Consider the following 115,343-nt stretch of genomic DNA (forward strand, 5'->3'; position numbering starts at 1 on the left):
GATGCAGAATTCCTGCTCGAGAGCTGTATCGAATTTTATCCCGACTATCACCGCGCACGATTAGACTATGTACAGGTGCTGCACAAACGGCAAAAATTTGACAAGGCACTGGATCAGGCGCGGCAGTTACATCACAGCGAACCCCTTAATTTACTATACGAAGTGACGCTTGCTGCGGAGCAGCAGGCGGTCGGCAACTTTGATGAAGCGCTCTTTATTTATGACGAGGTGCTGTCGAAACACGGAAACCTTCCCAAGGTTTTTTCAGCGCGGGGGCATGCTCTTAAAACTGTCGGACGGACAGATGATGCTATCGCTTCGTATCAGAGCGCCTATCGCAGCCAGCCTGATTATGGTGATGCTTATTGGAGTCTTGCGAATCTGAAGACCTATCGGTTTTCGGATACAGAAATCCAGCAAATGTCCAGCCGCGAGGCGGACCCTGACACCAGTCCCAATGACAGAATTCATCTTTGTTTTGCATTGGGCAAAGCGCTGGAGGATAGGGAAGCTTATGAGGACTCTTTTGGCTACTACGAAAGAGGCAACTCTCTTAAGAGGTTAGAAAGCGGGTACAAGCCGGAGTTTGTTGAAGCAGAACTGGAAGAACAAAAGAAGCTGTTTGATGTGAATTTTTTTGAGCAGCGAAAAAGTTTTGGTGCGGATTCTTCTGCCCCCATTTTTGTGGTGGGTTTGCCGCGGGCAGGCTCAACGCTGCTGGAACAGATACTGGCCTCTCACTCTCAGGTAGATGGCACGATGGAGTTGGCTAATATTATTGGTACAGCTAATCGCCTCAATGGACGTAAACGTAACCAGGAGAACTCACCCTATCCGGGCATTCTGGCGGGAATGGACGCCGAACAATTAACGAAGCTAGGCGAAAACTATATTGAAGACACCCGGCAGCATCGCCAGCAAGGACTGTTTTTCGTCGATAAGATGCCCAATAACTTTCGCCATATCCCGCTGATACAACTGATTTTACCCAACGCTAGAATTATCGATGCGCGTAGACATCCCATGGCCTGTTGCTTTAGCGGTTTCAAGCAGCTGTTTGCAGAAGGGCAGGAATTTACTTATGGCCTTGAGGAAGTTGGACGTTACTACCGGGCTTATGTTGATGTAATGGCGCACTGGCAAGATGTCTTGCCGGGTCGAATACTGCGGGTACAGCATGAGGACGTGGTGGCCGACCTGGAAACCCAGGTGAGACGTATCCTTGATTATTGCGAGTTGCCCTTTGAGCAGACCTGTATTGATTTTCATGAGACCAAACGGGCGGTGCGTACGCCTAGCTCAGAGCAGGTGCGTCAACCAATTTACCAGAGTGCGACGGAGCAATGGACCCATTTCGCTGAATTTCTGGGGCCACTGGAACAAGCCCTGGGTCCGGCACTAAAACACTACCGGGACTAAGCGAGAAAGCTGTAACCTGATGTTGTTTAGCGTACCGGCTCTAGCCCCATCTGCAGGTGCAACTCATTGCCTGTCCAGGGGTTTGCCCTCGCCACCGCCTCATTGAGGGATACGCCCAGTCCCGGCTCGCGGGAGGGGACGATGTAACCATCCTGCCATTGCACGGGCTTTTCCAATAATTCTGCCTGGAATCCTCCCCAGGTTTCAATGCCCTCCAGAATCAGGAAGTTCGGTGAACAGGTTGCCAGCTGGATGTTGGCCGCGCCGACGATAGGGCCGCAGTACATATGTGGCGCCAACTGCGCGTAGTGGACTTCCGCCAGTGCCGCAATCTTCTTGGCCTCCAGCAAACCTCCAACACGCCCGAGATTTAGCTGCAGAATAGATGCAGCCCGATCTTGTAGCACTCGGGCAAATTCGTACTTGGTGCACAGACGTTCACCGGTTGCCACGGGGATTGAGGTAGCACTGGCAACCTGCGCCATCGCAGCGGTATTTTCTGGTGGAATCGGTTCTTCAAACCAGAGCGGATCGTAGGCTTCCAATCGCTTTGCCAGTCGTATAGCACCGGCGGGAGAGAACTGACCATGGGTTCCAAAGAGCAGGTCGACACTGCCGCCGACTGCCTCGCGAATCGCCTTGATGAAGGCCTCAGACCTATCCAGTTCTTCTCCACTGGGCATACCGCCATCAAAGACCGTGTAGGGTCCTGCGGGATCGAATTTCAGTGCAGTGAATCCCTGCGCCACGTAATCCATGGCGCGTTGCGCCGCACTCTCTGGATTAACATAAACATGATCTTCATCGCCGTCTTCGGGGTAGACATCGCCCTGGGCAGGATAAATGTAGGTATAGCTGCGCAAACGGTCATGCACCTGTCCTCCCAGGAGTTCGTAGGCGGGTTTCTCACAGGCTTTGCCGACAATATCCCAGCAGGCTATCTCCAACGCGGAGAGCACACTCACCAGCGAGACATCGGGCCGCAGGGTGTAACCGGCTCCGTAAACAGAGCGCCACAGTTTTTCGATATGGAAGGGGTCGTGACCGATAATAAAGCGCTCGGCGGTATCTTTGAGCATGGCTTCGACGGTGTGTGCACTGAAGGTAGCGCAATACACCTCGCCGTAGCCGACAATGCCGGTGTCAGTCACCAGCTTTATAAAAATGAAGTAGCGCCCTCCGAATCGCGGTGGTGGGTTGGCGACCACAAAAGTTTCGAATTCCTTTATTAGCATTAAAAAATCACCACGTTGCGCAGAGCCTCGCCGCGTTGGACCGAAGCGATGGCGTCGTTGATGTCATCCAGTGCATAGCGGCCGCTGATGAGTTCATCCAGTTTTAGGCTGCCTGCCTGATAGAGTTTAACCAGTTCGGGGATATCCCGGCTGACCGACGCCGACCCCATCTTGGAGCCAATGATGCTCTGGCCCGCCGCGGCGAACTCACCGGGATCATACTGCGCCATCACCCCAGATGCTGGCATGCCCACAATAACGGCAGTACCGCCCTTGGCGAGCATTCCCAGTGATTGCTCGATTGCCGACTTCGCGCCAACGGTAACAAATAGATAATCTACGCCTCGACCCTCACTTAAGTCGATCACTTGCTGCGCGGCGTTCTGATCAGTGCTGTTGACGGTGTGGGTTGCCCCGAACTGGCGTGCCAGCTCCAGTTTTTCGTCTAATAAATCCAGCGCGATGATGCGCGATGCTTCGCAGTGCACGGCCCCCTGAATACTGTTGATGCCAACTCCACCACAACCCATTACGGCAACCTGGCTTCCCGGTTTAATGGCAGCAGTATTAGTTACCGCGCCAAAGCCGGTCAGCACGCCGCAGGCAAGTATGGAGGCTGAGTCCAGTGGAATATCCTTGGGGATAACACAAACCTGGCTCTGCTCGACGACCACCTGCTCTGCGAACGCGCCGGTGTTCAGCCCCTGCGACACCGCTTCATCGCCAGAGCCGGATAGGGGGCTGTTCGCGTCCAGATGGAAGCTTGCATCACACTGGGTTTCGATGTCGTGGCTGCAGTAGTGACAACTGCCGCAGGAACGGACGAGGGTGACGACAACATGGTCACCGGGTTTTGCCTTGGAGACACCAGCTCCGATGCTTTCAACGATACCTGAAGCTTCATGGCCGTAAACCGCTGGTAGTTCGCCGCCCCATCCTCCCTCAGCGAGGGTGACATCGCTGTGGCAAATCGCGCAGGCAGCCAGGCGCACCTTTATTTCGCCCGGCCCCGGTTCGGCAATTGTGAGTTCTTCAATCTCCAGTGGTTGCCCAAAGCTTCGACAGACAGCAGCTTTCATATTTGATTTTCCTGAACAATTTAATCCAGTATTGTACTGATTCAGGCAATTGACCAGCCCGGATTAAATAATGTGACAAATGGAGTGAGGCCAATGATGACAGTGGGTTTTATAGGACTCGGCAATGTCGGCGCCAAACTAGCAGGTAGTCTGCTGCGCAACGATGTTTCTTTGATGGTGCGTGATCTTGATGAGGGCCTGGCCAAGCCGTTCCTCGATGCTGGCGCGCAATGGGCAGATTCGCCGGCGGCGATGGCGCAAGCGGCTGACGTGATCATTACCTGTTTGCCCAGCCCGGCGGCCTGCGCCGAGGTGATGGAGGGTGAAGGAGGCCTTCTGGAGGCACTGGGGCCGGGTAAGATATGGATAGAAATGAGTACCACCGATTACAGGGAAGTCCAGCGATTGGGGCAAAAGGTGAAAGATCTTGGTGCCCAACCCGCAGACTGTCCTGTTTCCGGCGGCTGTCATCGCGCGGCGACCGGCAACATCGCCATTCTCGCCGGTTGTGAGCGCTCGGTGTTTGATGCCATCCTGCCATTGCTCACTATTTTGGGCAGGCGAGTGTTGCACAGCGGTCCTCTGGGAAGCGCATCAAAAATTAAGGTGATGACCAACTATCTCGCCACCGCTAATCTGGTGACCTTATGTGAAGCGCTGGTGACTGCCAGCAAAAGCGATCTGGATCTTGCCACTGTGTATGAAGCGATAAGAATCTCCTCTGGAAACTCCTTTGTCCACGAGACCGAAAGCCAGGTGATTCTTAATGGCAGTCGCGATATTAATTTCACCATGGATCTGGTGTTAAAAGACATTGGCCTGTTCCAAAGTATGGCCGAGGAGGCCGGAGTGCCGCTTGAGATATCGCCCCAACTGATTGAGATCTTCGAAGATGGACAGTCGCGCTTTGGCGAGCGGGAGTGGTCGCCAAACATCATACGACGTCTCGAAGAGGCCTGTGATACCCGAGTACTGGCGGAAGGCTTTCCTGCTCAGATGAGCGACCTTGAGCCGGAGGAGGCTGGTTATGAGGTCGTGCCACCCGGCCCCATACCCGCTGCCGGGGCACTTCACTAAGTTCATGCAGGAGCTGCCGCTGGTCGATATTTCTGACGTGCTGTCTGGCAGGCAAGACGCATCTGCGACGGCGGCATCTGTAGTGAGCGCCTGCGAATCCATTGGCTTTATGTACGTTGTCGGCCACGGTATTCCAGAACGGTTGATAAGCCAGGTTTATGAGGATGTAAAACAATTTTTTTCATTGCCGTTGGAGCAAAAACAACGCTGGCAAATTACTCGCAGCAATTACCGCGGTTACATTCCCAGGCAGTTTTTTAGTCCCGGTAACGGTGGCGCTGCAGACGACTACGAAGGCTATAAACTTCACTTCCAGGTACAGCCCAGTGACCCTATTTGTCATGCATTTGATCTTTACGGTCCCAATCGATGGCCGGATAGTCCTGCGAGGCTGCAACAGTCGGTCGGCGAATACTGGCAGGCTTGTGATCGCGTTGCTCATTGTTTGCTGGCTATGCTTGCCGCAGCGCTTGATATCCAGCCAGAAACGTTCCTGGCGATGTTTCAGCAGCCCCTGACCAATATGACCCTGTTGCACTATCCGCCTCGAGCGTCCGGTAACGGAGGCTTTGGCATTCATCCTCACAAGGATACGGATGCTCTCACCATTCTTGCGCCTAATCCTGTGGGAGGGCTTATGGTGCGTTGCAGGGGTAGGAGCGATTGGCTGCGGGTTGATGCTCCGCCGGAGGCGTTGGTGGTGAATATCGGTGACATGCTTGAGCTTTGGTCCGGTGGACGATTTGTTTCGACACCCCACAAGGTAGAAAACGATAGTGGGGCGGAGCGCTATAGTTTTCCCTATTTTTCAGTACCTCGATACGATACCGTGGTGAAGCCTTTGCTTAGGCCGCTGCCAGGCTTTGCTCGTCAACCTGTGCCTGTTGGCGAAGTGTCGCGTGAAGTCTGGCGAACCAACTGGCCGGATACACAGCCGCAGAACAATGCCTATGACCTCGGAACATTGGAGAACTGATTTTGTCAGCTGAAACACACTCAACGGCTTATCGCTATTTCCAGCTAGTAGTCATCATTATGGCAGCTGGGGCGATTTATCCATTGCTCTATCTGCGCCAGAATTTTGAGGTGTCGATTCTCGAGTCCTTTGGTATCACCATCACCGAACTCAGTCAGTGCTATGCGATGCTCGGCGTTTTGTTTGTGTTGACCTATGTGCCCAGTGGTTGGCTGGCCGACAAGGCTTCTCCTCGCCTGCTGGTTGCTTTTTCGCTGGCAGGGACTGGGCTCTTGGGTTTTTGGTTTTCCACCATGCCCTCGTTTACCGAGTTGAAAATTATCTTCGCTGGCTGGGGCATAGCCACCGGCCTGACCTTTTGGTCGGCGCATATTAAGATCGTAGCGCTGCTGGCGCATCGGGATGAACAAGGCCGATTCTTTGGCTTTCTGGACGGCGGTAGGGGCCTTTTCGAGGCGATTTTAGCGACCATCGCTGTCGCGCTGTTCGCCTATATGCTGCAGACGCGGCAAGAAACCACGGAGGAAGCACTGCGCCTGGTGATTTATCTTTACGTCGCGGTACTGCTGGTCATGTGCCCACTGGTCTATCTGGTGCTGGATGATCACCGGTCGGATGCCAGCGCGGGGGAGGGCGATCAACACAGTGGCAACTTCAAGGCAGATTTAAAACAAGTGTTTAGCAAGGTAGAAATCTGGCTCTGCGCTATCTGTATTGTCTGCGGTTATCAATTGTTTTGGGCAACCTATTCTTTTTCAGCATACCTACAGCAGACCTTTGGCCTAACGGCAGTTGCGGTGGGGTCTATTACCGTGGCAAAGCTGTGGATGCGACCTATAGGCGCAGCCGCTGCGGGTATTGCGGGAGACTTGCTTGACCGCGAGCGGGTGCTGGGAGTGTTGCTGGTGCTGGCGTCATTTTCGCTGCTGGGAATGGCTTTCTTTCCTTCCTCTGCAGCCTCTCTGCTAATGCTGGGTATGGTGTTGCTGGTGGGTATCTTAACCTATGCAGTGCGCGGAATTTACTGGGCCACCCTGGACAGCTGCGAGGTGCCCGATCGTATCAAGGGACTGGCGATTGGCGTTATATCGTTGGTGGGCTATTCCCCGGATATATACCTCCCTCTATTGAATGCCGCCTTGCTTGAGCGGTTTCCGGGGCGAGAGGGTTATGTTATCTACTTCGTCGGGCTTTCTCTCATGGGTTTTGTGGGAGCATTCGCGGCCAGGCAGCTACGCAAACGGGTTCGACAAAACGCATCGACCTGATTCACTCCCCAACCGTCTTTAGTGCGGATCTCCAATTGCGCGGCCGCATCCCTCCGGCATATCAAGCGCGGCATGGGCGGCGCTGATTTCTGTGAGCCACTTGCTTACTTCCGGGGTTGGCTCCGAGGCCTTGCGCGACTCCAGGTCAACATGAATAAGCAACTGTTCAGCTGTCGCCAGTAGCCGGCCATCACCATGAAACAGCCGATGAAAAACGTGTAACTTTTTACCGACTCCATTGAGAACCTGGGTGGTCACTTTAATTGGTTGCAATGCAGCAACTTCATCCAGGTGGCGAATGTGGGTCTCCACTGTAAAGTAAGAACCACTATCAGCGACGTAGTCTGCATCAACCCCAACCCGGCGTAAAAGGGCGTCGGAGGCATCGGCGAAACATTGCAGGTAACGGCTTTCATTCATGTGGTTGTTGTAGTCTGTCCAGTCCGGCGGTACCGTGCGTTCCAGAGTTAGCAGTGGTTGACCAGGATCTTCATCCGTTGCGGTTTCTTCTCGTGCGCCAGCATCAAAGAGAGCTTGCTCATAGCGCCCCAGGGTTTCCCCTGCGCCCCACTGATTGATCTTCAGCGCCTGGAGAATCGCAATCAGGTTGTCATCGCGTATCCGCTCCAGTTCCCTGAAGCTGTATTGTCCCGACTGCTCATCGGATTGCCTGGCGATAGTATCAATCAGCTCATCGGTGAGTTCAGGCACATCGGTTAATTTGGTCCACGGCCATTGCAGGCAAGGTCCAAACTGCGCAATGAAGTGACGCATGCCGGCTTCCCCGCCAGCCAGTCGATAGCTTTCAAACAGCCCCATCTGCGCCCAGCGCAACCCAAAGCCAAAGCGGATCGCATCGTCGATCTCAGCGGTTGTGGCAATACCGTCCTTGACCAGCCAGAGCGCCTCTCGCCATACCGCCTCGAGTAAGCGATCGGCGACAAAAGCATCGATTTCTTTTCTGATGGGCAGTGAATACATGCCAAGCTGGTTGAAAAACTCTCCTGCTGCCACCGTCACTTTCGGACTGGTTTGTTCGCCCGCCACAATTTCTACTAACGGAAGCAGGTACACCGGATTGAAAGGGTGTGCGACCAGCAGCCGCTGCGGATTTGCCATCTTCTCCTGCAATTGGGTCGGCAAGATGCCGGATGTGGAGGACGCAATGATGACGCCTGCGTCGACGTGAGACTCGATGTCCTTGTAGACGGATTGCTTCAGCGCCAGACTCTCCGGCACCGCTTCCATCACCAGTTGCTTCCCCTGCACGGCCTCTGCCAGGCTCGGAGAAAATTCGAGATTGCCTCGCTTCGCGCGTGGAGCCATAGTTAGCTTTTGATAGGCGCGATCGGCGTTGTCCAATACTGCCTTAACTTTGGTGGCCGCATCCGGCGCCGGGTCAAAAAGCGCAACGTCGATACCGTTCTCCATGAATCGGGCAACCCAGCCAGCGCCGATGACGCCCGCGCCGATGACGGCAACCCTGCTAATGTCGGTCATGCCCGCACTCCAGTTTGCTGTGTTTGTTCCTGTGCTCGCAATGCGCGGTATAAAATGCGCAAACGTGATTCCACCTCTTCGCGTTCACCATAGCAGCCTCGCAATAGGCGACGACCAGACTCGGGGTCAAAGGCATCGCGACCGTGTAATACCCTGCGATTATCAAAGGCCATTAACTGGCCGGGCTGAAGGCGAAAGCGCAGTTGGTTATCGGGATCGTCGCAAATTTCCTGGAACCTTCGGTATGCGGCATAAAATGTATTCAAGGTACTGAAATCGCCGCTCATCGGTGAGCGCAACCAGTAGGTGTGACGCACCGAACTCAGTTCACCAACGGCATTATGCTCTAGCACAGGCGCACAATAACGATGGTCAAACTCACGATCCTTGGTGCCAAAAGGGACGGGGAGCGTCGCTAGCACTTCAAAGAATTCGGTCGACTCACTGTTGAGCTGCTGGGCAGCGGCAAAGCCATCCACCAACAGACTTTCACCGCCTGTGGCCTCATTTTCCAGACAAAACAAAAACTGCATCCCCGGTATATATTCCCGGGTTGCGAGGTCACTGTGAACCTTCAGGGGCAGTGCAGTATAGGCGTTGGAATTGGCGCTTGGCAGGCTCTCGACTTCGAAGACATCGCCGAAGTTACTGGCGCGGATCGGTCCAATGAGTTCGACAACTGCGGGAATCACTTCTCTATTGGCGGGTAGTCCATCGAGTAGGCCTATGCCATCACGCAGCAGGGTTTCCAGCCATATTCTCAGCGCATCAGTGTCGCCGCGGTAAACGGCGGCACCATCCAACCAGTTCGGTTTAACTGTTACTGGCAGTGGCCATAGCTTACGGTCGGGTAGACTATCCATGGGGTCGTTGGGGTCGGCCACCGCGCAGCGTAACCAGCCAGGATGATAGCGGCTATGAAGGTCTTCCGGCATCCAGTCAACTTCGAGGAATCCATCCTCGGCAATAAGCATTTGTGCAATGGAAAGGTCTTGCGGGATATCTGTCAGGGCAATACGTTGTTCGCGCGTGACAGAGTGAAATGTGCCTGGGTCGGGGCTGAATTCTCGAAGCCAGATGACAGGTACCTGGTGGGTGAGTCCATCATTCCAAAGTAGTTCAATGCCCTGAGCAATAGGAGTGGCGCGCTGCAGTTGATGGGTAACTGGATAGGTGTCGAAATCCGGTACGACCAGCGGCACCATTTTATCGCTGTTGTTCATGGCGGTTCTCCGCAACGTAGACCGGCGCGTCCGATGGCTGCAGCGGAATTCGTCCGCGAATGATATCCGCTGCTTTTTCCGCCAGCATAATTGTTGGGGCGTTCAGATTGCCGCTGACAATTGATGGCATTATAGATGAATCAACAATGCGCAGTCCCTTAAGCCCGATAACACGGCAATGTTCATCCACTACCGATAAGTCGTCGCTGCCCATTTTACAGGTGCACGACGGGTGATAGGCGGATTCCACGGCATCGCGTAAATAGGCGTTTAATGCTTCATCGTCCTGTATATCTGGCCCTGGCGACAATTCCCGTCCCCTTAGCCCATTAAAGGCCGGCTGCTCAAATATCTCTCGGCTGAGGCGAACCCCTGCTCGAAACTCCTCCCAGTCGGAATCGTGTGAAAGGTAGTTGAAGCATACTTTGGGTGCATCTGCAGGGTTGGAGGAGCGCAGGCGCACCCAACCCCTGCTGCGCGATCGCATGGGGCCCACGTGTGCCTGGAATCCATGGCCATTGTTGGGGCTTTGACCATCGTAACGCACGGCCATGGGAAAGAAGTGATACTGCAGGTCGGGATGCTCAACACCGGCCTTGCTGCGAATGAAGCCCCCTGTTTCAAACTGGTTGCTGGCACCTAGTCCGGTGCGGGTAAACAGCCACTGGGCGCCCACCAGCGCTTTGCCCACCAAATTGTAGTAGCGATAAATCGAAACCGGTTGCACACACTCCATTTGCACATAAATTTCCAGGTGATCTTGGAGGTTTTCACCGACTCCCGGTAAGTTGTGCTTAGCTTCAATGCCCATGTCTTGTAGATGCGCCGACGGCCCTATACCTGAAAGCATTAGCAATTGCGGGTTGTTGATAGGTCCCGACGACAGAATGACCTCTTTCGCTGCTACCGCCTCGCATTGCTTTGCCCGGTGATTGAATAGTACGCCGCTGACTGTATTCCCCTGCAAGGTAAGCTGTGTCGCTGTGGCTCGGGTGAGTATGGTCAGATTACGCCGTTTGCGCACCGGGTCCAGGTAGCAAACCGAGGCAGAGCCGCGAATGCCTCCTTTGGTGGTACGATCCATGGGGCCGAAGCCCTCTTGTTGGAAGCCATTCATATCTTCGGTGTAGGGATATCCGGCCTCTGCAGTCGCTTGTAAAAAAGCCTGGCTCAATGGGTTTTTGCCGCGGCCTCGGGTGATGTGCAGCGGACCCTCATCACCATGGTAGTCATTCTTACCTGCTTCGAAGGTTGAAGACTTGCGAAAATAAGGTAGGCAGTGCCGATAGTCCCAGTTTTTCAGTGCGGGGTCTTCCTTTGCCCAACGATCATAATCCTGAGCATGGCCTCGAATGTAGACCATGCCGTTAATTGATGAAGAGCCGCCCAGCACTCTGCCTCTGGGCAAATGCATGATACGCCCATCCAGGTGAGGTTCGGGTTCTGTTTGGTAATCCCAGCTGTAGGTGGTGCCGTTCATGGGGTAAGCCAGCGCCGCCGGCATGCGGATACGCCAGTCCCAGAAGGGGTCGCGCCCACCCGACTCAAGCAGTAATACCGAGGTATCTGGATCTTCACTGAGTCGATTAGCAAGAACACAGCCAGCAGAGCCGCCGCCTACGATGACGTAATCGTACTCCATTGGGTCCATAGACGAAGACGTCATGGGGTTATACTTTTCGCAGCGGAGGGGAGTAGCATCGAATCAACCCTGGCGTCTTAGAGAGGTCAAAAGTTTAGGTGTTTTGTTAGTGAGAAAGCAACCGTCGGTGTGAATGAATGCATGCGCATCGGATGGATGGCTACGCAGCGAAGGATCATTATTGCTATAGTCTGAGAGGTCGTCGCTCCGGTGGTGGAAAATAAGGAGAAGCAGTTTGAAACATTCTGGACTTTGGTCGCTAGTGGGTTTGCTCTGCCTGCTTGCAGTGGCCTGTAACAAGGCTCCCGACACACTGGTAAGCGCTGAACCGACTGGCACCGCTGAAGCACTTTCTGGGCCTCCTTTTGCGGTGGGCTCGTCCACCTTTTTTATCCATGACGAGTCCCGCGCTTTCGATACTGTCGCGGGCATTGATAGCGGTGTGCGCAGTTTGATTACCGAAATCTGGTATCCAGTAGATTCCGCTGTTGCGGCCGCCGGAAAACAGCGTCGCGCGACTTACGGCGATTACGTGTTTGGCAACAGGCAGGTACACCGGCTGATGATGACAGAGACGACTTTTTTTCATCTGACACCCGATACGGTCCGCGATGGGGTCACCGCCGAGGAAATTGATGCAGCAATAGAAGAGTTGTTTCTGCGGGAACGGCAAAGTTGGGTGAATGCGCCTCTGGCAGCCGGTACCTTTGCGTTGCCGGTAGTGGTGATGTCCCACGGTGACGCCGGAAGCCGATACAACATGGAAACGGTTTGCGAGTACCTGGCTTCTTACGGCTATTTTGTGATTGCCCCGGAGCACACCGGTAATTCACCGTATTCAATGACTGGCAGTGATCCCGCGCTCGCGCAGTCGGGTGGTGACCCACAATTCCGCGCTCTCATGGCTGACGTACTGCCGCTTTTAGGTGAGCAGGGGACCTACGGCAGCCGAGAAAACTATGGCCAGACCTATACTCCGCTGACAAATCCTGACGACCCGATTGGGAGCTTGCAGCAACTGGACCGCGCACTGTTGCAGAGACTCAATGATCTGCGTGCAACCCTCAATACACTGGATGAGATGAATGCTAATGGGCGTTTTGCCGGCCGCTTGTCACTTGAGAGAATTGGTTTGATTGGGCGCTCTTTTGGCGGAGCAAGCACGCTGGTTGGGCTTGCTATGGAGCCGCGTTTTACCGCCGGGTTTGCCGTGGTGCCAATGGCTTTGTTGGACCAGCGGCCTAATTTGCCGCCCGAAGCCTTGGCGCCTGTCGGCCAGGAGTCGGTGTTGTTGGCGGCGCAGGGAGACATCGCATATACCAGGCTTAGCAAGCCGACATTCTTGTTGAGCGGCGCGGAAGACGCTTTAATTATCGGTCTTGGCAAACAACAGGCCGTCAAGGCAGAAACAGAATTGCCCAGCGTGGAAAACCCTCACCCGGTTTTACGCGCCTTATTTGAAGACAGCGACCAACCCGTATTCTGGGGTTTGTTAGCGAATTCTAATCACTCGACACTGGGGGTTTCAGGAGGCTACTGGTGGCCAGACCTCAAGCCCAATATGGCAGTGCGAGCCTTCAATCCTGATGTTGAATTCGAGTTATTGGGAGCTGCGCTTGCCCATCGGATGCAACAGCAGAAAGCCCTCGCTTTCTTCGACCTGACCATTCGCCAGGATCCTGCAGCGCGCGATGCCATACTCAGTGATTCCTTTGCCAAACAGGGCTTAATAGTTGAAGCTGGGCCACCCTAGTTTGTCGGTCAGGGGTTAATCTTCATGACGTTAATACTCAGCATCGCCGTGATGGTGACCCTGCTGCTGGCGATTTTTATCGCCATATACTGGAGAGACATTGAATGCGTGGGTGAAATCCCCGTGCCTTTTTTTACCTTCATAGCCATTTTGTTTACTTCTGGATTGGATGTTGGCCTCGTGATGTTTCCGCTGGTCGACTTTGAACTCTATGCGAGCGAAGAAGCCTACGCTTTTGCCAATCCACTCGCTATGGAATTCGGCTTCTGGGGTTTTCTTGTTTGGGGTTTCTATTTTTCTACGACCTTCTATTTTTGCGTGTTGGAGCCTCGCCTTAAAATATTTGAACTGCCGCTGGTCAAATGGGTTAACGATGTTGTCATTATTGGCACCTGCGCCTTTACCGGTTTTTTATTTTTGCAGTATCTGCCCGATTATATCGACGGTATAAGCAACTCATTACGCTATGGTCTGGTGGCCGCCGTTATATTGCTGGCAGGTATCTCCAGTACCCATATTCGTTTCGTCAGAGTGCTCAGTGTTTCCTCTACCTGGTTGTTTTTTGGTTTGATCGCGGGGGTTTGGTGGTCTTCCGAAATGGGTGTTACTGGGCTGTTGGGTTCCATGGGAAATCTGGGCGATTACTTTACTAACTTGCACCGCTTCGTATCGCCCGTGACTGATTACCACCAGTTCTATCTTTACTGGTGGTTTGCCTGGAGCATTATGATCGGGCAATTCGTATCCCGCTTCGTCAGTGGGCTAAAGGCCTGGCAGTTATTGATTGCGCTGCTGGTGGTGCCCTCTATTCCTATCGCAATTTGGTTCTCGGTACTTTATTACCACTTTTCGACAGAGTTACTTATTGGTGCTGGCTGGCGCTGGGCGATGGTGCTTGTGGGCACGGTGTTTGTCATCAATTCACTGGATTCTTTGATCAGGCTCTACACCCGTAATGTTGGCCTGACAGCCGAGCGTTTTGGCAACTTTTGGTACGTGGTCAGTAATTGGTGCGTTCTGTTTTCACTGGTCTTGTTGTACCAGTTCACCCCGTTGCAAATCGAATGGTTTGGTCTTGCCGTGATCGGTATTTATGTTGCCGTTTTTGTTTTAATCATCAGGCGAAGAGAGAGCCTGTCGACAGGCACCTAGCCAATAAGGTCCAAGTTCGGCCGTTTATTGTAGATACTCTCGTCCGTGCCTCCTATGCCGCTAGGTGTTAACAGGGCGGCCTTGTAGGCTGCAATACTGGCGGGGTCGAAATCTGCCTCTGGTCGAGGCTCCAGCGCAAAGTTGCCAAAGCGGTCCGTTCCTCGCACCAGCATGGCGCTGTCGCTGCCACCGTTGGTTTGCTGCTTCACCTTGGTAGAAATGTAATTGATTGATAATCCAATTCGCGGTCGTTGCGACAGGTTGCCATAAGACCCGTGTAAAAGACGCGCGTGGTGGGTCGAGAATTGCCCCGGTTGAAGATCCACCGAGACACTGCATGCCAGGTCATCTGCGCTGATATCGACTTGCTGAGACCCCAATAGCATGTTGTCACTATCCGGGTATTGCCGGTGGTCCTTGTCTCCCTCTTGATGCGATCCCGGAATACAAAACATGCCACCATTGTCACGATGGGCGTCGGTCAGGCCCAGCCAGACCGTTGCCACCTGTTCAGCAGGCTCCAGCCCCCAATAATGAATATCCTGGTGCCATCCCACATAACTATCTGTTTCAGGCTCTTTGGCAAAGAAGGTAGCGGCCCAGCAAAGAATGTCGGGACCTATCAGGTTTTCTACTGCATCAAGAATTGCGTCGTTATTCACGAGCTCACAGACCCAGGTGCTGACCAGATGGGACTTAAGTATCTGGGCGCCATCTGTCCAGCCCTCCATGCGCCGGGCCAAGGCGTAGAATTCTGGCACCAGGCTAGACGCCTTGCTCGCAGACAGTGCTTGCCCTGGGAATGTGATGCCGCTTTCTTGAAATTTTTTCACTGGTTCACTTAGTGGTTGTACCAAAATCTGCTTTAAGCCACTTTACTAATGAAACGCACATTAAGATCAAAACGGGTAGCAGCGGCAGCGAGAACACCACGGTGGAAGCCTGAATAATTTTTATTCGGTCGGTAGCAATTAAGCCGACCGCTAGTAGCGCCAGTGCGAACGCCCAGACGACTCGACTGATTCGAGGAGGCTCTTGATCATTAGGCAGATTTTTGCTGCAGACGCTGGCGATAGTGTAGGCGGCCGAATCCAGTGTTGTGGCGTAAAAAATCACGCACAGTACCAGGAAGATCATTAAGGCAACATTCCCACCTGGCAAATGATTGATGGCCTGCACTGTCACTACCGCCATGCCGGCCTGGGCGAGGATCTCCTCTACCGGCAGGGTATCGGTCTTGGCGAGGTAGATCGCATAGCCACCGATGATGCTCAGAAAGGTGGTGGTTCCAAGTGTGCCCCAGCCGATGATCCCCAGAATGATCTGGCGAATGGTGCGCCCTCGCGAAATGCGCCCCAGGAACAAGCCCACGAAAGGAGCGAACGCAATCCACCAGGCCCAGTAAAAAATGGTCCAGGCTTCAGGGAAACCGGAGCGACTGATAGGGTCGGTCCAGAACGCCATGCGGAAAAAATTGTCGATCAGCAGGCCACCTGTATTTACCGTCAGCTTGAGAATAAATAGCGTGGGTCCAAAAACCAGCACAAATAGTAGGGCGGCGAAGGCAAGTATCATATTGAAATCAGCGAGTACCTTGATGCCTTTTTTCAGGCCTCGGTAAGCGCTGGCGCCGAAGATCACTGTCCATAGAATAAGAACTGTCATTTTGCTGGTGAAGTTATCTACAACGCCAAACAGTTCCGCAATGATTGCCGAGACCAATGGGACACCCAAACCGAGGGAAGTCGCGGTGCCGCCGACAATACCCAGGGCAATGATGACGTCGATGAGGCGACTGGCAACCGGGTGCTTTGTCAGGGGGAAAGCGCTTTCGCAGGCGGCACTCACTTTCATCATCGGGGTTTTCTTGATGTAAAGCATGTAGGTCACAGGCACAGCGGGGATAGCGTAGAAGGCCCAGGGGATAATTCCCCAGTGGAATATGGGATAGACATGTGCCCACTCCAGGGCGTCGGCCGAGTGCGGCTCTATGCCGAAGGGGGGAGTTTGCAGGTAGGACAGCGGTTCTGCGACTCCCCAGGCGATCATGCTGCCGCCTATGCCGGCGGTAAACATCATCGCTATCCAGTGAAGTTCGCCGTACTCGGGCGGTTCGCCTTCCGGGCCCAGCAACACATTGCCATAGGGACCAAAAGCCAGCCAGCCAGCAAAAATCAGTGCGACACCACCGAGGATGAGATAAAGCCAACCGATCTGTCCGGTGACAAAGTCCATGGCGAGACTGGTGAGATGGGAGCCTTGCTCGGGGTAGGCGATAAGCCCGCCGCCGAGTAACACGACCAACAACAGGGAGGGAAGGAATACTGTCCAGTCGTTACTGGGCTTCATTTCTGCGGGGTTTGTGTCAAGAGTGGGCATAGTGTCTCTAATTATATTTGTTGGACTGGAAACGCCCGTGTGCTGGGCCCATAATCAAACCATACCAGATTATTCACATTGGCGGGTCTGGCGCTTTTGGGGCGACGAGAGGAATAGTCATCAGTGTCTGAGCTATTGTCAGTGGACTGCGATTCCACCGTATTTCATCTTGTCTGGTCTGACGGCACTCATGCGACGTACCCGTATATCTGGTTACGGGATAACGATCCAGGAGAGTTACATCCTCATACTCGTGAGCGACTTTTTGACCTGACATCGGTCTCCCTGGATATCTCACCGGAGTCGTGGCAGCAAGCGTCTGCTCACTTGCTGGTGAAATGGCACGACAAGTCGTCTGAGTCGATTTACCCACTGGACTGGCTGCTGGAAAACCGGCCGGGAAAGCATCGTGCTGACCCCGCCGTGGTCAGTCTTAATTATTGGTCTGCAGCAGACCTGCCGGCGATTCCACTTTTTGATGCGAGGCTGTGCCGGGAGTCAGGCAGCACCTTGGTTGAAGCGCTGCAGGAAGCCAAACGCCATGGCCTGGTTATTTTTGACGGCCTTGAGGATGACGATCAGGCAGGGGAGAACCTGGGTGAGTTGATCGGCTTCAAGCGCCGGACCAACTTTGGAACGACCTTCGAAGTTGTGAATAAACCATCGCCAAATAATCTCGCTTACACCGCTTTAGCTCTGCCACTGCACACTGACTTACCCAATCAGGAGCAGGTACCCGGGTATCAGTTTCTGCATTGCCTGCGCAACAGCGTTACCGGTGGTGCCTCCGTATTTGCTGACGGGTTTCGCATATGCACTGACTTACGCGCACAGGCACCGGATGATTTCGATCTCTTGAGTGGCTTGCAAATACCCTGGCGTTTCCATGATGAAAATGATGATGTGCGTTTTCGTCGCAGCATCATAGAGCTGGATTCAATGGGTGACTTGTCGGGCCTGGCCTTTAATGCACATATCGCTGATGTTCCGGATTTGCCGAGCTCCCAACTCCTCGATTTTTACCAGGCTTACCAGGGACTGATGCAGCGTATAAGAGAACCTCAGTACCGAATCTGCCACACGCTGGGGCCCGGTGAAATGGTGATGTTTGATAACCGCCGGGTGTTGCATGGGCGAGAGGGCTTTGATCCTGGCAGCGGTGAGCGGCACCTGCGCGGTTTCTATGTCGAGCACAATGAAGTGAACTCCAGGATCAGAACTCTGACGATCAGCTAAGCTGATTAGGCAGTGTACCGATCCCCAACTGTGATTTCAGAAGGGGCTTTCCAGCGGTGTCATACCCACGTAAACCGATTTCAGCTGGGTGAGTTGTTTTAGGGTTTCCATGCCATTTTCACGTCCCACTCCAGAAAGCTTATAACCGCCCACTGGCATTTGCGCGGGAGAGTTTCCGTAGGCATTAATCCAGCATATGCCCGCTTGCATACGATGTATGACCCGGTGAGCACGGCGCAAGTCTTTGGTAAAGACACCGGCTGCAAGACCATAGCCGGTATCGTTTGCCCGCCTGATAACCTCTTCTTCATCCGAAAAACTTAATAGTGACATCACCGGGCCAAAAATTTCATCACGAACAATACTCATGTCATCTCGGCAATCTGCGAACACGGTGGGTGCCACGAAGTAGCCGTTGATGGCGGTGGGTGGCGCCAGCGCTTTACCACCGCACAAAAGGCGGGCTCCCTCAGCGATGCCTTTGTCGATGTAAGACAGCACCTTGTCTCGATGCTTAGCCGATATGAGGGCGCCAAAGTTGGTGTCTTCACGCATTGGATCGCCCGCCACAATATTATTTTCGATGCGCTTGAGCAGTAGCTCGGTAAACGCTGGCATTACATTATCGTGAACAAAGACCCTGGTGCCGTTGGTGCAAATCTCGCCCTGGGTATAAAAGTTACCCAGCATGGCCGCAGACACGGCCTCTTCTATGTCTGCGTCTTCAAAGACGATGAGAGGGGATTTTCCACCCAGTTCCATAGTCACATCTTTCAGGGTTGCCGCTGCGGATGCCATCACAGCTTGTCCTGTGGTCACGGCGCCCGTAAAGGACACTTTAGCGATTTCATTGTGAGAACTTAGCTGTGCGCCTACCTCTCCATTTCCGTGAACAACGTTAAATACGCCTGCGGGAACGCCGGCTTCGACGAAAATGTTCGCCAACATGACTGCGCCGCGGGGGGTTTCCTCCGATGGTTTGAAGATCATAGCGTTACCACATGCCAGTGCGGGAGCCGCTTTCCAACAGGCTATTTGTAGCGGGTAGTTCCAGGCCCCGATTCCAGCGCATATGCCCAGTGGTTCGCGGCGGGTGTAATAGAAGTCACCTCCCAGATCCTGCTGATTGCCTTCAATAGCGGGCGCTAGTCCGGCAAAAAATTCAATGGCATCTGCTCCGGTAACTACGTCTACTGTAGATGCCTCTTGCCAGGGCTTGCCGGTATCGGCGACTTCGATTCGCGCCAGTTCGTCGTTACGTTCTCTGAGTAATGCAACGGCCCGATGCAGTATTCGGCTGCGCTCGATCGTTGTCATCGCAGACCATAGTGCGAAACCTCGTTGCGCACTGTCGACTGCCGCAGCGATAACACCAGCGTCAGCGACTTCGACTTGATAAATCTCTTCCCCGGTAGCAGGATTAATAACGGCGAACAGCTCACCGCTGGTATTATCCAGATAGTTTCCGTCGACGAAGTTTTTCAGCAGCATGATTTGCATCCTGGTGTGATGATTAGAGGTCAATGAATGCGGGCAGACTGACGTTTCAGTTCGTCCTGCAAGCGGCTGATGTTGAGTTCTTCTGGAGACTTCCCATCCTTGATTGAAATAGCGGCGGCGGCTCCGGCCCCCTGGCCGGTGACTGCACAACACATCATATTGCGGGTTGCGGCATGACTGTCGCGATCTCCGCCGGTGATGCGTCCGGCAACCAACAGATTCTCCACGCCCTGTGGTAAGAGTGTGCGATAAGGTAAGTGGAAATATCTGCCGGTAGTTGGCAGGATCAGAATGCCGTAGCCATCAAGAAATTCAGGGAATATACCAATGCTGTCTTCGAATCGACCCTGTTGGCGAACATCAGTGGCCGTCATATTATAAAGCGCGTCGATCTTGCGGGTATCGCGCACTCCAAGAGTCATGCCAAAATTGCGCAGTTTGGCGCCTTCGCATCCGGGGTTGAAACGCTGCAGTGCCTCAACTGCCAGCATGGCCTGGCGACGACCTTCAATTTCCCCTTCGGTCAGGTCGTCTGGATCAGTGCCATCCAGGTTGGGTAAGTGCACCAGGTTTAGGTAGGTGAGGTCTCCATTGTCGTATAGCGCACCCCAGGTTCCGGCTATTGTATTGAGACTCTGGGGAATCAATCCTGCTTCTTTTGCCTGATCAAAAGGTTTACGCAGGAAGGGTGAAAACATGCCGTCTTCTTTGCCAGAGGTCTCTACATTCCACTCTCCATAGTCCCAGTCCCGATAAGTGGTGGGGTTGGCCTTGATGTTTTCGATGAACTTCAACTTGTCGACACCAGACATGGAGAACATGACCGATACGGCAATCATGTCTTCTTTTGGAGTTTTGATCGTCGCAGCGCCAGCGCGATGGGCAACGTCGGCGTCACCTGTGGCGTCGATAACGCGCTTTGCCAATATGGCTTCGCGTCCAGCTTTGCTTTCAGTAATAACACCCTTAATGACGTTGCCTTCCATGATGGGGGCGACAAACATTCGGTGCAGCATTGGTGTAACGCCCGCTTCCATCACCAGAATGTCAGCCACATTTTTGAAGGCCTCACCATCAATGGCGTAGCTATCAGATTGTGGCTCAGGTGTCGCGGCCCCCATGGCCTTTGCGCGGGTTTCAAACTCCACGCCGATGCCTTCGCTGTCGATGGTCTGCTCATGTCTGTACCAGGCAAAGCCCTCAACACCAACGGCTGTGATATTGCCGCCAAAGCAACCGTAGCGTTCTAGTAGGCAAACCGAGACGCCGGCCCTTGCGGCTGCCAGCGCAGCAGCGAGTCCACCGGGACCAGAGCCCACAACCAGTACGTCGGTTTGATGTATAACCTCAACTTCTCTGCCGGGTTCTGTTATCTTCATCGCTCTCTCGCAGCTTCCACAGGATGGAAGCGCATGATCTGTTTGGTGATGCTATTGTTAGCAATTACAGTATATCTTAAGCACCCTACGAAAGAAGTGAGCTTACCTAGCAAAGGAGCGACCTAATGCCATTAACCGCTAATTTAAAACCTTTCATAACCTGCGCGGTAACCGGATCTGGTGGTACCCAGGATCGATCTCCCCACGTGCCACGTTCGCCAGAGCAAATTGCCACTAGCGCTATCGAAGCGGCCAAGGCCGGCGCCGCTGTTGTTCACTGCCACGTGCGTGATCCCGACACGGGTGCACCAAGTCGGCGCACTGATTTGTACCGTGAAGTGGTTGACCGTATCCGTGATTCCAACACCGATGTCGTGGTAAATCTGACGGCGGGTATGGGGGGTGACATGGTGTTTGGTGACCCAGAATCGCCTCTGCCCCTGAATGCTGAAGGTACCGATATGGTGGGGGCTACTGAGCGCATGGCTCATGTTGCTGAGTGCTTGCCCGAAATTTGTACCCTGGACTGCGGGACCATGAATTTTGCCGAAGCAGACTATGTGATGACGAATACGCCGGGTACGTTACGTGCTATGGGCCAAATGATCACTGACCTTGGTGTTCGGGCTGAGATCGAGGTGTTTGATACCGGGCATTTATGGTTTGCCCGCCAGCTGGTTGAAGAGGGCGTTATCGAGGCACCGGTGTTAATACAGATGTGCATGGGAATCCCCTGGGGAGCGCCGGACGATTTGAATACTTTTATGGCGATGGTCAACAATACACCGGCAGACTGGAGTTTCTCGGCATTTTCAATCGGCCGTAACCAAATGCCCTTTGTAGCCGCCGCCATGCTCGCCGGTGGCAATATCAGGGTTGGTCTGGAGGATAACCTCTGGCTGGGCCCGGGCGAGTTGGCCACTAACGCTCAATTGGTCGAGCGAGCGGCTACCATCGCTACCAATCTGGGAGCGACGCTGATGACCGCTGCCGAGGTGCGTACGAGTCTGCAACTGCAAAAGCGGGCACCCGTGGGGGCCTAAGCAATACCTTTAAATTCACCTGTATCATTGGTGGCTCGCCCATTAATGTTCATGGGCGCCGATCATTGCCTGATTGCGGCGCAGCCATCAATTTGGAGATTTAATATGAAGTTTGTTGTTACCTTGGTCACAGCGCTTTTTTATTCGATGCTTGCTGCGGGTAGCACACTCAACGACGGGCTTGAAATGGCCGTTCCTGAGTCGGTTGGATTCTCCAGTGAACGCCTGCAGAAAATCACTGATTTTGCGCAGGGCCAGGTGGCCAGAGGCGAGCATGCAGGGGTAGTAACCATGGTGGCGCGCCATGGGAAAATCGTTCACTTTGAGGCAGCCGGTCGCTATGGCGTGGACGATGAAAGACCCATGACTACAGATGCCCTGTTCAGAATTTTTTCCATGACCAAGCCCATCACTTCAGTGGCATTGATGATGCTGTATGAGGAGGGTGCATTTCAGATGACTGACAAGGTATCAAAATACCTTCCACAGTTGGGTGATCTTCGTATTTATAACGATGGAGAAATAGAGGAAGCCGGCTACGAAGTCACGATTGAACAGCTGTTTACCCACACCGCTGGAATGACGACGACTTTCAGGCCAGATAATCCTGTTGATGCCATGTATGAGCAAGCGAAATTAAATTGGAGCCCCGATTTGGATGCTTATATTGATGCTTTGGCTCAACTGCCGCTGCGTTATGAGCCGGGAACCCGTTACCACTACAGCGCTGCAACTAATGTACTGGGTGCTCTGATCGAAAAGCTTAGTGGCAAGGCGCTGGATGTTTTCTTCAAGGAAAGAATTTTCACACCCCTTGGAATGAATGATACGTTTTTTGAGGTGCCTGAGGATAAGTTGTTACGGCTCGCGGGAAATCATCTTTGGGATCCGCAAGACAACCGGCTTATACCTGCGCCAGTAGGGATGTTGCCAGCCTACAGTAATGTGACACTCTTTCTGGGCGCTGGAGGATTGGTGTCATCGGCTATGGATTACATGATCTTCTGTGACATGTTGCGCAGGGGTGGCAGTTACAATGGGGTGCGTATTCTGGGGCCAAAAACCGTTCAGTACATGACACGCAATCATCTCACGCCTGAAGTGCGCAACAATGGCTTTAATGAGTTCCCGGAGTCTCACCTGTATCCCGGTCAGTGGTTTGGTTTGGGTTTTGGCGTAATGCTGGAGCCTGCTATCAGTGGCGTAGTGACATCCCAGGGTGAGTATTCATGGGGCGGAATAGCTGACACAAAATTCATCATCGATCCTGAGGAAGACCTGATCGCAATCGTCATGACTCAATTGGTGGCTTCTCCGTGGCCGACTCAGTTTCGGATGAAAGTAGCAACCTACCAGGCGCTGACTGCATTGAATGCCGGTCAAACGCCCTGAACACTGCAAGTTCAGAGTGAGGCTGCAGGCCTTCAAAGAGTGGAACGCAGTGATATATTGGCGTACGCCGTCGCCTTTTCAACAACGGCCGTTTCCTTGCTGCAATTCGGAGGTAATTAGCCCATTTCATTTACATACTTTTACTAGATGCGTTGACAATCAGTAGACAATGTTTGGTTAGAGTGTCCGCAGCTACCCTTTAGTGACCATAGAGCTATCGGCTAGTAGGTTACCCGACAGCGCATTTCGGCTAACCTGAGCCCCGCCGGCGACCTCCTTGTCAGCGGGGCTTTTTTTGATCAACCGACCTCAGCAACAGTAGGGGTCAGAAGATTGGGCTCAGAATTTCCTTAATATTACTTCTCCATCCGGCATGGCCAAATTAACTTCCCATAATTGACAGCATCGGCAAATGAATCTCCAGGTTTGCCTTCCACTAAGGGCAGGCGTCACTCAACATTCATGGCGGTGTACACAGTGGGTGGCGAAATGGCGCTCAGTCGTTGTCAAAGTCACGGTATTAGCGGTAGGCTTCGTCCTTTTGCCAGAATTGTCTGATTCAGTCAGACGATGGCGATAGCTGAGCAAGATTTCCTGATATTGGGTAAAATCACGCGCTCGGCATTTTCCGCACACTCAGCTACAGATTTGGAGACTTTTCATGCATCGCTCGACCGATATCCTAGACCCAGCCATTATGGGAAATGAAACTACGATGCACGCTCTGTTCGATCACCTTCGGGACAATGACCCAGTGGTTTATCTTGATCATCCTGATTATGAGCCCTTCTGGGTATTGACCCGCCACGAGGACGTTAAGTACGTCAGTCAGAACAACGACTTGTTTATTAACAATCCACGCACAGTCATCGTGCCGCAAGAATTCGAGAAAATGTTGCTAGAGCAATTTGGCACCCGTAATGGCTTGGAAACCCTGATTCACATGGACAACCCCAAACACCGCAAGCTTAGAAGTGTTACTCGAGATTGGTTCAAGCCAACGCCCATCGGCAAGCTCACACCCATGATCGAGGCTATCGCACATGAGTATGTGGACAAAATGGAAGCCATGGGTGGCGAATGCGATTTCGTAAAGGACGTGGCCTTGCTTTACCCTCTTCGCATCATTATGAAAATTATTGGGGTTGTGCCAGAAGAAGAACAAATGATGTTGAAGCTTACCCAGGAGTTGTTCGGCGGTCAGGACCCAGATCAAGGCCGCGGTAACGAGGTAGGTGACGGCATGGGTGTATTGCTTGATTTTTTCGCTTATTTCAAAAATGTGGTAGAAGACCGTAAGAATAACCCTACGGATGACCTCGCTACAGTGCTTGCCAATGCGATCGTTGACGGGTCACCAATGGAAGAACTTGACCAAATCAGCTATTTCATTATTACCGCTACTGCCGGCCACGACACAACTTCGGCGACAACCAGCGGCGGTTTGAAGGCATTGCTCGATTTTCCTGAGCAATTGGATAAACTGCGTGCGAATCCAGATCTGGCTAACGCCGCAGCGCGCGAAATGATTCGCTGGGTGTCGCCCGTTCGCCACATGATGCGCACCTGCACCGAAGACGTAGAATTTCACGGCCAAATAATACGCAAAGGCGAGAGTCTTGCCATTTGGTATCCCGCAGCGAATCGAGACGAGCGCGCTATCGTTGATCCTCATAAATTCGACATTGAGCGCGACAATCGTAACCAGATGGCGTTTGGCTACGGGGGTCATATGTGCCTTGGTCAACACCTTGCGGTGCTGGAAATAGAAATATTTTTCAAGGTACTGCTCTCTCGGATTGACTGGATAGAGCTGGCAGCAGAGCCTAAGTGGGTTGAAGCGATGTTCGTCGGTGGACTCAAGTCTATGCCAGTCAGATATGCATTTACGTAAATAGCGCCTAATAGAGAACAATGTGCTCAGCGAAAAAATGTGGGTTTATGGCGTGTTGGTCGACCTGAATAGTTATCCCGCCGGTGTCAGTGGGCATATGGCCGTTGGGGAAGAGATGTGGGTGGAGGCACATTTGGATGACGAAATTCAGCATGTGCGAAATATTGTGACTTCCGTAATATCCAGTAAGGGACCGTGTTGGCAGCCAACTGACTGGTGTGGATCTATGATATCTGCAAAGCGGTCACTAACGATAAGCTAATGCTTGCGGCGCGGCTACTATGTTTCGCTGGTGGTATTCACCGTTTTTCCCGTTGAGCGACTACTGCGGCATTTTTTTGAGCAGTATTTAACCTGTTCCCAATCGCGCTCCCATTTTTTTCGCCAGTCGAATTCGCGCAGGCAAACGGGGCAAAGCTTTGATGGTCGGTTTCGTTTAGGCATGTGTGCTCATAACAGAGTTCAGCGAGATCAACTATTCGAACGGAGTTATATCAGAATATGCGCTGTGAGGCGAAAGCGGGCATCGCATGCTGGGGCCCCGCTCCGTCATTTTGTTCTTGTATAGTGGCTTTGCCGCAAATAGACTTGCGTCGAACTGAGAAACGATAGGTAATTATCAATAACGGTCTTTCAGAATGCATGCAAAAAAATTCAAGCAACTGTTTCTTCATATCGGACTAGGAAAAACAGGCACCACAACTATTCAACAAGACATTCTGGCTAACGCCGAATTGCTTGAGACCAAGTACGATGTGCATTATCCGCGGCGCTTTTCTCACGCTGATCGTTATGAAGGCAACCATTCCGTTCTACTTCGGGCTCTTTTTTCTAACGCACCAGCGGTTCGTCAAAGGTTATCTGAAATTGGTATACCCGATCAGCAAGCGATCGATAAGTTCAATAAGCTTACGATGAATCGACTTTTGCGCAGCTTTGAAAAGACTCCAGCGGATCAACTACTACTTTCCGCGGAGAGTGTAGGGCACTTTCGACAGGCTCAAATGACCGAACTCTTTAACTGGCTAAACGAGCTTTCCGAGTCGATTACTGTAGTTGCTTGCTTAAGACATCCAGTGCACGCACTTTCAAGCGAAATTCAGCAACGGTTGAAAAAAGGCGAAGACCTGGAGACTATGTACACTAATCCCCCGCACTATCTGTTCAAAAAGCTGTTTACGAGACTCGAAAATGCCTTTGGCAAAGAAAATTTAATTGCATACAGCTTCGCGGATGCTGTGCAACAAGATTGTGGACTGACGGCAGCATTCTTTCGGCAAATAGGGATTGTTGCAGATGACGATTTCCCCAAAAGCAAACCGATAAACACGAGTATAAGCCATGAAGGCGCACTACTTTTAAGCAGTGTTAATCGACAACGCCCTGTTATGCTCGCGGGCGCTAGAAACCCAGCTAGAACTTTGGTCGATATTGATTACTTTAGAGATTTACCCGGCAGACCATATCGTGCGCCAGCAGAAGTCTATAACTTGGTTAAAGAAAGTGTCGAGGTAGATGTCCAATGGGTCGAACAAGAATATGACATTGACCTTGGTCGCCCTGAACAAATAGAAGTTGAAAGGTATAGAAGTTTCAGTGAACAAAGTATCGATTTTATTGCTGACCAATTGGTTCAGGGAAATAGTCAACGCCATTCGCTTATTCAACGCCAGCGACATCCGCTGACACAGAAAGTTATAGACATTGTCGCTCACCCCTCTCTGATATTTTACAAAGCGCTGAGCTTGTTCGGGATTGGGCGGCTGTCGTCTAAATAAAGGGGAACGCCAAGTTAGCTGAACTAAATAGCGAGAATTGGCACATGAATACCTATTAACGTCAGCGATTATTTTCCGAGATCAGCAGCTACGCAGCCTGGCCTTACTCTCGTTTCAATTTTAATATCCGCGATATCGAAGATATGCTAGTCCAAATAGGCGCTGATGTATTCAGGCGGTACTGACTTGGTACAGGTCACTCATTCTTTGACTCCGCACACTCCATGCTGACTATTGCATTCTTTAGCTTTCCGTTTTTTGTTTTCATGATGCATTGAGATCGATAGGTGACGATTTTCGTGGTAAAAAAATTATCCGGGGACAGGAATAATTTGTTTAGAATTAACGTTGCAATAATATTGTCGAATGAAGCTATAAAATCAACTGCATAGCCCATTTACCGAATAGCTGTTAAAATAAAACCGCGAAGAAATGTTCAATGGATGCGATGATAATCAATGAATAAGCTCGATTACACTGATATTTTCGATTTTCGTGGAGCTCACTATAACCGGGCTTGCCGGGACTACCCTATCGCAAGATTATTGGAGCGTACTGCTTTGTTATCGCGTCTTGATTTAAGCGATAAAACCAGCTTTTGTGATGTTCCTGCCGGTGGAGGATACCTCGCAGATGGTGTCGAAGAATTACAACGCAGTATTGCCATTAGTTGTATTGAGCCTTCAGCCACTTTTGGTCAAATGATTGACTCCTCTTTTACTACCGTGAATTGTCCTGTCGATAGTATTCCTCTTGCAGATCGCAGCTTTGATGCCATTGGCAGTCTGGCTGGTCTGCACCACATTGCCAACCGTCGTCCCGTATTGAAAGAATGGAGCAGGCTTTTAAAAGCCGGTGGCGAATTGGCGGTTGCCGATGTTGCCTTGGGCAGTGTGACTGGAGATTTTTTAAACGGTTTTGTTGATTTTCACACGCCTCAGGGTCATGACGGTATTTTTTTTGCAGCGGGCGAATTCACCGAATTAATGCAGGAGCAGGGTTTGGAAGATTGCAATGAAGAAGTCGTGAAGCTTTATTGGCAGTTTGAAAAACGCGAAGGCGCCGCTTTTTTTTGCAAAGATTTATTTTATTTAACCACAGTCGAAGTTGAAGACGTTGCCATCCAATTGGACCGATTGGGATTGCACTTTTCAGAAACTAACAATCAGTGGCAATTGCCCTGGGAATTAATTTACGCAAAAGGCAAAAAAACCTAAACAGTGCATTTTGAAGAATAAAATTTACCGTTTTTTTCCCTTTCTATTTCGTTTTCCATTATAACAGTCAATTTAGGCAAATAAGAAAAATGCTGCTGAAAGGCTGCCTCAACCTGTTGGTGCAAACTATTAGTAAGCTCATTAGCTAAATGCACCAAACGCACGGTAAAATGTTCAACGTCATCCTGAATCACCTGATACTGCCGCATGCCTTCAATATTTCTTAAGGCAACCGATAACTCCGTAAAAGGCACGCGCTCACCATTGCGATGCAATAAAGAGCCACGAATTTTTCCGAGAATAGTTGAAAAAGCGGGGAAATCAATTTTACCGCAGGGGCATTCGCCCCAGGCTGCTAGGTCACCGATATCGTAACGTATCAACGGCATGGCCGTATTAAAAAAATCAGTGATGACAACCCGTCCGACTTCATCTTGCGCACAGGGTTCGTTATCGTCATTTAAAATCTCTACTCCGAGTTTACCAGCTAGCACGTGATGATACTTGGGGTGATGGGGGCAACGGCCAGCAATCATGCCCACTTCTTGCGCACTATAAGTACTCCAGATTTGTGCATTAGGAAAAGCTTGTTTAATTAACGCTTCCTGATAAGGCTCAAACACTTCAGCGAAAACACCAAACCGCTGGACAAAGTGCATATCAAGGCCCTGCTCAAATACTGCATGACACAAACGCTCAGCGTTGCTCGGATAGGTTGTAATGGCGGTTGCCTTATGCTGTGTGAAACGCTGCTTAATAAAAGCCAACTGCTCAGCCACCGGCGTTTTGACGTCCCGACAGTCTTCACCGGGATTATCGGTATGTATAAAACGGGTGACCCCAAGACGTCCCCCCAACCAGGATATAAAACGGTTAGTAACTTCACCTTCTAACGCCATACGATCCTTGGACCAGGCAGTTTTGACCGGTACGCCGGTAGAACCTGAGGTGGTGGCAGTGACGGCATGACCGTCTAACAGTTGATCATTATTCTCGAGAATGTCGACACGGCTTAGTAAGGGCACACTTTCTTCGCAGTTTTGTAGCCATTTTCGATAGAATGGATGATTATCTTTTGCCCAGGCAGTGATAGCTTTAAATTGCTCTTGAGCGTAAGGGCGTCGCTCGAAAGCTTTGGGGGTCGGTATTTTCATTATGGCTTGAGCATAGCAGACTTTTATCTTATTTAGGGACGAGGGTTTTGTATAGGTGGGTGTATTACTCTGAAAATACCATGTACACGATGAATTTTTTCACGTGGAGATTGTTAAGGAAAATTGGGGAGTGGTGCAAACCAAGAGAAAAAGGAAAAATTCTTGTGACAGGGGCGGTCAATTTAGCAATGCCTCTGTTGCGGTATGATACTGATGACATGGCGGTCAATTGCCAGCTTTGGCTTGGCAATGTAGCGGCGCAGGAGGTTATGTTTTTTACTTACAGTCAGTTAAATCTCACGCCTGTTTGGCGTGATAAGCCGGTGCCCTTCATGTAGCCTACTAGTTTTCGGACGAAATTGGTAGACTCTGTTGATGGCTATCTATAAGCGTCACAGGTTTCTACCCGATATCATTTTCCTACGCCGTTTGGCTCTACTATCGCTTCAATCTCAGCCACCGCGATATTGAAGATATCGCCGCTGAACGTGGTATCACTTTATCAAGAGAAGCCATCCGTCTGTGGTGTATCAAATGCGAAGCTAACTATTTCCGAAAATTCAAGCGGAAGCATCGAGGCTACGGCGATAGATTTTACATCGATGAAATTTTCTTCCGGATCAATGGCAAGCAGTATTACCTGTGTCGAGCCGTGGATCAGTGTGGTTGGCTAAGACAACGCGCTTGATTATTATCGATTCATGAACTTTAATTACTAGAACCCTAGCCGGGTCCTCGGCAGCTTAAGGCAAACAAGAAAATGCACGCTAAAATCGTTCCTCTGAAAGAGATTTTGGAACCAATTACAGATAAATATTTTTATTGGCTTACTGCAGTTATCCTTCTGCTGCTGCCGTTCAGCCTTGTTCGATACTTTCAAACTGGCTGGCTCACGTTGTACTCATTTCATTGTAGTGTCGCACTTTTATTCGTATTGAGTTGCTTCATACCCATATTGTCGCGCCACAAACTCGTTATTGTTGTAGTGGGTTGCATGACAATCGGCGCGTCTGCCAATCTACAGCACGGCATCTCTCAATCAGGGGAAGCCTCCTTCGTTTTGGCAATAGTCTTATGCTCAGTCGGCTTTGGCGTTAAAGGACTCATTCTTTCGTCCGTTGCCACTGCTCTTTTTCTCTTTTTGCCGCATCTCGCCTTTTTAATCGAACCGCTTATCCCTACTGGCATCAGACCCTATAACGAGGGGCGCGAGGGCTTCCTAGCTTTGGGGTGGATTTTATTTTGCGGAATCTCTGCTTCGTATGTGGTCCTGCGTTTAGTCACAGGTGTACGTTCGAAGTCTCATCAACTCAGTTTGTCGCTAATCAAGAGCGCAAATATTGCGCGCGATTTGACCATTTTGATTGATACGGCCAACGCTCCGATCTTTGGCGTAGATTCAGAAGGAAAAATCAATGAATGGAATCAACAGGCGGAAAAAATTACAGGCTACAAAAAAACTGAGTTAGAAGGGCTCAGCTTTGCTACAGCTTTTCCTGGTGATGCGCTCTTTCGCACTAACGACTACAGGGCTTCGATCGCAGATGTTCTGAACAATACAATGATGGGCGAAGAAATTTCCAACTTTGAACTAGACCTGATCACGAAATCTGGGGAGAGTATCTCTATTTTGCTCAATTCAACAGCGCGTAAAGATGTATCAGGTAAAATCATCGGCGTGGTCGGCGTAGGTCAGGATATTACAGAGCTAAATAGGATGCAGATAGAACAGGAAAAGGAGCGAAAAGAAGCATCAGCTCAAATAATACAGGCGTCTAAGCTGGCAACTCTGGGCGAAATGGCGACTTCAGTTGCCCACGAATTGAACCAGCCACTGAATGTGATTCGTGTGGCAGCAGAAAATGGCCGCAGGAAGATAGCGACAGACACGGCTGACCCCGAATATCTGGAGAAAAAGCTAAACCGCATAATAGCGCAGACAGGTCGAGCTGCTGCTATTATCCAACATTTGAGAATGTTTGGGCGCGAAGCGAAAGAAGAACCTGAAGTCATTGATCCTCGACTTGCAGTTGAGAACGCGCTTGACCTGATGGGCACACAATTACGGCTGTCTGGCATTGAGATTGTGACTGAGCTTCCTAAGAGCTGCCCATCTATTTTGGGACATGTCATACAATTGGAACAGGTAATCTTGAATTTGCTTGCCAATGCTCGAGATGCGATGTCTGACAAAGATGTCCCCGCCAAGATTTTATTAGGTGTGAGTGCGGATGACGAAAATGTGCGCATTACAACTGAAGATACTGGCGGCGGCATTCCAAAAGACATACTCGAGCGTATTTTTGAACCGTTTTATACAACCAAAAAAATAGGCGAGGGAACAGGCTTAGGACTATCGGTAAGTTATGGCATTGTCCGCGACATGGGCGGAAGAATTTTTGCAGAGAACTTCAATGATGGCGCCCGAATCACGATCATACTGCCGATAGGCAACTAGGGGGTACTGCCAACTTAACTTCCCGAAATTGATGGAATCGCCCCATCACTACCTACAAGCGACACCGATTCCCACCCGATATCATCAGCTACGCCGTCTGGCTTTACTACCGCTTCAATCTAAGTCACCGTGATATCGAGGACCTTCTCGCCGAGCGCGGTATCACCGTATCCCGAGAAGCGATCCGTCTCTGGTGTCTCAAGTTTGGAGCCATTTATGCCCGCCGATTGAAGAAAAAGCATCGGGGCTACGGCGATACCTTCTACATCGATGAAGTTTTCGCCGGTGTGCCGGACCATTCAGATCAGCGGTAAGCAGCACTACCTATGGCGAGTAGTGGATCAGGAAGGCGAGGTTGTTGATGTGTATCTACGGGCTAGGCGGAATGGGGCTGCGGCTAAACGGTTCTTCAAGCGGTTGCTACATAACCATGGCAGTGAACCCAGGAAAATCGTGACGGATAAACTGCGCAGTTATGGCGTTGCTCACCGGGAGTTAATGCCCGAGGTGATCCACAGTACCCAGCAGTATGAGAATAATCGGGCTGAGCAGTCTCACGAGGCGACCAGGGTGAGGGAGCGAGGGATGCGAAGATTCAAATTGGTCGGTCAAGCGCAGAGATTTCTGGGTGTCCATGCTGCTGTCAGCAATTTATTCAATCTCGGTAGACATCTGGTCAAGGCTCAACATTATCGGGATCTGAGGATGAGTGCGTTTGAAGAATGAGGAATGGCTTTAACTTGATTACCGTCCGCGGAATTTGATCGGTCACGATGAGTTAACTCGTCAAAACCGTTGTACACCATCAAGCGTTGGCAAGATAACCCTTTAGCCAATGAGCGTAGTCTAAACGCTGTACTGAGGCGACTGCGCGACGCAGAACTTCAGTAAACACAGTGTTTTGCTCCTCATTCAGCCCGCCAAAACCGATTGACACAATAAGCGTCATGAGGGGATGAAAACTAAAACTACGATACTCCTCCCAAGCATCCGATGCATCCAAAGGAGCACCATAGTGAGCACGTTGGCCGGCATAATAAGTTACCAGGTCACGTTCACAACTTGCCAGTACACCTGAAGGCAACGAATTGGAAAGAAAGTACTGCACATCGCGAATACCCTTGCCCCAATGCGCGGCCTGCCAATCCAGCATGCCCATCTCGTTGCCATTCACAAAAAAATTCCCAAGGTGACTATCGCCATGCAGTAGTGATAGCGGGCCGCCAAACCAATATTTCAGCAACTTGGGCCACTCGCTAACAGTTCGCTGATAAACCTGCGCCACGTCGGGAGGAATAATACCCGGGTGTTTGCGCATAAAGGGTTCGAGTGCCATACGGTTCAACGTGCGCGAGATCACGCCCATTTGCGGCGACAAAAATGGGTGGTAACGATAGGGTAAGACTGCTTCTTGCTGCTCACGGCTCAGGCCATGGTGGTGGCAATGCAGACGCGCGAGGGCATCTAGGCATAGATGCACCGTTGCGAGCGACGGGCCTTCCATCATGTCCGGATTAGTAAACAACGTGACAGCTGGATCAATATTCAGGTTTTCTTGCACGAGGAAAAAGCGGCTGCCGCGCCAGGCTGTCGCGTACGTGATGGGCGTTCGCAGCGGAAGACCTCGCGCAACATCGCGAAAAAAATCAGACTCCAGTCGCCAGGACTGAATAATATTCATGAACCAGCGCGTCGCATAAGACGCCATAGGCAGTTTAACAAAGACGCTGGCGGGCAATTTTCCCTCCGCCTCCTCAACAGACAGTACGAGGTTATAACAATTGCTGCTCACCGATGGAATGTCCTGCTGTGACAGCTGGGTGATGCGCACAGGCCCCCTATCTGGGTCTGTCAGACCCTCATTAATCAACTTCGATAAAGCAACGGGAGTCGCTACCTTGTCCGGATCGTATGGCATGGCGCCACCGAACAAATCTGCGCAGACGTCCATGGCGAGGCGCCAGGCCGAGGCACCTCCGATCATTGCCATGCGCGCTGTATCAGACCATGCCGCCATTGTATTACTCCTCAATTTTGCGCTTTCCAAGCCCTGCAGATCCACCGGAAGCAGCGCAGGGCTCGCGATAACGCCGCGCTTGTCGTGATAGGACATTTCTCATAATATGTCCGATATGAATCCAGAACAAGTTGGCACAGCGCCTTGGAGATCGGGTATGAACGCGCAAACCACAGCCAATAATCGCTTCGACAGTATCATCATCGGCGCCGGGCACAATGGCCTCGCCACTGCTCTCGTACTGGCACGCAACGGCCGTCGTGTCCTGGTGCTGGAAAAGAACGACTACGTTGGCGGTATGGGCGGCACACGTGAGATACTGAAAGGCTGTCGCAACGAGGTTGGCGCCAGTTGCCTGTTTCCTCTAGCGAGGGAAATTCGCGATTACTTTGATTTCGAGAACCATGGCGTCGAGCTCATTCCCCTCCCCGTGATGGCGGTGAATCTCGCAGGCCCTGGCAAGCGACCACTCGTCTTTTTCAAGAGCCCGGTGAAACTCGCCTTTAATATTTTACGCAGCTTCGGACCCGGCGCCATGCTCGGTTTCATACAACTGATGAAATTCTGCGCCTATCCAGCTCGAGTGCTGGATCGCTTTACTGCGCGCAAGGTGCCCCGCCGTCTTGAAGATCTCATCGCTGAGGCAGGTACGGAAAAAAAGCGCGAACATTTGGAACTGGCTTTCAAAGGTTCGGCAATGGATATTATTGATCGCTTTTTCCCCGACCCAGTAAAGCATGATGAGTTGCGCGCCAGCATGGCATTCGCCGCTGTACAGGCCACTTACAAGGGGCCGTATACACCCGGCTCCGGACTGTGCCTGATTTACACCATGGCACAGGAAGGCTCAGAAGGTCTGATGCAACGCGTGCGCGGTGGTATGGGTAGCCTGTCGGAAAGCCTCGCAAAGCAGATTACTGATCGCGGCGGCGAAGTGCGCTTAAAACAGCGCGTGAGTAAAATTCTCACCCAAGATACGCGCGCTATCGGTGTGCAATTAAAAGATGGCACTGAACTGTATGCAGATACCATTGTGTCCAATCTCGACAAACAGGCTACTTTTAATAGCCTTTTAGCGGAGCACGGACTAGCCCAAAACGAGCAAGGAAAGGTCGATGCTTTTACCCATAAGGGTGCCTTCGTACACATGTTATTTAAACTGAAGGGGCAGCCAACGTATTCCGAAGATCTCAATCGCCTCAATGCAATTGAGGGCGCACACTTTGGTGGCGCGATGGTGCTGGACCCGCAAGAATTACAAGCCGCTTACGAGACCTGCCTACGTGGCGAACTCCCTGCACGCATACCACTGGCCTTCCAGATGCCTACAGTCATGGACCCAACACTTGCGCCTGAGGGTTATCACATTGCTACGGCTTATGGCTTTTACTTCCCCTGCGATGCCGACAAGTCGCATCGCGGCAAGTTGCGCGATGCAGCTGCCGAGAACATCATCGAGCATATCGGTATCTACTTTCCCGATTTTCGCGAGCTCATTGAAGATCAGGCAATATTTTCAGCCGACCACTTTGCCAGCATGCATAGCGTCACCAACGGCGACTGGACACACGGTTTGCTGCATCCCGACCAGATGATCGGCGAGCGCTGCTTGATCGACGGCACAGGGCACACTACGCCCATACCCAACCTCTTCCTGTGCGGCGCGTCTTGCCATCCGGGACCAGGAGTGACCTTCCTGCCCGGCTACAATTGCGCGCACGAGATGATGGCGACCGCCGTGGTAAGCGGTGACACTACTTCAGAAGAACCGGCACCAAAAGCGCGTGCAGCGTAGCACGCAGCTCTTCTTCGCTACCAATGACATTGCTGGGCAATGTGAGGAAAGACAGCAGCAGACGGTAAACCCACTCCACCAGTACCTCGGGCGGCGCTGTATCTTGCAACAGCCCGGCGACGCTGGCCGGACCTACCACGTGATCCATCAATTCTTCTCCAAATTGCACGATCAGCGCCGACTGCCAGATCACCTGGCGCGCTCGACTGCCCTCTTCCGATGCAAATACAGTTGCCAACAGCGGCCGATGTGGTATTTCACGGATCGCCAACAGCAAGCCTTCCACCACCTGGTGCGCAGGCTCGAGCTTCACATCGAGCCGCTCGCGAATAAAGCCGTTAAGCGTGAGCATTTCTTCCTTAACGGTGGCAATGAGCAACTCATCACGCCCCGGAAAGTAGCGATACAGCGTCGAACGGGCAATGCCTGTGGCAGCGGCGACCTCTTTCATACCCGTCGCTGCAATGCCTTTGTTGATGTAACAGCGACGCGCAGCGGCTAAAATGTTGTCCATTGGATTAGTTTCAGTCATTGCCAAGCACAGAGCCCTTGAGCGTGTGAGCGCAGAATGAGACATCCTCAGTCATCCAGCCGTCAGCGTAAAGCGCTTGTCGACATGTTGCTCCATCTAAGACACGAGTAATAAAAAAAATAAAAACAAGGACACTGTCAGTGAGTATCAGCCCTATTCTTCGCGCTACAGATTACCACCGTCTGCCCATACGGCTGATCAATGGCTTGTTGCGTGGCGCCAATGCCGCAGGCTTCGCACGCTTCGAACTCGACCAACGCACGCTGCTGGACGATGCCCGCCAAGCCACCGGGTTCGATGACTTTGGCGACGAACGTTTTCTCGAACCTCTGGGCGTGCTTATTGAGGCCACAAGAATGCAGCCTCTTAACCCTCTTGGACGATTTCTAGCTCGCGCAAATATTCAGCGCCTGTTGAGGGGACGCTTACAAGCAGAGGAACTGTTTAAGCGCTATCCTGAAATTCTGGCCCGGGAAATCCCCGACCCCATTGTGATTGTGGGACTAGCGCGCTCGGGCACCACACGGCTTCACCGCCTGCTCGCCTCAGACCCAAACTTGCTGCATTTGAAGTCCTGGGAAAGCGTGTATCCGGTGCCAACACAGGAGGCCTTTGCCGCGCGCGAGGCCGGTACTATCGACCCCCGTATTACCAATCTGGACCGAGCCCTGAAGGCTGTGCTGTACATGAGTCCTCAGATCGCAGCCGTTCATCCGCTGGGAACGCTAGAAGTCGAGGAAGAAATTGGCATGCTGCAGTACGGTTTTTCAACGCAGTTATTTGAAGTTATAAATCAAATTCCCGCCTTTGCAGAATGGTCGATGACACACGATCAGCACGCGGCCTACGAAAAAATGGTACGCCTGCTAAAACTGGTGTCATGGTTTCGCGGTGACCCTGAAGACAAACCCTGGATATTGAAATCGCCACAGCATATGCAAGACCTCAACGCGTTGTTACATGTTTTCCCCAACGCACAACTACTGTGCCCGCACCGTGACCCAATCAAGGTTGTTGCCTCGTCCTGCTCTATGGCCTGGAATTCTTTAGTACGCGACAACGACGAGATAACCCCCCAGTGGGTAGGCAGTGAATGGCTGACGAAAACCAAGCGAATGCTACACAAGAATCTCGCCGAACGGGACACGTTGGCCACACCACAGCAGCAGTACGATCTGCGCTATGCCGATATGACAGCAGACTGGGAGCATACTATTCAAGGCGTTTATGATTTTCTCGACAGGCCCTTCACACCAGAGGCAAAGGCCGGCATGCGCGCCTGGCTGGCGGAGAACCAACAACACAAACACGGCGCGCATAAATACAGTTTGGACCAGTTCGGTTTGAATGCGGACACGGTAGACAAAACACTGATGTTCTACCGTGAACGTTTTGATATTCCCTATGAGACCGTCAACCCACACCGCGCCAAGAGCGTCACCACATAATAGAGAGCACCGCCCATGCAAACAGCCAGCCGCACTGCACTGAGATCACTCATCGATACGCTGACAGAAATCGATGAGCGTTGGTCCGGCCCCGAGTGGAACCTGCACTCAGAGGAGGACGTTGCGGTTTCCCACCGCGCACTGATGCACATTTTAGAAGCGAGCATGGTCGGCTTTTTCGAACAGGACGCTGCCAGACCTGATCTAAGACGTATCACTACGCCCAGCCGCAAGCTTACCGGCGATAACCCCGACGCCGTCTACTTTGACGCCCCCCTGAGCGCGCAATACCGCTATGTACTGCACGGCTCCATGCACGGCGCCTCGTATTTCTCCCTTACCATCGAGGAAGGCACGGCCGAAGGCCATATGGCGAGCAACAGCGCCGGTGTGATTAACGATACAGAAATGCTTGTGGCAGACGACGGCAGCTTCACCCTGTATATCGGCGGTGAACCACGAGCGCGCAACTGGTTATCGCTGACCCCCGACGCCTCGCGGCTGACTACACGCCACTATTTCGAACACGAGCAGCCTGCAGCGCTGGACCCCGCCATGGAGCCGCGCATGCGGATCGAGTGCCTGGATGTGCAGCCGCCCGCCACCTCGCCCACAGATGCAAGCGTTGCTAGTAACATTACGCGCGTCACAAATGTACTCAGAAGCCGCACACTCGAGATGCCGCCCTTGGCAAACTCCTCACCCCCGCCCTTCGTCGCCCTAACACCGAATGAATTTCCAGCGCCGATCAAACCCGGTGATTTCGGATTCGCCGCGACCGATGCGCATTACTCAATGGCACCGTTTTTTCTCGGACCCGACCAAGCGCTCATTATTCGCGGGCGCTGGCCAACTTGCCGCTTCGCCAACCTGTGCCTGTGGAACCGCTTTCAGCAAACACTGGATTACCGTAGCCGCGAGGTGTCTATCAACCGCGCCCAAACGGTGACAGAGAAAGACGGCAGTTTCCGCCTGATAGTGGCGCACCAAAATCCTGGCGTTGCCAACTGGCTAGACACAGAGGGGCAACCCTTCGGCCTCATGTTTTGGCGCTTCTTTCTCGCCGAGGGCGAGGTGGTGACGCCAACCTGCGAAGTGGTGAAGCTGTCTGAGGTGGATAGCACTGTATGAACAAGCTCCGGTTCTGCCAAGTTAACTCCCCGAAGTTGATACAATCGGGCGATGAACACATACAAACGCCACCGCTTCCCGCCAGATATCATTTCCTATGCAGTCTGGCTCTACTATCGCTTCAATCTTAGTCACCGCGACATCGAAGATCTCCTGGCCGAGCGAGGCATCATCGTCACTCGAGAATCAATTCGCTTGTGGTATAACAAGTTTGGTGCTCTATACGCCAGACGTTTGAAACGAAAGCACCGGGGCTATGGCGATACCTTCTACATCGATGAAGTCTTCGTAACCTGTGGCGAGCTGTTGACCAGGATGGAGAAGTGGTTGATGTGTATCTTCAAGCCAGGCGAGATGGCGCTGCGGCTAAACAGTTCTTCAAGAGGTTATTGCGCAGTCATGGCGGAAAACCCAGGAAGATCGTGACTGATAAATTGCGGAGTTATGGCGTAGCGCATCGTGAGCTGATTCCTGAATCGATCCATAGTACTAAGCAGTATGAGAATAATCGGGCAGAGCAATCGCACGAGGCGACTAGGGTGAGGGAGCGGGGGATGCGGCGGTTCAAATCCACAAGGCAGGCACAGCGGTTCCTGGGTGTGCATGCAGCAGTCAGTAATCTGTTCAACCTCGGTAGGCATCTCGTACGTGCTCAGCACTATCGCGATCTCAGGATAAGTGCGTTTGAAGAATGGAGTAGGGCGGTTGCTTGAGAATCAGGGTGGGATTAGGGCAGTCTCAAAAAGTTAATTTGCCGATACCCCCGCCAGTGATGTTAACTACCTGATCTAGTCAAACATCCCACAGGCAGCGGACAATTCTGTTACCGCAAGCTCCAGATTGGCCGGAGTCAGCTTGACAGCGCTTTGCGCCAGTAAATCACCCAGCGTACTGGCTTTCTCAGCTCTCATGTCGCCATCATCTACCGCTTTCTCTATCGCGTTGCCGGCCTGCTTAAGCAATATCTTGATCTGCCGGATATCAGTATTGATCGCCGCCGACTCGGCAGCTTTGTCCAAATTGCTGGCATTGGCGGCGCGCGCCTCGGCCGCGCAGACCGCGTCTCGAGCCAATAGATCCAGGCGAATCGGTTTAAAGCGCGCAATACCGCCCGTAACATCCGGCGTTAAATCCGGATACAGGGCCTTACCCACGGCGCGCCGTAAGGGTGAGTGTGCGACATATATACTGCCATCGGCAGCCACCACGCTCATGGCCAGGGAATCTTCCCGGCCCTCGGCAAAGTAGCGCAGCTTGCCGGTTTTGCGATCCAGTAGGCCTATACCCATATGCAGCATCAGGGTCCTGCCGAGTATGGTTTTACCGCCACCGATCATAACAACCACACCGTTGGCGGTGGCCGTTGCCGTCAGAGCGTTGGATTGCACGTCCACGTTGGCATATCCATCAAAGCCGGTTAGCTCGGCCGTCCACGATCGGCTGCCGTTGTCGCCGTTGTCGATCAATTGGATTACGTCTTTGGCAGTCACCGCATACAGCTCATTGTTATCCGAAGCCACGGTGATGGAGGCGACCAGAGGCTCGCCTACATCCACGCGCCACACTTCCTGTAACTCGCTGTCCAGCGCGATAACATGGCCCTCGTTATCAGACATATACAGGCGCTGACCGTCTGCACTGAGGGCCGGTGTTGATCCGGTGCCGCCCTGGAAGGTCTTGCGGTTCAATACCTGAAATTCCAGGCCACCGTTGCCGGCATCCACGGTATTGACTAAGTCGAGGGCATAAATCGCGCCCAGTTCGGATCTGCCGTCCTCTGTGCCATCTTCTGCATCTGGCGCGGTAGCGGCCATATAAATACGGCTGGTATCAGGATCGATGCTGAAGAAGTTGGTCACCATACCGCCGCCACCGTAGATGTAATTTACGGCGGATGAGAACAAGCTCAGGCCGGCATCGGTTTTGCCGAAGGCCTTATCCATCAGCGGATCGACCCTATTGAGAATAAATTTGGGTATATTCGTCCCTGTGCCACTGATGGCGGGCGCGCCGGGTATTTGTCCGATAGTCGCTATCAGGTCACCAGTCTTGCGGTTGAAGGCAAACATGCCTCCGGCTTTGGTAATCGATACCAGCGAGTCTGTCGCCGGGTGATAGTTGAGGCTGTGAAACTTGGTCTTGTCTTTGTTGCCGGCGTCCTCAGCGGAAAGCTTTAGCCCCGTGGTTTTATGCCAGATCGTCGAGCCATCTGGCCTTAGCGCCATGACGCGGTCATAGCCCACGATATAGATGATCTGCTCCCCGGGGTTCTCCGGGTCATTTAATATGAATGCCGGGCTGCTCGCCTGAATCTCGTCGTCGGCGGGTATGCTCCAGCGTCTTTGACCGGTCTGGCCATCGAGTGAAACCAGCACCACGCGCTCGCCGTGATAGAACTGCGGGCTGAAGTAGAGGTTGCCCTGGTTATCAAGCAGGGGGCCATTGCCCACGAAGTACGCAGCCTCTGCCACCCAGTCCAGTTCAAACATCGGCGCGGCGACGCCCCAGACGCTATCTGAATTGGCTACATCCACGTGAATGGCATGCCAGGTAGTTGGTTCGGGGATGACGCTGTAGCCGTGCTGGCCCACGTCGCGCGCACCCACTGGCTTCCATTCGGTTTTGGCGGGCGGGCCGAATACCCTGGGATTATGGGGCCGATCGTCAAAGAAGGTCTTGTACACCGCAAAGCCAACGGCTGCGATCAGTAGCAAAGTGATAACTTTTCGGGTGTTCATTATCAAAGACCTTAGTTGTTGTTTGATTGCTGTCTGGCCAGTGCCCGGCCGCAGAGCCAGAAGTGCACCGAGCCCCACAAGCCCACCAGGGTAAAGTACGCTAGCGCCACGCCCAGAGCATCATCGCCATGGTAAGGCGTGAGCAGGTCGCTAAACAAACCTACCAGCAGCGGGCCAAGGCCCATTCCAATGAGGTTGAGGCACAACATCAGGATGGCCGAGGACACCGCTCGCATTTGCACGGGGGACAGCGTCTGCACCATGGCGAGCGTGGGTCCTATGACGTAGTTAGCCGCAAAGCCCGGAATAATAAATAACACTATTGCCGTGACCAGGTTGTCGGCCAGTAAGCCAGCGATGAAGAAGGGCAAGGTGACAAAGGGAACCGCGGCAAGCATCCAAATGCCATGTTGGAAGCCGCGATGGGAGAGACGATCGAACCACCTGGCAAAGGCCAGTGCGCCTATCGCCCCCGGGATGCCAAACACGCCGGCCATTAGCATGCCGGTCTGGGATTGGCTGAGGTCGTGTGCCCGAATGAAAAAGGTGGGTAACCACTGTGTGAAACCGTAGCTCAACAGCCCCGCAACGACGGAGCCAGCAACCAGGTGCCGCATGGCGGGGCTGGCCCACATCTTGGCCGCTGTGGTGAGTATGGGAGGGGGAGGCGGTGGTGTGTCTGTTTCAAAGGTTCCCCTCGCAGGTTCCTGTAATGATCTGGCCATCACAACGGCCAGTAGTAAGCCGGGTACACCCACGGATATCAGTGCGATGCGCCAGTTATAGGCCTCGGCGATAAGGCCACCGCCTACAAATCCGAACATCATGCCCAGGCTTCCCCCCAGCATCAGGATGGCCATGGCAAAGGCCCTGCGTTGGGGCGGGAAATAGTCAGCGATGATCGAGTGGCTGGCAGGATTTACCCCTGCCTCGCCAATGCCCACGCCGATACGCAGTATCAATAGGCTGATGAACCCCGCCGCGAAGCCGCTTAAGGCGGTCATTATGGAGAAGACAACCAGGCTGACAATGATGATCCATTTGCGACTGTATTGATCAGACAGGCGTGCAATAGGCAGCCCCATGGTGGCGTAAAACAGTGCGAATGAAATGCCACCGAGCAATCCTAACTGGGTATCGCTCAAACCGAATTCTGCTTTTATGTCCGGGAACAGGATCGACAGAATCATCCGGTCGCACATCGACAGGGTATAGGCCAGCATCAGCAGGGTCAGGGTGGTGCGATGGGGTTGCATTGGAGAGGGTCTTTTCCCAATTTTCACTGGGGTGGAGTATAGTGCCCGTGGGAACGAGCGTGGAATCATTTTCGGCCAAACACATCATGGATGTTTTCAGCTTGAGGGCATCGGTGCCCTCCTCCCACTGGCACGGACAGTGAGATGAAAATAGATCGAGTGCAGCGTGAGTTTTTCCGGCGGTTGGTTCTGCTGCTGGGGGAGAGGGGGATTGGTCTCAAGCAGTTGTTTGATGAGCTCCGCCTGCGCGGCGTCACTGTTACCGGCACAGGCCAGCCTGATTTCTCCCCCTCAGATGCGAGGATCCTGCTGGAAACCGCAGTGGATCTTTCACGCGACCCCTGCCTGATGATCCGCGTGGGACAGCAGCTCGGTATTGCAAGTTACGGTAGCTTTGGTTTCGCGTTGATGAGTTGTGCGAGCCTGCGCGAGACGATTCGCCTTTTACTTCGCTATGGGCAGGTTATGTTCAAACCCAGCTGGACAGCGCATGAGCATCAGGGTGGCTTGATATTGCGTGCCCATATTGAAGGGGGCACCGCTGCCCAGCAACAACTGTTGGCCGAGCTGAGTTTTTCCAATCTCACGACATTGAGCAGAGCACTGTACGGAAGCCAGATAGAGAATGCAGAGGGCGTAGAGATTCAGCTGAGTTATTCCAGGCCCTCGCATTCAGCGTGCTATGACAGCGCGTTTAACGTGCCGCTGAACTTCGACTGCGAGCGCAGTCAATTGATTCTCCCGCCGCAAGTACTGGATACGCCTGTTAAGACGGCGAACCGTTCCGAGCATGTTGTCTTTCAGCAGCAGTGCGAAGAAATCTTGCGAGGGATGAACAGTGTGGAGCAGACGACGGCCGCTGTAAGGCAGTTGCTGATCCAGTCCGCAGGCGACTTCCTCGATATTGCGCAGGTAGCGGATCGTCTGCATGTCAGTGAACGCACCCTCAGGCGGCGTCTGGGGGCCGAGTCGACCAGTTTCAGGTCTACCTTCGACGAGATCAGGGATGTGCTTGCCCGAGAGTATCTTGCAGAAACCGAGCTGACCGTTGCCGAGATAGCGCACTTGCTCAATTATGCCGAGACGGTCAATTTTCGCCGAGCGTTTGTGCGCTGGAACGGTATGACACCAAGCGAGTATCGCCGTCGGATGATGTCCGAAACTGATTCCCAGGGGATCATTGCTCCAGTGTAGAGTTATGGCCCCAATATATGCGGACGGCTTAGTCCATGTCAGAAAGTTATATCCAAGCCAATGGCGTCCGACTCGCCTACGAGGAGTTTGGCTCCGCGTCAGATCCTGCCATCCTGCTAATCATGGGGCTGGGCACCCAGATGATCAGTTGGCCCCTGTCGCTTTGTAATGGTCTGGCAAGCGCCGGTTTTCGTGTTATCCGTTTCGACAACCGTGACATCGGCCTGTCGGAAAAAATGGAAAACGCCCATATCCCGCGGGCCCCCAGCATGCTGCTGAGAACCACTCTGGGTCTGCCCCTCAGGGTGTCCTATACGCTGGATGACATGGCGGAAGACCTGATTGGATTACTGGATGCCCTGCACCTGAATCGGGCCCATCTGGTGGGTGCGTCGATGGGTGGCATGATCGGCCAGATCGCCACTTCGAGAAACCCCAATAGGATCCTTTCTTTCACTTCAATCATGTCATCCAGTGGCAACCCCAAGCTGCCCGGGGCCGCCAGGAAGGTAGTCCGCACCATGGTGAAACGCTCCCTGGGTATCGAGAAACCGAACCTCAAAAACACCATGGCCTTCCAGCGCATGATCGGCAGCCCGGGTTTCCCCGAGAGCGACGAAGAGCTCAGGAAGAAGGTGCTCGACAGCGTGGCGCGCAGTCTCCATCCCGAGGGATACTCACGCCACCTGGCCGCTATCATGGCCAGCGGCAGTCGGGTCAAACTGCTCAAGACCATCACTGCTCCCACCCTGGTCATTCACGGTCGGGAAGACGCCCTGGTACCCCTGGAATGCGGTATCGATACCGCGCGACATATTCCCGATGCCCGCCTGAAGATTATCGACGGCATGGGACACAACCTGCCGGAAGCCCTGATGCCGCGCCTGCTCGAATTGATTGCGGCACATGTCGCTACCTAAGAGCTCGGTATATCGGCTGAATCAGTTTTTCACGAGCATGCGTTCGATGCCAGTGCCTTCAATGATCCGATTGACGCTGGCTCGGTCAGCTTCATTCAGTGCGCTATACCGTTCATAGGTCCACCTGAGGCACTTGGACTGGTAGGGGAAGGTCTGTTGCGACCACATGGCACCATCTATCTCGGCCTCCCAGGATTTTTCGCCTCTTTCTACTGCCTGGGCGTTGGCTAACTGAGCAGGAGCATACATGCGACCGATTTCTTTCAGCACGCCCTGCAAACTACGGGGCTGCTCGGCCAGGCTGATCCAATCTTCCTCTATGGGCTCAAGTCCAGTCTGGTCCCGCATGAGGTCGACCCAGGCGACGGTGCGGGGAGACACTTCATGGGCAATAGCCCGGGCTGTGGGATCGAAGCCCACCAGTTGGCTTAACTGACCGTAAAGGCCGAAGTCGCCTGCAGCGGGGCGGTTGCCCAGCATGTAATTCTGGTTGGCCAGGTGGGTTTCCATGGCGGTAAGGAAGCGGCGGTAGCTGGCGTCAATCACCGGTGCTGTGGCGTCATTGGAGCCGACCACGTAAAGGCGATTGACCTGACGCTCCTCGACCCAGGTTTTGAACTGACGATGGGCATCTTTCGGCATGCTGACGTCCATGCTCAGCGGCAATAGGGTACTGGCATTGTCCGCATCCACCTTTTGATGCCAGCGATAATGAAACATGTATTTGGTGCACCACTCGTCGGCGAAGTCCTCAATCAGGTAATCGATAAAAGCCAGCGCCGGGTCGCCGGGCAGTACTGAGCGACCCGGGTAGCTATCCTCCAGGCGACGGATAATAGGCGTGGAGTCGCACACAGCCTGAGTTTCTCCGGCGTTTTCAAAAAAGAAGGTAGGCTCGAGTATGGGCCTGGGTTGCTCCACGGCCATTGCTTCACAAGCCTCCGCAGGTATGCCCCAGTGAACGGCATAGGGAAGGCGCCGGTAGCGGAGCAGGGCGACCATTTTCTGGGTGTAGGGCGACCCTGTGCCGCCGACCAGCCGGATGGGTTCGTCGCTCTTCATGGGCGATTGACAATAATGTCGTCACTGTCGATGGGCAGTTCAAACCACATGAGGTCTTCTGTGATCAGGAAGTTGTCAGGTGCTCCACGCAGGAACACATCTTTCAGTAAAGCCGTTGGAGGCACAGGCACCAGGTGATAGAAGGCCACCATGCCCACGTTGGATTTTTCGCCGAGTTCAACCAGAGATTCCGTCGAAGCGTGGTAGTCCAGTACATCAGTAACAATTTGAGATTGCCGTGACTGGCCCGCTGCGCCCAATGCATTTGCCAGTGCACTCGCAGTTGGTAGTGATAGCGCGTCGTGCAGCAGTAAATCGGCTCCGTCGACTATTTTCAGCGTATTGTCGTTCACGTTACTGTCGCCCGAAATGACAACGCTGCGGCCCCGGTAGTCAACGCGGTAACCTACGGCGGGTTCGATGGGTGGGTGCTCGCCCATGTAGGCGGTTATCTTCAGTTCTCCATCCTCGAGTATGACGCCAGGTTCAATCGTCTTGTGTTCCAGCAAACCCAGCGCGGGCGGTAGCAAATCCTCCCCGTGGTGACCGATGCGATAAATACGATCCAGTCTGTAGCCGGCGTTAACCGCATCGGTTATCTCATCAACACCTTGCGGGCCATAGATGGTCAGGGGTTGTGGCCGGCCCTGCACCCAGGAGTTCAGGTTGACCTCATAGATTTCGGCGATGTGGTCCGAGTGGAAGTGCGTCAGCAAAAGCCCATCCAGTTGACTCATCGGCAGTCCCATGCGACTGATATTGTCGGTAGAACCGGCGCCGGAGTCGATCAAGAAGAAGTGCTCCGGCGTGATCACTGCTATACAGGCCTGGGCCTGCCCCATGCCTAACGGCGACGCGCTGCCACAGACATAGACTCGCAGGCTCTCAGATTCAGGCAAGGGTTCCGCGCCGCGCTTGGCGATACGGTTGGTGCCAAGTTCAAGTAGTTTATCCTGCACGCTGGGTACTTTCAGTAATGCGCGGCCGCCGCCAACAATGACCAGCAGGCCAAGCATAATTATCAGTATCTTTTTCATATCCCAGACTCCCCTGTGAACCGTCCGAATAGGTTTCGGCTAGCGGAATTCCAATTCAGTGTCGTTCAGACCTGCGATGCGCAATCCCATGAAATCCCTGATGTAGTTCTGGTAGTTCTTCCAGGGCAACCGGTCGCCGTTCTTGGGCATCTGGTCACGCGCGCGCATTACGTAGCCGGCGTCAAAATCTAGCAACGGTACCTCCTCGACGTCCCCATTCAGGCTCGGCGTGACCGTTGCATAGTTGCCACGTTCCATTTTTTTCAGCAAGCGGCAGACGTAGTTGCTGGTGAGGTCTGTTTTGAGGGTCCAGGACGAGTTGGTGTAGCCCACGGTAAATGCCAAATTGGGCAGGTCGGAAAACATCATGCCGCGATAGATGAAATGCTCTGTGATATCGATTTCCTTGTCGTCGATACTATGAACAATGCCACCGGCGAATTTCAGGTTAAGGCCAGTAGCCAGAACGACAATATCTGCGTCGAGCTGTCTGCCGGACTTGAGCTGGATTCCTTCGGCGTTAAAACTGTCGACGTGATCGGTGACGACCTCGGCGCGTCCTTTGCGAATGACTTCAAACATATCGCCGTCAGGGACAGCACACAAACGCTGATCCCATGGATTGTAGGGCGGGGTGAAGTGGGTGGCGACGTCATAATCCGGGCCCAGCGCTTGCTTAACTTGGCCCAGCAGGAATTTCTTGAGCGCTTTTGGTTTTTTTCGTGACAGCCTGTAAACATATATCTGGAACATCACCTTTTTCCAGCGGATCAGGCGAAAGATCCAACTATTGGGCAACCACTTACGCAGCTTTAATCCCATAGGGTCTTCACCGGGCACGTTGGCGATATAGGTTGGCGTGCGTTGCAGCATTACCAGGCTGCTGGTTTCGCCAGCCATTGCCGGTACGAGCGTTACCGCGGTGGCGCCGCTGCCGATCACCACCACTCGCTTGCCACGGTAGTCCAGGTCTTCGGGCCAGTGCTGGGCGTGAAACAGTTGTCCTGTGAACTCATCGCTGCCGGTGAATTCCGGCGTGTATCCCTGTTCGTAGTCGTAGTAACCGCAGCAGTTGAACATGAACATGCAGCTTACCGTTACGTGCTCACCAGTATCACTGCGCTCTGCGGTCACCAGCCAGCGTTTCTCGCGGGTTGACCAGTTTGCGCCGATCACCTTGTGCTGGTAGCGAATGTGTCGCTCCACATCGTACTCTGCAGCGGCTTCGCGAATATAACTGAGGATTTTATGACCTTCGGCGATGGTCGATTTGTCTTTCCAGGGCTTGAAGCCGTAGCTGTAAGTGTACATATCGCTGTCGGAGCGAAAGCCAGGGTAGCGAAACAGGTCCCAGGTGCCGCCACTGGTCTCGCGGGATTCAAGGATCATAAAGCTGTGGTTTGGGCACTGGCGGCGCAACTGACAGGCTCCGCCGATACCTGCCAGGCCGGCGCCGATTATCAGTACATCTACCTTTTCAATCTGATTACTCATAGGGATCGCTATCTCAATCTAGAAAATTGTTGTCCTGGCCCTGGGTGCTGTACCAGATAGGCGATGACCAGGCGCGTTCCTGGATAGTGGTTGGCAGGTCGGAGCGCGGTGTGACACCGTTGCGCAGAGCGTCCCAGGTGGACCACCTGCAAACTGGGTTCTCTAGCACGCGCACGTAATAGAATGCTTCCTGACCAGGTGTGAAGTCCGGGTCTTGCCACAGGGTTTTTAGTTCTGTTGATCCAACACCCGCCGTGGTTGAGCAATCCTCAAGATTTACCCGCGCGCCGTTGTCCGGGCAGCGATGGGTTTGAGGGTCTACGCTCAGCCCATCGGAGCAGGCAACGTCGTACACGCGCTCCTGGTTCTGGCCGCTCTCTAACCAGCCTTTGATGATTTGCACACGCTGCAACCTGGCTGTGTTTGGATCGGCCACAGCCCAGGTCAAAAATGTCGGTTGGTGATCATCGCTTGCCTGCAAGGTGCCACCCATAGTGGCACCGCTACGATAAGCGGCGCTCACCCCTTCGGTGCTGTCCAGTTCTGCATCTACCAGATCGTAACCAGCGAAAAACCTCACCTTTATCCGTGTCCCGCTGGTAGCAAAGGTTTCCTTGCGACGCAGCGCGTCATAAATCGCCTCACGTGTATTGGCTTCTGCCCATACCCCCGCGATTCCCGACGCGCCCCAGTACTTGTAGCCCGAAAAGTCGAGGTAGTCTTCTCCGTCTACTTCCTCGACCATTTCTGAGGCAGCCAACTTGACCAGGGTGCCGTAAAGAAAGCTAGCGGGCACAGAACCGCGCTTTTCCGGGGTGTCGTCAAACGAACCAATCTTGCCAAAATAATTGTCCTCCTGAAGCGAAGCTGCGCCTGTGTGCGTATCGCTGGAACCGATAACGCCGAATTTGAAGGGGTTTGCGCCTCCGGTCTCGGCCATGGACAAGCCGCGCTGCCAGGCGTTACGGACATAGCTGCCGCGGGGTTGACTGGGCATTCTGGTGGAGGTCCGCAGGGGAAAAATTTCGAAATTCGCCCACTCGTCATTCTTGGAGAGCAGTGGGTGGGTGTCTGATGTGCCTTTCACCTGAGTGATTTCCACCAGCGGTTCATTGCGCAAGCGTAGCTCGGCATACTCCTGATCAATGGCATTGCCCGCCCAGTCGGTAAACGCGAACATTGCGCCGTTGGAACCGTTGCTGTTATGAGGAATAGCCAGGCTCTCTATATCCTGCTTGCGCAGTTCATCCATCCAGCCCCACAGACCTTCGGGGTTGATACTGTTAAAGCGTGAGAAGGGCGCAGCGGGCAGGCGCTCGGTGCCGCGGAAAATTACGTTGCGGTGCAGGGCTTCCCGTTTCTTCGTGGACGAGCTGAATTCATAGCCGGCAAAGGTGGTGAATGTTCCAGGCTTGTAAGCCTCATTGGCGGCTTCCACGGTTTGCACCCAGGCTGATCTGCTGGCCTCATCTACCGTAGCGGCTTCGAGCGTGCCGTCCAGAAGGCTGGCTACCACGTCACTGATAAAGTTGTTAAAAACCTTGCTTCTTTTGGCGAGGTCGAGCAGGCCGCCGCCCACGGACTCATTGATGTTGTGATACGGCTTCGCCAGAGCGTATTGCGAGAACTGCGTGCTGGTATCTGCCGCTTCGTTGATCAACCCCAGGAGTACCGCATGATCAGTAACTGCGTAAAAATCCAGGGGTTGTGCAAGCTGTACTTCGAAGCCGCCCGGGTGTGTGATCGCCTCGCCTTGCGCATAACGATAGGCATCCGCCGGTGAAGCGGTAGTGCCAAAAGCTGAAGCGTCAAAAGAGAGGGTGGTATGCACATGCAGATCGCCAAAGTAGGCATTGCGATCTGGATTGGATTCCGGGAGTCTGTTACCAGACTCAGGCGATGCTGAAAACGTGATGATGCCATCACTCGCCGGAATGACTGTGTTCGTTGTCCGATAGTGTATTTGTGCCTCTGCGCGTCTATCGGCTTCAGATTGACCGTCGGAACAGGCAGCCGTCAGCGCGATGGCTGCGAGCGTTGTAATGCGAAACAGCACTGATCTTATCTGCTTGTTATCCATCTCTCGGGGTCTCACTGGTGAGGGTCCAGCCAGATTGGGCTGGTCCATGCGCGCTCCCGTATGGTCGCCGGGACGCGCGGGTCGGGCTCGCGCCCCAGGCGGATGGCATCGTAACTGGACCAGCGGCAGGTGGGATTCATCAGTACACGCACATAATAGAAAGCGCTCTGCTGAGGAGCGTAGTCTGGGTCATGCCAAAGCGTTTTCAGTTCATCGGCACCTGAGCCTGGGCTGAAGGTACAGCTTTTCAGGTCAACACTGGCACCATTGTCAGGGCAGCGGCCGGTGGCTGGATCTACGGTCAGGCCCTCTGCACATGCAATATCGACGACCTTCTCATGGGTTTGGCCCTGCTCATCGATCCAGCCTTTGATCATTTGCACGCGTTGCAGTGGCGCGTCCATTGGGTCACGGGTTGCCCATACAAAGAAGCCGGGAGAGCTCTCGGCTTTGCCGGCTGAATGGAGTACACCTCCCATGGGAACACCGCCGGCCCTCAAGGATTGAAGCCCATCAGGTGCATCGGTGACTGTTTCGTCAAAGCCCCAGCCAGCATAAAAACGCACGGCCATACGCGGACCGGAGGTCGCGTAAGTTTCGCGTCGGGCGAGGCCATCGAAAATTTCCTCGCGGTTGTTTTGGGGAGCCCACACTGCGGCCAGTCCACCGGAGGTGTGAAATTTCAGGGGCGTTTTGTAAGCGGCCCGCGTCTTATCAGTCTCTCTGAGACGACGAGCAGCGGAGGAGGTGGCGGCACCCACTGCGCCAGGGAAATCCCATTCTTCCACATCACCCGGGTTGGAGTTGTGGCTGTCGGTGGCGGCGATAAGACCCGTTTGCAATGGGTTAAAGCCAAGTTCCTGCTCAAGTTCCAGCCCAACTTTGAGACCCTGGCGGACAAAGCCTGTCTGGAAGGCACAGCCGTAGGTCTCGCCTGGCTCGCAGGGGTCCAGCACCTGCTCGAAGGCACACTCCTCATCGGTAGCGCCGACGCCCAGCGCGCATTCCTGCGCGCCCTTTATCTGGAAGATCTCCTGTAGCGGCTCGCGCTTCCTGCGCAGGCGCCAGTCAGCCTCGTTGTAAGCCTGGCCATCCCAGGTGTACCGCGAATACATCAGGCCCCAGGCCTTGTTGGGATTGTGGGGCATGGTCATGAAGTCACAGCCCTCGCCGCAGGTGGCCTCCAGGCCTTTCCACAGTTCGATGGCGTTGGGCACATCCAGGCTGGAGATTGCCCGCTCCGGCACGGCGTTGGAGCGGAAAATCACGTTGCGGTGGTGTTTGCCCTGTTCGGGCATACCGGGCGAGAACTCGTAGCCGATCAGCGTGGTCAGCTCACCCGGCTCATAGTACTTGTCAGCCAACTGGATATAGCGAGCCCAGTCCACTGCGGCATTGTCAAGGCATCGCTCCAGCGCGCCATCGCCAAACCGGCAGGTGGGGAATGCTCCCGGCTTTGGGGGGCGGCGACTCGTCGGCCGAAAGACGCCGGCCGGCAGTGAAGGGTCGCCGGGGACCACTTTGCCACGTGCGCCCTTGGTAAGAATCTGGAAGATCATGGGGTTGGGCTCGTTCGCGAGCCAGCAGGCGACCCGCTCGCTTAACGACAGCCCCGAGGTACCACAATGGGTGCGTGTGCCGAAGCCCTCTGCGTGATCGGTAATGGCCACAAAGTCCAGTGGACGGCTGAGTTGCATGACCTCGCCGCTGGGGCTGGTGAGGGGCTCGCCTTTGGCAAAGCGGTAGGCATCTTCAATGCCCAGTGTCGTACCGAACAGTGTGGCATCGAAGCTTTCACGCGTATGCAGGTGCAACTCGCCCCAGTACAGGTTCATATCAGGGTTGGGTGCCGCCCGGTATACTGCGCCCTGGGGAGGGGGCAGGTCCAGCTTGGTATTGTCCTGCAAGGCGTAGTCCCGCGGTGCAGTTTCCGGCCCGTTTCTTTCAGCTGACGCTTGCAGGGGCATCAACAGTTTTACCCAGACATAGCCGATTGCTGCGAGCAGTAGAACAACGACGAGTAATCCGATTCTCTTGAGCATGGTGTCCCTCGGCTTGAACCTGGTCCGGCTATTCCTTCAGCTTAATAGAATTCATAGCGCAGTGTTGCGCCATAGGTGCGCGGTGGTGTGAGGTAGTAGGCCCTCGAACCGCTGAAACGCTGAACCTGAGACGTGAGCCCAGCGTAGGCGTCCTCGGTGAGGTTCTTTCCCCAAATAGAAACATTCCAGTTATCGTTGCGCCATCCAATCTTGGCGTTGAGCAGTTCCCTGTCCTGGAAGGCTTCCTCGTCGGGCTCATTGCTGTTATTCGTCACATGGTCGTCCATGTACATATAATCACCGCGCAAGTAGACCACGCTGTCCGCAAGCGGAAACACCAGGGTCGCGCCGAGGTTGGCAGTGTATTCTGGCGTAGTAGACAGTTGCTTGCCTTCGTTTGGCCCGGAGACAACCTCATAGTCGTGCATGTAAAGCAGGCCCGCGGTGAGTATCAGGTTTTGCATTGCTGCCGCCTCGAGCTGCAGGTCCAGACCGGATACTTTCACTTCAGCCTCGTTGCTGACGATGGTGCCGCCATCGGGAAGCCCTTGCTGGAATTGATAATCCTCGACTTCTGTGTAGAAAATAGCCGAGTTCAGGCGCACCCTGGAGTCAAGGAAGGTCGACTTGGAGCCCATCTCATAGCTGATAGTGAATTCATCGTCGAATTCTCGCTCCTCGGCCGTGCCGTTAACGCCATTGAAGTTACCTGACTTGGTGCCGGTTGACGCACTGGCATAAAGCATTGTGTCGTCGCTGAGGTCATAGGCTGCTTTGAGCAACCAGTCCACATTGTCTGAAGAGCGTTCGAAGGTATCGTCAACTGGAGCACTGAGAATACTCAGGTAGCTTCTGGCGCCGGCAAATACAACCGCAGGGGCTGTGGATACGTTATCTGAAAACAGGTCGGCCTCGCGCGTCTCGTCCGTCCAGCGCAGGCCGCCGGTCAGGTGCCAGTTCTCGCCAATGTGCCAGGTCGCCTGGCCGAATACCGCCAGGGTTTCGTTGTCCCAGACGCCCTTGCCGAACAGGTAGTCGCCGGGTGCGGCAATCAGGTTGATGACCGGGCCGATTTCCTGGGAGGCGATGGTCGGGAAGTCTTCACCGATCACGACCGACGTGGAGCCGTCGCCGCGCTGGGTGGTCTGGTCGTAGAAGAACAGGCCGAGCAGCAGGTCGAGGTTTTCACCCACCTGTGTATCCAGGCGCAGTTCCTGGGAAATGCTGTCGCCGGCGTAAAATTCACCCTGTCCGTCGATGATGTCAAGCTGGCTGCGGTCCTGGTCAACGAGCGTGGTGTACTCGTAGTCGTTCCAGGCGGTGATGGAGGTGAGCCTGCCCCATTCCATGTCGTAGTCGATGTGCAGCGACAGGATGTCTGACTCCAGGGCGAACTCGCTCTCAATATTGGTGCCGACTTTATAATCCCTGGGGTCGTTTTTCACCTGGGGTAGTTCCTGAATCGCCAGTTCAGCCTGCACGGCTTCACCCTGGGTGGCGTCGGGGACACAGCATGTGTTGTCGCGATCAGCGTGGGAGCCTGACAGCAGGAAGCTCAAGCGGTTGGTGGGTTCCCACAACAGTTTGGCCTGGATATTCCAGTCATTGGCATCGTTGCCATCGACCGCGCCCACGTTTTCCATGTAGCCGTCGCGTTGGTGAGCGTTCCCCGAGAGACGGAAGGCCACAGTCTCGCTCAGGGGCCCCGTGGCCGCCAGGGTCAGGCTGCCCATTGCGTAGTTGCCAACCGATGCATCGACGTAGCCTTCGAACCCATCAAGACTGGGGCGCTTGGTAATGATACTAATTGCGCCGGCGTTGGTGTTTTTGCCGTAGAGAGTGCCCTGTGGGCCCTGTAGCACCTCGATACGCTCGATGTCTGTCAGGTCGGACATACCCAGTCCGCTGCGACCCAGGAACACGCCGTCGACGAATACGCCGACCGAAGGCTCCAGCGCCGGGTCGCTTTGTGCTGTGCCGATACCACGAATCTGCAGTTTGGTGGTGAAAGGACTTTGCACATTCAGGGTGTGCAGGCTGGGGGTCATGACCGCCAGATCAGCGGTATTGTTGATGCCCGCTTCGAGGATCGTGTCCGAGGTAAACGCGTTTACAGCTACCGGCACATCCTGCAGGCTCTCGGACCGTTTCTGGGCGGTAACGATGACTTCTTCCAGTACAAGCGACTCCTGGGCCAGAGCGCCAATGCCATACAAGGCCAGAGCCAGTGCGGATGTAATGGGTCTTGTTTTGATCATAGCGATTCACTGTCAAAATTATTTAGTTAGGCCAGTGACTATAGTTCTATGGAAACTGGTTAGAGGAATCATATTCGGTCAACTTCAGTCACTGTGCGCTCAGCGAATGGGGAATGGCGGTGCGTGAAGCGGCCAGATAGGAACTCTATTATTACCGTTTATGCGGATCAGTTTGACATGTACGCGAATTCGTCTTCCGGCTGATCTTCCTGGGACAGGTCCCGATCTATGTTGGTGGCTTTGGTGGTTATCCAGGGCCAGAGTGGCTCGGCCTGCGCCGCGTTGTGGGCTTCGAGTGCGCCTCTCAATCGACCTGCCACCTGCGGATGCTCGGCCAGAAGGTCGACCCGCTCGCCTTCTGCGGTGAGATCGAACAACCACTCCTTACGAGGTGGCTGCGGCGTGCCTGCGGGGGAGGGAGGCGCGCTGACCACCAGCTTCCAGCGCTCATCCCTTACTGCCTGAGCCGCGCCGCCACTGAAGAACAGGTACTCATGCGGCGAGTCCATGGGCTTGCTGCCTGTCACAGAAGGCGTCACATAAGCTGTAAGATCGACGCCGTCCATTACTCGGTCAGCGGGCATGTCAGCGCCTGCTGCCGCAGCAGCAGTGGCGTAAATATCAACGTGGTGAACGGGTGCATCAAAGGTCTCACCGGCCGGGAGTTTCGCCGGCCAACGGGCCAGGAACGGCACCCGGATGCCGCCTTCGAACAGGGTGGATTTCCAGCCCCGATAGGGGGCATTCACGTTCGGCAACCCAATGTAACCCGCGCCACCATTGTCCGAGGTGAATATCACCAGGGTGTTTTCATCCAGGCCGTTGGCTTTGAGCGCCTCCATCACCTGACCGACACCCCGATCCAGAGAGCGGATCATGGCCGCATATACCCGTTCCCGGTGCAGCTCGATATGCGATAGCGCTTCATAGTCTTCGCGCGATGCCTGTAATGGTGTGTGTGGCGCCCAGTGAGCCAGATACAGAAAGAAGGGGCGATCCTTATTGGCTTCTATCACCTTCACCGCTTCATCCGTGTAGTAGTCTGTCAGATATTTCGGCGGTTCGAACCAGGGGCCACCATTGAAGCTCGCCGCGAAGTCCAGAATCCGCCACAGGAAGCGATCGATGGGATCGAATTCCTGCCTCGCCTGAATGACGTCCTCATCATCCCGTCGCCCGTAAAGGCCACTGGCCATCAGGATGCTCTCGGCAAAGCCCTGATCGTGAGGGGCCATGCCGTTTTCCTCGCCCAGGTGCCACTTGCCGATGTGAGCGGTGTGATATCCGTGGTCGGCCAGCATTTCCGCCAGGGTGATTTCTGACGGGGGCATGCCTAGCCCGGCGAACTCGAAGCTGTCGAGGGTGGCGGCATTCGGATTGGTGAACGCTGGCGGTCGCAACGGCCGATCCATCATGGCGCTAAGCATGCCTGTGACCGGCTCGAAACCTGGTGGGGTAGGGGTAAACTCGAAGCCGAAGCGAGTGCCGTAGCGGCCCGACATGAGGGCTGCACGCGAGGGGGCGCAGCTCGCGTGGGCGGCGTAAGCCTGAGAGAAGGTGACGCCCTCTGTCGCCAGCGCGTCGATATTGGGTGTCTGGGCGGTGGGGTTCGGACCGTTCATGGAGATATCGTTCCAGCCCATGTCGTCGGCGACAATAAGGACGATGTTGGGTGGCCTGTCTGTCGGCCCTTTGACAGGGGGCAGGCCCTGGCTATCTGCGCCAGTGGACCACTCGATCTCGATGGTTGGGCCGATGTCGACATACGCTGACCTCATTTGAGCAACGCCGAACAGTACGAACTCTGCCCGGAACATCCAGCCAGTGCCCAGTATGGCGACAAGCGTCAGGGTAATTCCGCTAAACCATTTCATGTTATTAGTCCTATGGCGCCTCATCCTAAAACCCGCGATCTTATAGAACGCAGCACTCGCGTAGAGAATCCTTCTTTGGCGGAAGACGGGTTTCTATCAGCAAACTGTATACGCGCATTGCTTTTCATCATGCCCAGATAGGCGGCGGGAAGGTAACGCTTCAGCCTCCAGATTGTTCTGTCGCTAAAGCGAGTCCCGGCAAGTATATAGTGCTTACCCTTTCTGGATTCATCATAAACGGTTGCCGCAATACCTTCTGCGGTAATGCCTGTTCCGGCATGGAGTCTCGCAGCTATTCTCGCTGCATCAGGATTGTCACTGCGCATGCTCTTGGCCAGGTTGCTTTGAAAGAACGTAGGGCATACAACAGATACGTTTACCCCATAAGGATCAAGTTCACTCAGCAACCCTTCCGAGAAGGCCACCATACTCGCCTTCGAGACGTTATAGGCCGACATCCCACCCATATGTAATAGCCCGGCCATAGAGGCTACATTGATAAGAAACCCTTTACTTTCCTTCAACAGGGGCACGCAGACATGACAACCTTTCACAGCACCCATTAAATTGATGTCCACGGTCCACTGAAAGTCCTTCATCGAAAACGTATCAATATCCCCGCTTGCCGCCACACCTGCGTTATTGACTAAGGCATCCAGCCCTTGCCAGCGCTCACAAATGATACCAACCAGTTCCTGCCACTGGGCATCACGGGTGATGTCCAGGTGCTGAAAAAAACAATCGTTGCCATACTCCTCACTTAGATCGGAGGCAATCTTGATTCCCTCCTCATCCTGAATATCAGCAATACAAACAGACCAGTCTTCACTGGCATACTTCTTCGCCAGTGCAAGACCCAAGCCACTCGCGGCTCCTGTGATAAGAATACGCTTCATTTAAAAGACGCCTCCGGGCGGTTTAAGCTTTGTATAAAGGCGATTGATAAATGACCCTTTCTCCAGTGTGAGTGTTACTAATAAATGCGTGGTACAGGTCGAACACCTCTTTGCTAGTGGAAATTGTGCGAAGGTCTGAATACCAAAGCTCTTCCAAATTGTATTTCTCTATCATGCTACGGCACTGATCCAGCATTTCAGCGTCGGTAATTCCGTTTCGTATTTGATAGATATAGGAGTCCGCCAGATTGGTATAAAAAGTACCCCTGCGATTTCTCTTAAGATATTTAACAAAGGTTTTATCGGCGCCTTCGCCGTAGATCCACCAGCGCGAAAGCTCAAAGTGATCGAAAACATCTTTTGTCACTGAGTCCCACCCTAAGGCATCAAAATATAAGCTCTTATTGCCATTAGGGCTGGCCTTAATATCGTCATAGGTATAAACCTCGTCAAAGTACGAGAACTGTTTAACAAATTCCAAATTCCTTGCAGAGGTTAAGCCAACCACTTTGAAGTTTGGGTTCAGCTCCTTAAGGCACATAGCAATAATTTGGCCGGAAGCGCTTGAAGCAGAACTCACGACTAAACGCTCTGCGCCGAAATAATCAAAGTCACGCAATTCACGCGCATAGGTAATACCGATCTTCATGTACTCATAATTTTCGATAACATGCGAAGCATCGTCGTTGTCCATTTTTATAATTTTTAACCACTCTTTAGGGCCAGTGAAATTTGGCAAATCCTGGTACCCAATAAAGCCTTGCGAATCTACATTGGTTACCTTTCGTACGCTGTAAGCAGCAAGTGGCCAAAAGCTATAATAGGTACTACCCGGCGTTATATCCGGGTGGTTCGAGCGATATACCGTGCATCGCCCCCAAATGGGCGCCGTTTTAAAAGACTGAGTATTCTGCTCCCCCCTAGGGTCCACAAAGTTGCCAGCGTCCAGAACAATATAACTTTCGCTGTAATTGGTTATGTACCGATTGGCACCCAGTCGAAAGGGCACAAAAAGCACCTCGTTTTCCCCTAGCGGAAGATTATCGATATCGTTATCTATTGGCAGGAATCGCATATTGCTGGGCCGCGCCATCTGGAATTGAACGGCACAAATATCCGGCTGGTTTGACGCATCTTTTAATCGGGGTAGTCTTACCTGCTCTGCTAGTACATAGGTCTGGCGGGTAAGAGCAATTTTCGACCTTAGTCCTTTGGGAATAAGGCGGGCTTTTCTGGCCATTGGGATCCAACTTAAAAGAGGGAAATGTCTATTTAGAAATTTCATAATGCGTGTACCTGTTTGAATTTTTAAAAATTTTATCCAGGGTTTTTCATACGATAGGCAACATAAAATGGCAGCAATAACAGCAGCGTTAGCAAAAACACCAAAACATCGTCGCGCTGCTTCAGCAATATATTTGATAACAGCTGTGCCATTTGGTTATAACCCTGCGGCACAGGCACCACTTTGTTGTCCTGAAGATACTGCTCATAACGAGATAACATGCGCTGGAATCGCAGCGCTTGTGATGCGGATAGATCGATTGTCTCGCCAGGGTCTTCCACAGTATTAAACAGGCGCCATTGGCCGTCACCCACCGGTGGCTGGTTGATGACCAGCTTGTAGTCACCCTGGAACAATACACCGTGATCAGTCAGCTCATAGCCCACCGCATCGTCGGAGCCATAGACCCGCTCTGCGGCCCCGGTGATCAGAGGGGTGAGGTCACGACCGGTCATGGGCTGCACAGGCCGTCCTGCGTAGCGCTGCCCAGGCTGCGCAACCCCCGCCAGGGATAAAATGGTAGGGCTTATATCTGTTGCCCAGGCAAAGGCCCGTGTCAGTTGTTGCTGTGGTTGTGGAGAGACGACTGGCTTGCCTGCGATAATCAGGGGCACACGCATCCCGCCCTCGCCGGCATAAAACTTGTAATACGCCAGCGGGCTGGCAGAGGCGCTGGCGAAGCCGGGGCCAAGGGAGCTGTAACTGCCTTTCAAGCCCAGGTTCTCATAGTCCACGTTGTAACCGATGCTCTCCGGGACCAGTCGAACGGGAAAGGCTCTGGGGTCGGCGGGGCCGCTGGCCTCGCTGCCGTTGTCTGAGGTAAAGATAAAAATCGTGTTTTCGTATTGTCCACGCTGCTTGAGGAACTCGATCAGGCGACCGATATGAAAGTCCATGGCCTCAATCATTCCGGCGTAGACAGCCATGCGCTTCGCCTGGTAACGCCTGTCGTCTTGACTGAGGGCGTCCCAATCCCCGGTAGTTGCCATGCGCACCATCGGGGTTTCTGGCGGCACGATACCCAGGGCAGCCGCTCGCTCCAGGCGTTGCTGGCGCAGCGCATCCCAGCCAGAATCGTAAACATCCATATAGCGGTCGATGTAAAGCTGTGGAGCTTGAACCGGTGAATGCACTGCCATGAATGGCAGGTAGGCAAAAAAGGGTCTATTGTCTTCGGAATTACTGTCCTGCAGATTACTGTCGATAAACTCGATCATCTTATCGACCAGAAAACGCGAGGAATAAAAATCCTCCGGTAGGGTAAAACGCTCTCCATCCGCAAACCAGTTGGCCTGGTCATAGAGTGCAATGTAGGGACGCTGCTCCCAGTGATCCGCGCCTGAGTCCATCATCGCCATGGTGCGCTGAAAGCCTCGCCGGCTGGGCCGCTTGTGAGGCTCCATGCCCAGATGCCATTTGCCCGCCATGTAAGTGTGGTAACCCGCGTCCTCCAACAGGGTCGCCACGGTTACCACGTCGTCTCCCAGCACGCCCTGGTAGTTGGCGTGCACGCGCTGCTCCGGGGCCAGCATTTCGGGAATATTGGGTACCCCCGCCAGATGGCTGTCTACCCCGGTGAGCAACATGGCCCTTGCGGGCGCACAGTTTGCTGCGGTGTGGTAGTTGGTAAAGCTCAGGCCCTGTTCGGCCAGTGCGCTCAGGCTTGGTGTATGCACCTCGCTGCCATAGGAGGCAATATCGGTATAGCCCAGGTCATCTGCGAGGATGAATACGATGTTGGGCCGCCCTGTAGGCGGGGAGGGCTGCTGCACAGTGTCTACAGCAACATCCATCAATGACTCGGCTCCAAACGCTGCGGTCGATACAAAACCAAACCATAGGGCGGAAGCACAAAAACACTGAAGTAATAAGTGCCGCCTCTTATTCAAGGTTACTGCTCTCTTTCAGTCGCGACCTGCATCATTTTGTGCGCTGTTTCCAGACCTGAATTCTGGTTCTGCCCGGTGACAAAACGCTTTTCATCATCCACCACGACATGGGTGGCAAAAAGATCGCGAAACGCCGTCTGGCTTTCATACAGGGCGCCGGCCTTGCGCAGTTCGGTTTCCGGGTGTTGCGGGGTGACTTCAATATTGAGTTCCTTGATCTGCTTGTCGCTAACGCCGGTCATGCGACGCCCGGCGATTAGCAGATTGCCATCGCGATCTTTGACATTGATCAAACCCAATACACCATGGCACACCCCGCCGATCACCGGTTTCCTATCAGCGTAGTAGGCGTTGCTGATTTTCTTTGCCAGCAGGTCAGAGTAGCCAAGGTCGTAAGCTGCCCCCCAACCACCAGCCAGGAAAATAAGGTCGTATTCGCTGAAATCTATATCTTCGATTTTTATCGATTTCTCAGCTTTCGCTTTGAAGATCGAGTCGTTGAGAAAGCGCTCATCATGGGGCGTTCTTACTATTCGACCCAGGGAGTCCGGTGCAATAGGAATTTCCCCGCCCTTAATACTGGCCACATCCACCGACATACCACCCTCAATGAACGTGTAATAGGGGTGGGTCATCTCCGATGCCGCGACCCCTGTGGCCGGACCTTCTGTTTCGCCCGGGGCGGCAAGAACGCCGTGACTGGTGGTGATGATCAGGGCGCGCTTGCCGGGCAATTCGAACGTGGGGCCGTGATACTCCGGGTGCAGGCCCGCCTTGTGCAAAATGGTCGGCAGGGCCAATATAAACGTTCCCACCAGTACTACCAGGCCGACCAATCCGTAGAACAATTTTTTCATTGAGATACTCCCAGGCGTATTGTTACCCACATTTTTGAACGCGTTACTTTACGCTTGAGTGGCGAACCCTGGGGAAGCATTTTCGGCCACATGCTGTTTGCGATACCTGCTCGGTGTCACGCCGTTCCAGCGCACAAACGCACGGCGAAAGCTCACCGTCTCGGCATAGTCCAGCAGGTGTGCTATGTCGGCGATGGTCAACTCGGTTTTGGCTAAATACTCTCTGGCAAGCAAATCCCTGATTTCGTCGAAGACAGATCGGAAATTGGTCGATTCAGCGTCCAGGCGGCGCCTCAGGGTGCGCTCGCTGACATGCAGACGCTCGGCTACCTGCGCGATATCGAGGAAGTCGCCCGCGGATTGGATCAGCAACTGCCGCACTGCGGCCGTGGTTCCCTCGGCACTGTACAGGCCTCGCAGCATCTCCTCGCATTGCTGCTGAAAGACCACATACTCTGGACGGTTTGCCGTTCTAACAGGTGTGTCTAACACCTGCGCCGGCAGGAATAACTGGTTGTGCTCACAGTCAAACGTGATAGGCGCTTGAAACGCACGCTTATAGCAAGCCGAGTGTGCAGGCCGGGAGTAACTGAAGTGTATCTCGACACCCTCTGAACGCTCTACCGTGCTTTCATACAGCGATCTACCTCCGGCAGCAAGATTTGAGAAAGCCAGCTCCGCAAACAGTTGCTGCTGCACAGCAGTGCCCAAAGATATTCTGGCTCGCACCAATAAGCCGCCTTCATACTCATGCACTATCCAGCCGGGCTGGATCAAGACCTGGCCGTAGCGAAGCATAAGTCGAACAGATTCGCGCACATTTGCACAGCTCATCAGTGCAAAACCGAAGCTGCCGAAATTGGCAATGCCAAGCTGTTTTCCCAAACGGACCATCAGGCAGGGATCGCCCGAAAGTTCGACCGCGGTTTCGAGTAAAACCAGTGCGTCAGCACCTGAAATATCGGTCAGGGCGTTAGGGGAAGCGGCGATACCTCGCCGGGCGAGCTCGGCGACCAATTGCTCAGGACTGACCCCGGCCTCCCTAAGCAAGTGTAGCAACTTATCTAAAAACGCATGATGCGCCTGATTCACTTTCATCGGACTCTATACGCCACCGGCAGTGCGAGGGCTCTCCAAATAATCTCAAAGCAAGCAATGACTAAAACGAAATTGGCCGAATATGTTTCCATGAGATATTGCCTGCTCAATATAATTGATTCTGCAGTTCGCTGAAACAGCGTTAAAAATATTATCTGAGATGATTTGATATGAAGTTTGCCCAGGTCCTGAAGTTGTTGTCCAAACCGAAGCTGTTGTTAAAAATTAAAAACTCGAATAGTGGAGACACCGGCAGCCCTTTTGTAAGAAGTTACAAAGACCTGGCAAAAGGGGGTAGGCCGACGGCTGACTTTACTGATGCCGAAATTCTGAACCTGGTTTGGGAAACCACCCCAGAGGCGATTGCAACCTTGTTGCCGCCCCCATTAAAACCTGCTTCACGACCTTTGGTAGGCGCATTTATCGCTTGGTATCCCTCGACTAATTTTAGTGTTCCCTATAACGAGTCCGCGCTATTCATAAGAGCCAGCTATAAGGGCGAGGAAGGCTGGTATTGTCTCTCCATGCCGGTGACTGATGACATGGCGATGGCAGGCGGCCGAGAAGGGTGGGGATACCCGAAGAAAATGGCACATATCGCGTTTTCACGTGACGGCGACACAGTGACTGGGTACACGGAGCGCCATGGCATCAAATTTATGCAAGTGAAGGCCAGGCTGACGGGTAAGGTCAATAACGACAATGCGGCCTTGGATGAGCTTCTCGCCTTGGGCGTTAATCCTGACGGTGAATTTTCTGAGAGGGTCTATTTGTTTAAACACTCTCACTCGCCCGTGAAAACTGGGATATTTGACTACCCACCGCTGTTGGTTGAGGGGCATACGCGCTTCAGGCCGAAGACGTTTTCCTGGGCAGAGACGGAAATCGAAATAACGCCATCAGCATATGATCCCTGGGGTGAAGTCCCGGTCAAGCGTATGTTGGGCGGCTTTTATACAGTGGGTGATAACTCGATGCTACACGGGCGTGTGCTGCAGAAAGTCAATGAATTCGAATTTCTCCCATACTCCTTTTTGAAATATGAATTTGACCAGAACAGACCTTGAAAACTCGTCGATTTTCTAACTTCCAGACCGCTTGTCGAGTCGACAGCAACCCTAGATCCGGGACTTGATTCACGTGAAAAAGAGCAAATTGAGCAACAAAAAAACGTTCGGCCTCATATCGATCGCTGTGGCAAGCTGCGTCTTGCTATGGATGTTTCTTAACCAGCCTCGGCCGCACAACCCTATAGTGTTTGGCCCACCGGCAAAAACCCAGTGGCAACCCGTTGGGGCTCGATCCGCGGGGCAATTTGATTATGATGTTATTCCCGAACCCACCACCTGGCATGCTATCCACGCTAATGTAAGTAACGCCGACAGTGTCTGGGGTGTTGCTGCTCCCATGTTCGAGCTCGACTGGGTAGCGGAGCCAGCCTATTTCATTGGTAGTGGCCCGCTATTGGACAGTCAGGGAAATCTATATTTCAGCTCAAATTTTTATCACGGTGAGCGTGTGGACCTGGTGGCTATTGATGCCAAGACCGGCGAGAGACGCTGGGCGATACCAGCGGTTGGCAAAATGTCTGTGGGTGGCCCATTCATATTAAATGACCCGGATAATCCAGGGGCGCAGATTATTTATCTGGCGGGTCCAGAACGAATCATGGCTTTGCGCCAGGATGGCAGCATATTATGGAACAAAGCCACGGGTATTACGGTGGCGGACACTCGAGACACCGACAAAACCAAGTTTCAGAACTTCAACTACCACCCAGCGACCGATTCGCTGATTACCGCGACCAAAGCGGGAGGGCTGTTCGCCTTCAGTCGCATGACGGGTGATCTGATTGCCACCGGGCAGATCGCTGGTTCACCAGCCGTTAGTACTGAGGGCACCAGTATTCCGGGCTTTATCGTCAACAAGGTCGACCCGTTGATGGATGAAGCCTTTGGCAAAACCCACGATGGTTTGAGTTTATTTTCTTCTGCGGTGAATTATATCTATGGCGGCGGTGGTGTTGTTACCAACTATTTCAGTATCGACCCTACTACCAGCCGTATTTATATTGCAGCGACTGCGCCAGATGCCGAAGATGGTACCGAAGATGGTCGCTCGGAAATGGGCGCCATCTATGCGTTTAACCTGGTCGATGACGGCAACGATGGGCTCGAATTTAAAGAACTAAACCGAAAATCGTTTCAGGGCGGTACAGGCGCAACACCGGCACTCAGCGGCGATGGCACACGCGTGTATGAGTCTGACAATGAAGGCCATGTGATTGCACTTGACCATGAGTTAAATGAGGTCTGGCGTGTCAATGTGGGCGAGCCCCTGGTGGGTTCGATTACCGTCGCGCCGGACAATAGCGAGCTTTACGCTGTCACCCAGAATGACGTATTCCAGTTAATTGACCATGGCGATCACGGAGCCGTGGCGTGGACTGCTGAGCTGAATGGCTTTGATGGCTACGCCAATGTCGATGTGCAAGCCAATGGTTTGACCGCAACGGCAACCGCTAACGGAGTGGTGGTTATGATTGGTGGGGGCAAGGACATTCTCGGTAGGACGATCATGTTGCACGTGGGTATGGGGTTGCTGGATCGTCAAACAGGCAAGTTGCGTTACTTTGCCGAAGGCCGGGAGGATTCGCTGGCCATGAGTGTGGTTGCTGCTGACGGCAGTATTTATGTTGCCCACTCCCCGCTGAGACGTGCCGTTGGCAAAGCCTTCTATCCTGAATTAACACCCGATGTTATCGGCGGTATTTCGCGCTTTAAACCTATCCGCCTGGATATGTTGGCACGTGACGCTATCTGCGCCGCCGGGGCGCGCGCCGCCAACGCCAGTACACTGGATCAGGTTGCCGAGGCTGCCGCCGTCAGCGCTGATAGTCGCCAGATAGGGTTTTTGATCACACAGGCTGAGAACGCCATCGAACAGGCAGTCAGTGATAGCGACATGAGACAGGGTGACGCCGACTCGCTACGCGCTCTGCTGGCGCAAAGTTCCGCCAGTCTGGCTGCAGGTGATTTGGCCAGCTCAGCGGCCACTTTGAGTTCAGCCTGCGAGGTGTTCGACTGACGTTAAAATCAATGTTAATTGAATGGAGAAAATCATGGCAACACAACCCAGAAGAGAACAAATAGCGGCCCTGTTAGAAAATGATAAAGGGGGCCCGATTCGCATGATGAATCTGCTCAAGTTTAGAGAGTTTGCCAGGTATAGCGATGGCACTGATGCGGGACTCTCGGGGGCTGAAGCCTACCAGCGGTATGCCGCGGAAGTAGTGCCGATCATCAGTAAGACGGGTGGTGAAGTTGTTTTTAGCGGCCAGGCCAATACCCTGGTGATCGGTGATGGCGAGCTCGAATGGGATATGGTATCCATTGTTGAATACCCTTCGGTGGCTGCATTCCTTGGCATGACATCAAGTGGCGAATACCAGAAAACTCACGGTCACCGGGATGCCGGCCTTGAGCATCAATTACTCGTGGAGTGTTAAAGAAGGTTCTGCCAAGTTAACTCCCCGAAGTTGATACACTCGGCCCATGAATACATACAAACGCCACCGCTTCCCGCCAGATATCATTTCCTACGCAGTCTGGCTCTACTATCGCTTCAATCTCAGCCACCGGGATATTGAAGATCTACTCGCAGAACGAGGAATTATCGTCTCCAGAGAAGCAATCCGTCTCTGGTGTATGAAATTCGGAGCTATCTATACACGTCGATTGAAACGAAAGCACCGAGGTTTCGGCGATACCTTCTACATCGACGAAGTCTTCGTCAGAATCAATGGCAAGCAGCACTACCTTTGGCGGGCCGTAGACCAGGATGGTGAGGTGGTTGATGTGTATCTACAACGGAAGCGAGATGGCGCTGCTGCGAAACGCTTCTTCAAGCGTCTGCTGAGATCGCATGGAGGCGAGCCCAGGAAGATCGTGACGGATAAATTACGTAGCTACGGAGTTGCACATCGGGAGCTGGCTCCTGAAACGATCCACAGCACCAATCAGTATGAGAACAATCGCGCTGAGCAGTCTCACGAGGCGACCAGGGTGAGAGAACGTACAATGCGGCGATTCAAATCCGTGAGGCAGGCTCAGCGATTCCTGGGTGCTCATGCTGCGGTTTCAAATCTATTTAATCTTGGTAGGCACCTGGTGGGGGCTGAACACTATCGGAATCTCAGGATCAGTGCGTTCAATGAGTGGAGTAGGGCAGTTGCTTGACTGGTGACTGCTGATTATCACCGATTCCAGAAGTTAACTTGTCAGAACCTTGGTAACGTGTCCTCCAATTGATCCTGTTCAAGCCGAAGCGACTTAAGCTCTTCACTTATTTCGTTTAGCCGAGCCTGCTTCTTGAGCATTAGTAACTCGTGTTCTCTAGCGTCTTGCTCTTCAGCTAGAGTTTGCCCGATGATCATTTCGTCAATGAGCGACTGCTTGAGAAGCTTAATGTAACGCGCTTCAGCTTGCGCTTTGTCACCATTCGCCGCAGAAAAAGCTTTCAACCACAAGCCCTCCCGTCGACCCTGCTTCATTTCCGCAGCCATAGCCTCGTAAATTAATTCTTCCTGCTTGCGAGATAATGCATGGGTCGGTTTGTTTCTTCCGAACATTGATCGAGTGCCCTACTTTAAAATTCAGATCACCATATCCCGTGACTGAATAAATGCCCAGCAATGTTTTACGTTTGGTATACTTCGCGCTCTGCATCCAGAGAGGCTAAGCCTCGCCAACCGCCTCACTCCGAGGAACGGTGGCAACAATGATGCGCCAATCGGAACTTAAAAGGAGACACCCCATGTCCGATGTAATACCACTGTCTGAGAAAGTATCGCTGGCTATTGGCCGCGATCGACTCACGCCCCAGCAAAAGGGAAACCTTGAGCTGTTGCTCACGCAGACCCTAATGCAGCAGGAGTCTGAGACTATAACTGTTATCCAGATGCGAGGGCTGGTTGAGATGGCTCAGGCTGCAACTCCCGATATGGGAGCAATGTCATGAGCGCACAATCGGAACCGCTAACGCTGTCAGAGAAGTTGGGACTGGCGGCTGACGGGCTGACATTGACCCTGCCACAGCAGCAGCGGCTGGCAAGGACTCTGACGCGAAGGCTCAAGGAAAAGACCGAGGATGAGATTACAGTCCCTGAGCTGCAGGGAATGATCGAGATAGTGGTGTCTATCCTGCCTTCTGAGCTTTACTGGGCAGCAAGACGCTAGCCCGAGCCTGAATACTAGACCCACTTCGGTGGGTTTTTTTATGCCTGTACAAAAGGTAAATAAAATTTTCTCGGTACTGAAGGGGCTTCAGTGTCGGTGATGTTCTGGAGTCTTCAAAGGGTCATCCCTATTATTTGAGTCGTGGTCAGGGGCGGTAGCCGCCGCACCCCAACCACTAACCACAACTAAGAATCAGGCTTAGGAGTGGCTGACCGAATTGTATCAGCCTCTCCCTGCCTTAACTAAGCCCTCGGAGGGCAATGAAATGATTATCAAAGAACATGAGTTACCTGCACGTAGATGCCCAAGGATTCAGACCACGACTGAGGCGATGCAGCAACTGCTCTTCGACCTGAGCACGGCGCAGTTTCTTCTCAACTGTTATGAGGACAGCGAGATAAGAGAGTCAGCAAACAAAGCTCTGGATACCGCAATGAAGAAAATCTCAGGACTCAGGCTGGATGCTGAACAGAAAGACAGGGAAGAAGAGGAAGAGGACGAAAGACAGGGTGTGCTGGAGACACTATCCAGCGAGGAACTGGCAAACGAGTTAGCTGAAAGACAGGAACTCGAAGCCAAAAAGAACGCAGCTTAACCGCTGACCGGGGGTGGTAGCCGCCACCCCATAACCACAAACCGTAAATCAGGTACGGGCGAGGCTGGCGACAGCTACCCTCCGACACCCTTGGCATGGTGTGAAACTGCCGCTGACCACTACACCCGCTTCGGCGGGTTTTTTATGCCCTACCGAAAATGTTATCCCCGTGTTATCCAGAGGCAAAATCAGGCAATCGGTTAAAAAGTAACCAGTTCGAAATTCTTGTAAGTGATTGTTTTTGAAAGGATAAGTGGTAGCTACGGGTGGACTTGAACCACCGACCCCAGCATTATGAATGCTGTGCTCTAACCAGCTGAGCTACGTAGCCACATCGTCAATGGGATTGGCTGTCCCGAAGAGGCGCGCATTTTCCTGAATTTGCTCTGCTAAGTCAATAGGTTGGAGACTCAAGCTGAGCCTGGTACATCGCGAAACGGGGCCTGGTCAAAAAGAGTCTGGCGACAGTGCCGCCTCGACCCTTGAGCAAGCGCGGTAAAGGCCGTAATGTACCGGAGATGTCCGTTTACTTCGTAACACTACAAAAGTAACCACCTTTGGCCACGACGCAAAATATTGCAGTGATTGGTGAGTGTATGTTGGAACTCACCCGAGACAATCTGCGGCAGGCTCGCGGGCCTCTGCCCATGAGTCTCTCCTATGGAGGCGATACTCTAAATTCAGCTGTGTATCTCGCCCGCCAGGGTATTGCCGTGGACTATGTCACTGCACTGGGTGATGACCCTATGAGCGCGTGGCTGGTGGCCAAATGGCGCGATGAAGGCGTCGCTTGTGACTTGGTCGAGTTTGAGCCTAATGGGGTGCCTGGCATGTACCTTATCGAAACCGATGATCGTGGAGAGCGCTCCTTCTATTATTGGCGAGACGATACACCCGCCAAACGATTACTGGACGATGCTGACAGGGCCAAGACAATATTCGCGCAACTGTCGGGCCATGCTTGGCTGTGCTTGTCCGGTATTACCCTTGCTATTTACAGCGAGTCTGCAAGGCAGCACTTATTCGAACGGCTGGCAGACTATCGCCGCCGCGGGGGCAGGGTGGCGTTCGATAGCAACTACCGCCCCAAACTCTGGTCAAGCCTTCAGCAAACCCGACAGGCCTATGAGGCAATGTACAGGCTTACCGATCTCGCCCTGCCGACTATTGAGGATGAGCAGGCCGTGTTTGGTGATGACGATCAATTCGCTACTATCCGTCGATTACGCTCTTTGGGGCTTGGCGAAATCGCTCTGAAGATGGGAGAGCAGGGCTGTCTTGTCGTGGTTGATGACCAGCAAGAGTTGATACCAGCGAGGAAAGTCGATGTTGTCGATACCACCTCAGCAGGCGACTCTTTTAATGCAGGCTATTTAGCTGCGCGTTTATCAGGAAAAAAAGCGATAGCAGCGGCAGAGTCTGGACATCGACTGGCATCGGTTGTGATTCAGCACAAGGGCGCCATCATTCCTCGCAATGCCATGTCGTCGAACTGATTTCTGTAATAACGTGCTTACAGCTTGGATTGGATGTAAGTCTCGCGCGCTTCCTTGCATTCCGGGTCAACTAATCCAGAGATCAGACTGTCTGCATCTGACCAGGATCGATTCATTCCTACCATGTTCGCAGTGACCGCATTGGCATGTTGTTTAGTGGCAAACACAGGGAGGGCGGGTTTGGCGGCTATTTGCTCTGCCAAAGCGAGGCTGGCTGCTTCCAATTGATCCCAACTTACGCCGCGATTGAGAAAGCCACAGCGTAGTGCTTCGTCGGTGGAAAATACTCTGCAGGTAATGACCAGCTCTTTGGTTAGCGCGGGACCGATCTCGCGAACGAGGCGGGGTATACCGCCCCAAGCCAGCGGAATGCCCAGATCTATTTCCGGTATGGAGAATTGCGCATCTTCCGCGGCTAGCCGCAGATCGCAGGCCGCCGCCAGCACCAGTCCGCCGCCAACGCACCAGCCATGAATCTGGGCGATGCTGATCGCGCGCATGCCTTCCAGGGCGTCAGCCATCTCACGCCCCGCGTCTGCTGCTGAGCGCAGCTCTGGGTCCGAAAGTTGGGGAAAACTCTGGAGATCTGCGCCGGCGGAAAAGGCGCGTCCCCGGCCAGCGACGATGACCACGCGCACTTGTTCTTTGCTATCAAAATAGTGCGCTGCCATGGCCAATTCACGCAGGGTTTCTGTGGAAAGTGCGTTTAGACATTGCGGCCTGTTAAGCCAGATTCTGCCGATTGCGCCATCAATTGATACTTCGAGAGTTGTGTACATAAATTTACTTCTCTTCGTTAGGGGCAGTGTCGCTGTCACTGCTGCTTAATACCTCTGGTGGATCTTATAACAGTGCGTCATGAGTTGCTTATGGTCGACGCAAATTTTTCGCGATAGTGAACTTGTCTGCCCCTCTCGGTAATCACTTCTAAGGCGAGGCTCTAGCCGGTTATAATGAATGACATGTCACCCAGCCACCACGCAAGGTATCGAATTTGACTCTCTTTCGCCCCTGTATCGACCTCCATCAGGGCCAGGTAAAGCAAATAGTGGGTGGCAGCCTTGATGATCATGGAGCCGATACTAATTACGTGAGCCCTCATGACGCGGCCTACTATGCCGAGCTTTATCAGCAGCACCAGCTGCCAGGTGGGCATATGATTGCATTGGGCCCGGGTAATGAAGAGCAAGTGTTGCAGGCGCTGGCAATCTGGCCGCAGGGAATGCAGTTTGGTGGTGGTGTCAACGAGGACAACGCCGCCGGTTATTTAGAGGCGGGTGCTTCTCACGTTATCGTGACTTCTTGCCTGTTCGAATCCGGGCAATTTTCGTGGGAAAAGTTGCGGCGTATGAAACGCGAAGTGGGAGCAGAGCGATTGGTGCTAGACCTTAGTTGTCGTCGCAGTGAGGGGGGCTGGAAGATTGCCACCAATCGTTGGCAAACCGTTACCGAGACCTTAATTAACAGCGAGACGCTTAAAGAGTTGTCAGCGCACTGTGCCGAATTTTTGGTTCACGCTGCAGATGTCGAGGGCCTGCAGGCGGGAATAGATGACGATTTGGTCATGCTGTTGGGCGAAGCGTGCAGTATTCCGGTTACCTATGCCGGTGGCGCTCGTTCTGTGGCCGATCTGCAAAGGGTAGACGCATTGTCCAATGGCCTAGTTGATCTGACCATTGGCAGCGCTCTGGATATATTTGGCGGAAGCGGCATTACGCTCGCCGAGTGTGTCGACTGGAACAAAAAGCCCCAGAGCTGACTGACAGTAAATCATTGCGCCGGCTCTATAATGCGCTCAAGCCCCTATGCATCGGGAAAGGGCTCAAGCCGCATTTCACTTGGGTGAGTCAGGTGCCTTCAAGTTTCTCTGCAGTTTTAGTAACGGTACTAACTACCGAGCCTAGCGCGATCATAGTCCAGCCGGCGAAGAACAGGCGAATACCGACCAAAACACCGACTAGCCAGGCAGCCGAAGTAGGGAACTGGCGATAAATCATTATTCCCAGAGCGATCCCCAAGACACTATTAAAGAGCATCCATACCCAGCCCTTTTCAGGCCGCCATTGTAACGCGAGCACCAGTGCCCAGATTCCATCAACTACAAACCATACTGCGAGTATCAGGGTGATTGTGGCCAAGCCGGCGCCGGGCTGCGAGATCATGGATACTCCGCAAAGGGCCGCCAACAGCCCAAACGCAAAGCGCATGACACCGGTGCCGAATGAGTCTGAGCTAAAAACGAATACGAGTTGAGCAATGCCGGTCGCCAGCAAAATAACGCCAATGCTGATGGTAACCGTGATCCCGGTCAGAAAAGGCATGGCCATCGCTAGTAGGCCCAAAATCGTGACGCACATTCCCAAGGCTATAGCGTCTCGAGAGCTCTTCGCCGCTGCATCGGTTATATCGTTCATTTTTTACCTTCTTATTAGTTAATGTGTTTATAGAGTATAGCGCTATGCGTTGATTCTGCATGTTCAGGTGACGGGGGACGTTAGCATCAACCTCTAGTTGACGTTAACGTCAACTAACACTAATATTCATGTCATCTTTGTGAGAGCTGCCCCATGGCTGAACAGCACACCTATTCCATATCCGATCTGGCGCGGGATTTTAATGTCACCACCCGCACTATACGTTTCTATGAGGAGAAAGGACTGCTCAATCCTTCGCGCATAGGCCAGCATCGGATTTTTGATAGAGCAGATCATGCCCGTCTGGAGTTGATTTTGCGCGGCAAACGCGCGGGTCTCTCACTGGATGAGAGCCGTGAAATCATCGATATGTACGACCCCGACGGGGACAACTACGAGCAATATCAGTTTCTGCTGAATAAGGTTGATGAGCGCCAGGCTCAACTTGAGTCCCAGGTCGAGGATATCAGGCAGCTACTTACTGGATTGGAAGAAGTACGCGCGCGTTGTAACGGCGCTTTAAAAAAGATCTCAGCCGGGAAACCGGTGAATACCTGAATTGGAGAGTTCCATGTCTGTTAGTTATCCCACCTTGAATTTTGACCTCGGCGAAGAGTTAGACATGCTGCGCGATTCTGTGCGCAGTTTTTGCGACGCTGAGCTGGCTCCGCGTGCTGCCGAGATCGATCAAAATAATGAATTCCCGATGGATATGTGGCGCAAGTTTGGCGACCTCGGTTTGCTGGGAATGACGGTCAGTGAAGAATACGGCGGTTCTAACATCGGCTACCTGGGACATGTCGTAGCGATGGAGGAGATTTCTCGCGCATCCGCTTCGGTGGGGCTTTCTTACGGTGCTCACTCCAACCTATGTGTTAACCAAATCCACAAGAACGGTAACGAAGCGCAGAAGCAGAAGTATCTGCCAAAGCTCTGCTCCGGAGAGCATATCGGTGCCCTGGCGATGTCAGAACCCAATGCCGGATCAGACGTTGTCAGTATGAAACTCAAGGCCGAAAAGCGTGGAGACAAGTATGTCCTCAACGGCAATAAGATGTGGATTACTAATGGGCCGGATGCGAATACCTATGTCATCTATGCAAAAACAGACCCTGATGGCGGTTCTCGCGGTATTACTGCTTTCATAGTGGAGCGAGACTTCCCTGGGTTTTCCCGCCACCAGAAGTTAGACAAACTCGGTATGCGCGGCTCCAACACCTGCGAACTGCTGTTCGAAGATTGTGAAGTGCCTGCAGAAAATATCCTTGGTGAGGAGGGGCGTGGCGTGGCTGTGCTCATGTCGGGTCTGGATTACGAGCGCACTGTGTTATCGGGTGGCCCTGTTGGCATCATGATGGCCTGCATGGACCAGGTTGTCCCCTACATCCACGATCGAAAGCAGTTTGGTCAATCGATTGGCGAATTCCAGCTAATACAGGGCAAAGTTGCTGATATGTATACCTTGCTTAGTGCTTCACGTGCCTTTTTATACGCTGTCGCCAGAGCGTGCGATCGCGGTGAAGAAAGCCGCAAAGATGCCGCCGCAGTGATTTTATTTACCGCAGAAAAAGCGACCCAGATGGCGCTGGATGCCATTCAGTTACTCGGTGGAAATGGTTATATCAATGATTTCCCCACCGGACGGTTATTGCGCGATGCCAAGCTCTATGAAATCGGTGCGGGTACTTCTGAGGTGCGCCGTATGTTGATCGGACGTGAGTTGTTTAACGATACCAAATAAGGAGTGCCGGGCATGCCTGTCATTAAATCCAAAGTAAACAACCGTTCCGAGGACTTTGCCGATAACAAAGCTCATATGCAAAGTCTGGTGGATGATCTGCGCGCAAAGCTGGAAGCAGTGAAACAGGGCGGTGGTGAAAAATCCTGTGCCCGCCATGTAAGTCGAGGCAAATTGTTGCCCCGTGATCGAGTGGCAGGCTTACTGGATGCAGGATCTCCTTTCCTGGAGTTGTCGCAATTGGCTGGCCATGAAATGTACGGCAAAGACGTGGTGAATGCCGGTGGTGTTATCGCAGGGATTGGCCGTGTTAACGGGCAGGAGTGCATTATTGTCGCGAATGACGCGACGATTAAAGGTGGTACCTATTTTCCTATAACTGTGAAGAAGCATCTGCGGGCACAGACGATCGCAGAGGAAAATAACCTACCCTGCATTTACCTGGTGGACTCCGGCGGAGCCAACCTGCCGCATCAGGATGACATTTTTCCGGACCGGGATCACTTCGGTCATATATTTTTCAATCAGGCCGTAATGTCCTCTAAAGGTATTCCTCAAATTGCTGTGGTCATGGGTTCTTGCACAGCTGGGGGTGCCTACATTCCTGCGATGGCAGACGAATCGATTATTGTGAAAGAACAGGGCACCGTGTTTCTGGCAGGGCCACCCCTTGTTAAGGCCGCAACCGGCGAAGATGTTACTGCTGAAGAACTTGGTGGCGGTGATGTGCACACCAGGATATCGGGTGTTGCCGATCACCTGGCGCAGAATGATCACCATGCGCTGCAGTTGGCTCGCCAGTCTGTCGGCCGACTGAATCGTGTCAAGAGTGTGACGGTAGACGTGCGTCCTACCGTAGAACCCGCCTACGACGCCAGCGAAATTTATGGGTTGATTCCAAAGGACTCGCGCCAGCCCTACGATGTCCGTGAAGTGATAGCGCGTGTGGTCGATGGCTCAGAATTTGATGAATTCAAATCACTTTATGGCACAACTCTAGTATGTGGTTTCGCCAGAATTCATGGCTATCCCGTGGGCATTGTCGCCAATAATGGAATCTTGTTCGGAGAGTCAGCGCAGAAGGGTGCGCACTTTGTTGAGCTATGTGGCCAGCGTAAAACCCCATTGGTCTTCTTGCAAAACATTACCGGGTTTATGGTCGGTAAGCAGTACGAACATGAAGGCATTGCCAAACATGGTGCCAAGATGGTGACGGCTGTGGCCACGGTAGCGGTACCCAAGTTCACCGTGCTGATCGGCGGTTCCTTTGGTGCGGGTAACTACGGTATGTGTGGTCGAGCTTATGACCCCCGTTTCCTATTCATGTGGCCCAATGCGCGAATTTCGGTCATGGGAGGGGAACAGGCTGCCGGCGTGCTTTCACAGATTAAACGCGATCAGATTGAACGTGAAGGGGGCAACTGGTCCTCTGACGAAGAAGCCGCTTTCAAACAGCCCATTATGGATAGCTACGAGCATCAGGGACATCCGTACTATGCCTCAGCGCGCCTGTGGGATGACGGCGTCATCGATCCTGCAGAAACGCGCAACGTTCTTGGTTTAGCGATATCGGCGAGCCTTAACAAAGAGATTGAAGAGACCAAGTTCGGCTTATTTAGAATGTAGGTCTAGGATTGGAGTGACGTACTGATGACAAGTTATGTAACAACCACGATAGATTCGCGTGGAGTGGCGACGGTTACTCTGGATAACCCGCAGAAGCACAACGCATTTGATGACAAGATCATCGCTGAGTTAACTGAGGCCTTTACCTATGTGGATAAAGACTCTGTGGCCCGGGTAATGGTGCTGGCTTCCAGTGGTCGCAATTTTTCAGCGGGCGCTGATCTTAACTGGATGAAGCGAATGGCGTCTTACAGCCATGAAGAGAATATGCAAGATGCCCAGGCTCTGGCAAATTTGCTCAAGGTACTCAACTTTATGAGCAAGCCCACGATAGCTCGCATTCAGGGTGCTGCCTTCGGCGGTGCGGTAGGTCTGGTGAGTTGTTGTGATATGGCAGTTGCCACCGACCGCGCCTCCTTCAGTCTCAGCGAGGTTAAACTCGGTCTGATGCCTGCAACCATTAGCCCCTATGTGGTCGCTGCCATGGGCCAACGAGCATCTCGGCGTTATTTTGTTACAGCGGAGAGGTTCTCCGCCGATGAAGCACTTCGCCTTGGCCTGGTTTCGCAGGTTGTCACTGATGATGACGCACTGGATGCAGCGGTTTCCTCGCTTGTTGATTCACTGCTGGTGAATAGCCCAGCCGCGATGGCTGCCTCCAAACAACTGGTGTTTGACGTGGCGGGTCAGCCAATCAGCGATGCACTAATTGACATAACTTGTCAGCGAATCGCCGATATACGAGTTTCCCCCGAAGGGCAGGAAGGCCTTAGTGCTTTTCTGGAAAAACGCAGTCCCAACTGGATTCAGTAAACAGGTATTACCATGTCAGTACAGCATTTCGACAAGATCCTGATTGCCAACCGCGGCGAGATTGCCTGTCGCGTCATTCGTACCGCCCGCGCGCTCGGTATTCGCACAGTTGCGGTTTACAGTGATGCGGATAAGAATGCCTTGCATGTGAGTATGGCTGATGAAGCGGTGAATATTGGAGCCGCGCCTTCTCGTGAATCGTATCTGGTTTATGAGCGGGTTATCGCTGCGGCCGTTAAGACCGGCGCGCAAGCAATACACCCCGGTTATGGCTTTTTGTCTGAGAACGCAGATTTCTGCAAAGCCTGCAAAGAGAACGAGATCGTCTTTATTGGCCCCCCGGTGGGTGCTATCGAGTCTATGGGTTCCAAGTCTGCGGCAAAGCAAATTATGGGAGCGGCGGGCGTTCCGCTGGTGCCTGGCTATCATGGCGACGATCAGGGCCGTGATGTTCTCAAGTCGGCTTCAGATGACATGGGTTACCCGGTCCTGCTAAAGGCTGTTGCCGGTGGCGGTGGTAAAGGCATGCGTCAGGTCTGGAGCCCCGAAGAATTCGATGAAGCCCTGGCAGCGGCTCGACGCGAAGCCATGAATGGTTTTGGCAACGACGATATGCTGGTGGAAAAATACCTTACCCAACCGCGGCATGTGGAAGTACAGGTTTTTTGTGACAGCCATGGTAATGCCGTTTACTTGTTTGAGCGCGACTGTTCAGTGCAGCGCCGCCATCAAAAGGTCATCGAAGAGGCTCCTGCTCCGGGAATGACGGCAGAGTTGCGTGCCACAATGGGTCACGCGGCAATACGCGCGGCCCAGGCGATCGATTATGAAGGTGCCGGAACAGTTGAATTCTTGTTGGACAGTGATGGTTCTTTTTACTTCATGGAAATGAACACACGGCTGCAGGTCGAGCACCCGGTAACAGAAATGATTACTGGCCAGGACCTGGTGGAATGGCAGTTACGGGTTGCCGCGGGCGAGGTGCTTCCAGCCACTCAGAAAGAACTCAAGCTTAATGGTCATGCTTTTGAAGCCCGCATTTATGCGGAAGATCCGGACAATGATTTTTTACCGGTAACCGGTACTCTGTCTTTTTTACAGCCCCCCGAAACCTCAGCTAATGTGCGGGTAGATACTGGCGTGCTTCAGGGAGATGAAGTCAGTGTGTATTACGATCCGATGATCGCCAAGCTGATTGTTTGGGATGAAAATCGTGACAAGGCTCTGCAACGTTTAACGCGAGCCCTGCGTGATTACCGAATCAGCGGCATGACTACCAACGTCGATTTTTTGTATAACCTCGCCAATAGCGAGCCTTTCAGGAATGCAGATCTCGATACCGGTTTCATTGAAAAGCACCACAGCGATATCTTCCACGTTAGTGAGGCAGAACTGGAGCAAGAACTCCCGTTGGCAGCGCTCTATTTGCTGCTGGAACAAGAGCGCAACGCGCAGCTTGCGCGTGATTCCTCAGGTGACGTTACATCGCCATGGTCTGAGCCCAGTGCCTGGAGACTTAATGAACCCTACCTGCACAAATTCGAGCTTTGCGTTCACGAACAGGTTTATGAGGTTAGCGCTGAGCAACTCGGTAAACGGGGTGACACTCGGTACCGCATTCACTGTAAGGGTAAAACAATTCAGGCCCAGGGAAGCCTTGCCGGAAGCGAGCTTAGTGCTAATCTCGATGGTTACTTGCTACGTGCTTCGGTAGCAGAACATAACGGCAGTTTCAGCCTTTATACCGCTGACAGCGCCATTAGTTTCCGCCTGGTCAAACCTGATCTTGGAGATTTAGACGACGCCGCTGGACAGGGTGGTTTGACTGCGCCTATGAACGGCACCATGGTCACACTAATGGTTGAGCCGGGTGCGGATGTTAAGGCCGATGAGCCCTTACTGGTAATGGAAGCGATGAAAATGGAGCACACTATTCGTGCGCCACAGGATGGTCGGGTTCGCGGGTTTTATTACCAGCCTGGTGACCTGGTGGATGGCGGTGCCGAACTGCTTGATTTCGAGGTCAGCGAGTCATGAAGAATTTACTGCCGCAAAGCGTGCGTATCGTCGAGGTCGGCCCTCGCGATGGTTTGCAAAATGAAGCTCAGCCGATTTCGGTTGAGGTGAAAGTGAAGTTGGTTGAGCTGCTGGCTGAAGCCGGTCTTGGCTGTATCGAAACCGGCTCTTTTGTGAACCCTAAGTGGGTGCCTCAGATGGCCGGCAGTGAGGAAGTGTTCTCGTCCTTAAGGCGTGTTGCTGGCGTGACGTACTCTGCTTTAACGCCAAATCTAAAAGGGTTTGAGCGGGCCCTGGAGTCGGCTGTCAGTGAAGTTGCGGTTTTTACCGCGGCTTCAGAAAGTTTTACCCGTAAAAACACCAATTGCTCTATTGATGAGAGCCTGTCCAGGGCCTCCGAGTTGATGACCGCTGCGCGCGCCAATAATGTGCCGGTTCGCGGTTATGTCTCCTGCGTGGTCGGCTGCCCTTATGAAGGCGTTATCGCGCCTGCCAAGGTGGCCGAGGTCGCTTCTAAGCTGGTGGACTTGGGCTGCTACGAAATATCACTGGGCGATACCATCGGAGTCGGTACGCCAGCCAGTACAGAGGCTATGTTGAGCACAGTGCTGCAAGCGGTTCCAGCAGACAAGTTGGCCGTTCATCTTCACGACACCTATGGGCAAGCATTGGCAAATATATATGCCGCATTGCAAATGGGTGTAGCTGTTGTCGATAGCTCCGTGGCCGGCCTGGGTGGCTGCCCTTACGCCAAGGGTGCTTCTGGCAATGTTGCGACTGAAGACGTGGTCTACCTGCTCAACGGATTGGGCATTGCTCATGGAGTGGAACTAGGCAAGCTGGTGCAGGCGGGTCAGTTTATTTGTGACTCGCTGGGACGAGAGAACGGTTCCAAAGTGGCGATAGCGCTGCAAAATAAGGCATGATCTCGGTATACTAAGCTGGGATCACCTTTGCTGTCTTCCTGAAAAGTTCAATGATGTAAAATGTGCCAGACCAGACCATTCTGTGATGGCCAGAGCGGCGAGTGATCCTGATCATAAGCCTGAAACCCGATATAATTGCCAAATTAGAAATGCCGCATCCTTATTACTGCATGAACAGATTATTAGTCACCTTAGCGGTTTTACTGTCTTCTATGGTTGCCACGGGCCAGGACCTGACTCCGCGAGCTTATTGGCCTGCACCGCAGGGTACTCAGGTTTTGACTGTTGGCGTGGCCTATGACGATGGTGACACTGTTCCAGATCCATCGCTCCCAATAGGTGGTGTCGACTCTCAAATAGTGACCGGTGTAGTGGGTTATTTGCGGACCCTGAACGTATGGGGTCGCACCGGGCACTTTATTATTGAGCAGGCTTATTCTAAAGGTGATACTTCCTTTGAATATCCGGACCTTGGCGCATTAGAGTTTGACTATTCTGGCGCTGGCGATCTGGCGGCAACCCTGTCAGTGAATTTGATGGGAGCACCCGCAATGGACGTGGAAGAATTTGCCGAGTTGCGTCGCAATCCCAGACCAATTTTAGGAGCCAGCCTCAAAGTAGTGGCGCCCACAGGGCATTACGACAATGACAAGTTATTAAACGTAGGTGCGAATCGTTGGGCGGTCAAAGCTGGGTTGGGTTACACGACAGTACTGACCCCCAAGTGGTTGCTAGAGTTTGAGGCCGGAGTTTGGGTGTTTGGCGACAACGACGATTTTGTGGGACAGACGCGTAAGCAGGGGTCGATCAAGTCAGCCCAATTACATTTGGTGCGACAATTTGCTTCTGGCTTCTGGGCCTCACTGGACTTCAATGGCTACTTGGGAGGGCAGAGTGAAATTGGGAGTAGACGGTTGGATGACTTAAAGCGAGACTCCAAGATAGGGTTTACGCTATTGTTTCCCGTTGCCAGAAAGCACGCCTTGAAAATCGGCTACTCTATGGGTTCGGTCAACGACTCGGGTGTAAATTTTGACGTCTACCAATTGAGTTATCAGCGTGTTTTTTAAGCGTAGAATCTATACGTTAAAGCGGAAGTGGATAACGTCGCCGTCTTGTACAATGTAATCCTTGCCTTCAAGGCGCCAGCGTCCGGCATCTTTGGCACCTTGCTCCCCATTGTTTGCGATAAAATCGGCGTAGGAAATGACCTCAGCGCGAATAAAACCTTTTTCGAAATCGGTGTGAATGACACCCGCCGCTTGGGGTGCGGTAGAACCTACCCTCACAGTCCATGCGCGCACTTCTTTAACGCCCGCAGTGAAGTAGGTGTGCAAGCTCAGTAGCTCGTAACCGGCCCGGATGACACGGTTGAGGCCGGGTTCTTCCATGCCAAGATCAGCCAGGAACTCTGCGCGCTCGTCATCTTCCAATTCAATGATTTCAGATTCCAGTTTGTTGCATATCACGACAACTACCGCGTTTTCTTCCTCAGCTATTTCCCGGACCACTTCGAGGTGGGGATTGTTGTCAAAGCCATCTTCATCTACGTTGGCAATATACATGGTGGGCTTCACGGTGAGCAGAAACAGGGTTTTCACCAGTGCCTGTTCATTGTCGTCCAGGTCCAGGCCTCGAATGGGCTTGGCTTCGTTCAGCTGGGGTAACAACTTTTCTTCCAGCAGAGCCTTCATAGCGATCGATTCCTTGTCGCCACCTTTGGCAGTGCGGACAACCTTTTGCAACTGCTTTTCGCAGCTTTCCAGATCGGCTAGCGCTAGTTCGGTGTTGATGATTTCGATATCAGCGGCAGGTTCAATTTTGTTGGCTACGTGAATGACGTTCTCGTCTTCGAAACAGCGGACTACGTGAGCGATGGCATCTGTTTCGCGTATATTGGCCAGAAACTGGTTGCCCAGACCCTCACCCTTGGAGGCGCCGGCGACTAATCCAGCGATATCGACAAACTCCATGGTGGTAGCAACTTCGCGCTCAGGCTTAACAATAACGGATATTTTATCCTGCCTGGGGTCAGGTATGGGCACGATACCTGCGTTGGGTTCGATAGTGCAGAAAGGGAAGTTCTCGGCATCGATGCCCGCTTTGGTGAGGGCATTGAACAGGGTGGACTTGCCTACGTTAGGCAGGCCGACAATACCGCATTTGAAACCCATGAGAGTGTCCTTTAGTGAGTGGCGGCTAGGCCGCGCTAAAACTGTGTAGTCGTGTCATCGCTTTGGTGGCGTCTCCGCTTAATAGCAGGGGTAAAGCGGCGATGGCTTCGTCAATGCACGCTTCAATGCGCGTGCGATCTACTTGCGAGGGTTGGCTGAGCACGTAGCCGGAAACTTTGGATGCGTGGCCGGGGTGGTCTATGCCTATTCGCAGGCGGTGAAAGTTTTTGTTGTTGCCCAGTGCTGGCACGATGTCTCGCAGGCCATTGTGGCCGCCGTGCCCGCCGCCTTGCTTGAACCTTGCAGTGCCAGCAGGAATGTCCAACTCATCGTGAGCGATTAGTATTTCCTCAGGAGCAATCTTGTAAAAGCTTGCGATGGCCGCAACGGCCTTGCCGGAGCGGTTCATAAAAGTGGTGGGAATAATCAGGCGAAGGTCGTAGCCTGCGTAGTTAACGCGGCCGGCTAGACCAAAAAACTTCGATTCCGCCTGAAGTGGGGTGCTGCATTGACGTGCCAGCTCCTCCACGAAATCAGCGCCCGCGTTATGGCGGGTACCCCGGTATTCACTACCGGGGTTGCCCAGTCCTGCGATCAGCTTGATGGCTGTCAACGCGGGTACCGCAGAGCGAGGAATTACTCCTCGCTATCGCCTTCTTCGCCTTCAGTTTCACCTTCTTCGACTTCCACAGTTTCCTCGTCTTCGTCGCTCGTACCCTTCGGTGCAACAACAGAAGCAATAGCCAGGTCGTGGTCTTCGCCCAAAGACAGTGCTACGGAAATAACGCCCTCAGGTAAGGTGACTTCTGACAGGTGGATGATCTGGCCAGTAATTACTTCCAGCATATCCACTTCGATGTACTCGGGGATATCGCTAGGCAGACAAGAAACTTCGATGTCTGTTGCCTGGTGCTGGATCATACCGCCTTCCATCTTCACACCCGCACAGTCTTCCTCGTTCAGGAAGTGAATAGGCACGTTGACTTTGATTACTACCTTTTCGTCGATACGCAGGAAGTCGGCATGCATGACGTTATTTTTGGCAGGGTGACGCTGTAGGTCTTTTAAAATAGCTTTTTGTACTTCACCTGCAACATTGACTTCCAGCACTTGGGAGTAAAAAGCCTCATTTTCCAGCGACTTCTCAATGTCCTTGCGAACCAGAGTCAGCGACTGGGGGTCTTTGTCACCGCCGTAAATGATAGCGGGTACTTTACCAGCAAGACGACGCAGGCGGCGGCTCGCACCTTTCCCTGTGTCTTCACGCAGTTCTGCTTGTACTTCAAATTGGTCAGACATAGTCAGACTCCTTTGATAAACGCTGCAACGCTTGCGACCGACGCGGCAGCGGTAGGTTAAACGCTACTTCCTACTGAAACAGCGCGCTTATAGATTCCTCATTCGCTACTCTGCGCATGGACTCGGCCAGCAGGTCAGCGGTGGTGAGTTGGCGGATCTTTTCGATCTTCCTCGCCTCATCACTTAGAGGAATCGTATCGGTGACTACCAGCTGGTCCAGCTGCGAGTTCCGAATGTTCTCGAGAGCCTTGCCCGACAGCACCGCGTGGGTACAGTAAGCCATGACCGCCAGTGCGCCACGCTCTTTAAGAGCATTGGCAGCACTGCATAATGTGCCAGCTGTGTCGACCATGTCGTCCACCAGCAGGCAGGTACGTCCATCAACTTCACCGATCAAATTCATCACCTGGGCTTCATTAGCTCTGGGGCGACGCTTGTCGATGATTGCCAGTTCCGCTTCGTCCAATTGTTTGGCGATGGCCCTGGCCCTGACGACGCCACCAATGTCGGGTGAAACCACCATCAGGTTTTCATAGTTCTGGGCCACGATATCGTCGTTCAATATCGGTGAACCGTAGACGTTATCTACCGGACAGGAGAAGAAGCCCTGGATCTGCTCAGCATGCAGGTCCATCGTCAAAACCCTGTCGACGCCCACGGCATCCATCATATCTGCCACCACTTTGGCGGTGATGGGTACCCTTGAAGAGCGCACTCGGCGATCTTGGCGGGCGTAGCCGAAGTAGGGTACGACCGCAGTAATTCGCTGTGCTGATGCGCGACGCAAAGCATCGATCATCACCAGCAGTTCCATCAAGTTGTCGTTGGTGGGAGCGCAGGTGGACTGGACGACAAAAACGTCCTTGCCCCGCACATTCTCATTCAGCTCAACGGCAACTTCGCCATCACTGAACTTACCCACGTCCGCTTTGCCCAGTGTTAGATACAGTCGACTGGCTACTTTCCCCGCCAGCTCCTGGTTGGCATTGCCGGAAAAAACCATCATTTTCGAGGACACAGTGTGTTTCCTTTTGGATTGGAAAATGAAAATCTGCTGCAAATAAAAATAAGGCCATTCACCCTTGGGTGGACAGCATTATGAATATGGCTGGGGTGAGAGGATTCGAACCTCTGAATGCCAGGATCAAAACCTGGTGCCTTGCCGCTTGGCGACACCCCAATCAAACTTTGGGTCCTACCAGCGCATTTAGCACCGGCGACGTGTTTATGCCTCTCGCTACGAATCCGCTCATGGATTCCGGCAGTTGGCTAAGGGCTGACGTGGCTGATTGTTTGTCATCGAAGCTTGCGAACACACAAGCGCCGGTGCCAGTCAACTTTGCAGTTCCGAAATTATCTAACCAATTCAATGCGTTATCAACTTCCTTGTGGAGGTTTCTAACGAGTTGCTGGCAATCGTTCCGGGAGTTGCCCTCGAAAAAGGCGGCCATTTTGATGGGAGACGTGTTCCGTGTCAATTGCTCATTGGAAAAAATTTCAGCGGTAGAGACATGACAGCCCGGGGCGATTACCAGGTACCAGGTTTCGGGTAGTTCAACGGGGGTGAGGAATTCACCGATACCTTCTGCCCAGGCCGTGTGGCCAGCGACGAATACCGGCACATCAGCGCCCAGTTTCGCGCCAATTTTTTGCAGTGCCTTGTCGCCCAACCGTAAATTCCAGAGGTAATTCATTGCCAGCAACGTGGTAGCCGCATTGGAGCTGCCACCGCCCAGGCCTCCGCCCTCTGGTATGCGTTTTTCCAGGTGAATGCTAACACCCTGTTTACTGGTGTTTCGAGGTAGTGCCTGCGCCGCCTTTACGATCAGGTTTTGTTCTGCTGGAATGCCTAGATCAGCCCCGTGCAAACTGATTTCGCCGCTGTTGTCCGATTCAAACTGCAGGCGATCGCCCCAGTCCAGCAACTGGAATAGGGTCTGCAGCTCATGGTAGCCATCGCCTCGTTGGCCGGTAATGTGGAGAAAAAGATTAAGCTTGGCGGGCGAGAGCAGGGTGAGGGTGTCGCTCATGAGGTGAAAAAATCACGCCACTCTCGCAGCAATATTCGCGCACTGGTTGTGCCGCGAGTGGCTTGCAGCCTGGTGGGTAATTGATAGTCGCCGAAGCGGGCGAACTGTTGAAACTCCACAGTCCAGCCTTGCTGCTGCAACAGCTCGGGCAACTGGTTCGCCTCGTCTAGCTCCAGCAACTCTACTTCCAGGTCGGGATCAGGAATGCCTTTGAGCCAGTGATGCAGCGAACGCAGCGGCAGGTCCCAGCCACCGGTCTGCTGCACCTGAGGGTCATCGAGGCTCCAGCGGCTGTAATCTTCCCCCTGCCTGATTTCCATTTGCAAGCCGTCACTGTCGATCGTAGTGGCGCTAATACCCATGGGACCCGACAGGCGAACATGAGTGGCATTACCGACCTGCTGCCAGACTAAACTGACTGACTCAGACTGGTCTGCGGTGCGCAGTGCAATCTTGCCGCTGGCGGTCCAGTGTTCCAGTTGCTGCAGCTTGGTTCGTCGTGCTTCGAATGATGTGTCTTCCAGGGCGGCTTTGGGCAATCCCGCACAGCCGGCCATTAGCAGCAGGCTAAACGCGAGCAGGCTGGCGCAAAAGCGTTGCATCAGCCTAGCTGCCCGTCTGAGGTGGAGTCGACAGCGTATTGAGATCGGTGACACCCAGACGCAGCAATGTTTCCTGTAATACGGAATGGTTGGGGGCTTTTAACAGTGCTCCTTGCCATATCTGACGTGCTTTTTCGGTATCGCCATTCATCCACAGAACCTCGCCGAGATGAGCCGCCACTTCCGGGTCAGGGAAGGCGGCATAGGCTCGAGTGAGGTAGTCAATAGATTGGTCTATCTCACCCTTACGAAACAACACCCAGCCCATGCTGTCGAGAATGGCTGGCTCTGCCGGATCCAGCTCCAGTGCACGGGAAATCAAGGAATGCGCTTCATCCAGGCGATCTGTCTGGTCTGCCAGGGTATAGCCCAGTGCGTTAAGTGCGGTGGCATTATTGGGATCACGCGCCAAAATCGCCCTCAGATCCGCTTCCATCATAGCGATATCACTTTGCTGTTGACCCAACATCGAGCGGGCGTAGCGCAGACTCGCGGAATCCGGATAGGCATCGATACCGGCATTAAGTACCTCAAGTGAGGCTTGCAGAGCGCCCTCGGAACTCAGAACCTCCGCCTCGATACCGAAAAGTTGTTCGCTGCGCGAGGGAACCCGCTGTCGTTGCTGCACAAACCAGCTATGGCTGTCCTCCAACTGGCCCTCACTGACCAGTATCTGGCCGATACGCTGATTGGCGGCCAGGTACTGACGGCTGTCGCCAATTTGCATGTAGTTGGCCAGGGCTTGCTGCAATTGTTTCTCTTCTTCTGCGATTCGCCCCAGGTAGTAATGCGCTTCATCGGTACGTTTACCTGTGGCCAAGATCTGCTCTAAATAAGTAACAGCGACCACGTTGTCACCAATCTCACGGTTGATCAAAGCCAGGGAGAGCAGCAGGTCGGCATCATCAGGCGACTGCAGGGAGAGCACTTCAAACTGCTCTCGCGCCGCGTCGATATCTATGTTGGTTAACAGTCGGGCGAACTCCAACCTGAGGCGGGAGTCTTCCGGGTTGGTCTTTAACGTTCGCTTGATTCGGGCAAAAGGCTTTTTTGCCTCTATCTGGGCCAGGATTCGCGCTTCCAGGAGCAGGGCCTGATGCTGATAAGGCTCAACCTTGAACAGTGAGTCCAGTCTGCCAAGGGCTTGTTCGTATTGCTTGAATTCGGTGTTCACCAGCGCCAGGGTAAGTAACAGGGCCGGGTCTTCGGGAAACTCCAGTGCCAACTCGTTCAGTCCCTGCACCAATTGCGACTGATCAGTTGCGGCGATTTGATCGAAACCTTGCAGCAGAAGCGGGAAGTTTGCTTGTTTGCCGCTCCGGGCCACGAAGCTCATATGAGGCAGGGCTTGCACGGGCCTGCGAGATCGCGCCAGTAGCTTCGCTGCGGTGTTGTGGGCTTCTAGGTTGTCGGGTTCCTGCTCCAGCCAAAGCTGTGCCGCCCGCAGTGACTGCGCATCTTTTTGCATGAATTGAGCAAGGTGTGTGGTGTGGCTGGCTATACCGGAATCTTCCAGGATACTGGATTGCTCAAGGTAGTTATCCAGGGCTGTCTGGTAATCTTGCCGACGAATAGCAAATTCTGCGACCAGTAAGGGGTAGACACTCTCGGCCGGGAAAGCACGCTCCGGTGGCTCAGCGACTGCCGGTTCGACAGCGGCGACCACGTCCACAGTGGCTGGCTCCGGTGATGTGCTGGTGCAGGCGGTTAGCAGGGCGTAGCCCAGGGCAGTAACTAGAAGACGATACATGTGATTGACAGCGGGCGGTCCATAACAACAGAGGGGTCTATAATGACACAGGCGAGGGATGAAACCCAAGGCTCTAGCGCTTTCGGCCGAGCTGCATTGGGAACGGGCAATTTCCCCGCTAACTTGTTAAAATCAAAGTCAATTTTTAAGGAATATGCTAAGGTGCGCCGGTTTTCAGCTGAGCCTGCCACGCATCCCCGGAACCGGAGCCTGACTGCACACCATGAACCTGATCGCCCTGGGTATTAACCACAACTCCGCCGCCGTTGAGGTGCGCGAACGCGTGGCTTTTGCTCCGGAACAGGTCAACGAGGCCCTGGCGGACTGTTGTAGTGCGGCCCAGCTAGACGAGGCCGTTATCCTTTCCACGTGTAATCGCACTGAAATTTATGCCATTGCACCGGCCGATACTGTGCTTGCGGATAAAGCGGTTCAACTCATCGACTGGATGGCTAATTATCATCACCTGTCGGCAGAAGAGCTGCGTGAATCCGCCTATCACCACGAAGCAGAACAGGCTCTGACTCATATTGTCCAGGTAGCGGCCGGACTCGATTCCATGGTGCTGGGTGAGCCACAGATTTTTGGCCAGTTAAAGTCAGCCTACGCGGTTGCATCTGAAGCTGGCACAGTGAGCAATGAATTGGCACGTATTTTCCAACGTGTTTTTTCTATCGCTAAAAAAGTGCGCACGGACACAGCCATTGGTGAGAATCCTGTGTCGGTGGCCTATGCCGCAGTCGATCTGGCTGGACATATTTTTTCCGACTTGTCGAAGTGTAATGCGCTGTTGGTAGGTGCAGGCGAAACTATCGAACTGGTGACACGTCATTTGATCGAAGCGGGGGTGAGCAATATTGTAATTGCTAACCGAACGTTGGGTCGCGCCCGGGAATTAGCGCAGAAATTTGGCGCCGAAGCGGTGTTGTTGGCAGAGATTCCCGATCGGCTGCCGGCCGCAGACATTGTTATTACCTCCACTGCTAGCCAGTTACCCATACTGGGCAAGGGCGCGGTTGAACAGGCTGTTAAGGCTCGCAAGCACCGCCCTGTATTAATGGTGGATATTGCGGTGCCTCGCGACATCGAGCCACAGGTGGGTGACTTGCGTGACGTCTACTTGTACAGCGTGGATGATTTGCGAGAAATCGTTGACCAAAACCTGCGCAGTCGACAAAGCGAGGCGCGCAAGGCGGACGTTATTATCGATGAAGGTGTAGCCGCCTACGTTCAGGAAAAAAAGCGCATGGGCGCGGTGGATGCGGTTAAGGATTATCGCGGCATGGCTGAAGGCCTGCGTCAGCAGGAACTGGATAAAGCATTGCGCAGTATTGCTCGCGGGGATGACCCGGAAAAAGTTCTCAATCAATTTTCCCGGGGCCTGACCAATAAGTTGATACACGCACCGACCGCGGGCCTGAAACAAATCAGTGCCGATGGTCGGCAAGACCAGCTGCGCAGGGCGCGCAAGCTACTGGGTATCGCAGAGCCGGAGCAGCCCGCCGGCGACACCGAAGCTGGCGAGTCACTGGATTTATCCGTAGACGATACGGACCACTCGAGACATACACTGCAATGAAAGCCTCTTTACTGACCAAGCTGGAAACTCTTACTGACCGGCACGAGGAGGTATCGGCGCTGCTTGGCGACAATGAAACTATTTCCGATCAGGACAAGTTTCGAGATTTGTCACGCGAGTATTCCGAGTTGGAGGCGGTTGTCAGGTGCTATGCCGACTACAGCCAGGTGAAAGGCGATCTGGATGAAGCCCGATTGATGCTGGAGGATTCCGATCCCGACCTGCGAGAAATGGCCCAGGAAGAGATCGACTCAGGCAGTGGACGACTGGAAGAGTTGGAAGTACAGCTGCAGGCGCTACTTTTACCTCGTGACCCCAACGACTCCCATAACGTATTTCTGGAGATTCGCGCCGGCACCGGTGGCGATGAGGCTGCCATTTTTTCAGGTGATCTGTTCCGCATGTATTCGCGCTATGCCGAGAATATGGGCTGGAAAGTTGAGGTGTTATCTGAGCGCCATGGCGAGCACGGCGGTTACAAGGAAATTATTACCCGGGTAGAGGGGCGCGATGTTTATGCGCACCTGAAGTTTGAGTCCGGCGCTCACCGGGTACAGCGAGTGCCAGAGACTGAGTCACAGGGGCGCATTCATACCTCCGCATGTACGGTGGCCATCATGCCGGAAGCGGAAGCAGTAGACCAAGTCGAAATTAATAAGGCTGATCTGCGGGTCGATACCTATCGGGCATCAGGCGCCGGTGGTCAGCACGTCAACAAAACTGATTCGGCCGTGCGACTCACGCACTTGCCCAGCGGTATTGTTGTGGAATGTCAGGATGAACGCTCACAGCACAAGAACAGGGCGCGGGCAATGTCCTTGTTGCAGGCTAAATTGCTGACCAGCGCACAGGATAAGGTCGCGGAAGAGCAAGCTGAGCAGCGCCGTAACCTGGTTGGCACTGGCGATCGCTCGGACCGCATCCGCACCTACAATTTCCCTCAGGGCCGCCTGACTGATCATCGCATCAACCTGACCCTCTACAAACTGGCGGAGGTCGTTGAGGGTGACCTGGGAGCCGTAGTGGGTCCCCTGCGTCAGGAATACCAGGCTGATCAACTGGCAGCATTGGGTGGTAGTTGATGGTCAGTGTGCAGGAACTACTGCGCGGCGCCAGAGATCTACCCGGAGATAGTCCGGCGCGAGATGCCGAAATCCTGCTTGGCCACTGTTTGCATAAACCCCGCAGTTGGTTATATACCTGGCCCGAGGCGGAAGTCTCGGGCGAAGCCCTGACATGTTTTCAGCAGCTTCTGCAGCGGCGATACCGGGGCGAGCCTGTCGCCTACCTGACCGGGCATCGTGAATTCTGGTCACTTGATTTGGCGGTTGCTCCCAGCACCCTGATTCCGCGACCAGAAACAGAAACCCTGGTGGAATGGGCCTTGGAATTGCCACTGCCAGACGACACTGTTGCGCTGGACCTGGGCACGGGCACCGGTGCTATTGCCCTGGCGTTGGCCAACGAAAAACCCGGTTGGCGGGTGTGCGGCGCAGACGTCAATATCGATGCAGTGCAGCTTGCCAGCAACAATGCACTGGCTAATAACCTGGCGCGAGTGGAGTTCATTCAGTCTGACTGGTTTGACGGTGTGGAAGACAAACTCTTTAACCTGCTGGTTAGCAACCCACCGTATGTGGAAGAAGGCGATGCTCACCTGTCAGAGGGCGACGTTCGTTTTGAGCCTTTAGGAGCGCTGGTCGCGGCTGATCGTGGCCTTGCCGATCTGGACCATATCGTGAAATTGTCCCCCGATTATCTGCAGACCCGTGGCTGGTTGCTATTAGAGCATGGCTTCGATCAAGCCCCGGCTGTGCGTGAGTTGCTAGTCAGGCGCGGCTTTAAAGGGGTCGAGACCCGTCGGGACCTGGCCGGGCAGGAGCGCATTACAGGAGGGCAGTGGTTTGCTGACTGACGATCAACTGTTGCGTTACAACAGGCAGATTCTGACCCCTGATTTTGATATTGCTGGCCAGCAGCTTTTACAGGCTGCGGTAGTACTGATCGTTGGCTTGGGCGGGCTGGGTTGTCCAGCTGCGTTATACCTTGCTGCCGCTGGCGTGGGTACATTGATTCTTGCCGATGGGGATGAGGTGGAGCTGAGTAATCTGCAGCGCCAGGTGGCACACAGCGATGCCGATATTGGTTCTAATAAGGCGTTGTCGGTGGCGGCGACGATTGCTGCCCTTAACCCAGAGGTCAATGTACAGGTGCAGCCTCGGTATCTTGATGCCGGCTCAATGGCGGAGCTGCTGGCAGGTGTCGACCTGGTCGTGGATGCCAGTGACAACTATCCCACTCGATTCGATCTCAACCGGGCCTGCATTGCTGCGGGTATTGCGCTGGTGTCGGCAGCAGCGGTGCGCGACGAAGGCCAGCTGTCCGTATTTGATCCCCATCGAGCCGGTCCATGCTATCGCTGCCTTTACCCCAGTGAAGGTGAGCGCAGCGCCCTGAGCTGCAGTGAAAGTGGAGTGCTTGCGCCAGTGGTAGGTGTGCTTGGGTCCTTGCAGGCCATGGAGGCGCTCAAGGTGCTGGCGAATTATGGAGAGCCGCTACGCGGCGCCCTGCTGATGATGGACTTGCGTAATATGCAGGTGCAGCGGCTTAAGATCAGCCACCGAGAGGGTTGCCCTGATTGCTCTCATCTTGTGCGCTAGCGGTCAGTTCAGGCAGTGGCCGGCGTAAGGTCCGCAGCAAACGCCAGGTAACCAGCACGGCACACAGGCAAATACCCGCGACCAACGAAGTCCAGATGCCGGCGGTACCATCAGCGGGATTGTCCGCTACTTTGAAGCCCAGCCACCAGGCCAGCGGTAAACTAAGCCCCCAATATGACAGGCACATAATGACAAAGGGATAGCTGGTGTCTTTGAATGCTCGCAGACAATAGGATACGCCTACCTGTAGAGAATCAATGAGAATAAACAGTGCCGCCAGGTGGATGAGGCGGACGGCAATCTGGTGAATCTCCGGGTCGCTGGTATAAGCGCTGATCAGTAACCCGGGCATGGGTAATAGCAGTAGTGTGCAGGCGAGTCCCACCAGCAAGGTCAGGACAATACCGGTATTGACTGCCAACCTGACCTGAGTCTCGTTGCCGCTGCCAATAGCATGGCCGACCCGTGTGGCCATGGCCGAGCCCATACTGATGAGTGGCATGTAAATGACATCCCAGACATTGTAGGCGATTTGATGGGCGGCAATTGCGCTGTTACCCATGGTGGCAATCATCAGCGCCAGCAGCGAAAGCACGCCGATTTCCAGGAAGAAGCTCAGGCCAATAGGGGTGCCCAACATGACAATTTCCCGAATACGGGCGAAGTCTGGCTTCACCAGTCGCAGGGGCGGCAGGTAGGTATGTATGCTTTTTTCAAGGACAATGTAGCCACCAATCAGGACTGCGCCCAGCCACATTGAGATGGCTGTGGCCCAGCCGCAGCCGGCAGCTCCCATTTCTGGAAAGCCCCACTTGCCATAGATGAGTGCATAGTTGAGGGGGATGTTAGCTATAAATCCAAGCACACTGGCGATTGCAAATGGTCGTAGGATGCCAATCCCCTGGGTGTGGCAGCGCAGCGCCTGGAACAACACGGTTGCGGGCAGACCCCAGGCAACCGCTTGCAGATAGTCCAGGCTCTTCTGCTGGGTGCTGGCGTCCAATTCGAGAAGATTCAGCAACGGCTCCGCGTTGTAGCAGGCCGGGCCGACAATCAGGCCCAGTAAAAGAGCCAGCCAGAGCGCCTGGGGCAGGGTATCGCGAATATTCTGTAATCGCCCTGCGCCAAAATCCTGGGCAACCAGCACCGATGTGGCGAGCATGATGCCCAAAGTTAGCAGGAACAACGGCAGCCAGATGTTGTAGCCTATGGCGATAGCGGCGAGATCCATGGCGCCGTATCGGCCCGCCATAATCGTGTCCACCACACCCGTGCCCATTTGGGCGAGTTGGGCAATAATGATGGGCCAGGCGAGAATGACCATGGCGCGGGCTTCATCGCGGTAGGCGTTCCACTGACTCATGTTTGAGAATTTGTGTCCGTAATAGGGTGTTAATATTGCCGCGAAGGAAACCTTTTGCGGGTTAGAGCTGTCACAGAAAAAACAATCCAGTAGGGAACTGTTCGATGAATGCGATCGCCGGACTATATTACAACATACATAACTTCATTTTTCCGCGACTACAGCACCTTGATGGGCTTGCTCCATTAGCTTTGCGCCTTTATCTGGTGCCGATTTTCTGGATGGCGGGAACCAAAAAACTGGCTGGGATAGACAGCACCATTGAGTGGTTCGGCAATCCCGAATGGGGCCTCGGATTGCCCGCACCGGAACTGCTGGCTTACATGGCCGCCTACACCGAAGCAATAGGGGCCCTGTTGTTGCTATTGGGTCTGGCCACACGTTGGATCTCTATTCCTTTGATCGTCACTATGTTGGTGGCGATTTTTGCGGTGCACTGGGACAGCGGCTGGGCCGCAATAGCCGATTCCAGTTCCCAGGAAGTAGCGGTGCGTCTTGGCGCTGCCAAGGATATTCTGCGCGAGCACGGTAACTACAGTTGGCTGACTGAAAAAGGCAGCTTTGTCATTCTCAACAATGGCATCGAATTTGCGGTGACTTATTTGTTAATGCTGTTCGCGCTGTTATTCACCGGTGGTGGTCGTTATGTAAGTGTGGATTACTATCTGTCGCGACTGTTTCCCAACCCGCGTTAGAGCCCGATTTGACCCTGTTATAGCCACGGTCGCTATTTTTGATCAATCCACCTATGAGCTGGGAAAAATGCTAGACTAGCGCGTTTTTTGACCAGCCACAGGAATCATCGAATTGATCAAGAGTTTAGTTGGGCGTCTGTCCGGCAAGAAAGAGCCGGCCCGCGAGGCAGCCCAGTCTTCCCCCGCACCGCAGAAAGCTCCCCGCAAAGAGCAGTCTCATCAGCCCCATTCTGAGAAGGGCCAGCACCACGAGGCGAGCAAACAGGGTAAGGGACGCAATCGTCGCCAAAGCAAGCCAAAGGCTGCGGCCGCTCCGTGGAGTGTCGAGCAGTTTCAGGTTGAGGAGAAAGAGGGCGAGACCCGTTTTCATGATCTGGGGCTGCGAGACGAGTTGATGCACGGCGTTGCTGATCTTGGCTTTCAGTACAGCTCGCCGATTCAGGCACAGGTGCTGCCTCACACGCTGCAGGGCCACGATGCCATCGGCAAGGCGCAGACGGGTACGGGTAAGACTGCTGCTTTCCTGATTACAATTTTTAATGACCAGTTGTGTCACCCCATCGAGGGCGAGCGCTTTGTTGGCGAGCCCCGCGCGCTGGTGATTGCACCTACCCGCGAGTTAGTGATGCAGATTGCCGCTGATGCGGCTGACCTGGGTAAACATACCGGATTGCAAGTGGCCACCCTGATTGGTGGCATGGACTATCAGAAGCAATTAAATCGCTTACAGCGTGACGTAATCGACCTGGTGGTCGCAACCCCTGGCAGACTGCTGGACTTTATGGGGCGTCGTGACCTGTTCCTGGATCATGTGGAAGTACTGGTGCTGGACGAAGCGGACCGAATGCTGGATATGGGTTTTATCCCTCAGGTAAAACGCATTGTCCGCGCCTGCCCGCGCAAGGAAAGTCGACAAACCCTGTTATTCTCCGCGACATTTACCCAGGACATTATTAATCTGTCGCAGCAGTGGACATATGAGCCGGTCACCGTAGAGATTGAGCCGGACAGTGTGGCGACGGATACGGTTGACCAGAAAATATATATGGTGAGTTCGGAGCAGCGATTCCGGGTGCTGAATAACCTGGTGCGCAGCGGTGACTGCAGCAGTGTGATTGTTTTCGCGAATCGCCGCGATCAGGTGCGTCGTTTGCATGAGCGTCTGCGTAAAGCGGGGGTGAAATGCGGTGTGCTGTCGGGAGAGATTCCCCAGGCCAAGCGTACTCGCACCCTGGAGCAGTTCAAGAATGGTGAGATTACCGTGTTGGTTGCCACCGATGTTGCTGGACGTGGTATCCATGTAGACGGCATCAGTCACGTGGTGAACTACAATTTACCAGAGGATCCTGAAGATTACGTTCACCGTATTGGTCGAACCGGTCGCGCGGGCGCCACTGGTACCTCTATCAGTTTCGCTAGCGAAGATGATGCGTTTCTGCTGCCAGACCTTGAGGCGCTGCTGGGTGCCCCCCTGGAATGCACGCACCCGCCTGCGGAGTTGCTAGCCTGATCAACGGCTTGCCTTCTTACCCCCGCCCGGGCGGGGATTCAGTATTCTGGAGGCGATAAACTGGCTTAGTGGCGGTTGGGTGTAGGTTCCGTTATCTCACCCGATCCAGTTCCTCGCACCACAGCAAAGTGGCGCCTACCACCGCTGCTGGAACTACGAAGAAATTAACAATCGGGATTCCCGTGCACAGGGCGACTACTCCACCAAAACCCATGCTGCTCAAGCGTCGGCTGCGCACGGCCTCCTTTACATCGGCAAAGCTTAATTGGTGATTATCCATGGGGTAGTCCACGAACTGAATAGACATCATCCAGGCGCCTAAAAGGAACCAAAGTAAGGGTGCAATAGCGTTCAGTCCCGGAATAAAGGTGATTAGCAGTACAAACGCCGCCATGGGCACGTAATACATCAATTTAGCCAGTTCTCGAATGATGCCTCGTGGCACCAGCATCAATGCATTGGCCAGGCCTTCAGGGCCACTCACCGGCTTTCCAGTCACCAACTCCTCTGCTTTTTCTGCCAACAGGCCATTGAATGGCGAAGCGATGATCAGCGCCACGGCGGTAAATAGATAACCGGTAATCAGGCTGAAGGTGATGCCAATCAGGGGCCAGAGAATCCACTCGATAAAGCCCAGCCAGTCTGGAATCCAAGACAGCAAGCTATCCATAAATTCAGTCAGGTAACTGAACCCGTAGCTGATTAAGGTGCCGAAGATGAGTATGTTGATTGTGAGCGGCACTAACACGAACAGGCGTAAAGATGGGTGCCCCAGCATTTTTGCTCCATCCAACAGATAACCCACTCCTCCAACGATATTACCTTTCAATTTTCACTCCTCTCACTTTTGCCACAGGTCCGGCAGATACAGCGAACACCGCGCTCAGATTCGGGCAGCGCGTTTAATGCTATAGCAGAGATATCCGCCTGCACACACCAGCAACTGTCCGCGGAGCGGCCCGCTGCGATAGCACATAGATTGTCGCTGTCACACAAGGGGCACTTGTCGGCGCTGTTGTTGTCCATGTTTGTGTGCCTACTGCCATTCTTTGGACGCTATAATAGCCCACAGCAGAGTGAGTGTATCTATGACAGACGATGAAGAGAGCTTGTTCCTCGACGAAATGACGGACGTCGCCCCCCTTAAGCGGGAGCGGCGGGTGCGCGTGACACCCAAGCAGAACGACCGCGACACATCGCTGGAGCAGCGGCGAGAAGCGGCGGTGCTGGACAAGACCCGCGATGGCAATATTCTGACCGAGGATGGTCTCGCCGTTACGCCGCTGGACCCCTGGTATGTGCTTGAGTTCAAGCGCCCCGGTATCCAGAATGGTGTTTTTCGCAAGTTGAAACAGGGGCGCTATGAGGCCGAAGCGCGATTGGATCTTCACCGTATGACGGTGGCGATTGCCCGCAAAGAGCTGTACGAGTTTATTCAAGAGACTTATGGCCTCGGTATTCGCAGTGTAATGGTTATTCACGGCAAGGGAGAGAGCAAGGCGGAGCGCGAGCGCAGTTCTATCCTCAAGGGATGCACTGATCACTGGCTGCGGGAGCTTGAGATCGTGCAGGCGTTTCACAGTGCGCAGCCGCGGCATGGTGGCACCGGGGCTGTTTATGTTCTGCTGCGTAAGAGCGAGGATAAGAAGCGCGAGAACCGTGAAAAATTTATGAAAGGACGGATTTCTTACGATTGATCTGCTGACGAAAAATTCGACGCGGGAAGTTCCGGTGTGGGCTTCTTACTCGACAGCCATTTTCAGCGCCGAGATTATGAGAGCGCTAGGCTTTAAGTGTCTTCTTAGGGTGCTTTCGATGCGGATAACAGGTGGTACATATCTCGCACACCCGCCCATCACAGCCCCGGGCAGAGCAAAACTCACGGCCATAAAAAATAATCTGGAGATGGAGCCTGTTCCAGTGTTCCTCTGCGAACAGACGCTTTAAATCACGCTCGGTCTGCACCACATTCTTGCCCGAGGTCAGCCCCCAGCGCTGGGCCAGGCGATGAATGTGGGTGTCTACTGGAAACGCGGGTACGCCAAATGCCTGAGACATCACCACGCTGGCAGTTTTATGCCCCACTCCTGGAAGTCGCTCCAGGGCCTCCATATCTGCCGGTACCACTGCATCGTGCTGGTCCAGCAAGATTTCGCTCAGGCGTTTAATCGCCTTTGATTTTTGCGGAGATAAGCCACAGGGACGAATAATTAGCCGGATTTGCTCAACGTCCAGCGACGCCATGTCGTGCGGATTATCAGCCAGGGCAAAAAGAGCGGGAGTCACCTGGTTGACTCGCTCGTCGGTGCACTGGGCGCTCAACAGCACGGCGATAAGCAAGGTGTATGGATCGGTGTGGTCCAGGGGTACCGGCGTTTCAGGATACAGTGCCTGCAGGCGCTGGAGAATGTATTCGACTCGTTCCGCTTTTAGCATCTGTGACTACCTACAATCTACCCAGCAGATGAACCATGCGCTGGGCGGCTTCCACGCACTGGTCCAACTCTGCTACCAGGGCCATGCGCACACGGTTTCTTCCCGGATTAATGCCCTGTGCCTCGCGAGCAAGGTAACTGCCAGGGAGTACGGTGATGTGTTCCTCCGAATATAACGCCCGGGCGAAATCGGTCTCGGGAACTGGTGTTTTTGGCCACAGGTAAAAGCCCGCATCAGGCGAGCTGACATTAAGTTGTCCATCGAGAGTGGCTATCACCGCCTGAAACTTCTCCCGATACAGTGATCGGTTGGCAACGACGTGTGCCTCATCATCCCATGCGGCCACACTGGCGGCTTGATGATGCGGTGGCATCGCGCAACCGTGATAAGTTCGGTAGAGCAGGAATTTAGCCAGCACGTCGGCGTCTCCGGCAACAAAGCCGGATCGCAGTCCTGGCAGGTTGGAGCGCTTAGATAGGGAGTGAAAAACCACGCAGTTGCGGTAATCGTGTTCGCCCATGGTGGCGCAGGCTTGCAGCAGCCCCGGTGGTGGATTGTCTTCATCAAAATATATTTCCGAGTAGCATTCATCGGAGGCAATGATGAAGTCGTGCTGTTGCGCGAGCCTAACCAGTTGCTGCAATTGCTCAATGGGAGTAATAGCGCCAGTGGGGTTTCCCGGGCTGCACAGAAACAACAGCTGGCAACGTTGCCACTGCTCATCACTGACGCTGTCGAAGTCGGGAAGAAAGCCGTTATCTTCGTTGCAATTGATAAACACGGGTTGAGCACCAGCCAGCAGCGCAGCGCCTTCGTAGATTTGATAAAACGGATTGGGGCTCAGTACCAGCGCGTCAGGTCCCGCGGTCACCACAGCCTGGGCAAAGGCGAACAGGCCTTCCCTGGTGCCGTTCACGGGTAACACCTGACTTTCGCCGTCCAGGCCTTGCAATTTGAAGCGTCGTTGTAGCCATCCCGCAATTGACTCCCGTAACTCGGGTATGCCTTTGGTTAATGGGTAATTGGAGAGCTTATCGAGGTTTTCAGCCAGGGCCTGCATCACAAATCGCGGGGACGGGTGCTTAGGCTCTCCTATCGACAGAGCAATGTGTGATTTGTCCGCAGGAGGCTGCAGATCAACAAATAGTTGCCGCAACTGTTCGAAAGGATATGGCTGTAATTTCAGCAGATCGGGGTTCATTAGGGAGTCCGCAAATCAGGCGACTGCTTGCTCATTCAGTTCATCGCGAATCGCTTGCTGAATGGCTTCGCATAGCTCGGGGTCGGTGATGGGCTGTTGCTTTGCATCGGTGATGAAGAATACGTCCTCTACTCTTTCTCCCAGCGTTTGAATTTTAGCCGCCTGAAGCTCAATGTCGTACTCAACAAAAATGCGGCCAATGCGGGCGAGTAAGCCTGGACGATCCGGAGTGGCGATTTCGAGCACTGAGTAGTTTTTCACCTCGTCCACAGCCATGGCTGTTTCAGTCGGCACGGAAAATGATTTCTTGGCCCGCGGTGTGCGTCGCTGCACGATATCCCTGGCGTTGGCGGTATCGCTGAGAGTCTGCGACAGGTGTTCACGAATATGGTTGATGCGAGTGCTGTCTTCTGCGATGGACTTACCATCAGAACCCAGAACGAAAAACGTATCCAGAGTCATGCCATCGTTGGCGTTGTAGATGCGAGCATCGTGGATTGACAGGTCCAGTTGTTCCAACTGCGCGCAAATTCGGGAAAACAGTTGCGCATGAGAGCGAGCGTGAATAAATATTTGGGTGGTGTTGGCGACGTTGGAATCTAAGCTGGATCGAATGGCGACCAGAGGTGTGCTTTTGTCGTGATGGCCTGCAATCGCCTCGGTGTGCCAGGCGATATCTTCGGCTTTCTCTCTGAGGAAATAATCCTCGCCTCGTTCCTGCCAAAGTTCTTCAATTTCCTCGATCGTAAAACCACGATATTCCAGCGAATCAATCGCGGTTTCTCGGGTCTCGTCAATCCATACCTGCTTGTCGACGGGGTTTTCGAGGCCACGTCGCAGCGCGCGTTTGGTTTCGGTATAGAGCTGGCGCAACAGGCTTCCGCGCCAGGCATTCCAGAGGGTAGGGTTGGTGCCGTTAATGTCCGCAACCGTAAGAGCAAATAAATAGTCCAGCCGGTCCTGGTCTCCCACGTGCTGGCCAAATTGTAGAATGACATCGGGATCGGAAATGTCCCTGCGTTGCGACACGGCCGACATGGTCAGATGGTTTTGTACCAGCCAGACAACCAGATTGACATCGCGTTTACTCAGGCCATGTGCGGTGCAGAACTTTTCCGCATCGAGAGCTCCCAGTTCAGAGTGGTCTCCGCCGCGACCCTTGCCTATGTCGTGAAACAGGCCTGCCAGATAGAGCAATTCAATTTTGGATAATCGACTGGCGACTCGACTGGTTACCGGGAAGCGGTCTGCAAATTCTGGAATCTGGAAGCGTCGCATGTTCTCGATCACCTCCAGCGTGTGTGCGTCCACAGTATAGGCGTGGAACAGGTCGTGCTGCATTTGGCCAATAATGCTTCCAAACTCGGGTATGTAGCGCCCCATCACGCCGTAGCGCACCATGCGTTTAAGTTGGCGCGTCAGTTTATAGGGCGAACGCAGCAGATCGATAAACATTTTTTTGTTGATATCGCTGGCGCGAAAGTTGTCATCAATCAGATGCAGGCTATTGCGCAGCAAGCGAATAGTGGGCGCGGCAATACCGTTGATCGCATCGTTGCGAGCGCTGAGCAGGAAAACCTCGAGAATGGCGGAAGGATCTACGTTGAAGACGTTATCGTTGCGAGCTTCAATATAGCCGTTGCGCATTTGGAAGCGGCCATTGAGTTCCAGAATTTCGTGGTCGCCCTCTGCGGTCAGCAGGTCCTGATCAAAATTCTGGATCAGTACTTCATTGAGCATGCTCAGCGCCTGGGCAGAGCGGTAGTAGAGTTGCATGAATTGCTCCACCGCCAGCTTGTCCCCGTCCTCGAAGCCCCACAGTTCGGCTAGCGAGCGCTGGTGGTCGAACAGCAGACGGTCCTCTTCCCGCTTGGTCAGCATATGCAAGGCATAGCGCACCTTCCACATAAATTCGCGCTCTCGCTTGAGAATGTCCATTTCTTCTGGATTGAGGAATTCTTCCGAGGTTAGCCTATCCAGAGACTCAACGCCGAAGTGGCGCTCGGCGATCCAGCCGATAATTTGCAGGTCACGCAGGCCGCCTGGAGAACTTTTTACGTTAGGCTCCAAATTGTATTCATTGTCGGCAAACTTGGTATGACGTGCTCGTTGCTCTTCCAGCTTGGCCCGGTAAAAATCTGGGCTTGGCCACATTTCTTTAGGGCCGGTAAGATGACGTACCTCACCCATTAGCTGCTCTGGTCCGCGCAGGACTCGCGCTTCCATCAGGTTGGTGAGAACGGTGATCTCCGCCGCGGCTTTCTCCACGCATTCAGTCACTGTGCGGACGCTGTGTCCGATATCCAGTCCTATGTCCCAGAGCAGGGTAAGGAATTTTTCCAGCTGGCTTTCAGCGCCTGTGCAGTCCTCTCCTAACAGAATAAGGATATCCACGTCGGAATGAGGATGCAGCTCGCCCCTGCCATAGCCGCCAACAGCGACCAGTGCAATATTCTCGGATTGCCATCCCTGCTGATCCCAAAGACTGCCCAGCAGGGCATCTATAAATGAGGCACGTTGGCGCAGCAACATCCCTGTCTCAGCGCCCTCACGAAACCGCTGGTGTAATACGGCAGTAGTTTCTGCGATAGCCGTTTTGCAAGCATCCAGCGCGTTACCGCTGCTGAGTCCCGCGGTAAATGCGGCAGTGTCGAACAAGTCCCGGGGCAGGGTGGTCGGGGTTGAGTTCACTAGCTGCCCTGAAAGCTTTCGCTCGAGCGACGGGTGAAAATCTCGCATCCGTCGGCAGTGACACCCAGAGTGTGTTCCCACTGTGCAGATAAACGACCGTCCCGAGTGGTGACTGTCCAACCGTCTTTCTGGTTGAGCTTGGTTTGGCGTTTGCCCGCGTTAATCATCGGTTCAATGGTAAAGGTCATGCCTTCTTCCAGAACCAGTCCAGCACCTTTTTTGCCGTAGTGGAGCACTTGGGGGTCTTCATGAAAGACTTTGCCAATACCGTGGCCGCAGTATTCACGCACCACTGAATAGTAGTTCTTCTCAGCATGGGCTTGTATCACCGCTCCGATGTCGCCCAGAGTGGTGCCGGGGCGGACAATGTCCAGCGCCGTGTAGAGGCATTCCTGGGTGACTTGAATCAGGCGCTGGGCGTGGGGAGCTACGTCGCCCACTTGCACCATAATGCTGGTATCGCCGTGATACTCCTCTTTGATCACAGTCACGTCGATATTGACTATATCGCCATTTTTTAACTTTTTGGATTCAGAAGGAATGCCGTGACAGACCACATCGTTGATAGACGTGCAGATAGAGCGGGGAAAACCGTGATAATTCAGGGGGGCAGGAATTGCGCCCTTGCTGATTATGTAGTCGTGGCAGATGCGATCAAGTTCGCCCGTTGTTACGCCCACCTGGGCGTGAGGCTCTATCATTTCCAGTACCTCGGCAGCGAGTGCACCTGCCACCCGCATCTTCTCTATCTCATCTGCTCTTTTAATTGTTACGGCCATGCACAACTCATTGATTTAACAGGTAAAAAATATTGCCTTTTGCCTATCGAGTAGGCGGTAGGAGGAATAGTCTACCGCAATTGGCGGCGATGCGGGTAACACCTACCGATTCTGGGGGCATTTAATCCTTTATCCATGGTGGCCCTTATGGTATAAAGCGCGCCTCTTTTTATCGGGGCCGAGCCATTTCTGGTGCGGTCTCAGGTAGATGAGAACTAAATGACACACACATATCGACACCTGTTCCAGGGTGCCCTTCGGCCATTTTTGGCACGCGGGTTTGGAGCAGGGATATGTGGAGGACTAACCCAATACAAGGTATTTAATATGTCGCAAGTAAGCATGCGCGACCTGCTACAGGCAGGCGCTCACTTTGGCCACCAGACCCGTTACTGGAATCCTAAAATGGATCAGTACATTTTTGGTGCCCGCAATAAGATTCACATCATCAACCTGGAGCACACAGTTCCCGCCTTCAATGAAGCGCTGGATATGGTGACTCGCCTGGCTGGCAACAAGAACAAGATCTTGTTCGTTGGCACCAAGCGCGCTGCGGGTAAAATCATCAAGGAGCAGGCAGAGCGCTCCGGTATGCCTTATGTCAGCCATCGCTGGTTGGGCGGCATGCTTACTAACTACAAGACCATTCGCGCGTCCATTAAGCGCTACCGCGATTTGGAAGCTCAGGCAGCTGACGGCACTTTCGAGCACCTGACCAAGAAAGAGGCGTTGATGCGTACTCGCGATATGGAAAAGCTGGAGCGTTCCATTGGTGGTATCAAGGATATGGGTGGTCTACCCGACGCACTGTTCGTCATCGACGTTGATCACGAGCGCATTGCGATCACTGAAGCCAACAAGCTGGGTATACCCGTGATTGGCGTTGTTGATACCAATTCCAACCCTGACGGTGTTGACTACGTCATCCCCGGCAATGACGACGCTATCCGTGCTATCAAGTTATACGTTGCTGCCGTTGCAGATGCTTGCATGGCGGGCAAGGCTAATAGTGGTGAAGTGCCAGCGGCCAAGGACGAGTTTGTCGAAGAAGCTGCGGAAACCGAAGCTGAAGTCTCAGCCGCACCTGAAGCCGAAGCCGCACCTGAAGTAGCGGCCGACGGCGAAGTTAAAGCTGAAGCAGCAGCTGAGTAACTGATATTCCTGTCGCCGCCGTAAAGGCGGCGATGGGACCCTGATTTCTTCCCGGCGCAACTGCAGCCGGGTTTTTTATATCCAAGATTCGCCTTCCCGGAAACCAAGGACCGGGATTTTATAGGAGGACAATCAATGTCAGCAAAACTGGTAAAAGAATTACGCGAGCGCACTGGCCTGGGCCTGCTGGAATGCAAAAAAGCCCTTGCAGCTGCCGATGGCAATGTCGATGCTGCAATTGAAGAGCTGCGCAAGTCCAGCGGCATGAAAGCTGCAAAGAAAGCCGGCCGAACTGCCGCTGATGGCGTAGTCACTACACGAGTGGCTGAAGACGGTAGCTATGGCATTCTGCTTGAAGTGAACTCTGAAACAGATTTTGTAGCTCGAGACGAGAACTTCCTCGCGTTTGTGAACAGCGTTGCCGAAGCAGCCTTCACTGGCAAGCAGACTGACGTTGCCGCTTTGATGGCCGGTAAGCTTGAGTCTTCCCGTGAGGCATTGGTGCAGAAAATTGGCGAAAACATTGGTGTCCGTCGTATCGAACTGCTGACCGCTGACGCAGGCGTTGTGGGTGCCTATGTTCACGGAAATAACCGGATCGCTGTGCTGGTTGAGTTGAAGGCTGGCGATCAGGATCTGGCTAAAGACGTCGCTATGCACGTTGCAGCTGTTAACCCCCAGGTGGTTTCTCCGGCCGATATGCCTGAGGAATTGGTTGCCAAGGAGAAGGAAATCTACACTGCGCAGGCTGCCGAGTCTGGCAAGCCTCCTGAAATAATCGAGAAGATGATTGGCGGCCGGGTGAAAAAGTTCCTGTCGGAAAACTCTCTATTGGAGCAGTCTTTTGTAAAGGACCCAGAAGTGACCGTCGGTAAACTGGTCGCTGCTGCCGGTGCAGAAGTTGCCGCCTTCTCTCGCTTCGAAGTAGGAGAGGGCATTGAAGTCGAGAAGGTCGACTTTGCCGAAGAAGTTGCCGCTCAGCTGAAAAGCTAAGCACGAAACATCATGTGACATCTGAAACGGGGCCTCGGCCCCGTTTTTTGTGGCCTTAATGACACTTTTTTGCCTTTCCCCCGGGAATCTCTTGGGCTCTAGGGCGTCCAATGTATAATCGCTCAACTCAGACCAATGATAATTGTTATCCATGGCTAAAGACGATATCGATAGTATCCCTTCCATTATCCCCTCGCGGGATCGTGATTATACCCTTGTGCAAACAGCCACATCCGCGCCCAGAAAAAAGAGCGGTAACGGCGGCGGCAAGCCTCCTGTCAAGCAAGCCGGCTCAGGGCTGCTGAGCAGATTGTTCATTACGGTCGCGTTGGTCATCGCAGCGATTGCCTGCGCCTGGGCATGGCAGCTTCAGGAACAGCTCAAACAAGCGAGCAATACTATGAATGACTATGAGCTGCGAATAGGGGATCTTGAGGCTCGCTTGTCCGATACCGATGAAGGCATGAGCCAGAATGCGGCGGTTCAGGCGGCCAAGATCCGCGATCTGGATACCGAGGTTCGCAAGTTGTGGGATAACGTCTGGAAACAGAGCAAGGAACGCCTGGGTAAGCTTGAGGCCTCTAGCAAAACTTACAACAAGAAAATCGCAGCTAACGAAAAGTCACTGAAGGCCACGCAAACGAGAGTCAGCAGCGCTGCTGATGATCTCGCCAAGCTTAAAAACGTGTCAGGAGATTTGTCTCGCCTGATAAGCAGTGCCAAGGCCAACCAGGCCGAGGTGGAACGAGTGGCCGATACCCTTAATCGTATCAATCTTGACCTGGCTAAAATAAACCGGCAGGTGAAAAGTAATGAAGAAGGCATTCGGGCAACCGATGCATTCCGTCGCCAGGTCAATGGCAGCATTAATGAGTTGGAAGGCGCCATTCGGGCCTTGCAGTCAGCTCCCTAAACCGAAGATATCCCTTAGCAACCAGAGACCGTCGCCATTTCGACCGAGGTGGGGGCTTCCCCGTGTCTTTGAGCGGTGTACAATACCTGCCGCGCTTCACACCCTCTATTGAAGGACACCCGCCATGACCGTCATTCGCCAGGACGATTTCATCGATAGCGTCGCCGACGCCCTGCAATTTATTTCTTACTACCACCCTAAAGATTTTGTCGAGGCCGTGCACCAGGCTTGGGAAAAAGAGCAAAACCCTGCGGCCAAAGATGCCATGGCCCAAATTCTTATTAATTCGCGGATGTGTGCTGAAGGCCATCGACCTATTTGTCAGGATACCGGCATCGTCACGGTTTTTTTGAAAATCGGCATGGACGTTCAGTGGGATTCGGAAATGTCAGTGGCTGAGATGGTCAACGAGGGTGTGCGTCGCGCCTATTTAAATCCTGACAATGTGTTGCGCGCGTCCATTCTTGAAGATCCCGCTGGCGCCCGCAGAAACACCAAAGACAATACGCCTGCTGTGATTCATATGGAGGTCGTAAAAGGCGATACGGTCGACGTGCAGGTAGCCGCCAAAGGCGGTGGTTCTGAGAACAAATCCAAGATGGCCATGCTCAACCCTTCAGACAGCATTGTCGACTGGGTGGTGAAAACGGTACCCACCATGGGTGCGGGCTGGTGCCCACCGGGCATGCTCGGTATCGGTATCGGTGGCACCGCTGAAAAAGCGGCGGTGATGGCGAAAGAATCCTTGATGGAGCCCATTGATATTCACGAGCTGCGAGAACGTGGTCCCTCTAACCGGGTGGAAGAGCTGCGCCTGGAAATAATGGAAAAGGTTAACCGGCTGGGTATCGGGGCTCAGGGTCTGGGCGGACTTACGACGGTTATGGACGTAAAAATCCATGATTATCCAACTCATGCTGCCTCTTTACCCGTGTGCATGATTCCCAATTGCGCCGCTACCCGCCATGCACATTTTGTACTGAATGGTTCGGGGCCAGCACTGCAGACGCCGCCAAACCTTGAGGATTGGCCCGACATTACCTGGGAAGTCGGTGAGGGCGTGCGCCGTGTCAATCTCGATACCGTGACACCTCAAGAGGCTGCCCAGTGGAAACCAGGCGATACGCTGCTGCTCTCAGGGAAAATGTTCACCGGACGCGATGCAGCTCACAAAAAAATGAAGGAGCTGATTGATTCCGGTGAAGGTTTGCCACCAGAAGTGGATTTGAAAGGTCGTTTTATCTACTACGTCGGGCCAGTCGACCCGGTGCGCGATGAAGTGGTGGGCCCTGCCGGTCCGACAACCTCCACCCGGATGGACAAGTTTACCGACTTTATATTGGAGCAAACCGGTTTGTTGGGAATGATCGGCAAAGCAGAACGCGGTCCAGTTGGGGTTGCGGCAATCAAGAAACACAAGGCGGTTTACCTCATGGCCGTGGGTGGCGCCGCTTACCTGGTGTCAAAAGCAATTACCGCTGCCAAGGTGGTTGCATTTCCAGAGTTGGGAATGGAAGCCATTTACGAATTTGAAGTAAAGGATATGCCGGTGAGTGTAGCAGTGGATGCCGAAGGTACTTCTGTGCATGAAATAGGTCCAAAAATCTGGCAGGCAAAGATCGAAGAACAGGCGATAGAAGTTGTCTGATACGACCTTCTACTGGCACGACTATGAGACTTTTGGAGCTGATCCCTCCCGAGATCGCCCGGTGCAGTTCGCCGGTCTGCGCACGGATGCCGATCTAAATCCTATTGGTGAGCCGCTGGTGATTTATTCGCGCCCAGCCAATGATTTCCTGCCCCACCCTCAGGCTTGCCTGGTTACCGGTATCACACCGCAAAAAGCACTGGCTGAGGGCCTACCCGAGGCGGAGTTTATCCGACTCATTCATGCTGAACTGGCTGCGCCAGAGACTTGCGGCGTCGGTTATAACTCCCTGCGCTTTGATGACGAGGTGAGTCGTTACACTTTGTATCGTAATTTCTACGACCCCTATGGCAGGGAGTGGCAGAACGGCAATTCTCGCTGGGACATTATCGACATGGTGCGGGCCTGCTATGCCTTGCGCCCGGAAGGTATTGAGTGGCCATTGCGCGAGGATGGTCAGCCCAGTTTTAGGTTGGAGGCACTGACTGCCGCAAACGGTATTGTCCATGAAGCTGCGCACGATGCATTGTCGGATGTACATGCAACGATCGCCATGGCGCGATTGATCAAAACTAAACAACCCAGGCTTTATGACTATGTGTTGAAGCATCGTGACAAGCGCTCTGTGTCCACCTTGCTTGATCTGGATGCGATGAAACCGGTGCTGCACGTTTCCGGCATGTTTGGTGCCGTGCGCCACAATATTGGCCTGATTGTGCCGCTGGCTATACACCCGACCAATAAGAACGAGGTGATCTGTTATGACCTGATGACAGATCCAGCAATGCTGATGCAGCAGTCTCCAGAGGAAACACGGACTCTGCTGTACACTCGAGCCGATGAACTGCCTGAAGGCACAGAGCGCCCTGGGCTCAAATCGGTGCATATCAACAAGTGCCCGATATTGGTGACGGCAAAGATGGCCGATCCGGAAACGGCAGCTCGCCTGGGTATTTCAGGAGAGCAATGTCGGGCACATCTTGCCGCATTGAGAGAGTATCGTGGCCGTGATTCGCAGGGCTTTGTGCAAAAAATTCAGGCGATCTTTAGCGATCGTCAATTCGACGAGATTACTGATCCCGATCGCATGCTCTACAGCGGAGGGTTCTTCGGCGCTACTGACAAGCGACTGATGGACCAAGTGCGCGAGAGCTCGGCGGAAGAGTTGGCCTCCGCTACGTTCCCTTTTGAAGACGGTCGTCTCACCGAAATGCTGTTTCGATATCGGGCCCGCAACTACCCACAGACCCTGTCTGGCGAGGAATTGGCCCTGTGGGAGGAATATCGGTTTCAGCGACTCACTGAACCGGACGCGGGCAGCAGTATCTGTATGGAAGAGTATCAAGAACTGATTCAGACGCTGGTAACGTCGGGAGAGCTGACTCTGCCGCAGTGTGAGTTGATGGAGCAGTTGCTGGATTATAGCGATACCTTGCTGGTTTGACGGTTTTGCTCTGCTTTGGCGACCAGAATCGGTATTAAGCACATGGCTCCCGTCAGGTACTGACCGTATAATTCCCCCAGTACAAACAGACTCAGGAGAGATCAAACGTGGAATTCGCTGGAAGCCATATCCTGTCAATTCAGCAGTTTGAACGCGCCGATGTGGAGCGTATCTTCTCGGTTGCTGATCAAATGGAGCCCTACGCCCAGCGCCAGAGAGTGACCAAGGTTCTGGGCGGAGCCATTCTCGGCAATATGTTTTTCGAACCCAGTACCCGAACCCGGGTCAGTTTTGGCAGTGCTTTTAACTTGCTGGGCGGTGAGGTTCGTGAAACTACAGGCTTCGAATCCACTGCTATCGCCAAGGGCGAGTCCCTTTACGACACCGCCAGAGTGCTCAGCGGGTATTCCGATGTCATTGTGATGCGCCATCCGGCAGAGGGCTCTGTTGCCGAGTTTGCCGCTGCCAGCAGGGTGCCTGTGCTCAATGGGGGCGATGGCAGTAACGAGCACCCCAGCCAGGCTTTGCTGGATTTATACACCATCAAGAAAGAGCTGAGTGAACAGCGGCGCGGCATCGATAAATTGCGAATCGCGATGGTGGGCGACCTCAGGTACGGGCGAACCGTGCATTCGTTGTGCAAGTTACTGTGTCTCTATGACGATGTTCAGGTCAGGCTGGTCAGCCCGGGTGAGCTGCGCATGCCCGGTGAAATTGTCGAGCAGATGCGCAATGCCGGCATGCTGGTAAAGGAGTCCGATGCACTGGAAGAGAGCATAGCCCACGTCGATATCGTTTACTCCACTCGTATACAGGAAGAGCGGTTTAACTCCCAAGAGGAGGCCGATTTGTATCGAGGGCGGTTCCGTCTCAACCAGAGTGTTTACACGGCTAACTGCGAACCCAACACAGTCATCATGCACCCTTTGCCCAGGGACTCGCGCGACAACGCCCGGGAACTGGATGACGATCTAAATGATAATCCCAACCTGGCGATTTTTCGCCAGACCGATAACGGTGTGTTGGTAAGAATGGCTTTATTTGCCCTGACCCTCGATGTTGTAGGGCAGGTTGCGGAACACTCCCGTGAGGTCAACTGGTATACAGCAGGCCGTTTTTGATGCCGCTGGAGCTTACCTTTGGTGCCGATGATGTTCGCGTCCTGAGCGAGGAAATGGCCTATCAGGGCTACTTCAGTGTGCGCAAACTTACCCTGCAGTATCGAGCTTTTGACGGAGGTTGGGTGGAGCCCCAGGTCCGGGAGGTGTTTGAACGCGGCGACGCAGTTGGCGTACTGCCCTATGACCCCTTAAGCGATAGCCTGGTGATGATTGAGCAGTTTCGACCGGGTGCCATGCGTGCTAGCGACAGTCCCTGGATGCTGGAGTTGATTGCCGGCATCGTAGAGCCGCAAGAAAGTGATGAACAAGTGGTACATCGCGAGGCGATGGAAGAGGCGGGCTGCGCGATCAGTGAACTGGAGGCCATAGCGACCGTTCTGCCCAGTGCCGGCGCCTGTACCGAACAGGTCAGGCTGTTCTGCGGTCGAGTATCCGGAGAAGTTGGCACCGGTGTGCACGGTCTGTCTGAGGAAGGCGAGAACATTCTTGTGCATTCGGTACCCGTCGCCAATGCTTTTGAGTTGGTCGCCCAGAATCGCATACCTAACGGCCATACGTTGATTTCCCTGCTGTGGTTGCAGAACAATATCGATGCATTGCGGGAGCGCTGGGGCTGAGGCCCCAGGTTAACTGAGCATGTCTGACGCTAGCGAAAAAGCCAGGCCCGGTCTGTTGCGCTCCAGCGCTCTGGTCGGCAGCATGACCATGATTTCCCGCGTGCTGGGTTTGCTTCGGGATATCGTGATAGCGGCCTTCGTTGGTGCCAGTGCCAATGCCGATGCATTTTTTGTTGCGTTCAAGATCCCTAACTTCCTGCGCCGCCTGTTTGCCGAAGGCGCGTTCTCGCAGGCGTTTGTGCCGGTACTTGCCGATTACAAAGAGCAGGGTGCCCATGACGCCGTACAGGCTTTGGTCGATCGGGTTGCCGGGGTGCTGGGCGGCACTTTGTTGTTGCTGACGCTGATTACAGTTGCGGCTTCGCCCATTGTTGCGGCAATTTTTGCGCCGGGCTTTGTCAGTCAGCCGGAAAAGTTTCAACTGACTGCCGATATGATTCGCATCACCTTCCCCTACTTGCTGCTGATATCGATGACGGGTTTTTGCGGCGCAATTCTGAACAGCTATGGTCGCTTCGCCGTTCCTGCCTTTACGCCGGTGTTTCTGAATCTGTCACTCATATTCGCAGCCACAGTGGCATCGCCCTGGTTTGATGAGCCTGTGTTTGCTTTGGCATGGGGTGTATTTTTTGCCGGCATTATCCAATTATTGTTTCAACTGCCTTCTCTTTACCGTCTGGACCTGGTCCCCAGGCCGGTGTTTGATGGCAAAGACGAGGGCGTTCGGCGCATTCTTAAATTGATGATTCCCGCTTTGTTCGGGGTGTCTGTCAGTCAAATCAACCTGTTGTTGGACACCGTACTTGCGTCTTTTCTGCCGACGGGCAGTGTTTCATGGCTGTATTACTCCGATCGATTGGCGGAGTTGCCATTGGGCGTATTCGGTATTGCGATCGCCACCGTCATTTTGCCTAACTTGTCGGCCCATCGTGCGGCCGCCAGGGAAGATCAATTTGCTTCCACTCTGGATTGGGCCATGCGCTCGGTGCTGCTGATCGGCTTGCCTGCCGCACTGGCGCTTATCCTGCTGGCAGAGCCTATTCTCATTACCCTGTTCCAATACGGTGCACTGACTCCAACCGATGTGGACATGGCGTCGCTCAGCTTGCGAGCATACAGTCTGGGCCTGATTGCCTTTATGCTGATCAAAATCCTGGCGCCCGGCTATTACGCCCGCAAGGACACTGCGACTCCGGTAAAGATTGGTATTATCGCTATGGCGGCGAATATGGTGATGAACCTCGCCTTCGTGCTGCCCTTGCTGTGGTATTTCAACGTGGGCCATGTGGGCCTGGCTCTAGCAACCAGCGCGTCGGCCTGGCTCAATGCAGGCCTTTTGCTGCGAGGATTATTAAAGCAAGGTGTGTTCACCTGGCAGCCGGGTTGGGGCGCTTATATTCTGAGGTTGTTTGCCGCTACCAGCGCAATGACGGCGGCTGTGTTGCTGCTGGGCGAGGGTGCAGATGTGTGGCTGGACTGGAATTGGCAGCGCCGGTCGCTGGAAATATTGCTGGTCTGTGGCGCCGGTATTGCTGCCTACCTGCTGGCCCACGTCCTGTGTGGAACGCGTATGCGTCACCTCAGGGCCCCCGGCGCTGTCTGATTCGCGTCCAGGCTTGTCGGCAAGCTCGCCTCGTCACCTCTGAATTGGCCAGCCATATGGTCAAATTGCACGTTTCAGCGACTCCCCGATTTGGCTATAATCTGGCGTTTGACTCGACGAGCATCCCCACTTCTGATGGAGCTGATACGCGGCCTGCACAATTTGCGGCCCAGACATCGCGGTTGCGTGGCCACCATAGGTGCCTTCGACGGCGTGCACCTGGGGCACCAAGCGGTGATTCATCACTTGAAGGAGAAGGCCGCTGAGCTCGACCTTCCGAGTGTGGTTATCGTATTCGAGCCATTGCCAAGGGAGTATTTTTCCCCTGTAGAAGCACCGGCCAGGATCATGAGCTTCAGAGAAAAATTCCAGGCAATGGCTGATCTGGGGGTTGACCGGGTTTTGCGTATCCGCTTCAACGAGGCGCTGAGGGCTATGTCGGCGCAACAGTTTGTGGACGATGTCTTCGCCGCGGGTCTCGGTGCGAAATACCTGGTGCTGGGAGACGATTTTCGCTTCGGTAATGATCGCCAGGGCGATGTGCAGTTTATCCAGCAGCAGGGCGAGTCGCATGGCTACGATGCGGGTCCGACGCCCACCCAGGAGTGGGAGGGAAAGCGCATTAGCAGCACGCGCATACGTCACGCGCTTGAGCAGGCTGATTTCGATCGGGCGGAGACCATGCTCGGTCGGGCATATAGCATTTCCGGCAAGGTTATTTACGGGCGGCAACTGGGCCAGACCATAGGTACGCCCACCGCGAATTTGGAATTATGTAGACTGCGGGCACCGTTGGCGGGTGTGTATGTCGTGGAAGTTAGCGGCGCTGGTATGACTGGCGCCCGCGGCGTAGCCAACGTTGGCGTTCGACCGACCGTGAATGACAGCATTAAGGCTAACCTGGAAGTGCATTTGCTCGATCGGGAAATTGAACTCTACGGTCAGCACATTGAAGTGACTTTCCGGCATAAATTGCGGGACGAAATGAAGTTCGATTCGGTGGACGAGCTGAAGATGAACATTGCAACAGACATTGAAAATACCCGAGCCTGGTTTCAACGGCTACAGGCGTAACGAGCGATATGAGCGACTACAAAGACACCTTGAACCTGCCGAAAACGGCGTTTCCCATGAAAGCTAGCCTCGCCCAGCGTGAGCCCAAGCGCTTGCAGCAATGGCAAGACATGGACTTGTACGGGAAAATTCGTGAGGCCAGCGCAGGAAGACCGAAGTTTATTCTTCATGATGGTCCTCCCTATGCCAACGGCGACCTGCACGTGGGTCACGGCGTGAACAAAATTCTCAAGGACATTATCGTCAAATCTCGCACCTTGGATGGGTACGATGCGCCCTATGTTCCGGGATGGGACTGCCATGGTCTGCCCATCGAACTGAATGTGGAAAAGAAAGTCGGCAAGCCTGGTGTCAAAGTGACTGCCGCTGAGTTTCGCCAGAAGTGCCGTGATTACGCGGGGACCCAGGTCGATAAACAGCGAACTGACTTTATGCGAATGGGCGTTTTTGGAGACTGGTCCAATCCCTACCTCACAATGGATTATCACTTCGAAGCGGATATTGTGCGAACCCTGGGCCGCATCGTTGACAACGGGCATCTGCAGAAGGGCTTCAAACCCGTGCATTGGTGTACCGATTGTGGTTCTGCGTTGGCGGAAGCCGAAGTGGAGTATCAGGACAAAACATCACCTGCGATCGACGTTGCTTACATCGCGCTTGATCAACAGGCAGTCAGGGCCGCTTTGGCTTCAGATTATCAGGGCAACATTGCCATCCCAATCTGGACCACCACGCCCTGGACCCTGCCCGCAAGCATGGCAGTAAGCCTGCATCCTGAGTTGGAATACGTGTTAATTGACGCCCAGGGCAGGGCCCTGGTGGTTGCGGCCGATCTCGCGGAGTCTTGTGTAGAACGCTTTGGCTTGCCGCTACTCAATATTCTGGGGCGCTGCAAAGGTGCTGCCCTGGAAGGATTGATGTTGCAACATCCTTATCTGGAGCGTGAAATCCCTGTCATTCTTGGCGATCACGTGACAACCGAGTCTGGTACCGGCGCGGTTCATACGGCACCGGCGCATGGCCAGGATGACTTTGTGGTGGGTGCCGCCTACGATATCGAGGTTTACAACCCCGTTGGCAGTAACGGGGTGTATCTACCAGATACTGAATTTTTTGCCGGTCAGTTCGTGATGAAGGCTAACTCGGCCATTATCGACCTGCTGCGAGAGCGCGACGCGCTGCTCCACGAAGAGGCCTACGAACATTCCTATCCCCATTGTTGGCGTCACAAAACACCGATTATTTTCCGCGCCACGCCGCAGTGGTTTGTGAACATGCATCAGCGAGGCTTACTGGATGCCGCCAAAGCCGCAGTGGAAGGCGTAGAGTGGCTGCCAGAGTGGGGCAGGGCGCGCATTGATTCCATGTTGGAAGATCGACCGGACTGGTGTATCTCCCGACAGCGCACCTGGGGCGTGCCTATTACCCTGTTTATTCATCGCCAGAGCGGAGAATTACATCCTCGCAGCAGCGAGTTGATTGAACAGGTCGCGCTGCTTATTGAAGAGGCAGGCATTGACGCCTGGTTCGATCTAGAACCAGCCGAGTTGCTGGGCGTCGACGCCGACGATTATGAAAAAGTGACTGACACACTGGATGTCTGGTTCGACTCTGGCGTCACCCACGCCTGCGTGCTGCGCCAGCGCGACGGCTTGCACTCGCCAGCGGATTTATACCTTGAGGGTTCTGACCAACATCGTGGCTGGTTTCAGTCGTCTCTGCTCACTGGCATTGGGGCCTACGGTGAAGCGCCCTACAAGACCGTGCTCACTCACGGTTTCACCGTCGATGGGGTGGGGCGAAAAATGTCCAAATCCATCGGGAATATCGTGCCTGCCGCCAAGGTCATGAAAGACCTGGGCGCTGACATCTTGCGCCTTTGGGTCGCAGGGGCCGATTTTCGCGGTGCTGTCGCCGTTTCCGATGAAATTTTCAAACGCACCGCTGACTCTTACAGGCGCATTCGCAATACGGCTCGATTCCTGCTGTCGAACCTCAATGGTTTTGATCCGACCAACGACGTGCTGCCCTACGCGGATATGCTATCGCTTGACCGCTGGGCGGTAGACCGGGCGGCGAGCCTGCAAGCTGAACTGATTGCTGATTATGAGAACTTCCAGTTCCACCAGATTTACCAGAAGCTACATAATTTTTGTGCCGGCGACTTGGGTGGTTTCTACCTGGATGTGATTAAAGATCGCCAGTACACCACCCGGGCTGATTCAGTGGCCCGTCGCAGCGCGCAAAGTGCGATGTATCATATTGGTGAAGCGCTGGTGCGCTGGATTGCACCTATCCTCAGCTATACAGCAGAGGAAATTTGGGAGAACCTTCCAGGCGAGCACAGCGATTCCGTTTTTCTTGAGCAATGGTATGAAGGCCTGCAACCAATTGCGGAAGACGCAATCATGGGGCGCGGCTACTGGCAGCAACTCATGGCTGTGCGCGACGCGGTCAACAAGGAAATGGAAGCCAAGCGAGCCGCGGGCGA

Annotated in this window: 96 protein-coding genes, 2 tRNA genes, 3 pseudogenes and 1 riboswitch (2 of these 102 running past the window's edge); of the genes and pseudogenes, 55 read left to right on the top strand and 46 right to left on the bottom strand. The window is 53.6% G+C overall.

Annotation, left to right across the window (positions count from 1 at the left end; genetic code table 11):
• Positions 1-1,419, top strand: partial view of a tetratricopeptide repeat-containing sulfotransferase family protein gene (locus EYC87_RS15340; RefSeq protein ID WP_279253628.1) — the 3' portion only. The gene continues 591 nt to the left of window position 1, outside the view; the window shows 1,419 of its 2,010 coding nt (coding positions 592-2,010); its start codon lies off the left edge, out of view; it ends in the stop codon at positions 1,417-1,419.
• Between the two features lie 26 nt (positions 1,420-1,445).
• On the opposite strand, the gene EYC87_RS15345 is transcribed toward EYC87_RS15340, so the two are convergent.
• Positions 1,446-2,654: a mandelate racemase/muconate lactonizing enzyme family protein gene (locus EYC87_RS15345; RefSeq protein ID WP_279253629.1), complete on the bottom strand. Its 1,209-nt coding sequence runs from the start codon at positions 2,652-2,654 to the stop codon at positions 1,446-1,448.
• Positions 2,654-3,733 carry a Zn-dependent alcohol dehydrogenase gene (locus tag EYC87_RS15350; RefSeq protein WP_279253630.1) on the bottom strand — a complete coding sequence of 360 codons (1,080 nt, stop codon included), beginning with the start codon at positions 3,731-3,733 and terminating at the stop codon, positions 2,654-2,656. The genes EYC87_RS15345 and EYC87_RS15350 overlap by 1 nt, the downstream gene beginning before the upstream one ends.
• A 93-nt stretch (positions 3,734-3,826) precedes the next feature.
• Here EYC87_RS15350 and EYC87_RS15355 point away from each other — a divergent pair, with 93 nt between their 5' ends.
• Genes EYC87_RS15355 through EYC87_RS15365 form a run of 3 tightly spaced genes read left to right on the top strand, consistent with a single transcriptional unit; the run spans position 3,827 to position 7,054 of the window.
• Positions 3,827-4,810: an NAD(P)-dependent oxidoreductase gene (locus EYC87_RS15355; protein ID WP_279253631.1), complete on the top strand. Its 984-nt coding sequence runs from the start codon at positions 3,827-3,829 to the stop codon at positions 4,808-4,810.
• Positions 4,761-5,786 carry an isopenicillin N synthase family dioxygenase gene (locus EYC87_RS15360; RefSeq protein WP_279253632.1) on the top strand — a complete coding sequence of 342 codons (1,026 nt, stop codon included), beginning with the start codon at positions 4,761-4,763 and terminating at the stop codon, positions 5,784-5,786. Before EYC87_RS15355 ends, EYC87_RS15360 begins: the two co-directional genes overlap by 50 nt.
• A 2-nt stretch (positions 5,787-5,788) precedes the next feature.
• Positions 5,789-7,054 carry an MFS transporter gene (locus tag EYC87_RS15365; RefSeq protein ID WP_279253633.1) on the top strand — a complete coding sequence of 422 codons (1,266 nt, stop codon included), beginning with the start codon at positions 5,789-5,791 and terminating at the stop codon, positions 7,052-7,054.
• Between the two features lie 18 nt (positions 7,055-7,072).
• On the opposite strand, the gene EYC87_RS15370 is transcribed toward EYC87_RS15365, so the two are convergent.
• From EYC87_RS15370 to betA, 3 genes are read right to left on the bottom strand one after another with little or no spacing between them, the layout of a single operon-like run.
• The gene (locus EYC87_RS15370; protein ID WP_279253634.1) at positions 7,073-8,554 is read right to left on the bottom strand and encodes a carnitine 3-dehydrogenase; all 1,482 of its coding nucleotides are present in this window, start codon (positions 8,552-8,554) and stop codon (positions 7,073-7,075) included.
• Complete coding sequence (locus EYC87_RS15375; protein ID WP_279253635.1) at positions 8,551-9,777, bottom strand: clavaminate synthase family protein; 1,227 nt, start codon at positions 9,775-9,777, stop codon at positions 8,551-8,553. The genes EYC87_RS15370 and EYC87_RS15375 overlap by 4 nt, the downstream gene beginning before the upstream one ends.
• Positions 9,761-11,428 carry a choline dehydrogenase gene (betA, locus tag EYC87_RS15380; protein ID WP_479723015.1) on the bottom strand — a complete coding sequence of 556 codons (1,668 nt, stop codon included), beginning with the start codon at positions 11,426-11,428 and terminating at the stop codon, positions 9,761-9,763. The genes EYC87_RS15375 and betA overlap by 17 nt, the downstream gene beginning before the upstream one ends.
• Positions 11,429-11,654: 226 nt before the next feature.
• Here betA and EYC87_RS15385 point away from each other — a divergent pair, with 226 nt between their 5' ends.
• Positions 11,655-13,172, top strand: coding sequence for an alpha/beta hydrolase family protein (locus EYC87_RS15385; RefSeq protein ID WP_279253637.1), 1,518 nt, complete (start codon positions 11,655-11,657; stop codon positions 13,170-13,172).
• A gap of 24 nt (positions 13,173-13,196) precedes the next feature.
• Positions 13,197-14,324, top strand: coding sequence for a BCCT family transporter (locus EYC87_RS15390; protein ID WP_279253638.1), 1,128 nt, complete (start codon positions 13,197-13,199; stop codon positions 14,322-14,324).
• Here EYC87_RS15390 and EYC87_RS15395 read toward each other — a convergent pair.
• Positions 14,321-15,157, bottom strand: coding sequence for a phytanoyl-CoA dioxygenase family protein (locus EYC87_RS15395; RefSeq protein ID WP_279253639.1), 837 nt, complete (start codon positions 15,155-15,157; stop codon positions 14,321-14,323). The genes EYC87_RS15390 and EYC87_RS15395 overlap by 4 nt on opposite strands.
• Positions 15,158-15,161: 4 nt before the next feature.
• Positions 15,162-16,703 (bottom strand): BCCT family transporter, encoded by a 1,542-nt coding sequence (locus EYC87_RS15400; RefSeq protein ID WP_279253640.1) that lies wholly within the window; start codon positions 16,701-16,703, stop codon positions 15,162-15,164.
• A 123-nt stretch (positions 16,704-16,826) separates the two neighbouring features.
• Between EYC87_RS15400 and EYC87_RS15405 the strand changes: the two genes are divergently transcribed.
• Entirely contained in the window at positions 16,827-17,939 is a 1,113-nt protein-coding gene (locus EYC87_RS15405; RefSeq protein ID WP_279253641.1) for a TauD/TfdA family dioxygenase, read from the top strand.
• A gap of 36 nt (positions 17,940-17,975) precedes the next feature.
• On the opposite strand, the gene betB is transcribed toward EYC87_RS15405, so the two are convergent.
• Positions 17,976-19,430 (bottom strand): betaine-aldehyde dehydrogenase, encoded by a 1,455-nt coding sequence (betB, locus tag EYC87_RS15410; protein ID WP_279253642.1) that lies wholly within the window; start codon positions 19,428-19,430, stop codon positions 17,976-17,978.
• Positions 19,431-19,459: 29 nt separating this feature from the next.
• Positions 19,460-20,818, bottom strand: a complete 1,359-nt coding sequence (locus tag EYC87_RS15415; RefSeq protein WP_279253643.1) for an FAD-dependent oxidoreductase — start codon at positions 20,816-20,818, stop codon at positions 19,460-19,462.
• Between the two features lie 125 nt (positions 20,819-20,943).
• Here EYC87_RS15415 and bcoG point away from each other — a divergent pair, with 125 nt between their 5' ends.
• The 3 genes from bcoG to EYC87_RS15430 all read left to right on the top strand — a co-directional run bounded on the left by bcoG (position 20,944) and on the right by EYC87_RS15430 (position 25,147).
• Positions 20,944-21,861 carry a 3-dehydrocarnitine:acetyl-CoA trimethylamine transferase BcoG gene (gene bcoG, locus EYC87_RS15420; RefSeq protein WP_279253644.1) on the top strand — a complete coding sequence of 306 codons (918 nt, stop codon included), beginning with the start codon at positions 20,944-20,946 and terminating at the stop codon, positions 21,859-21,861.
• Between the two features lie 105 nt (positions 21,862-21,966).
• The gene (locus tag EYC87_RS15425; RefSeq protein WP_279253645.1) at positions 21,967-23,253 is read left to right on the top strand and encodes a serine hydrolase domain-containing protein; all 1,287 of its coding nucleotides are present in this window, start codon (positions 21,967-21,969) and stop codon (positions 23,251-23,253) included.
• 661 nt (positions 23,254-23,914) lie between these two features.
• Complete coding sequence (locus tag EYC87_RS15430) at positions 23,915-25,147, top strand: cytochrome P450 (RefSeq protein WP_279253646.1); 1,233 nt, start codon at positions 23,915-23,917, stop codon at positions 25,145-25,147.
• Between the two features lie 279 nt (positions 25,148-25,426).
• Here EYC87_RS15430 and EYC87_RS15435 read toward each other — a convergent pair whose 3' ends face one another.
• Complete coding sequence (locus tag EYC87_RS15435) at positions 25,427-25,591, bottom strand: DUF2256 domain-containing protein (protein WP_279253647.1); 165 nt, start codon at positions 25,589-25,591, stop codon at positions 25,427-25,429.
• 194 nt (positions 25,592-25,785) lie between these two features.
• Here EYC87_RS15435 and EYC87_RS15440 point away from each other — a divergent pair, with 194 nt between their 5' ends.
• Both EYC87_RS15440 and EYC87_RS15445 read left to right on the top strand, forming a co-directional pair.
• Positions 25,786-26,925 carry a hypothetical protein gene (locus tag EYC87_RS15440; protein ID WP_279253648.1) on the top strand — a complete coding sequence of 380 codons (1,140 nt, stop codon included), beginning with the start codon at positions 25,786-25,788 and terminating at the stop codon, positions 26,923-26,925.
• Between the two features lie 458 nt (positions 26,926-27,383).
• Positions 27,384-28,142 (top strand): class I SAM-dependent methyltransferase, encoded by a 759-nt coding sequence (locus tag EYC87_RS15445; RefSeq protein ID WP_279253649.1) that lies wholly within the window; start codon positions 27,384-27,386, stop codon positions 28,140-28,142.
• On the opposite strand, the gene EYC87_RS15450 is transcribed toward EYC87_RS15445, so the two are convergent.
• Positions 28,139-29,296, bottom strand: a complete 1,158-nt coding sequence (locus tag EYC87_RS15450; protein WP_279253650.1) for a phenylacetate--CoA ligase family protein — start codon at positions 29,294-29,296, stop codon at positions 28,139-28,141. The genes EYC87_RS15445 and EYC87_RS15450 overlap by 4 nt on opposite strands.
• Positions 29,297-29,376: 80 nt before the next feature.
• Here EYC87_RS15450 and EYC87_RS15455 point away from each other — a divergent pair, with 80 nt between their 5' ends.
• From EYC87_RS15455 to EYC87_RS15465, 4 genes and pseudogenes are all read left to right on the top strand, one after another.
• Entirely contained in the window at positions 29,377-29,634 is a 258-nt protein-coding gene (locus EYC87_RS15455) for a hypothetical protein (protein WP_279253651.1), read from the top strand.
• A gap of 37 nt (positions 29,635-29,671) precedes the next feature.
• A pseudogene (locus EYC87_RS19505) lies at positions 29,672-29,826 on the top strand (IS6 family transposase); the annotation flags it as partial.
• A 230-nt stretch (positions 29,827-30,056) separates the two neighbouring features.
• Positions 30,057-31,754 carry a PAS domain-containing sensor histidine kinase gene (locus EYC87_RS15460; protein ID WP_279253652.1) on the top strand — a complete coding sequence of 566 codons (1,698 nt, stop codon included), beginning with the start codon at positions 30,057-30,059 and terminating at the stop codon, positions 31,752-31,754.
• 44 nt (positions 31,755-31,798) lie between these two features.
• Positions 31,799-32,480, top strand: a pseudogene (locus EYC87_RS15465) (IS6 family transposase).
• A gap of 79 nt (positions 32,481-32,559) precedes the next feature.
• Here EYC87_RS15465 and EYC87_RS15470 read toward each other — a convergent pair.
• Positions 32,560-33,771 carry a phosphotransferase gene (locus EYC87_RS15470; RefSeq protein WP_279253653.1) on the bottom strand — a complete coding sequence of 404 codons (1,212 nt, stop codon included), beginning with the start codon at positions 33,769-33,771 and terminating at the stop codon, positions 32,560-32,562.
• Between the two features lie 157 nt (positions 33,772-33,928).
• On the opposite strand from EYC87_RS15470, the gene EYC87_RS15475 reads away from it, so the two are divergent.
• Entirely contained in the window at positions 33,929-35,566 is a 1,638-nt protein-coding gene (locus EYC87_RS15475; protein WP_279253654.1) for a phytoene desaturase family protein, read from the top strand.
• Here EYC87_RS15475 and EYC87_RS15480 read toward each other — a convergent pair.
• Entirely contained in the window at positions 35,526-36,080 is a 555-nt protein-coding gene (locus EYC87_RS15480; RefSeq protein WP_279253655.1) for a TetR/AcrR family transcriptional regulator, read from the bottom strand. The genes EYC87_RS15475 and EYC87_RS15480 overlap by 41 nt on opposite strands.
• 158 nt (positions 36,081-36,238) lie before the next feature.
• On the opposite strand from EYC87_RS15480, the gene EYC87_RS15485 reads away from it, so the two are divergent.
• The 3 genes and pseudogenes from EYC87_RS15485 to EYC87_RS15495 all read left to right on the top strand — a co-directional run bounded on the left by EYC87_RS15485 (position 36,239) and on the right by EYC87_RS15495 (position 39,390).
• Positions 36,239-37,546 carry a sulfotransferase family protein gene (locus EYC87_RS15485; RefSeq protein ID WP_279253656.1) on the top strand — a complete coding sequence of 436 codons (1,308 nt, stop codon included), beginning with the start codon at positions 36,239-36,241 and terminating at the stop codon, positions 37,544-37,546.
• Between the two features lie 15 nt (positions 37,547-37,561).
• Positions 37,562-38,677: a DUF1214 domain-containing protein gene (locus tag EYC87_RS15490; protein ID WP_279253657.1), complete on the top strand. Its 1,116-nt coding sequence runs from the start codon at positions 37,562-37,564 to the stop codon at positions 38,675-38,677.
• Between the two features lie 51 nt (positions 38,678-38,728).
• Positions 38,729-39,390 (top strand): annotated as a pseudogene (locus EYC87_RS15495) (IS6 family transposase).
• Positions 39,391-39,465: 75 nt separating this feature from the next.
• Here EYC87_RS15495 and EYC87_RS15500 read toward each other — a convergent pair.
• Together EYC87_RS15500 and EYC87_RS15505 are read right to left on the bottom strand one after the other, a co-directional pair.
• Positions 39,466-41,415 carry an outer membrane protein assembly factor BamB family protein gene (locus EYC87_RS15500; RefSeq protein ID WP_279253658.1) on the bottom strand — a complete coding sequence of 650 codons (1,950 nt, stop codon included), beginning with the start codon at positions 41,413-41,415 and terminating at the stop codon, positions 39,466-39,468.
• Between the two features lie 11 nt (positions 41,416-41,426).
• A complete protein-coding gene (locus EYC87_RS15505; protein WP_279253659.1) occupies positions 41,427-42,671 on the bottom strand; it encodes a spinster family MFS transporter in 1,245 nt (414 codons plus the stop codon).
• A 144-nt stretch (positions 42,672-42,815) separates the two neighbouring features.
• Here EYC87_RS15505 and EYC87_RS15510 point away from each other — a divergent pair, with 144 nt between their 5' ends.
• Complete coding sequence (locus EYC87_RS15510; protein WP_279253660.1) at positions 42,816-43,865, top strand: AraC family transcriptional regulator; 1,050 nt, start codon at positions 42,816-42,818, stop codon at positions 43,863-43,865.
• A 35-nt stretch (positions 43,866-43,900) separates the two neighbouring features.
• Positions 43,901-44,785 (top strand): alpha/beta fold hydrolase, encoded by an 885-nt coding sequence (locus EYC87_RS15515; protein WP_279253661.1) that lies wholly within the window; start codon positions 43,901-43,903, stop codon positions 44,783-44,785.
• A gap of 21 nt (positions 44,786-44,806) precedes the next feature.
• On the opposite strand, the gene EYC87_RS15520 is transcribed toward EYC87_RS15515, so the two are convergent.
• From EYC87_RS15520 to EYC87_RS15575, 12 genes are all read right to left on the bottom strand, one after another.
• Entirely contained in the window at positions 44,807-45,847 is a 1,041-nt protein-coding gene (locus tag EYC87_RS15520) for a glutathione S-transferase N-terminal domain-containing protein (protein ID WP_279253662.1), read from the bottom strand.
• The gene (locus tag EYC87_RS15525; protein ID WP_279253663.1) at positions 45,844-46,884 is read right to left on the bottom strand and encodes an MBL fold metallo-hydrolase; all 1,041 of its coding nucleotides are present in this window, start codon (positions 46,882-46,884) and stop codon (positions 45,844-45,846) included. The genes EYC87_RS15520 and EYC87_RS15525 overlap by 4 nt, the downstream gene beginning before the upstream one ends.
• Before the next feature lie 39 nt (positions 46,885-46,923).
• Complete coding sequence (locus EYC87_RS15530) at positions 46,924-48,378, bottom strand: flavin-containing monooxygenase (RefSeq protein ID WP_279253664.1); 1,455 nt, start codon at positions 48,376-48,378, stop codon at positions 46,924-46,926.
• A gap of 13 nt (positions 48,379-48,391) precedes the next feature.
• Positions 48,392-50,458, bottom strand: a complete 2,067-nt coding sequence (locus EYC87_RS15535; RefSeq protein WP_279253747.1) for a DUF3604 domain-containing protein — start codon at positions 50,456-50,458, stop codon at positions 48,392-48,394.
• Positions 50,459-50,469: 11 nt separating this feature from the next.
• The gene (locus tag EYC87_RS15540) at positions 50,470-52,500 is read right to left on the bottom strand and encodes a DUF3604 domain-containing protein (protein WP_279253665.1); all 2,031 of its coding nucleotides are present in this window, start codon (positions 52,498-52,500) and stop codon (positions 50,470-50,472) included.
• A gap of 41 nt (positions 52,501-52,541) precedes the next feature.
• The gene (locus tag EYC87_RS15545; RefSeq protein WP_279253666.1) at positions 52,542-54,758 is read right to left on the bottom strand and encodes a TonB-dependent receptor; all 2,217 of its coding nucleotides are present in this window, start codon (positions 54,756-54,758) and stop codon (positions 52,542-52,544) included.
• A 167-nt stretch (positions 54,759-54,925) separates the two neighbouring features.
• Positions 54,926-56,632 (bottom strand): sulfatase-like hydrolase/transferase, encoded by a 1,707-nt coding sequence (locus EYC87_RS15550; RefSeq protein WP_279253667.1) that lies wholly within the window; start codon positions 56,630-56,632, stop codon positions 54,926-54,928.
• A gap of 20 nt (positions 56,633-56,652) precedes the next feature.
• On the bottom strand, positions 56,653-57,528 hold the full coding sequence (locus EYC87_RS15555) for an SDR family oxidoreductase (RefSeq protein WP_279253668.1): 876 nt from the start codon (positions 57,526-57,528) through the stop codon (positions 56,653-56,655).
• Positions 57,529-57,550: 22 nt separating this feature from the next.
• Positions 57,551-58,813 carry a DUF2855 family protein gene (locus tag EYC87_RS15560; protein ID WP_279253669.1) on the bottom strand — a complete coding sequence of 421 codons (1,263 nt, stop codon included), beginning with the start codon at positions 58,811-58,813 and terminating at the stop codon, positions 57,551-57,553.
• Positions 58,814-58,845: 32 nt separating this feature from the next.
• Complete coding sequence (locus EYC87_RS15565; RefSeq protein ID WP_279253670.1) at positions 58,846-60,606, bottom strand: arylsulfatase; 1,761 nt, start codon at positions 60,604-60,606, stop codon at positions 58,846-58,848.
• 98 nt (positions 60,607-60,704) lie between these two features.
• A complete protein-coding gene (locus EYC87_RS15570; protein ID WP_279253671.1) occupies positions 60,705-61,559 on the bottom strand; it encodes a type 1 glutamine amidotransferase domain-containing protein in 855 nt (284 codons plus the stop codon).
• 48 nt (positions 61,560-61,607) lie between these two features.
• Positions 61,608-62,657, bottom strand: a complete 1,050-nt coding sequence (locus tag EYC87_RS15575) for an AraC family transcriptional regulator (protein ID WP_279253672.1) — start codon at positions 62,655-62,657, stop codon at positions 61,608-61,610.
• 170 nt (positions 62,658-62,827) lie between these two features.
• Between EYC87_RS15575 and EYC87_RS15580 the strand changes: the two genes are divergently transcribed.
• The 4 genes from EYC87_RS15580 to EYC87_RS15595 all read left to right on the top strand — a co-directional run bounded on the left by EYC87_RS15580 (position 62,828) and on the right by EYC87_RS15595 (position 66,895).
• Positions 62,828-63,724 carry an acetoacetate decarboxylase family protein gene (locus EYC87_RS15580; protein ID WP_279253673.1) on the top strand — a complete coding sequence of 299 codons (897 nt, stop codon included), beginning with the start codon at positions 62,828-62,830 and terminating at the stop codon, positions 63,722-63,724.
• A 73-nt stretch (positions 63,725-63,797) separates the two neighbouring features.
• Complete coding sequence (locus EYC87_RS15585) at positions 63,798-65,744, top strand: outer membrane protein assembly factor BamB family protein (RefSeq protein WP_279253674.1); 1,947 nt, start codon at positions 63,798-63,800, stop codon at positions 65,742-65,744.
• A 34-nt stretch (positions 65,745-65,778) separates the two neighbouring features.
• The gene (locus EYC87_RS15590; RefSeq protein ID WP_279253675.1) at positions 65,779-66,165 is read left to right on the top strand and encodes a DUF1330 domain-containing protein; all 387 of its coding nucleotides are present in this window, start codon (positions 65,779-65,781) and stop codon (positions 66,163-66,165) included.
• A 46-nt stretch (positions 66,166-66,211) separates the two neighbouring features.
• Positions 66,212-66,895 carry an IS6 family transposase gene (locus EYC87_RS15595; protein WP_279253676.1) on the top strand — a complete coding sequence of 228 codons (684 nt, stop codon included), beginning with the start codon at positions 66,212-66,214 and terminating at the stop codon, positions 66,893-66,895.
• Positions 66,896-66,936: 41 nt separating this feature from the next.
• Here the strand turns inward: EYC87_RS15595 and EYC87_RS15600 are convergent, their stop codons facing one another.
• On the bottom strand, positions 66,937-67,287 hold the full coding sequence (locus tag EYC87_RS15600) for a hypothetical protein (protein WP_279253677.1): 351 nt from the start codon (positions 67,285-67,287) through the stop codon (positions 66,937-66,939).
• Positions 67,288-67,375: 88 nt separating this feature from the next.
• Positions 67,376-67,468, top strand: a riboswitch (SAM-I-IV-variant riboswitch).
• 4 nt (positions 67,469-67,472) lie between these two features.
• Between EYC87_RS15600 and EYC87_RS15605 the strand changes: the two genes are divergently transcribed.
• The 3 genes from EYC87_RS15605 (at position 67,473) to EYC87_RS15615 (ending at position 68,489) form a co-directional block, all read left to right on the top strand.
• A complete protein-coding gene (locus tag EYC87_RS15605; protein ID WP_279253678.1) occupies positions 67,473-67,676 on the top strand; it encodes a hypothetical protein in 204 nt (67 codons plus the stop codon).
• The gene (locus tag EYC87_RS15610; RefSeq protein WP_279253679.1) at positions 67,673-67,894 is read left to right on the top strand and encodes a hypothetical protein; all 222 of its coding nucleotides are present in this window, start codon (positions 67,673-67,675) and stop codon (positions 67,892-67,894) included. The genes EYC87_RS15605 and EYC87_RS15610 overlap by 4 nt, the downstream gene beginning before the upstream one ends.
• 265 nt (positions 67,895-68,159) lie before the next feature.
• Positions 68,160-68,489: a hypothetical protein gene (locus EYC87_RS15615; protein WP_279253680.1), complete on the top strand. Its 330-nt coding sequence runs from the start codon at positions 68,160-68,162 to the stop codon at positions 68,487-68,489.
• Between the two features lie 254 nt (positions 68,490-68,743).
• Here EYC87_RS15615 and EYC87_RS15620 read toward each other — a convergent pair.
• A tRNA-Met gene (locus EYC87_RS15620) sits at positions 68,744-68,820 on the bottom strand.
• A 226-nt stretch (positions 68,821-69,046) separates the two neighbouring features.
• On the opposite strand from EYC87_RS15620, the gene EYC87_RS15625 reads away from it, so the two are divergent.
• Complete coding sequence (locus tag EYC87_RS15625) at positions 69,047-69,985, top strand: sugar kinase (RefSeq protein ID WP_279253681.1); 939 nt, start codon at positions 69,047-69,049, stop codon at positions 69,983-69,985.
• 17 nt (positions 69,986-70,002) lie between these two features.
• On the opposite strand, the gene EYC87_RS15630 is transcribed toward EYC87_RS15625, so the two are convergent.
• Complete coding sequence (locus EYC87_RS15630) at positions 70,003-70,764, bottom strand: enoyl-CoA hydratase/isomerase family protein (RefSeq protein WP_279253682.1); 762 nt, start codon at positions 70,762-70,764, stop codon at positions 70,003-70,005.
• 215 nt (positions 70,765-70,979) lie between these two features.
• Between EYC87_RS15630 and hisA the strand changes: the two genes are divergently transcribed.
• Entirely contained in the window at positions 70,980-71,744 is a 765-nt protein-coding gene (gene hisA / locus EYC87_RS15635) for a phosphoribosylformimino-5-aminoimidazole carboxamide ribotide isomerase (RefSeq protein WP_279253683.1), read from the top strand.
• 88 nt (positions 71,745-71,832) lie between these two features.
• Here hisA and EYC87_RS15640 read toward each other — a convergent pair whose 3' ends face one another.
• Positions 71,833-72,399 carry an HdeD family acid-resistance protein gene (locus tag EYC87_RS15640; protein WP_040542091.1) on the bottom strand — a complete coding sequence of 189 codons (567 nt, stop codon included), beginning with the start codon at positions 72,397-72,399 and terminating at the stop codon, positions 71,833-71,835.
• Positions 72,400-72,552: 153 nt separating this feature from the next.
• Here EYC87_RS15640 and EYC87_RS15645 point away from each other — a divergent pair, with 153 nt between their 5' ends.
• From EYC87_RS15645 to EYC87_RS15675, 7 genes are all read left to right on the top strand, one after another.
• A complete protein-coding gene (locus EYC87_RS15645) occupies positions 72,553-72,957 on the top strand; it encodes a MerR family transcriptional regulator (protein WP_279253684.1) in 405 nt (134 codons plus the stop codon).
• A gap of 13 nt (positions 72,958-72,970) precedes the next feature.
• The gene (locus EYC87_RS15650) at positions 72,971-74,140 is read left to right on the top strand and encodes an isovaleryl-CoA dehydrogenase (RefSeq protein WP_279253685.1); all 1,170 of its coding nucleotides are present in this window, start codon (positions 72,971-72,973) and stop codon (positions 74,138-74,140) included.
• A 12-nt stretch (positions 74,141-74,152) separates the two neighbouring features.
• Positions 74,153-75,763: a carboxyl transferase domain-containing protein gene (locus EYC87_RS15655; protein ID WP_279253686.1), complete on the top strand. Its 1,611-nt coding sequence runs from the start codon at positions 74,153-74,155 to the stop codon at positions 75,761-75,763.
• A gap of 24 nt (positions 75,764-75,787) precedes the next feature.
• Positions 75,788-76,576, top strand: coding sequence for an enoyl-CoA hydratase/isomerase family protein (locus EYC87_RS15660; RefSeq protein ID WP_279253687.1), 789 nt, complete (start codon positions 75,788-75,790; stop codon positions 76,574-76,576).
• Positions 76,577-76,588: 12 nt separating this feature from the next.
• On the top strand, positions 76,589-78,613 hold the full coding sequence (locus EYC87_RS15665; RefSeq protein ID WP_279253688.1) for an acetyl-CoA carboxylase biotin carboxylase subunit: 2,025 nt from the start codon (positions 76,589-76,591) through the stop codon (positions 78,611-78,613).
• Positions 78,610-79,518, top strand: a complete 909-nt coding sequence (locus EYC87_RS15670; RefSeq protein ID WP_279253689.1) for a hydroxymethylglutaryl-CoA lyase — start codon at positions 78,610-78,612, stop codon at positions 79,516-79,518. The genes EYC87_RS15665 and EYC87_RS15670 overlap by 4 nt, the downstream gene beginning before the upstream one ends.
• 101 nt (positions 79,519-79,619) lie before the next feature.
• Positions 79,620-80,588 (top strand): transporter, encoded by a 969-nt coding sequence (locus EYC87_RS15675; RefSeq protein WP_279253690.1) that lies wholly within the window; start codon positions 79,620-79,622, stop codon positions 80,586-80,588.
• 9 nt (positions 80,589-80,597) lie between these two features.
• Here the strand turns inward: EYC87_RS15675 and ychF are convergent, their stop codons facing one another.
• The 8 genes from ychF to EYC87_RS15715 form a co-directional block, all read right to left on the bottom strand.
• Complete coding sequence (gene ychF, locus EYC87_RS15680) at positions 80,598-81,692, bottom strand: redox-regulated ATPase YchF (protein ID WP_279253691.1); 1,095 nt, start codon at positions 81,690-81,692, stop codon at positions 80,598-80,600.
• A 25-nt stretch (positions 81,693-81,717) separates the two neighbouring features.
• Positions 81,718-82,305: an aminoacyl-tRNA hydrolase gene (gene pth / locus EYC87_RS15685; RefSeq protein WP_007230153.1), complete on the bottom strand. Its 588-nt coding sequence runs from the start codon at positions 82,303-82,305 to the stop codon at positions 81,718-81,720.
• A 23-nt stretch (positions 82,306-82,328) separates the two neighbouring features.
• Positions 82,329-82,991: a 50S ribosomal protein L25/general stress protein Ctc gene (locus EYC87_RS15690; RefSeq protein WP_279253692.1), complete on the bottom strand. Its 663-nt coding sequence runs from the start codon at positions 82,989-82,991 to the stop codon at positions 82,329-82,331.
• Positions 82,992-83,061: 70 nt separating this feature from the next.
• Positions 83,062-83,994: a ribose-phosphate pyrophosphokinase gene (locus EYC87_RS15695; protein WP_040542125.1), complete on the bottom strand. Its 933-nt coding sequence runs from the start codon at positions 83,992-83,994 to the stop codon at positions 83,062-83,064.
• 102 nt (positions 83,995-84,096) lie between these two features.
• Positions 84,097-84,171: transfer RNA gene (locus EYC87_RS15700), tRNA-Gln, on the bottom strand.
• 1 nt (position 84,172) lies between these two features.
• Positions 84,173-85,021 carry a 4-(cytidine 5'-diphospho)-2-C-methyl-D-erythritol kinase gene (gene ispE, locus EYC87_RS15705; protein WP_279253693.1) on the bottom strand — a complete coding sequence of 283 codons (849 nt, stop codon included), beginning with the start codon at positions 85,019-85,021 and terminating at the stop codon, positions 84,173-84,175.
• On the bottom strand, positions 85,018-85,623 hold the full coding sequence (gene lolB, locus EYC87_RS15710; RefSeq protein WP_279253694.1) for a lipoprotein insertase outer membrane protein LolB: 606 nt from the start codon (positions 85,621-85,623) through the stop codon (positions 85,018-85,020). Before lolB ends, ispE begins: the two co-directional genes overlap by 4 nt.
• Positions 85,624-85,627: 4 nt before the next feature.
• Entirely contained in the window at positions 85,628-87,373 is a 1,746-nt protein-coding gene (locus EYC87_RS15715) for a tetratricopeptide repeat protein (protein ID WP_279253695.1), read from the bottom strand.
• 223 nt (positions 87,374-87,596) lie between these two features.
• On the opposite strand from EYC87_RS15715, the gene hemA reads away from it, so the two are divergent.
• The 4 genes from hemA to EYC87_RS15735 are packed head-to-tail and all read left to right on the top strand — an operon-like array spanning position 87,597 to position 91,612.
• The gene (hemA, locus tag EYC87_RS15720; RefSeq protein WP_279253696.1) at positions 87,597-88,952 is read left to right on the top strand and encodes a glutamyl-tRNA reductase; all 1,356 of its coding nucleotides are present in this window, start codon (positions 87,597-87,599) and stop codon (positions 88,950-88,952) included.
• The gene (gene prfA / locus EYC87_RS15725; RefSeq protein ID WP_279253697.1) at positions 88,949-90,034 is read left to right on the top strand and encodes a peptide chain release factor 1; all 1,086 of its coding nucleotides are present in this window, start codon (positions 88,949-88,951) and stop codon (positions 90,032-90,034) included. The genes hemA and prfA overlap by 4 nt, the downstream gene beginning before the upstream one ends.
• The gene (gene prmC, locus EYC87_RS15730; protein WP_279253698.1) at positions 90,034-90,867 is read left to right on the top strand and encodes a peptide chain release factor N(5)-glutamine methyltransferase; all 834 of its coding nucleotides are present in this window, start codon (positions 90,034-90,036) and stop codon (positions 90,865-90,867) included. The genes prfA and prmC overlap by 1 nt, the downstream gene beginning before the upstream one ends.
• Entirely contained in the window at positions 90,857-91,612 is a 756-nt protein-coding gene (locus tag EYC87_RS15735; protein ID WP_279253699.1) for a HesA/MoeB/ThiF family protein, read from the top strand. The genes prmC and EYC87_RS15735 overlap by 11 nt, the downstream gene beginning before the upstream one ends.
• On the opposite strand, the gene EYC87_RS15740 is transcribed toward EYC87_RS15735, so the two are convergent.
• Positions 91,566-92,975 carry an MATE family efflux transporter gene (locus EYC87_RS15740; RefSeq protein ID WP_279253700.1) on the bottom strand — a complete coding sequence of 470 codons (1,410 nt, stop codon included), beginning with the start codon at positions 92,973-92,975 and terminating at the stop codon, positions 91,566-91,568. The genes EYC87_RS15735 and EYC87_RS15740 overlap by 47 nt on opposite strands.
• Positions 92,976-93,079: 104 nt before the next feature.
• Here EYC87_RS15740 and EYC87_RS15745 point away from each other — a divergent pair, with 104 nt between their 5' ends.
• Positions 93,080-93,670, top strand: coding sequence for an HvfX family Cu-binding RiPP maturation protein (locus EYC87_RS15745; RefSeq protein ID WP_279253701.1), 591 nt, complete (start codon positions 93,080-93,082; stop codon positions 93,668-93,670).
• A 112-nt stretch (positions 93,671-93,782) separates the two neighbouring features.
• Complete coding sequence (gene rhlB, locus EYC87_RS15750) at positions 93,783-95,180, top strand: ATP-dependent RNA helicase RhlB (protein ID WP_279253702.1); 1,398 nt, start codon at positions 93,783-93,785, stop codon at positions 95,178-95,180.
• A gap of 91 nt (positions 95,181-95,271) precedes the next feature.
• On the opposite strand, the gene cysZ is transcribed toward rhlB, so the two are convergent.
• On the bottom strand, positions 95,272-96,009 hold the full coding sequence (cysZ, locus tag EYC87_RS15755; protein WP_279253703.1) for a sulfate transporter CysZ: 738 nt from the start codon (positions 96,007-96,009) through the stop codon (positions 95,272-95,274).
• The gene (locus EYC87_RS19510) at positions 96,006-96,206 is read right to left on the bottom strand and encodes a cysteine-rich CWC family protein (protein WP_423243981.1); all 201 of its coding nucleotides are present in this window, start codon (positions 96,204-96,206) and stop codon (positions 96,006-96,008) included. The genes cysZ and EYC87_RS19510 overlap by 4 nt, the downstream gene beginning before the upstream one ends.
• Positions 96,207-96,268: 62 nt before the next feature.
• Here EYC87_RS19510 and smrA point away from each other — a divergent pair, with 62 nt between their 5' ends.
• Entirely contained in the window at positions 96,269-96,877 is a 609-nt protein-coding gene (gene smrA, locus EYC87_RS15760) for a DNA endonuclease SmrA (RefSeq protein ID WP_007230049.1), read from the top strand.
• An 85-nt stretch (positions 96,878-96,962) separates the two neighbouring features.
• Here the strand turns inward: smrA and nth are convergent, their stop codons facing one another.
• From nth to map, 4 genes are read right to left on the bottom strand one after another with little or no spacing between them, the layout of a single operon-like run.
• Positions 96,963-97,616, bottom strand: coding sequence for an endonuclease III (nth, locus tag EYC87_RS15765; RefSeq protein WP_279253704.1), 654 nt, complete (start codon positions 97,614-97,616; stop codon positions 96,963-96,965).
• A gap of 10 nt (positions 97,617-97,626) precedes the next feature.
• The gene (gene dapC, locus EYC87_RS15770; protein WP_279253705.1) at positions 97,627-98,817 is read right to left on the bottom strand and encodes a succinyldiaminopimelate transaminase; all 1,191 of its coding nucleotides are present in this window, start codon (positions 98,815-98,817) and stop codon (positions 97,627-97,629) included.
• Positions 98,818-98,832: 15 nt separating this feature from the next.
• A complete protein-coding gene (gene glnD, locus EYC87_RS15775) occupies positions 98,833-101,508 on the bottom strand; it encodes a [protein-PII] uridylyltransferase (protein WP_279253706.1) in 2,676 nt (891 codons plus the stop codon).
• A complete protein-coding gene (gene map / locus EYC87_RS15780; protein ID WP_279253707.1) occupies positions 101,508-102,287 on the bottom strand; it encodes a type I methionyl aminopeptidase in 780 nt (259 codons plus the stop codon). The genes glnD and map overlap by 1 nt, the downstream gene beginning before the upstream one ends.
• Positions 102,288-102,614: 327 nt before the next feature.
• On the opposite strand from map, the gene rpsB reads away from it, so the two are divergent.
• The 10 genes from rpsB to ileS all read left to right on the top strand — a co-directional run.
• The gene (rpsB, locus tag EYC87_RS15785) at positions 102,615-103,439 is read left to right on the top strand and encodes a 30S ribosomal protein S2 (protein ID WP_279253708.1); all 825 of its coding nucleotides are present in this window, start codon (positions 102,615-102,617) and stop codon (positions 103,437-103,439) included.
• Between the two features lie 135 nt (positions 103,440-103,574).
• The gene (gene tsf, locus EYC87_RS15790; RefSeq protein ID WP_279253709.1) at positions 103,575-104,432 is read left to right on the top strand and encodes a translation elongation factor Ts; all 858 of its coding nucleotides are present in this window, start codon (positions 103,575-103,577) and stop codon (positions 104,430-104,432) included.
• Between the two features lie 151 nt (positions 104,433-104,583).
• The gene (locus EYC87_RS15795) at positions 104,584-105,345 is read left to right on the top strand and encodes a hypothetical protein (RefSeq protein ID WP_279253710.1); all 762 of its coding nucleotides are present in this window, start codon (positions 104,584-104,586) and stop codon (positions 105,343-105,345) included.
• Positions 105,346-105,469: 124 nt separating this feature from the next.
• Positions 105,470-106,993 (top strand): fumarate hydratase, encoded by a 1,524-nt coding sequence (locus tag EYC87_RS15800; protein WP_279253711.1) that lies wholly within the window; start codon positions 105,470-105,472, stop codon positions 106,991-106,993.
• Complete coding sequence (gene sbcB / locus EYC87_RS15805) at positions 106,986-108,437, top strand: exodeoxyribonuclease I (RefSeq protein ID WP_279253712.1); 1,452 nt, start codon at positions 106,986-106,988, stop codon at positions 108,435-108,437. The genes EYC87_RS15800 and sbcB overlap by 8 nt, the downstream gene beginning before the upstream one ends.
• Positions 108,438-108,544: 107 nt before the next feature.
• A complete protein-coding gene (locus EYC87_RS15810; RefSeq protein ID WP_279253713.1) occupies positions 108,545-109,558 on the top strand; it encodes an aspartate carbamoyltransferase in 1,014 nt (337 codons plus the stop codon).
• A complete protein-coding gene (locus EYC87_RS15815; RefSeq protein ID WP_279253714.1) occupies positions 109,558-110,175 on the top strand; it encodes an NUDIX domain-containing protein in 618 nt (205 codons plus the stop codon). The genes EYC87_RS15810 and EYC87_RS15815 overlap by 1 nt, the downstream gene beginning before the upstream one ends.
• A gap of 19 nt (positions 110,176-110,194) precedes the next feature.
• A complete protein-coding gene (murJ, locus tag EYC87_RS15820; RefSeq protein WP_279253715.1) occupies positions 110,195-111,778 on the top strand; it encodes a murein biosynthesis integral membrane protein MurJ in 1,584 nt (527 codons plus the stop codon).
• Positions 111,779-111,913: 135 nt separating this feature from the next.
• Positions 111,914-112,852, top strand: a complete 939-nt coding sequence (gene ribF, locus EYC87_RS15825) for a bifunctional riboflavin kinase/FAD synthetase (protein ID WP_279253716.1) — start codon at positions 111,914-111,916, stop codon at positions 112,850-112,852.
• 8 nt (positions 112,853-112,860) lie between these two features.
• Positions 112,861-115,343: the 5' portion of an isoleucine--tRNA ligase gene (gene ileS / locus EYC87_RS15830; RefSeq protein ID WP_279253717.1), read on the top strand. 322 nt of this gene lie beyond the right edge of the window; the window shows 2,483 of its 2,805 coding nt (coding positions 1-2,483); its start codon is at positions 112,861-112,863; the stop codon falls past the right edge of the window.

Source organism: Candidatus Seongchinamella marina (genome assembly GCF_026262685.1).
Taxonomy (GTDB): Bacteria; Pseudomonadota; Gammaproteobacteria; order Pseudomonadales; family Halieaceae; genus Halioglobus; species Halioglobus marinus.

What these genes read in the sequence shown, in the direction of transcription:
- EYC87_RS15345 (WP_279253629.1), bottom strand. Translation starts at nt 2,654, where the DNA reads ATGCTAATAAAGGAATTCGAAACTTTTGTGGTCGCCAACCCACCACCG.
- EYC87_RS15350 (WP_279253630.1), bottom strand. Translation starts at nt 3,733, where the DNA reads ATGAAAGCTGCTGTCTGTCGAAGCTTTGGGCAACCACTGGAGATTGAA.
- EYC87_RS15355 (WP_279253631.1), top strand. Translation starts at nt 3,827, where the DNA reads ATGATGACAGTGGGTTTTATAGGACTCGGCAATGTCGGCGCCAAACTA.
- EYC87_RS15360 (WP_279253632.1), top strand. Translation starts at nt 4,761, where the DNA reads ATGAGGTCGTGCCACCCGGCCCCATACCCGCTGCCGGGGCACTTCACT.
- EYC87_RS15370 (WP_279253634.1), bottom strand. Translation starts at nt 8,554, where the DNA reads ATGACCGACATTAGCAGGGTTGCCGTCATCGGCGCGGGCGTCATCGGC.
- EYC87_RS15375 (WP_279253635.1), bottom strand. Translation starts at nt 9,777, where the DNA reads ATGAACAACAGCGATAAAATGGTGCCGCTGGTCGTACCGGATTTCGAC.
- betA (WP_479723015.1), bottom strand. Translation starts at nt 11,428, where the DNA reads ATGGACCCAATGGAGTACGATTACGTCATCGTAGGCGGCGGCTCTGCT.
- EYC87_RS15390 (WP_279253638.1), top strand. Translation starts at nt 13,197, where the DNA reads ATGACGTTAATACTCAGCATCGCCGTGATGGTGACCCTGCTGCTGGCG.
- EYC87_RS15400 (WP_279253640.1), bottom strand. Translation starts at nt 16,703, where the DNA reads ATGCCCACTCTTGACACAAACCCCGCAGAAATGAAGCCCAGTAACGAC.
- betB (WP_279253642.1), bottom strand. Translation starts at nt 19,430, where the DNA reads ATGCTGCTGAAAAACTTCGTCGACGGAAACTATCTGGATAATACCAGC.
- EYC87_RS15415 (WP_279253643.1), bottom strand. Translation starts at nt 20,818, where the DNA reads ATGAAGATAACAGAACCCGGCAGAGAAGTTGAGGTTATACATCAAACC.
- bcoG (WP_279253644.1), top strand. Translation starts at nt 20,944, where the DNA reads ATGCCATTAACCGCTAATTTAAAACCTTTCATAACCTGCGCGGTAACC.
- EYC87_RS15425 (WP_279253645.1), top strand. Translation starts at nt 21,967, where the DNA reads ATGAAGTTTGTTGTTACCTTGGTCACAGCGCTTTTTTATTCGATGCTT.
- EYC87_RS15430 (WP_279253646.1), top strand. Translation starts at nt 23,915, where the DNA reads ATGCATCGCTCGACCGATATCCTAGACCCAGCCATTATGGGAAATGAA.
- EYC87_RS15435 (WP_279253647.1), bottom strand. Translation starts at nt 25,591, where the DNA reads ATGCCTAAACGAAACCGACCATCAAAGCTTTGCCCCGTTTGCCTGCGC.
- EYC87_RS15440 (WP_279253648.1), top strand. Translation starts at nt 25,786, where the DNA reads ATGCATGCAAAAAAATTCAAGCAACTGTTTCTTCATATCGGACTAGGA.
- EYC87_RS15445 (WP_279253649.1), top strand. Translation starts at nt 27,384, where the DNA reads ATGAATAAGCTCGATTACACTGATATTTTCGATTTTCGTGGAGCTCAC.
- EYC87_RS15450 (WP_279253650.1), bottom strand. Translation starts at nt 29,296, where the DNA reads ATGAAAATACCGACCCCCAAAGCTTTCGAGCGACGCCCTTACGCTCAA.
- EYC87_RS15455 (WP_279253651.1), top strand. Translation starts at nt 29,377, where the DNA reads ATGTACACGATGAATTTTTTCACGTGGAGATTGTTAAGGAAAATTGGG.
- EYC87_RS15460 (WP_279253652.1), top strand. Translation starts at nt 30,057, where the DNA reads ATGCACGCTAAAATCGTTCCTCTGAAAGAGATTTTGGAACCAATTACA.
- EYC87_RS15470 (WP_279253653.1), bottom strand. Translation starts at nt 33,771, where the DNA reads ATGGCGGCATGGTCTGATACAGCGCGCATGGCAATGATCGGAGGTGCC.
- EYC87_RS15475 (WP_279253654.1), top strand. Translation starts at nt 33,929, where the DNA reads ATGAACGCGCAAACCACAGCCAATAATCGCTTCGACAGTATCATCATC.
- EYC87_RS15480 (WP_279253655.1), bottom strand. Translation starts at nt 36,080, where the DNA reads ATGGACAACATTTTAGCCGCTGCGCGTCGCTGTTACATCAACAAAGGC.
- EYC87_RS15490 (WP_279253657.1), top strand. Translation starts at nt 37,562, where the DNA reads ATGCAAACAGCCAGCCGCACTGCACTGAGATCACTCATCGATACGCTG.
- EYC87_RS15500 (WP_279253658.1), bottom strand. Translation starts at nt 41,415, where the DNA reads ATGAACACCCGAAAAGTTATCACTTTGCTACTGATCGCAGCCGTTGGC.
- EYC87_RS15505 (WP_279253659.1), bottom strand. Translation starts at nt 42,671, where the DNA reads ATGCAACCCCATCGCACCACCCTGACCCTGCTGATGCTGGCCTATACC.
- EYC87_RS15510 (WP_279253660.1), top strand. Translation starts at nt 42,816, where the DNA reads ATGAAAATAGATCGAGTGCAGCGTGAGTTTTTCCGGCGGTTGGTTCTG.
- EYC87_RS15515 (WP_279253661.1), top strand. Translation starts at nt 43,901, where the DNA reads ATGTCAGAAAGTTATATCCAAGCCAATGGCGTCCGACTCGCCTACGAG.
- EYC87_RS15520 (WP_279253662.1), bottom strand. Translation starts at nt 45,847, where the DNA reads ATGAAGAGCGACGAACCCATCCGGCTGGTCGGCGGCACAGGGTCGCCC.
- EYC87_RS15525 (WP_279253663.1), bottom strand. Translation starts at nt 46,884, where the DNA reads ATGAAAAAGATACTGATAATTATGCTTGGCCTGCTGGTCATTGTTGGC.
- EYC87_RS15530 (WP_279253664.1), bottom strand. Translation starts at nt 48,378, where the DNA reads ATGAGTAATCAGATTGAAAAGGTAGATGTACTGATAATCGGCGCCGGC.
- EYC87_RS15535 (WP_279253747.1), bottom strand. Translation starts at nt 50,458, where the DNA reads ATGGATAACAAGCAGATAAGATCAGTGCTGTTTCGCATTACAACGCTC.
- EYC87_RS15540 (WP_279253665.1), bottom strand. Translation starts at nt 52,500, where the DNA reads ATGCTCAAGAGAATCGGATTACTCGTCGTTGTTCTACTGCTCGCAGCA.
- EYC87_RS15545 (WP_279253666.1), bottom strand. Translation starts at nt 54,758, where the DNA reads ATGATCAAAACAAGACCCATTACATCCGCACTGGCTCTGGCCTTGTAT.
- EYC87_RS15550 (WP_279253667.1), bottom strand. Translation starts at nt 56,632, where the DNA reads ATGAAATGGTTTAGCGGAATTACCCTGACGCTTGTCGCCATACTGGGC.
- EYC87_RS15555 (WP_279253668.1), bottom strand. Translation starts at nt 57,528, where the DNA reads ATGAAGCGTATTCTTATCACAGGAGCCGCGAGTGGCTTGGGTCTTGCA.
- EYC87_RS15560 (WP_279253669.1), bottom strand. Translation starts at nt 58,813, where the DNA reads ATGAAATTTCTAAATAGACATTTCCCTCTTTTAAGTTGGATCCCAATG.
- EYC87_RS15565 (WP_279253670.1), bottom strand. Translation starts at nt 60,606, where the DNA reads ATGGATGTTGCTGTAGACACTGTGCAGCAGCCCTCCCCGCCTACAGGG.
- EYC87_RS15570 (WP_279253671.1), bottom strand. Translation starts at nt 61,559, where the DNA reads ATGAAAAAATTGTTCTACGGATTGGTCGGCCTGGTAGTACTGGTGGGA.
- EYC87_RS15575 (WP_279253672.1), bottom strand. Translation starts at nt 62,657, where the DNA reads ATGAAAGTGAATCAGGCGCATCATGCGTTTTTAGATAAGTTGCTACAC.
- EYC87_RS15580 (WP_279253673.1), top strand. Translation starts at nt 62,828, where the DNA reads ATGAAGTTTGCCCAGGTCCTGAAGTTGTTGTCCAAACCGAAGCTGTTG.
- EYC87_RS15590 (WP_279253675.1), top strand. Translation starts at nt 65,779, where the DNA reads ATGGCAACACAACCCAGAAGAGAACAAATAGCGGCCCTGTTAGAAAAT.
- EYC87_RS15595 (WP_279253676.1), top strand. Translation starts at nt 66,212, where the DNA reads ATGAATACATACAAACGCCACCGCTTCCCGCCAGATATCATTTCCTAC.
- EYC87_RS15600 (WP_279253677.1), bottom strand. Translation starts at nt 67,287, where the DNA reads ATGTTCGGAAGAAACAAACCGACCCATGCATTATCTCGCAAGCAGGAA.
- EYC87_RS15605 (WP_279253678.1), top strand. Translation starts at nt 67,473, where the DNA reads ATGTCCGATGTAATACCACTGTCTGAGAAAGTATCGCTGGCTATTGGC.
- EYC87_RS15610 (WP_279253679.1), top strand. Translation starts at nt 67,673, where the DNA reads ATGAGCGCACAATCGGAACCGCTAACGCTGTCAGAGAAGTTGGGACTG.
- EYC87_RS15615 (WP_279253680.1), top strand. Translation starts at nt 68,160, where the DNA reads ATGATTATCAAAGAACATGAGTTACCTGCACGTAGATGCCCAAGGATT.
- EYC87_RS15630 (WP_279253682.1), bottom strand. Translation starts at nt 70,764, where the DNA reads ATGTACACAACTCTCGAAGTATCAATTGATGGCGCAATCGGCAGAATC.
- EYC87_RS15640 (WP_040542091.1), bottom strand. Translation starts at nt 72,399, where the DNA reads ATGAACGATATAACCGATGCAGCGGCGAAGAGCTCTCGAGACGCTATA.
- EYC87_RS15645 (WP_279253684.1), top strand. Translation starts at nt 72,553, where the DNA reads ATGGCTGAACAGCACACCTATTCCATATCCGATCTGGCGCGGGATTTT.
- EYC87_RS15650 (WP_279253685.1), top strand. Translation starts at nt 72,971, where the DNA reads ATGTCTGTTAGTTATCCCACCTTGAATTTTGACCTCGGCGAAGAGTTA.
- EYC87_RS15655 (WP_279253686.1), top strand. Translation starts at nt 74,153, where the DNA reads ATGCCTGTCATTAAATCCAAAGTAAACAACCGTTCCGAGGACTTTGCC.
- EYC87_RS15660 (WP_279253687.1), top strand. Translation starts at nt 75,788, where the DNA reads ATGACAAGTTATGTAACAACCACGATAGATTCGCGTGGAGTGGCGACG.
- EYC87_RS15665 (WP_279253688.1), top strand. Translation starts at nt 76,589, where the DNA reads ATGTCAGTACAGCATTTCGACAAGATCCTGATTGCCAACCGCGGCGAG.
- EYC87_RS15670 (WP_279253689.1), top strand. Translation starts at nt 78,610, where the DNA reads ATGAAGAATTTACTGCCGCAAAGCGTGCGTATCGTCGAGGTCGGCCCT.
- ychF (WP_279253691.1), bottom strand. Translation starts at nt 81,692, where the DNA reads ATGGGTTTCAAATGCGGTATTGTCGGCCTGCCTAACGTAGGCAAGTCC.
- EYC87_RS15690 (WP_279253692.1), bottom strand. Translation starts at nt 82,991, where the DNA reads ATGTCTGACCAATTTGAAGTACAAGCAGAACTGCGTGAAGACACAGGG.
- EYC87_RS15695 (WP_040542125.1), bottom strand. Translation starts at nt 83,994, where the DNA reads ATGGTTTTTTCCGGCAATGCCAACCAGGAGCTGGCGGGGAAAGTAGCC.
- ispE (WP_279253693.1), bottom strand. Translation starts at nt 85,021, where the DNA reads ATGAGCGACACCCTCACCCTGCTCTCGCCCGCCAAGCTTAATCTTTTT.
- lolB (WP_279253694.1), bottom strand. Translation starts at nt 85,623, where the DNA reads ATGCAACGCTTTTGCGCCAGCCTGCTCGCGTTTAGCCTGCTGCTAATG.
- EYC87_RS15715 (WP_279253695.1), bottom strand. Translation starts at nt 87,373, where the DNA reads ATGTATCGTCTTCTAGTTACTGCCCTGGGCTACGCCCTGCTAACCGCC.
- hemA (WP_279253696.1), top strand. Translation starts at nt 87,597, where the DNA reads ATGAACCTGATCGCCCTGGGTATTAACCACAACTCCGCCGCCGTTGAG.
- prfA (WP_279253697.1), top strand. Translation starts at nt 88,949, where the DNA reads ATGAAAGCCTCTTTACTGACCAAGCTGGAAACTCTTACTGACCGGCAC.
- prmC (WP_279253698.1), top strand. Translation starts at nt 90,034, where the DNA reads ATGGTCAGTGTGCAGGAACTACTGCGCGGCGCCAGAGATCTACCCGGA.
- EYC87_RS15740 (WP_279253700.1), bottom strand. Translation starts at nt 92,975, where the DNA reads ATGAGTCAGTGGAACGCCTACCGCGATGAAGCCCGCGCCATGGTCATT.
- EYC87_RS15745 (WP_279253701.1), top strand. Translation starts at nt 93,080, where the DNA reads ATGAATGCGATCGCCGGACTATATTACAACATACATAACTTCATTTTT.
- EYC87_RS19510 (WP_423243981.1), bottom strand. Translation starts at nt 96,206, where the DNA reads ATGGACAACAACAGCGCCGACAAGTGCCCCTTGTGTGACAGCGACAAT.
- smrA (WP_007230049.1), top strand. Translation starts at nt 96,269, where the DNA reads ATGACAGACGATGAAGAGAGCTTGTTCCTCGACGAAATGACGGACGTC.
- nth (WP_279253704.1), bottom strand. Translation starts at nt 97,616, where the DNA reads ATGCTAAAAGCGGAACGAGTCGAATACATTCTCCAGCGCCTGCAGGCA.
- dapC (WP_279253705.1), bottom strand. Translation starts at nt 98,817, where the DNA reads ATGAACCCCGATCTGCTGAAATTACAGCCATATCCTTTCGAACAGTTG.
- map (WP_279253707.1), bottom strand. Translation starts at nt 102,287, where the DNA reads ATGGCCGTAACAATTAAAAGAGCAGATGAGATAGAGAAGATGCGGGTG.
- rpsB (WP_279253708.1), top strand. Translation starts at nt 102,615, where the DNA reads ATGTCGCAAGTAAGCATGCGCGACCTGCTACAGGCAGGCGCTCACTTT.
- tsf (WP_279253709.1), top strand. Translation starts at nt 103,575, where the DNA reads ATGTCAGCAAAACTGGTAAAAGAATTACGCGAGCGCACTGGCCTGGGC.
- EYC87_RS15795 (WP_279253710.1), top strand. Translation starts at nt 104,584, where the DNA reads ATGGCTAAAGACGATATCGATAGTATCCCTTCCATTATCCCCTCGCGG.
- EYC87_RS15800 (WP_279253711.1), top strand. Translation starts at nt 105,470, where the DNA reads ATGACCGTCATTCGCCAGGACGATTTCATCGATAGCGTCGCCGACGCC.
- EYC87_RS15815 (WP_279253714.1), top strand. Translation starts at nt 109,558, where the DNA reads ATGCCGCTGGAGCTTACCTTTGGTGCCGATGATGTTCGCGTCCTGAGC.
- murJ (WP_279253715.1), top strand. Translation starts at nt 110,195, where the DNA reads ATGTCTGACGCTAGCGAAAAAGCCAGGCCCGGTCTGTTGCGCTCCAGC.
- ribF (WP_279253716.1), top strand. Translation starts at nt 111,914, where the DNA reads ATGGAGCTGATACGCGGCCTGCACAATTTGCGGCCCAGACATCGCGGT.